This window comes from Acinetobacter sp. MYb10, from assembly GCF_002980175.2.
GTDB lineage: Bacteria > Pseudomonadota > Gammaproteobacteria > Pseudomonadales > Moraxellaceae > Acinetobacter > Acinetobacter guillouiae.
Genome location: NZ_CP058272.1, coordinates 576,592 through 691,934 on the forward strand (window position 1 = coordinate 576,592; position 115,343 = coordinate 691,934).

A 115,343-nucleotide genomic window follows, 5' to 3' on the forward strand; every position below is an offset into this window, starting at 1 on the left:
GATGCTGAAATTGATCAACTAAATTTTCATGTGTTGTCATAGTAAATGCTCAATCTCTGCCTTAGATACCCAAAAGTTGATTTATTTGCAATTGATTGACAGGCGCTGCTGCAAAATCATCAAAGGTTTTATCAGTAACATGAATAATATGTTGTTGAATAAACTCAGCACCTTCACTTGCGCCATCCTCTTTATTTTTTAAACAACATTCCCATTCCAAAGTTGCCCAGCCCTGATAGTCGTTATGTGCCAATTTTGAGAAAATTGCTTTAAAATCAACCTGACCATCTCCAGTAGAACGGAATCGACCTGCACGATCTCCCCAATTTTGATAGCCCCCATACATCCCTTGGCGACCTGTCCGGTTAAACTCCGCATCTTTAACATGAAACATTCGAATAAAATCTTTATAGATATCGATGTATTCCAAATAGTTCAGTTGTTGCAAGATAAAATGACTCGGGTCAAAAAGAATCTGACAACGTGGATGGTGGTGTGTCCGTTCTAAGAACATTTCAAAGGAAATACCATCATGTAAGTCTTCACCAGGATGAATCTCGTAGCACAGATTGACATTATGTTCATCACAGGCATTGAGGATCGGCATCCAACGACGTGCAAGTTCATCAAAAGCGGTTTCAATAAGTCCAGCGGGGCGTTGAGGAAAAGGAAAGATATAAGGCCATGCCAGTGAACCTGAAAAAGTTCCCATATCTTGCAAACCTAAGCGGGCAGATGCTTGAACAGAAGCCAACATTTGTTGTTCAGCCCATTGAGTTCTAGCTACTGAATTTCCATGTAAATGTGAAGGTGCAAAAGCATCACATAAAGCATCATAAGCTGGATGCACAGCCATAAGTTGACCAAAAATATGCGTCGTCAACTCACTAATTTCTAAACCATTATTCTGTAAAACTCCTTGTATTTCATCGCAATAATCTTGGCTTGTGGCTGCTAAATTAACATCAAATAAACGCTTGTCCCATGCTGGCAGTTGTACAGCCTTAAAGCCTTTATCGGAAACCCATGCGGCAATGCCCTCTAAATTATTAAATGGGAAAATATCATCACTGAATTGTGCGAGATGAATACTTGGACCTTTGATGGTTTGCATAGCTAAACTCAATTGGTTGTCGATCGACAAACAATAGGCTTTCTTTTGAATAAAAACAACAAGTTTTTAAAAAAGAAGCTAAAAAAGGGCAGCCTCTCCAACAAATCCTATTGATTTATTTGCGAAATTTATTTTTTCGAATGATAATAAAAAACACTAAATCGGATTGAAGCGTCGTTATGGCTGGTAGACCAAGAGAATTTGATAGGGAAAAAGCATTGATTCAAGCGCGTGATTTTTTCTGGCAACATGGCTATGAAGGGACTTCGATGTCAGATTTAGTCGAGGTCTTAGGTATTGCTTCAGCACGCATTTATAAAGCCTTTGGCTCGAAAGAAGCGTTGTTTCGAGAAGCTGTTATACACTACGAAGAAAATGAAGGCGGCTTTGCGATCTACGCTTTACAACAAGCAAATATTAAGGATGCGATCAGCCAATTATTTCAAGATGCAATCAAACTTTATACCCAGAATAATCGTTCATATGGCTGTATGGTTGTGTCATCTGCAAGTGTATTAAGTCAGGAAAATCAAAGCCTTTTAGACTGGATGAAGCAACAACGTATTGAACGTGGTCAAAGTCTGGTTAAGCGCTTTAAACAGGCGAAAGCAGAGGGACAATTATTAGAACATGCTGACCCTGAAATATTAGGGCAATATTACGGACTAGTGCTACATGGATTATCCGTTCAAGCCAAAGATGGTTATTCAGAACAAATGCTTTTGCAAATCATTGATTTTTCCCTTAAAAATTTAGATCAATATCTGGTTTCATCTTCAAAAGCTTAAGCATAGATCAGCAATAAAAATGTATAAGTGATGAATATTGACTTGGAATATACATTGTATGATTGCGACTTATTTTGTTAAGTTTTAAGCGTCGCTTACGGCGAATAAATGGGCGTTTCATCACTTTGAAAGGGCAATATTGAATAGGTTTTAATTTACGATTAAATTAAACTTTAACGATATATTTCAACAAATTATGATAATCCATGAGCTAGGTTTTATCCTATTCAAAAATAACACTAAGAAATATTTTATCGATTTAACACAAGATAAATTAAACATAAAAATTCAATCTGAAAAAATCTGTTTTAGTCCAATTAAAATCGATCAATTTAAGCACTGCTTTTTCTGGTAAAGAATCTATCTTGACACAGCTAAAATATTCAATATATAGTTAGCTGCCATACTATATGGTTAAATACTAAATGAATCTAGAACAGAAATACACAGCGCTTTTGCATGAAGCGCAACGCCGTAAAATGGCAGATATTGAAAATTTGCGCCTCTGTTTTCAAACGCTTTCACTCGCTTCAAGTATTGATCGAGATTGTGCCGCACAGCTTGCGCCTTATGGCTTATCTGAAGGGAGATTTGTGCTTTTATTTCTCCTTGATGCAGCTAATGATACTGTGGCGCCTAAAACTTTAGCTGAACAAGCGGGAATTACCCGTGCCACAGTCACTGGACTACTGGATGGCTTAGAACGTGAACAATTGGTAGAACGTCATGCAGATCCAGAAGATCGTCGCGCGTTATGTATTCGACTGACGGTAAAGGGCAAACAAGTCGCAAAAACTGTGTTTGATCAGCATAGTCGCTGGATTGCCAGCCTGTTTGCTGGTTTAACCCAAGCTGAACGTGAGCAATTAACAGACTTACTTGAGAAAGTGGCGAAAAATCTTGTTGATAAGCGCTGATAAAATATCTACATAAAAATCTTTTTAAATTATCCATATAAAACGTTGAATTAAATCAAGGAAAAATCATGAATCACTATCTAATTGAACTCTATTCACCCAATGCAGTTTGGCAAGCTTTACCTACACAAGAGCGCCAACAATATTTGGCTGATGTTGGCGCAGCTATGGGAGGCTTGTCTAGTCTGGGTGTTGAGCTTTTAACACTCACCGAGATTGATACTGCCGTTGATCAAAGTAGTCTTCATCGCTTTATGGGGATTTGGCGCTTTCCAAATCAACAGGCACGGGATGCATTGTTAACAGGTATTCAAGCAAGTGGTTGGTATGACTACTTCGATCATGTAAATGCTGCAGGGGCGGAAGGTGATTTCCAGCAACACCTTGATGCTTTGGCGAAGTTTTAATTTCTCTTCAAAAATGCTTATTTATTTTCAAGGTCATATCAAAGTGTTCTTTAAAGCTTAAATATCTTATAGAAATGCTTGTTCAATGAGAAAAAATTGTGAATACTCATGCGCATAAATTGAGGCTGTAAGATTATCTTTTGGGGTTAGGCAATTACTGTGAAAACGTATCCATTTTCTCGTTTACAAAAAGCACTACTGGCGGTTGGTTCATTTTCATGTCTAGGGCTAAGTTCAGCATTGGCACATGCTGATACTGAAAAAGATACACAGCAACTTAAAACGATTAAAGTAAGCGTTCAAACAGAAGAAACAACACCAACTGCTTATTATCAACCCAAGGTAAATTTATCAGGATTTACTCAGCAGAATCTTGCTGAGATCCCTGCATCTATCAGTACAGTCACCGCGGAACGTATCGCTGACCAACATGCAAAAACCCTGACGGATGTTGTTAAAAATGATGCAGCAATCGGTGATGGCTATGCACCCATTGGTTATTATCCAAACTTTATTATGCGTGGCTTTAACCTAAATTTAGGTTCAAGTTATTTGCTCAATGGTCATTTGTTGCGTGGCGAGCAAAATGTGGCACTTGAGAACAAAGCACAAGTTGAAATTCTAAAGGGTATGAGTGCGATTCAAAGTGGGATGTCAAAACCGGGTGGTGTCATCAATTATGTCACTAAACGCCCAGAAGACATTCATGCTATTACCGTTGATGTAGATAGTCATGGTGGCAATCGTGTCGCAACTGACTTGGGTGGCTGGTTGGGAGAAGAGCAGCAGTTTGGTTATCGACTGAATCTGGCCAAAGAAGAAATTCATCCTTATGTTGAGCATGCAGATGGGCAGCGTTTGTTTGGTGCTTTGGCGTTAGATTGGAAGATTTCAGATCGCTCAAAATTAGAATTTGATATTGAATCACAGCGTCAACGTCAGCGCTCAGTTGCAGGTTATCAGTTACTAGGTGGTACAACTGTACCCACTGGGGTTAAATGGGATCGTTTACTTGGCTATCAAAGCTGGAGTAAACCAGTGACCAATGAAAGCCTAAATGCCAGCTTAAAATATATTTACCAAGTGAATGACAACTGGATCACAAATTTGTCTGCTGCACAAAGCCGTGTCGTGATTGATGATTATTCAGCATTTCCGTGGGGTTGTTATAGCGGTACTTGCCAAACGACAGGTTTAGGTAATACTTTTGACCAAAATGGTAACTATGATATTTATGATTTCCGTAATCCAGACGACAGCTTCTTAACCAATCAATTTAAAGCAGGATTAAACGGTAATTTTAGCACAGGGGCTTGGCAGCATAAGCTCAGTTTAGAACTCTCGCATACAGGTAAACGGCATACACAATATAACGCGATCAATGAATGGGTCGGTACAGGAAATATTTATAATGATCCTATAACGTATGCACCTACTGATAAAACTTTAGGTACACATTATAAATCATTAGACAGTCAACAAACTGCACTGAACTTACTGGACCAGATTGACTTCAACACTGAATGGTCAGTTTTGTTGGGCGGTAAACTGATGCATTTAAATGAAAATGCTTATGATGTGGATGCAAACAACATCCGAGAAACCAATTTTAATCGTTTCTTGCCGCAGTTTGCGTTGCTGTATCAACCTTGGGAACATACCCACCTCTATGCTTCTTATGCCAAAGGCTTAAGTGATGGCGGACAAGCCCCTTGGTTTGCTACTGGTATTCCTGATCAAGGTATTGAAGGTAATGCTTTTAAAACTTTAGCACCGATAAATTCAACTCAGTATGAGTTGGGTCTTAAGCAGCAATGGCAAACATTACTGTTTACCGCGGCATTATTCGATTTAACCCAAGACAATCAATACACCAACGCAGACAATTACTTTGTCACGGATGGTAAGCAACATAACCTTGGCTTAGAATTGGGTTTACAGGGACGCTTAGGGCAAAATCTAGATATGACTTCTTCTTTAGCTTTAACTCGTTCACGTTTAAAAGAAATACAAGTGGCTGATTATCAAGGTCATCAAACTCAAAATGTACCGAGTGTCCGTTTTGCCAGTCATCTGTCTTATCGAGTACCACAAGTAGATGGCTTACGTTTATTGGCTGGCATACAGTACAGTAGCAGTAAATATGCCAATAAAACGGGTACAGTAAAAGTATCAGGCTATAGCGTGTTTGATGTAGGTACAGCTTATAACTTCCGCGCTTATGGTTATGACAATACGCTTCGATTCAACCTTGATAATGTATTTAATAAAAAATACTGGCGAGATGCGGGGAGTTTCTTAGGCGATGACTATTTATTTCTTGGCGCACCACGTACTGCACAACTCTTGTGGACTGTGGGTTTTTAAAAAACTTGAGCTTATTGGACATTCAAAATGATAAGCTATTGAAGTCTATATTAAAATGCTTAAATAATTAAATACTGTCCAATCAAAAGTTTAATGATGCTTTAAACAAGAGTCATGCAATATGACTCTTGTTCTTAGAATCGTTGTTTATATCACTATCTTTTTTGATAAGTTAATTTAAATCCTAAAGAGTAACTATGATTGTCAGCAAAGATACCGACAATATCACCATTTTGACGTGCAGCTTGAGCATCTCCCAACCATAAATATCTCCCACTAATAGATATTGCCCAATTAGGTAAAAATTTATATTGAGCCCCTAAGCCTGTTCCCCAATAACCATCAATTGGACCAAGTGCATTAGCAGGGTTTCCTAACCCTGAATCCCAAAGGATTGATGCTGAAAGAGAAATTTTATCTGTAATTTTTTGACCTAAGCCAATTTGAGCAGACCATTGATCTTTTTTATAATTGATTAAAGGATAGCCTGATCGATTTAATGTTGCAGGTGCTGTACGTTCTGCTAACTTAGGTGGTTTAAATTCAAAATTACTCCAAGGAACCCAACGAAGATTCGTTGTTAATTGTGTTGTTTTGCTTAAACCTGTTTGAAAATCAAAATTCACAGACTTGGGGGAAATAAATTTCACATTCGATAAATAAACATTCTGATTGATTGCTGTAAATTGCTCTGCTCCTTTTGCATCATGTTCTATCTCTGAGCGATATGTTAAAGAACTTTTTAAACCAACTTCAGGCTTTTTAATATTAAATCCTGCTACCCAACCCGTTGAATAATCTGAAAGTAGTTCAGCATCATAATTTGCAATGTTTTTGTAAATTTGTCCTCTTAATTTTACTTGACCTGCAACTTCTTCTATCGCAGGACCCGCGAAGATACCAAAATTCTTATTGATATTTAGACCAACTAATCCAGTTAAATTATTGCTATCCAGATTAGCTTGAGTTCCTTGTACACCATGTTCAGTTTGAGAAACAAAGTCATTTTGACCATGATGTTTTAGACTAATACTAAAGGGTTGATCGTAGATTAGTCCAAGGCTAATTTTTTCATTTAGATCAAATTTCAAACCAGAACGAAATGATGAACTTTTTCTGCTTAGATTCGGTATTTCATTAAATTTCCCCTGTGAACTTAGACCCGTATCATCTCCATCGATATGTGGTATAGAGTAATTATATGAAATTGAAGCATAGATCCCTTCTTGGAAAAAATCTGTGATTGATTGGCCAGAGCGATCAAGACCGGCCGCAACGCAATCATTGAAGAATGTTAGTGTTACTAATATCAAAAAAGTAGGTTGTTTAATATGTGAATGCATTTAGAGCCTCCAAATTCCTTTTGGGGCATACCTGTTTCAATTAATCATAAGTAAAAAAATCAGGTATGGATAAAATGTTTTTTATAAATTATTAACGCAATATTTTTTACCTATGTGTCATTTACGCACGACACACCTGAAACCAATATGGCTAGTAGAAGTATCAATTGCTTCTGCATGCCGAGCTGCTGGTCTATATCTTTGGCAATAATTTGGAGCACATAGATGAGAGCCCCCCTTTAAAACTCGCCGCGGAATCAAAATTTCAGGCATCGAAGGATCGTAACTATCCGTTTCTTTACCACCACGTGGATTATGAGGAATACAACAAGATTTAGTAGGGTTTTGCTGATGCACAACTGTCCAAAAATCACTGGTCCATTCCCATACATTACCAATCATGTCATATAGCCCATAATCATTAGGTGGAAATGCTTTTATTGGTGATGTACGAGCGAAACCATCTTGCAATGAATTCTTATAAGGGAAAATTCCTTGCCAAGTATTCGCCATATACTGACCATTTGGTATAAGTTCATCTCCCCAAGCAAACTCACATCCTTTACGAGCCCCTCTAGCAGCAAACTCCCATTCTGCTTCAGTTGGTAATGATTTTCCCAACCATGTTGCATAAGCATGAGCATCGTTATAAGCAATATGTACAACAGGATGGTCCTCTAAACCGTCTATCGTAGAATAAGGACCCAGAGGATGACACCATGTTGCTCCAAATTTAAACTCCCACCATTGAGACCAATCATTTAAGTTAACGAGATGTTCTGGAGGAGAAAATAAAAGTGAACCAGGTTGTAGCATATGAAGAGGAGCTCCAGGATAATCACTTGGATTAGGCGCTAATTCTGCAAATGTCACGTGACCTGTAGCTTTTACAAACTCACTGAATTGCTGATTTGTAACTGGGGCTTCATCTATCCAAAAAGGGGAAACACTAACATAGTGTTCAGGGGCTTCTTCTGGATAATGTTTATTTGACCCCATCATATAAGTACCACCCGTGAGATATATCATACCATTCGTGTTTTTTTCACTTAGGTTCGTTTGTTGATTTAAAATACTCATCTAAATGGCACCGGGGTTTTATATTTCTTCATGGTTTCAAGATGTCGCATTACAGCTTCTTTTAAAACGGGAATTTGCGGTTGTTTTAATGGAGCCATCGCATTTTCTTCTTTAGCATCAATTAACAAATTAAAAATTTTACCACCATAAAGAAGAGGTTGTGCTGTACCTTGGAATGGACTCATTTGTGGCCAAGTATCTGATAGATTAAAACTTTGCTCCTTTACTAGCAGCTTATATTCCGCGATACGAATCCCCATAAAGTTGTCATTCGCCCAGTAATATTGAATTCGACGACGAGATTTTCCATTGTCCGCTAACAGAAAAGAGGATTGGTCAATTGTGTCCATATAGCGATCATTCGGCATCTGCTCAGAGGCCCCAGCTAACCCTAAAGAAGTTGCATAAATGTCTGTTAAATCAAATAGACCTTCTGAAACACGGCCAGGCTTAATCACCCCGGGCCAGAATGCGATACCAGGTACACGAACGCCACCTTCATAACTTGTTGCCTTGGCTCCTCTGAAAGGAGTGAAACCTGTGTCAGGAAAAGCTTCAGTGAATGGACCATTATCACTCGTTAAAATAATGAGTGTATTTTCTAACTGACCTGATTTTTCAAGTGCTGTACGAATTTGCCCAACTCTGTAATCAATCTCTACTAAAGCATCTTTATAGGGATATTTAGCGAGAGATTTACCAGCAAAATCAGGGTGAGGGTAATTATCGTTATGACAACAACGAGCCCCCATATATAAAAAGAACGGCTTTTTGCTACCTTTCATTTCAGTTATGAAATTAATAGCTTTATTAGTAAGTTTTTCATCTACCAAACGAATAGAATCATTATTAATCGGGAATACTTGTTTTGCTTCCTGACCTTTAGAGGCTTGTACAATAGCCATAGTTTCTGCTTCAGCGGCCCAAGCTTTACGAACTGGATCTAGCATCAATTCTGGATTACGCCAAGACTCACGCCACGCAGTATAGTCATCAGAAGAGGTCAATATCCCATAATAGTCGTCAAAGCCTACATTTTGTGGTTGAGCCTCTTTCGCAGTACCTAAATGCCATTTACCTATAGCTTGGGTTATATAGCCGGCATTTTTAAGCTTTTGAGGTAGGGTCGTGCTAGGGTCTATACCACGTTCATGACTACCTTCGCCGGGTAACATTGGACGTAACAAACCAGTTCTAATTGGTAGCTGACCAGTTAATATAGTGGCACGAGTAGGAGTACATGAGGGCTGCGAATAGGCATTCATTAACTGTAATCCTTCTTTAGTCATACGATCCATGTTGGGAGTTGCAGCACCGGTTGCAACTCCACCGCCATACACGCCCAAATCTCCCCAACCCACATCATCTAATAAAATGACAATAATATTAGGTGAATGGCCAAAACGTTTTTTTAGTTCATTTAAACGTTGTTGAGTATTTTTTTCTTGTATTGGCCTAAAAATTGATGGTTCCTGATTAGGACGTTCATTCTGAGTTTTTACGAGAAAAGTATCATCTAACATAGCAGTAGGGACAACACTCTGTTGTGCCATTGCAGATAAAGCAAATGTCGAGAGTATTGCTGTACTCAAGTATAATTTAGTTGTAGAAAGCATACGTATCCCTAGTAATGCAAGCTAAAATAGATTCATTGCAAGTAACATATTAATGGTGTCTTGCATAAAAAATGAAATGTGTAAAATAAATTCAAAAATTAAATAAAATACTTTATATTTAAAACATGAATAAATCCCTTATATAAAATTCATATTTAAAAAATTAAAATTAATAAAAATCTTAAATTTGACTTTAATTTACCATAAAATATTTTTTTGGAACAATGAACGACACAATAAAGCATACGTATTTAAATTCAAGTTATTGTTTTTAAAGAATAAACATTGATTTGAACGCCTAAATAAGTAATGGTTTGGCAGAAATCAAAAATAATAAAATGCTAATTACTTCAATATACTAAATCCACCAAGATGAAATATTGAAACTTACAAAATATCAATTAAAATAGACCTAACAATGCCTTGTCATGATTCAGATTAAATAATTATTATTTAAAACCATGTGATTATTAACATGGTTGAATGCATTTAATATATTCCTTATAATTATCATCACATGTGAATTGCTATATGAATGATTGAATTTATGTAATCATAAATGTGGAGGAATATTGAGTACGCACACTATGTCAACTGGTAAAATTCGAGTTGGTTTAATTCTTCACGTTCTAGATAATTGTGACTTCTTCAATGTGAGAAGAGAAGCGTTACTTGATCAATGCAATTTAAATGAAGTTTCTCTTATTGACCCAAATTCATTTATCTCATTCATATATTTTGAAAAAATTATTTTATATCTATATAAGAATTCAAAAGACTCTTTAGTTGTACTAAAATTCTTTGAAAAAAATAATTCTTTAGCAAATGGTGTACTTGGCTATCTAATCGAAATTAGTTCATCACTACAGAATGCGATTGAAACTTTCGAAAAATACTTTGAGTTAAATGGAAGTATTGGAAAAATTGAGTTAAGTAAAAGCACTGAAGACATCATGTTAGAGTGGAAGTGCTTTTTTGGTGGGGCCGATTTCGTCAGATATGCAACTGAATATAAATTAGCGTGGTGGGCTAAAATTCTTTATCTAATCAAAAGTGATAGCACGGAAATTTTAAAAGCTGTCCACTTTAAGCATGATATTTCAAATCGTTCAGACAATAAATTCTATAATGATTTTTTTAAATGTCCGGTATACTTTGGACAATCAGAATCGGCTATTATTTTATCTAAAAATGCTTTAGAACTTCCGTTAGTCACTGCCAATCGTGCTTTATATGAAAATATAGAAAGTTTTGCAAAATCAATTATTAAAGAATCAGGCGAAATAAGTTTTTTTTCCAACAATGTTCGATCACTTTTATATTCTCAACTTTATAGCAATGGAAATTTTTCACGTGAATTTATTGCTGAAAAACTTGAAATAGGTGTTCGTACACTAAGTCGAAGATTGCATGAGGAAAATACTAAATATAGCTTAATTTTGGATGAGGTCAGGTTTGAATTAGCTAAAAAATATCTAGAAAATTATGACCATAAAATTTCACACATTTCCAAATCTTTAGGGTTCTATACAAGTAATGCGTTCATCACTTGGTTTAAGTTTTCAACAAATAAATCCCCTCAAAAATATAGAGAAGATTTTATTAACTCTCAAAATTAATCTATTTAAGTCTACTTAAGTTAAATCATCTTTTCGCCACTGATAGTGAGCTTTATTTCAAAAACGTCACCAATATCGTCTTATCGTGAGCATAGCTTTGTATATTGAAAGTAAGAGAGAACAGATTGAGTGGCAATAGCAATTTTAGCTAAATATCAAAAATTTAGATAGTATAAACCTAAAATTATAAATTGGATTTATTCTAAAAAATAACCAATTATAGAATTCTAAGCAATTTAGTAAGGAATGCTAAAAATGGACAAAAAAATTAGAGTTGCTGTGATTGGTGGTGGTATTGCGGGCTTAGCACTCACGACTCAATTGGTCAAAAATAAACATTTAGATGTACATCTCTTTGAGTCTGCATCACAGTTTTCTGAAATTGGTGCAGGGATTTCGTTTGGTGCCAATGCAGTTAAAGCCATTCAATTATTAGGTCTAAGCCAAGAGTATGAATCTATTGCAGATCAGGTAAAGGCACCATACACCGATATTTGGTTTCAATGGCGTAATGGTTATACCGATGAGTATCTATCTGCATCGATTGCACCACAAGTCGGGCAGTCTTCGGTACATCGTGCAGATTTTCTCGATCGTTTAATTCCGTTGGTGCCTTTAACAAATGTACATTTTAATAAACGTGTACAAGAAGTTGAGGCAGATGAAGAACAGGCGACAATTCACTTTATCGATGGTCAACATATTACATTTGATTATGTGATTGGTTGTGACGGGATCCGTTCAGTTGTTCGAAACCATGTGCTTGACTCTAATCAATTAGCGCGTGTTGAACCTCAGTTTTCAGGGACGTGGGCATATCGTGGAATTATTAAATTTCAAGATTTTAAACAAGCGATTGCAAAACTGGGAAATGACGCAGAAATTGCCGATGTACCGCAAATGCTTTTAGGGAAAGATAAACATATCTTAACTTTCCCAATCCGTCAGGGTGAAGAAATTAACATTGTCGCATTTAAGTCGGATCGCACTCAAACCGTATTAGCAGAGAATACACCATGGACATCGCCTGTTTCAAAACAAACGATGCTGGCTGATTTTGCAGACTGGAGCGAGAGTTGTAAGGCATTATTGGATCTGATCGACTCACCAACAATTTGGGCATTACATGAAATTCAACCTTTAGAAAGCTATAAAAACAAAAGCAATAATGTGATTTTGATTGGCGATGCTGCTCATGCCATGTTACCGCATCAAGGTGCTGGTGCCGGACAAGGTCTAGAGGATGCTTTGATTTTAGCTAAATTATTAGAAAACCCTGAGCTGACATCTGAATCTATCAAAGCTGTATCAGAAATCTATGAGCAAGTTCGATTAGCGCGCGCCGTAAAAGTTCAAAATACCTCACGTGAATCAGGTGAAATCTATGAGCTATATTCATCGAAATATCCTGATTTTGAATCAATAGGCCAACATTTGGCACAGCGTTTTGACTGGTTGTGGCAGCATTCGCTTGAAGATGATATTCAGACAGCTAAAGCAGCATTAGCAAAACAACTACAGCACACTGAAATGACGACTTAAACAACAAAGATTACAAACAGGACAATATGACCAGGGAGGTCTATTATGCAAATCATAAATGCAAATGAAATTATTGATCATGCTAAATTAAAAGCCATTCATTGGCGGGTGATTCTACTCAGTGCATTGATTATTATCTTTGATGGTTATGATCTAGTGATTTACGGTGTTGCTTTACCCAAGTTGATGGCAGAATGGAAAATTGACAGCATTACGGCTGGATTTCTGGGCAGTGTCGCCTTATTTGGGATGATGTTTGGTGCAATTATTTTCGGTAGCCTGAGTGATAAATTAGAAAGCTATGGATTTAGCCGCAAAAAATTAATTATTTTATGTATCTGTTTATTCAGTGGTTTTACTTTACTTTGTGGTTATGCCAATAATCCACAAAGTTTTGGAATCTTTCGGTTTTTGGCTGGTTTGGGTTTAGGCGGGGTCATGCCAAATGTAATCGCCTTGATGACGGAATATGCACCTAAAAAACTACGCTCAACCTTGGTTTCCTTAATGTTTAGTGGCTATGCAGTCGGTGGGATGTGTTCAGCTTTATTAGGAATGTGGCTAGTCCCGCAATTTGGTTGGAAAATTATGTTTATTCTAGGAGGTACACCACTTTTACTCATTCCCATAATCTGGAAGCTGTTACCCGAATCGATTGATTATTTGGTACGCCGTGATAAAACCGACCAAGCCATTGAGATCCTCAAACAAATTGACGGCAATATTACCTATACGTCTCAGACTCAAATTGGTCTTCATCAAGACAATCAATCTACCTCTAAAACCCCGATCAAGGATTTATTTGCAGAAAATCGTGGGATGGTAACACTCTTATTCTGGGGCAGCGTATTTATGGCGCTTGTACTGGTCTATGCTTTAGGCAATTGGTTACCTAAATTAATGGTAGAAGCAGGCTATGATTTATCGACCAGTTTGGTTTTTCTATTGGCTTTAAATATTGGGGGAATGCTTGGCGCAATTTGTGGTGGCTACTTAGCGGATCGTTTTAATCTTGCAAAGGTATTATGCTCACTGTTTTTAAGTGGTGCGATCGCATTAATTTTACTGAGTTATAATTTACCGACGATCATTCTTTATTTTTGTATTGCTGTTGCAGGTGCTGCATCAATTGGTGGGCAAATCTTATTATTGGCGTATATGTCCCAATTTTATTCGTCCAATATTCGTGCAACAGGCTTAGGAATGGCTTTAGGTGTGGGGCGCTTAGGCGCAATTTTAGGGCCAATCTTATGTGGTTGGTTATTAAGCTTAAGTTTGCCAATTAATTATAATTTTATTGCATTATCAATCCCCTGTATTATTGCAGTAATGAGTGTTTCAATGATTCACTTACGCTTGAAAAAAACAAAATTGGCGGTGAAAGCGCTACAAATCTAAAAGTAGAGTAGGGAGGTCTACCTCCCTCATTCAATAGAGATTTTACAATTGATTGATCTAAGTCTTATTAAAGTTTTTATTATCGTTTTTGAAACTAAAAATATTAGTCACGCGGCCGAACGCCTCAATTTAAGCCAACCTTCTGTCACCTATAATCTAAATCGCCTACGTAAATTTTTAAATGACCCTTTATTTGAACGAGACAAATTTGGAGTCAAACCGACCAAGTTGGCACAAAGTTTATACCCAAGCTTTAGGCAAGCAATTACCGATATTGAAATAGCAATTACAGCGTCTAAATACTTTGACCCAAAAACCTCAACTCGGATATTTCGTTTAGGCTTATCTGATTTAGGTGAAATATGTCTGTTACCTTCGTTAATTCAATATCTTTCTAAAGAAGCACCATTTATTAAGGTGGAAATCGAAGAAATTCAATCTCATAAAGTAGAAGAATGGCTGACTGAAGGTTTTTTAGATGTTGCTGTATTCAATAGTAGTTATACCGTTATGCCTAAAATTGAATCACGAAATTTATTTGAAGAACGCTATATGTGCATTGCGCATAAGTACCATCCACGTATCAGGGATACACTGAGTTTAGAACAATATTTTCAAGAAAATCATGCGGCTATTAAATCTTCAACGGGTCACATTGAAATTGATCAAAGGCTGAAAGAATTGGACTTAAAAAGAAAAATCATGCTTGAGCTTCCTCATTTTAGTGTTTTACAAGATGTTGTGACCAGTTCTGAATTATTAGTGACTTTGCCTTCACGGGCAGCAAAAGTATATGCGCGTAATGGGGATGTCAATATTTTTGAATTACCATTTTCAGTTAAACCGTTTAACGTGAGTGCCAATTGGTATAACCATCGAGATGACATAGAGGCCCGAACGTGGTTTATTCAAACACTACAAGAACTTTTCCAATCGCTATAACGCCGTATTCTTATTTGTAATGCGTTAAAAAACAGTGAATAGAGCCATAACTTATCTGAACTAATCTTTATTTGAATGAGAGTTTCAAGTAATCAGCATTAAGAATTAAAAATCTATTTATCTTGTCAAAAATAGAATATTATTCCAATAATAGACAAATCAATGACTCATTTTTTTAATTTCTTATATAAAGTGAACTGCATGAAATTACAGCTAGATAAATACGATCGTGGCATTTTAGAACTATTACAAAAAGATTGTACTTGGGCGATTGGCGATATCGCAGATCGTATTGGATTAAGTAATACCGCATGTTGGCGACGCATTCATAAAATGGAAGAAGAAGGCATCATTCGCGCTAAAGTTGCTTTATTAGATCGTAAAAAACTAAATATCAATGTGATTGTTATGGTTTTTATTAAAACAGCACAACATAATGCAGAATGGATTGAAAAATTTCACAATCATATCCATACAATCGATGAAGTTATAGAAGTGTATCGAATGGCTGGAGAGACTGATTATTTGTTAAAAGTCGCTGTACCCGATGTGCTTGAGTATGACAAAGTCTATAAAAAAATAATTCAAATTTCTGGTCTTACTGATGTGAGCTCCAGTTTTGCGATGGAGCAAATTAAGTATACGACGGAATTACCTTTAAATTTTCTTTGATCATTGATGCTTTTTTCATAAAAATCAGAGCGAATGTCTCTGATTTAGGCTATTAGAAAATATATTGGTGGGCACATTCATACGCCGTTAATAGTTTAGCCTATTGATCACTATAACCATCCATTCTTCCTCGCTATGGCAACAGCTTCTGTACGAGAATGTGCATCCAGTTTAGAGTGTATACGTCTAAGATGGGCCTTAACCGTTGTTACTGCTAAAAATATTTTATCTGCAATTTCTTGATTACGTAATCCTTCAGCGGCATGACTTAAAATTTCTAATTCTCGTTTACTTAAAGCATCATAAGATACATTCTTTATATTTGGGTGTACTTCTTTGATTTTAGAATGATCAACTAGCGAAATTAACAGTTCTAAAATTTTACGAGTATTTGAATCTAGGTGAAATGATTCACTATAATTTTCATAAAAAGCATAAATTAATTTATGCATAATAGGGCCTTCGTCTAAAAAGCTTCTAAGGTACTTTTCATTACCAATATCTAACAGGATGCTTGTAAAACAATCAAAGGCTTGTTTCTGATTATTTTCGCTAAAATAAAGAGTAGAAAGTATCATTTTTAATTTAATCGCACGTCTTTCATGAAGTAAAGTTTGTGCATGTTTAATTAGGTCTTGAATTTTTCCCTCATGCTTTTTTCCATCATTATTACTTATATCAATTCGCCATATAAGCATTTGGGGAGTATCGAGATATTGAGCTGGCATATAAAAATGATCTAGTGTACGCCAAACATCCAAATCAATGATTTCATTTAAAATTTTATGAGCAAGATAATAATCTTTATTCAGCCAATGTATTCTTGCTTGTTCAAGGAGCGCATTAGCTTTAACACGGGTAAAGTTAAAATCTGCTCCAATATATTCAAGTTCTTTAAGACAGCATAATGCTGCAGTTTTATCATGATTTAACCTGTATTCAATTTTAGCAAATAGACTATAGGCAGATATTAATGAATCTATGTGTCCATTTTGACGTGCGTAAGGGAGACAATTTTTGATTAAACTAAATGATTCCTCTAACTGATTTCTTTCATATAAAATTTCAGCTAAAGGAACTCCAATCATTGCATGACCACCAGATACACTATTCTGATGTTCTCGCCAGCTACAATTATAATTTGTATACCATCTAATATAAGCTTGATTTAAATGACCTTGTTGTAACTCTATACAACCTTCATTGTACTCATAAAGCGTTTGTACAAAAGTATTTCGATTATATCGAGAATTATTGATAACTTTATGAATCAGTTTTCGAGCATAATCAATTTTGTTATATGCAATTAAGTAATGGGAATAAATTGAAATAAAAAAGTTATTCAACAAGTTATCAGATTCATTTTGTCTATTATAAAGTTCTTCACAGGCAGCAAAACTTTCTGCTATACGATCTGTCATTGAGAGCCATAAGCAATCTAATATTTTAGTTTCAATATTAGACAGCAATTTTTGCCTTTTCATTTTCTCGATGACATATTTAGCTTCATCATAACGGCGGTTTAAAATTAAAGCTAATGTATATGCTGTTTGTAAGTGTTGCAAATTTTCAAAAATATGCGCTGGTATTTGATCCAAACAGCGTAATAAAAATCGCACTCTACCTTTTTCTAATAATGCTTGGCCATGTAGAGTCAAAAGTTCGACGCACTTGTCAAACTCTTTTGCAAGCAAATAGTGCTCAATGGCTTCAATAGGTTGATTTAAATAAAGTAGACGTTTTGCAGCACGTAAATGCTGTGATCTAAATTTTTCTGGGTATATACTTTTAAACTGATTACGTAAATAACTTAAGAATAAACTATGGAAACGATATTTTTCACCTTGCTGATCCATAGGGATAAGGAAAAGATTTTTTTGTTCTAACTGTTTGAGTAAATGGGCACTATTATTTGTTTTGAGCAACCAATCACAATCAGCAACAGAAAATTGCGAGTAGACACTACAATTCAATAAAAAATCCTGAAGATTATTGGGTAATTGATTTAAGACTTCTTCACTTAAAAAATGATTAAGTTCAGTATGGTTAATTGAAAACTTTTGAATTTGTGTACATAGAGAATGTCTTGAAGTTAAAGTTAAACCAAATTGTTGAATCGCAACAATCCAACCTCCTGTTTTTTTAAGTAACAGGTTAATTTCATTTGGATTGAGCTGAAAGCCATAATCATTTAGAGCAAGCTTATTTATCTCATCTGCATTGAAACTGAGTGCTTCTTGATTAATTTCTAAAATTTGACAACGAATGCGTAATGAGGCAATTTTTAATGGCAGTAACTGTCGAGAACCGATGACAATTTGGCTATGTGAAGGTAAATAATCTATGATCTGCTGTAAAAACTTGAGCGTTGATTCATCATAAATATGTTCTACTTGATCTAAGAATATTGTAAAGGGATTTGAATACTGAGTAATATTTTCAAGAAAATTATTATTAAATGGTTGATTCGTCGTTTTAAACCAAATATATGATAAATGTTGAATAAAACGATTGAAGTCATTGTCTGCATTATCAAGCGTCATCCAAATGACTTTACGATATTTCTTTTGTTGAAGATAAAGTTGATTTAAAAATGTAGTTTTACCAAATCCAGCAGGAGCTATCACAGAAATCAATTTAACCTTCGTATATTGGTCTAAATGATTAAATATAAGAGTACGTTCAATCTGCGGTTTTATTGATACTGGTGGATTGAGCTTTGTTGTTAAAATATTGTTCATTTTCTCACTCCTTGAAAAAATAAATCTTTAGAAAACTTTAAAGTGAGGCAAAGATCACGTCATTACAGATTGATTGCCTCGAAATAAGTTTTAAAATATTTCCTCAAAATCTTCTTTAGTTGCGCCACAATCTGGACACATCCAATCATCTGAAAATTGATCCAAAGATGTTCCCGGTGCTATTCCATCTTCAGGAATTCCAACTTTTTCATCATAAATAAACGAACAATATCGACATTGCCATTTTTTCATCTTAGCTACTCACATCATTTTTCATTTTTGTCTGATCGCTTTTTATTGGTGCAAGACCAAAAGTTTTTATAATCAAAGGATCATTGGCGACATGATGCTCATGTTTTAATTTCCACAGTTTCAGCATACGGTAGAAGGGTGCAGTAGGATAAAGATGATGCATTAAATGATAATTTTGGTAGGTAAGTAATGGAGTAAGTAACCATTCAGCACCAGGCCGTACATTCGTTGCTCGATACTCATTTTCTTTCGCTGTACTTTGAAATGGCTCATGTGGCAAGAATACAAATGCAGTCACAAATAAGAATGAACTAATCCTTGTTGGTAAAATCCATAACATAAGCGCTTCAAGACCATATCCAAAATAAATTAAAGCTGCTAAAACGCCAATTATTGAAGCGAAATGAATCACTAAGTGAGGTAATAAACGTTTACGCATTGCTTGACTAGCGCGCAAAAAGAAATACTTGGAATAAAAGTAGTCAAAATTGCTCCAACGTAATGGAAAGAAAATATCCATCTTATGTCCAAAATAATCTGGATCATTTTCTTTTTCATTGGTACAGCGATGGTGCTGCATATGGATAAAACGTGCTAGATTGAATGGCGCGATAGGACCAAAGAAAATCATGCCTATATGGCCTGGAATTTCATTGATCCATTTTATTCGCGAAAATGCACCATGAGATGCATCATGTATTGGGCTAAATAAAAAATAGATTGTAAATCCATTAATGATCATGCCAATCCATAGTGGAACCATCCCAAGGATTACACAGTAATCGACAATTGCCAGAATGCTTAGACAGATGATAAACAAGAATAAAGTTGGTAAAGCAATCAAAGGGGCTTTAGTTAACTCGCGTAATGCGTGATCGGATGGAGTAGATTTATTGATCGTTCTCATTGTCATTTCCTTGGTTTTCACCCTGATGTAATTTGCTATCTTTATCAAGATGACAAAAAAATAGAAAAAATAAACCTGAGAAAAAGGTTGGTTTTTGCCTTTACGTTTTTCGATTCGTTATTTCTACTTGGCTGATGGCTAAAATATATGCCTGATCAAACTCTAAATTAGTTCTTTGTGATGAATAAATGAGAGCCACCTTTTGATAGCTTATTTTTGGTTGTTTTTTAATTCAGGTATTAAAAAATAATAAATTTTCTGAAACTCATATGAGTTTAGCTTCTGGCTTGAAAATAAGGCCATAAATAAAAGGATACTTTTATGAATAAAATTTTAATTTTAGCAGCAAGTGCTTTTCTAGCTTCAACTTCCTGGGCAAATGATTCGATTCAAGGCACAAAATGGAAGACCATTGATGATAAAACTGGCAAGCCCAAATTTCTTATAGAAATTAAAAAAGTAAAAGATAATACCTATAATGGCAGTATCATAGATGTATTTGATGTAGAAAATAAATTGACCTGTAAAACTTGTAACGGTAGGTTAAGGGGAAAACGCCTACAGGGTACGACCGTAATTAATAATTTAAAATTAGTAGAAAATGGAAAATTTAAAGATGGAAAAATTTTAGACCCAGATTCTGGTCGTACTTATAGTCTAGAAGGTGAGTTGGTTGAAAACGGAAAAAAACTGAAGCTTCGAGGTTATTTAGGAATTTCAGCACTGGGTAGAAGCCAAATTTGGTTAAGGGTTAATTAGAGCCTGTAAATAAAAATTCTTTTGCACTGATTCTCGGTATTGCATATTTAGTTCAATACCTAGAATTAAACTTTTTCGATAATCGTAATCTGGATACAATCTTTTTTATCATATTGAATTTGCATACCATATCTCGCCTGAGTGGTTATTAATGCATGGCATAGCGTCGTCATCATACGGGTACTTATAGATCCACATGACTCTCCAAGGGCTAATGTTCCACCATGAATATTTAATCTGTCTGGGTCAGCCCCTAGAACACTCAACCAAGCGAGAGGTAGGGGTGTAAAAACCTCATTCATTTCATAGAGATCAATTTGATTAATGGTCAATCCTGTTTTTTCTAGTGCATTTTGTGTGGCAAAAAATATATTTGCATCAATGTCCTTGTGGTTGGACTGCAAGCTATTCATATACAAAATTCGTGCGATTGGTGGCGTTTTCAATAATTTTAAACCTCGATCATTAGCAATGATTAATCCAGATGCACCATATGTATTGGAACTGATATGTTTAGATGTCATCGGGAGATCAGGTAAAATAGTCGGAGATTTAGTAAAAATTGACCAAGAAATATATTCAATTATAGATTCATCCTGGATACGCATAGGGGATGCAGAGGAATTTTCAAAGTTGTGTAGCATTGGAATGATTTCAGCTTCGAATTTATTTGCTTGCCAGGCACTGAGTGCCTTAAAGTGGCTATTAAAACTATAATAATCAAGCAAATCTCGATTTAATCGATATTTTTTCAATAATTCCATAGCATAGTTTAATTGCTTCACTGAAAGCATATGAGCGTTTTGATTTAAAGCAGTATCCTTTAAAAAAAATCTAGATTTGTTTGCATCATTGGGCATCCACATCTGCTGATCACGGCTGAGATGATTTTCGACTCCTGAAGCAATAACAATATCGTGTGTTTCAGACATTACAATTTGCGCAGCATAGTGTAAGGTTTGCTGTGCAGTATTATGTTGATATTCAAGCCTATTTACCAGTTGTTGTGGGGATAGTATCGAGTGTGCTAAAGCGTCATTTGTCATTTTTTTGATATTTGCATTTGGATGATTTACGAAACCGATTAAAACACGTTCAATAAATTCAGGATCACATTTAGTTTTTAGAATCAATGAATTAAAAACAAAAGATAATAATTCACTTGGATTAAATGACGAAATTATTCCATGACTTAAGCCGTTAACTGTACGCGTCGCAGCAATAATATAGGCTTGTCCCATCTGAATTCCTTGCTTGCCAAAGTGATCTAGATAGAAAAATTGTATAAATATTTTTTTTAAATACATCGACCATATGGACTAATTATAAGGATTAAGATGATCTCACATCGAATTAAATATCAAAAAACAATTACTTATTATCAATTAAAAAATTTTGATTTTAGATTAGTCCTTTTTGACGATGTACATTCTTTTTTAATCATCCATAGTAAAAAGTAAGGAATATTAGCACTTTCATTGAGGTTTTATGTCGGGCGAATTTATTTGAAAGGAATACGAGAATGAATGCTGAAACTTTGCACTTTTCAGAGTCTGAAAAAAATGTTTCAAATGATGAATTATTACGTGTCTTTAAGATACAACAGCCAACTGCTTTAAGATTACGTAATTCAACTGTTGGTCAAAGAATTGCTAAATTAAAAAAATTGCGTAAAAGCATAGAAAATAATAAAGCCCAAATTATTGCTGCTGGTGCTGCTGATTTTAATAAACCAGCCATGGAGTTAGAGATTACTGAAATTTTATCAGTCCTAATGGAGCTTGAGCATACTTGTAAACATTTAAAAACGTGGCTAAAACCCAAAAAAATTAAAACAACGATGATGATGTTGGGCACATCATCACAAGTACGTTACGAGCCTAGAGGTCGCTGTCTCATTATTTCTCCTTGGAACTATCCATTGACATTGACCTTAGGGCCGCTTATTCCAGCAATTGCATCTGGAAATACTATCATTATTAAAACGTCTGAATTGACTCCAAATTTATCTAAAATTATGGTGAAAATAATTCGTGAAACATTTGAGGAAAACGAAGTTGCTATTTTTGAAGGTGATGCTTCTGTTGCTACAAGTTTATTAACTTTACCTTTCGATCATATTTTCTTTACTGGATCACCTGCTATTGGAAAAGTGGTGATGACCGCAGCGGCTAAAAATTTAACCAGTGTAACTTTGGAGCTTGGCGGTAAGTCGCCCATCATTATCGATGAAACTGCTGATTTGGATATGGCAGTGAAAACGCTTGCTTGGGGTAAATTTTTGAATTGTGGTCAAACCTGTGTAGCACCAGATCATTTATATATTGCTGAAAATATTAAAGATAAATTTATTTCCAAGTTCAATCAACATATTTCAAATATATATGGTGAAGGTGAAAATGTAAAAAATGCCCAGTTGGCACGTATTGTAAATGAACGTCACACAGCCCGTATTGCACATTTGCTCGATGATGCAAAAGAAAAAGGTGCAGAAGTGCTCTATGGTGGGATTGTTATACTAGAAAAATGTTTTATTTCCCCTACATTACTTACAAATATTCCAGCTGATGCTGCAATCATGCAAGAAGAAATTTTTGGACCAATATTACCCATTATTGCGTTTAAAAATATTCAAGAAGTATTAGATCAAATTAATGCTGCTCCAAAGCCATTAGCATTGTACGTCTGGAGTAAAGATAAAGTGCGTATTGAGCATGTGATTCAGAATACGAGTGCTGGAGGAACCTGCATTAACCATACTATGGTGCATTTTCTTCAAAATAATTTGCCTTTTGGGGGCGTAAATAATTCTGGAATTGGTAATTACCATGCTGAGTGGGGGATTAAAGCTTTTTCACATGAACGTGCAATTTTAAAAACGAACATGCTTTTGACTCACATATTCTACCCGCCATATACCAAAAAAACACGATGGGTTCTAGATTTCCTGTTTAAGGTTATATGAAAAAGATCATAGAGAAGGAATTTAATAATGAAAATTATTGCTGCTGTTTCATACGGTCCAAGTCAGCCTTTTAGTATTCAACAACTGGATCTTACTGGACCAAATGATGAAGAAGTATTGATTAAAATTGTTGCTGCTGGAATTTGTCATACAGATCTTGTTGCGCATGCAGGTGTTTTTCCTATTATTTCGCCAGCAGTACTTGGTCATGAAGGGGCAGGAGTTGTAGAGAAAATTGATAAAAAAGTATCTAAAGTTAAAGTTGGTGATCATGTCGCAATGAGTTTTTCCTCATGCGGTGAATGTAATAGTTGTAAGAAAAATCAGCCAGCATATTGTTATTTCTTTACGTCTTTAAATTTTGCAGGCATCCGAAAAGATGGCCCAATCTTGCATGATTCCAAACAAAATCCTATCGGTTGCAGTTTTTTTGGACAATCATCCTTTGCAAGTCATGCCGTAGCTCACCAACGTAATGTCGTTTCAGTACCTAAAAATATCCCATTAGAGTTAATTGGACCATTAGGTTGTGGTATACAAACTGGTTTTGGTGCAATTACCCGTTCTTTAGCATGTGAACTTGACTCGTCAGTATTGATTATTGGTGGGGGTACGGTTGGTTTAGCCGCAGTAATGGCTGCTGTAATTCAGAAATGTAAACATATTATTTTGATTGAACCTTATGAAGCTAGACGTCGCTTAGCGCTTGAGTTAGGTGCAACAGCAGTGATTAATCCGCACGAGCAAGACATTGAAAGTGAAGTCCATAAGATACTACCAGATGGGGTTAATTATGCATTAGATACCTCAGGAGTAAACATCGTTATGGAGCATGTCTTTAATGTTCTGGCGCCCAAAGCCATTTATGGATTTGTAGGTGTACCGCAAAAGATTGAACAAAAATTACCTGGCACTGTTATGCAAATGGTACCGGCTGGGATCTGCTTTAAGGGAATTATTGAAGGTGATAGCGATCCAGATCGGTCTATTCCTGAATTAATTCGCTATTACCAAAAAGGGCAATTACCCATTGATAAATTGATCAGAACTTACCCATTCGAGCAAATCAACGAGGCCATTGCTGCTAATCATCTTGGGGATTGTATCAAGCCTGTCTTATTAATCAGTCAGTAAGTTAGATATTAATAAAAGGATAAAAGTATGAATGTTGAGAATACAATCCGCTATGCAGGAATATATGCTACAAAAACCCCCAATAAAGCAGCGATCATTATAGCTGAAACTCAACAATCTTTAAGTTATAAGGATTTACATGAATATGCATTAAAATTTGTGAATATTTATGATTCATTCGGCTTGCTATATGGTGATCATGTTGCTTTTTTGACAGAAAATCGAATTGAGTGTCCCGCTTTACAATGTGGTGCTCACTATGCAGGTTTGTATTACACCTTTATTAATACTCGCTTAAAACTCCCTGAAGTGCTTTATATTGTCGAAGACTGTGATGCAAAAATCATTATTTTGAGTGCTCAATATTGTACTCAAGAATTGGTAGATGCGATTCAACAATTAGAAAAAAAACCAATCATATTCGTTTTAGATGATTCAAATGTTTCTGGCATTATTAAACTTGATTCTCTTTTAAAAATGGCATCTATACAAGTAAATCGAACACTACTTGAAGGGAATGAAATGTTATATTCGGCAGGAACGACTGGTCAGCCGAAGGGTATTAAACCTGAATTGACTAGATTGCCTGTAGGTACAACAGAAATTATTGCAAATCAGGTTGAAAAAGCTTTTGCCGTAACGGACCAGACGATCTATTTGTCACCAGCGCCATATTATCATGCAGCACCAGTTAAATGGTGCAGAGCGATATTAACTCTGGGTGGTACAGTGGTGCTAATGGAAAAATTTGAAGCTGAAAAAGCATTAGAAACGATAGAAAAATATAAAATTACCCATAGTCAGTGGGTACCAACAATGTTTCATCGCATTCTGGATTTGCCACTCAGTATTCTTAATCAGTATGACAATTCAAGTTTGAAAGTTGTTATCCATGCAGCTGCACCATGTTCCATTCCAACCAAGCAGAAAATGATTGAATGGTGGGGACCAATTATCTATGAGTATTATGGTAGTACTGAGCAAATTGGCATGACCATGTCAAATACTCAGGATTGGATTGATCATCCTGGCACAGTGGGTCGGGCAATTTATGGAATTATCCATATTCTTGATGATGAAGGTGAAGAACTATCAACAGGAAAAATTGGAAATGTATATTTTTCTGACTCTGCAAAATTTTCATATCATAAAGATCCTGCAAAAACTCTAGACGCTTATAACATTAAAGGTTGGGCATGTGTGGGAGATATCGGTTATCTAGACGAAGATAAATTCTTATATTTGACTGATCGTAAAAGTAATATGATTATCTCTGCTGGAGTTAATATTTACCCTCAAGAAACTGAAAACATCTTGATTCAACATAGTGAAGTTATGGATATTGCCGTGATTGGCATCCCACATCCATACTTTGGTGAATCTGTGCATGCGGTGGTTCAATTGTATAATCATCATCGTGCAAGCGATGACTTAATAAAAGAATTGGATAGTTTTTGCCGAAGCCATATTTCTTCCATCAAATGCCCACGCAGTTATGAATTTCGTCAGGATTTACCTCGCGAACCCAACGGAAAGTTGTTGAAGCGTTTATTACGAGATGAATATTATTTGAAATAATTAAACGATGTGAAGGGGGGCTGCTAGATGAGTCAGAAATGTATCATTATTGGGATGAGTCATGCAGGCATCCATCTTGCAACATCATTAAGACAGTATGGGTGGCAAGGTGAAATATTGATGATTGGCAATGAGGATATATTGCCTTATCATCGCCCACCACTTTCAAAGGGATTCCTAAAAAAACAATCTAATATAGTTTTGATTCATCCTGAATCAGATTTTGAGAAATATCAGATTCAATTTCGATTATCTACATCGGTAGACTTTATTCAAATTCATAACAAAAGCATTATATTGGATTCTGGTGAAGAAATAAATTATGACAAATTAGCTTTGTGTACGGGTGGGAGAGTTCGAAAACTAAATATTCGCGGTTCTACGTTAAAAGGCATACATTATCTGAGAGATATTCGTGATGCTCAAAAACTACGAGAGCATCTTAAATATGTTAAAAAAGTCGTCATTATTGGTGCTGGATTTATCGGATTAGAAATTGCAGCAGTATTAATAGAACAAGGCATTAAAGTGACAGTTCTCGAAGTGAATTCAAGAATTTTGTCAAGAAATCTTGATGAAGTTATGTCGAATTACTTTATTCAACTTCATGCTGAGCATGGTGTTGAAATAAAAACAAATATTGATATTCGGGAAATTCAAGGGAAGCACCATGTAGAAAGTGTGATATGCGATGATGGTTCTAAATTCGATGCAGATGCTGTCATCATCGGCATAGGTGTGATACCCAATGTAGAATTAGCATTAACTGCAGATCTAGAAGTTGAAAATGGAATTGTCGTAGATAAATTTGCATGTACCTCCAACGTAGATATCGTCGCTGCTGGTGATTGTACTTTGTTTCCTAGCGACCATTTACAACGATCAGTTCGAATGGAGTGCTTAGCAAATGCAGCTGATCAAGCCAAAACGGCAGCAGCTACACTCAGTGGAAATTCAATCCCGCATAGTGCTTTACCATGGTTTTGGTCTGAACAATATGATAAACGTTTACAAATAGCTGGTGTAATAGATCACTATGATCAAGTCATTATTAGGCAGGACTTCACAAATGGTGGATTTTCAAGATTATACTTTGAAGGTAATGTGCTAAAAATGGCAGTCTGTGTAAACTCAGCCAAAGATTTTATTGCATCAAAGCAACTGATTGTACAAAAACCTGCTATAGATTTAAAACTAGTGCAAACGGAGGCGAATTTAAAACAATGTGTGCTTAAAAAATAATCATAATTTCATTGTAAATCAAAAAAAATATACCCTACAATAAAGATATCGGAAGAAATTATCATTATTAAAACAACGATAGAGAATTTTTAAATAATGATAACTTATTTATGGAAGAAAGATAATGCTTTCAACAAATCAAGGAAGGCACAATAAGAATGAAAATATTTATGTTCATTCTTGTTTTTATAAAGTTCGACAATCTATAGAGAATATCCAGCTCAATTTCTTATTTGCACCAGATGGTTATGGTAAGACATCAGTTTTGACCTACTGCTTTGAATATTTCGAGAAAATAAGTGATGATATTTGCTGCATTTGGCTAGATAAGACAAATTTTGACCTAAAGCAAGGAAGCTCTTCTCTGTTGACGGCTTTAAGTCATTTTTTTAATCATCAATTAGAACAAGATTCAACGATTGAAAAATTTTTACAAAGATATACTTCAGGTCAATGTTATATTTTTATTGATGATTATGAAAAAATAGAGTGCACTAGCTTTAATAATGAGATTGATGCTTTATTAGATATCAAAAAAGTTAACTGGCATGTCATCATTGCATCACGTATATTTCCAAAATTTAAAATATCACATTTAGAGTTGAATCAGAAAATTAAAATATTTAATTCATCAAGTTTAAGCTTTAATTGCTTCGAAGTTTCCGAATATTTAGATACGAATATTTCAAATAGTCAACTTGAGTTTATTTTTAATAAAACACAAGGATGGCCATATGCCATATCTATATGTAAGGATCTATTAAATAATAAAGAAAATGTACGAAAACTATTCGAGCTTTCGGGTGAGGATTATGCATTTTCACAGCTTTTTAAAGAACAAATTTTAGATAATTTGGATTCTGATATGCAAGAATTCCTGGTAGGTTTTTCTACCCTTGAAATGGCGAATGCTGAACTTTGCAACTATGCTTTAAAGTTCACTGATAGTAAATTCAGATTAAAACAGTTGTATCATAGCGGAGCATTTATAGAAAATATAGATCGAAATAATAGAGAATTTAAAGTTCATCCACTCTTACGTGAATTCATACTCAGTCAACAAGTTGATAATAAGTCAAAAAAAATACTTGTTCGAGCATCAATATGGTCAATTAGAAATCAATATTATAAAAAATCTGCTTATTATGCAAAATTAAGTCAAGACCCACATATTCAAAATCTAGTTATTGATAAAACCAGTGAAATTTTAGTTAAGAATTTAGGCGAATTACCTACAGTAATTAATTGGGTCAAGGAGTTAAAAGATGAGAAATATTTTAATTGGAATAAAATAATTTACTGGCTGGCATGGTCACTCGCATTTTCATATCAATGGGAGGAGTCAAAACAAAGAGTAAATGACCTCAGAGTGGCTTTACAAAATGATCAGTATCTAAATGAAATGGATTTTCAGTTTTATTCAGCTAAATTAGATTCGATTGAAATTGTCTTATTAACATTTCAGGATAAACGACAAATAAGTTTAGAAAAATCAAAATCTTGGTTTAAAAAAAATAAAAACACCGATAATTTTGATAAGGCAGTTGTATCTTGTGCAAGTTACTTAAGTTATAGATTGGATGTTGACTATGATTCAGCTCAAAAATCGATCGAATACGCACTACAAGTGATTAGAGATACAGACAGTATATATGGCGAAATTTGGGTTAATCTACTTTACGGCTTATTTATTTTTGATTGTGGTCTATATAATCGTGCACAAAAAATTTTAGGAAGGCAATTTTATAAAACAATTGAAGAAATAGGTGAAGATGCTTCTATTTTACCTACAATTTCACAACTATTATCAGCCATTTACTATGAATTAAATCAAATTTCAAAAGCTCAAGAATATGTTGAAATTGGATATAAAAATATTAAAAATCATGGTTTAGTTGAAACAGCATTCGCTGGAATTTCGACTTCTTATAAACTGCAAAAAAATTGGACTGACACACAAAATTTACGAGAGAACCTTCAAGATATTATCTCAATTTATCCGCAACGGCTAAAGATATTACTCAATTACCTGCAAGTTGAATTGTATTTACTTTCAAATAAAACTGAAAAAGGCGTTAGTTATTTAAATAGCATAGATATTAGCATGGAAGACAGTACTGATCAGTGCTTAGAAGTTAAAATATATCATAAATATATCAATATATTAGTACAATTGAATAAAAACAACCTAAAGTTGGCATGTAATCTTCTTGATGAATTCCTTTATGACAATCAATTGCAAAACAATCAATTTTTGCTAAGTAAAATTTTAATTTTAAAATCATTTATTGCCTTAAAATATGAAAACAATAAGAAAGAAGCATTGGATCGGATTAAACATGCTTTATTTTTGGCTACTGAAAATGGATATTTTAGTGTATTTATTGATTTTGAAAAATTTTCTATAGATTCACTTCAATTAATTAAGAGTTCAGCATCTACTTTAGATGAAAATTATAAAAATTTGATCAATGAATTGAGTAGCTATCTTCCTTTAGGTGATGAAAATGAGCAGATTAAATTTAATAAAGAAAATTTTTCAAAAAGAGAGCTAGAATTATTGGCCATGTTAGAATCAGGTTTAAAATACAAACAAATAGCAGATGAGCTATTTATCTCACTTTCAACTGTAAAATGGCATATTAATAATATTTATATAAAATTAGGTGTAAAAAATAGAACTGGGGCATTGGTTGTTGCTAGAAAATATGCATTAATTTAAAGAACACTACTTTTTTTAGCAAAAATAAAAAAATGGCTTTATGTCATCATTAAAAATTTCTAATAAATTAGTTCTTTTTGACGATACAAATGAATTCAATTTTGTCGTCAAATATTCATTCAAACTACTAAAACCTATTATCCAGGATGGATCCATGAAATTAAAAAATTATATATATACTTTAAGTATATGTGCTATATCTGCACAAACTGTTTATGCCAGCTCTTATTTTAAACCAAGCGATAAAACAGATTTTAAACGCTATTCGATTTCTATAGGCTGGTTGTATGCCAAACCCTTAGGTGATGCAAATAATATAGATATTACGACAACGATCCCAGCAGGTAGTACTTATACAGTAGGTGATGTCACAACCCAGAATATTCTGGGTGCAATTGATCAATCAACAATTCAAGGGCAACAAGTACATACGGTAATTTCAACTATACAAGGTCTTGGTATATCAAGTCTTTCAGCTGATTTAAGTGGTACTGTTACTTTAAATCAACCCTCTAATTGGACGAGTCCTAATACTGGCCTGGAAGTTGAAGACATTAATACCCTAGGTATCATGTTTAATTATTATTTAAATGATAATATTTCGTTAGAACTTAAAGCGGGTATACCACCTAAGGTTAAGGCAAAAGGAATTGGTGAAATATATGCTCCTGTTATTGGTCAGGTTGATCTGCCGCCAACATCAACGGCACTTATTGGTACAAATAACATCCCCATTTCACAACAAATCTATGTAACTGATCTTGCTCAGTCCAAATATGCAATCAATACTAAAGTTTGGATGCCCGCAATTGAAGCCCATTATCAGTTTGGTATAAGCGGTATTAACAAATTTCGTCCGTATGTTGGTGTTGGCATACTATATGCCTATTTAGAAAATGTAAAAATCAATTCAGGGATTGAAAATGATCTCATTCTTGCGGGTCATCGGGTGCAGAATATTCTCACAGGTAAAGCGGGGGATAGCCTCGCTGGCATAAGTTCAGATGCTAAACCGATTATTAAAATCAGCACCAGAAATACTTTTGCGCCAGTATTTAGTGTCGGATTTAATTATGACTTTAACTCGAATTGGTTTGCTGTAGCTTCATTGTCTTATTCGAAAATGGATATTGACGCGAAAATTGATGTAAATAACCAAAATAACAATCAAAACCTGATTTCAGGAAAAGTTAAAATTGATGTTGATCCATTGATTAGTTACATGGGTATTGGCTATCGCTTTTAAAAAAGAACATTTATACATATCAAAGGCAAACAGTTAAATTAATACCTTTATCATGTACAAGTAATCTATAAAATGGAATGTCAAAAGTATCCATTTTGGAGGTGTGCTATACGGCACTTTTTGTTTTATTTATATAATTTTTCTTAATGATAATATGGAATATTCATATGGATAAGCTAATCAGAAATTCTGAAAAAATGTTTAATGATATTTTTTTGCCTGAAGAAACCAAAGAAATTCGGAATGAAGCTCGAAATTTTGCTGAGAAGTATATTAAACCAAAAGCAGCTTTATTAAATAATACTATAGAAAGTAAATCCAGTTTTCCAAGAGAAGTTTTTGATCTCATGGCTGAACATGGTTTATACCAAATTCCTTTTGCAAAAGATGTTGGAGGACGTGGTTTAAAATATCCAACTTTAGCGACTTTAACGGTTATGGAAGAGCTTGCTTATTATTCAGCTGGCACCACCTCTGCTTTATTTGATGGCCAAGCGCTATTGGTCGGCAATACGTTAAATAAAGCAAGCTCATATTTGCGAGAAAAGTATTTAAGTAAATTGGTAAAAGGTACCTTTGTTGGAGCATTCGCAACAAGTGAGCCATTAACTAGTACAGATTTAAGTGTTCAATCTATGCAGAGCTATGCCCAAAAAGTAGAAGGTGGCTGGATTGTTAATGCACATAAGCGCTGGATTACCAACTCAGTTGTTGCAGAATATATTTTGGTGTTATGCGCTACAGATAACGGTTTGACCATGTTTTTCATTGATATGGACAATAAAAATATTCATGTTGGAGATCCAGATATAAAAATGGGCAATAAAGCACAGCTTACAGCAGACGTACACATTAACGATGTTTTTATTTTAGATAGCTATGTTGTTGGTGAAGTTGGAAAAGGACTCAATGTTGCTTTAGCTGCTTTAGCTGCTTTAGCTGCTTTGACTCTTGGAAGAATGGGTATTGGTGCGATAGGCGTAGGCATGGCTCAATCAGCGCTTGATTATGCTATTCATTACAGCAAAAACAGAAAAGTTTTTGGTCAAGAGTTAGCCCGTTTTCAACATTGGCAATATACTTTTTCTGACCACGCACTCAATATTGAAAATGCCAGAAATTTATATATTAAAGCTGCTTATCGTTATGATATTGAAGGTAACGCAGAAATTGAAGCAGCAATGTCTAAAATTGCAGGCAGCCAATTAGCTGTAGAGGTCTCCCGAGATGCAATTCAAGTTTGTGGTGCATATGGCTTTGTCCAACAGCTTAAAGAAACAGGGGAATATTATCCACTGGAATCTATCTATAGAGATGCCAAAATTGGAGAAATCTATGAAGGTGCCAATGAAATTCAACGTTGGGTGATTGCGCGGAATTTGTTTGGTAGAGCATTTTCTGGTTAATATTATTTAGTTTTCTCAAATATAAAATCAGCGTTTTTATCAATTTATCCAAAAATTTTCGAATAATAATTTCTTTCATAATTCTATTCATTTCTGTGTAAATACACTTTATATAAGCGATAGATAAATAGAACAATCTCATCGTTGAAAATTTTAAGGCAATCCATTTTTAAGCTGCAGGTTAATTATTATAATCAGTATAAGGATTTAAGTATGTACAAGGAAATTTTAGTTACAGTACAAAATGATATAGCGTATATCAAGTTAAATCGACCTAAAAGCGGCAATGCCATCACGCTAAATCTTGCTGAAGAATTATTAAAGGCAGCTATTTATTGTGATCAAAATAAATTCATACGCTGTGTGGTCCTAAGTGCAGAAGGTCCCTTTTTTTGCACAGGCGGTGATTTAGAAGAGTTTCAAGCTGCTGGTGATAATATCTCAGAATTTTTAAGTAAACTTGCTGGAATTCTTCATCTCGCGATTTCCCGTTTTATTAGAATGAATAAACCACTTTTAGTTGCTGTAAATGGCACTGCAGCTGGTGCTGGTATGAGTTTATCGCTCATTGGTGACATCGTTATAGCAAAAGATTCAGCTCAATTTTGCCCAGCATATACTGGTATAGGACTCAGTCCTGATGCAGGGCTCACTTGGTATTTACCCAAAATTGTGGGTTTGCGACGAGCTCAGGAAATTTTAATGATAAATAAAAAAATGAGTGCAAATACGGCACTTGATTATGGATTATTAACAATGGTTTTTTCAGATGCAGACTTTGATCAACAAGTAAAAGAAAATGTAACTTTGTTAGCAAATCAGCCTTTGCCTGCACTCAATAATATTCGCCAATTACTACTTTCTAGCCATCAAAATAGTTTGGAAACTCATTTAGAGCTAGAAGCACGAGCTATTGCAGCAGTTAGTTTTGATATCACCGTTAAGGAGGGTGTGGCTGCATTTTTAGAAAAAAGACGTCCAGATTTTAAAAAAGTTTAAAATACCACCGATCTCTGTTTAAATGAATTTAAACCACAATATGCTTGATGAAATTGTGATTTTAAGTATTTTCCAAACGCTAACGGATGGTCTGACTATTAGCGAGTAGCGAGCAATAAATAGTAGAAAAAATAAATTACCAATAAAAATCAGATCTACGAATCATATTTTTAAACAAATGCCCCTTAAAAAATTATTTAATAAAGCAATGAGCATATCAATCAGCCACATTATGAATATTTACCTTATCATGTCATTATGGAAATAAAATTCCCATTAAATATTCAAATACGGATTTATATTCTATATTATTTAAAAAATAGTGATTTATTTAAAATAAAAATTCTATGCATTTTATCTATCATTAGTTGTAGAAATATTTGTTAGAAATCATGCTGGTGCTGCTATGAATCACTTTTGTACACAAGTCATAAATTTGGGAAGAACCCCTCAGCGTTTTGATGGTTTGGTGAACACACCTGTTTATCGAGGCTCAACTATCGTCGTCGATAGTTTTAAAGAATGGGAAGATCATAAGCAAAATGGTGGTGTTTATAAACATTATGGCCGTTTTGGTGCTGCTACAGCAAAGTCTTTTGAAAGTGCAATTAATGCATTAGAAGGTGGGGCAGGATGCATGGTTTTTCCATCTGGACTATCGGCTTGTACTCATGCATTAATGGCATTTGTTGCAGCAGGTGATCATGTTCTGATTGCTGATAATATTTACGGGCCAACACGAAGTTTTGCAGATAGTATGTTGCCCAAACTGGGAATCCATGTTGAATACTTTAACTCATGTGATTTAGATGAGTTAAACAACAAAATTAATCAAAAAACCAGTGTGGTCTTTGTAGAGTCACCAGGTTCAATTACTTTTGAAATTAGCGATATTGCCGCAATCTCAGAAATAAGCCATCGAATGAATGCCAAGGTTTTAGTAGATAACTCTTGGGCAACGCCATTGTTTTTTCAACCTTTAAAACATGGAGCAGATGTCTCAATTCAGGCTGTCACAAAATATATTGGTGGGCATTCTGACATTCTAATGGGAACTGCAACAGCAAATGCAGCATCCATAGAGCAATTAAATAAAGTTGTACATTTTTTTGGTGAAACAACAAGTCCAGATGATATTTATCTAGCATCGCGTGGATTGCGTAGTTTAGCCGTTCGCTTAAAACAGCATGAAGAGAATGGCGTAATACTCGCTCATTATCTAAATGAACATCCAGCAATCGATGTGGTAAACCATCCAGCTTTAGTAATGAATCCATATCACAAATTATGGCAACAGAGCTTCTCTGGTTCTACAGGCTTATTCTCCTTTTACCTAAAACAAAACAATCCGCGCTTTGTAGAGGCTTTCTTTGATTCTTTAAAGCTTTTCCACATCGGCTTGTCATGGGGTGGATTTGAAAGTCTGATTTTGCCAGTTGGAACACCTTATCGCACTCAAAGTCATTTGCCTAGTCGTGGATATTTGGTGCGCCTACATGCAGGACTTGAACATGTAGACGATTTAAAAGCAGATTTGGATGAGGCTTTGGCTATTGCGCAGCGTGCGATAGCTTAATTTCATTATACTTTATCGTAAAATGAGACCTTAAATATCCAATATAGCAAGACTATAGAAGAAACCCTCTAATAAAATAGAGGGTTTAATTTAAAATGGATTAAAAATTATATCGGACACTTAATGTGGCATTTCTTGGTGTACCCCAATTCATAGAGTTTGCACCAATACCTTCGTAGTATTTCTTGTCAAAAATATTGTCAACGTTCAGCTGAAGCTTAATATTTTTATCAACTTGATAGCCTAACATCGCACTAGCAAGTACAAAAGCATCTTGATCTATACGTGTATTTCCAGTACCCGTATAGTATTTACTCTTGTAATTTAAACCTAGTCCAGCACTCCATAGATCTACTTTATATTTCACAAATAGATTAGATGTTGTACGTGAATTCGTTGTATTAACCTTTACACCTTTTGCATCTTTTGCTTCAAAATTAGCAATACCAAAATTAACGCCCCAGTGTTCATTAATTTCCCCATCTGCTTCAAATTCAAAGCCTTTACTTTCAACTCCATCTACACCACGATAAGCTTGTTCATTTGTAAGCTGACCATTACGTACAATAAATTGTCCTGTTATTGCTTCAGCAAAATTAGATTGTTCAATGCGGAATAGTGATAAAGCTGTATTTAAGCGCCCCCCAAACCATTCACTTTTTAAACCAGCTTCGTAGTTCTTACCTTGTGCTGGGTCTAAGTATTGATCATTCACACCTTTACGGCTTTGTGGTTTAAAAATGTCTGTATAGCTGACATAAACAGAATGATCTTTTGCAAAATCATAAATAGCACCAATATAAGGTGTTACTTCATTGTTAAATTCACGATTGCCTACACCATTTTCAGACTCATATTTCCAATTAGATAATCGCGTCCCTGCAATCACTTTTAATGGATCGAGAATTTGAAATTTACCAGAAATATAAGCTGAAGTTTGAGTCGTTTGATTCAGAGCATTTACACCATTCAAAATGACAGATTGAAGTAGTGGTTGTGCCATATTGTTATAGTCGAGCGGACCGCCTAAATACTTCTCGACTTCATTTTTAGTATTGGATCCCCCAAAAATATCCTTGGTCTTCTCATTTCTATTCCATGAACCACCAATAATTATTTCTTGTGGGCGGTTAAATAGTGTAAAAGGCGCGTTGATGAAAAGATCAATGTTATTTTCTTCATTCCTTGCTTCAGAGCCATATACTGAAACATTATCTGTGATTTTACCTGTCTTAGGATCAGGTTTATTTTTCAGTGGGCTGGTATTGGTTGCTTTGTTTACTTGCCCTCCAGTGTAAAGCAGAAGGGTATTTACATCTTCTTTACGGAAGGTATATGCAACATTTAAATTAACATCATTGAATAAATTCTGTTTTAAATTGGCGAATACTGCTGTGGTATTTACATCCCAAAAAGTCCAAGGTGCAGTTACCGTTAAGCTTCGATCAAAGTTAGTACGACTTCCATCATCATAAAATGCTGGAGTGCCTCCCCAACGAATACCATCACGTTGTAACTCTTGATAAGTTGCGCCTAGTGACATACTAGTTTTATCACTCAAATCGTAATCAATCGCACCATAAAATACATTGCGTTCTTTTTCATAAAAATCCATAAAGGATTTTTCATCAGCATGTTTGACGAACATACGTCCACGAAGTGAACCATCTTCGTTCAGTGGAGTAGAAATATCCGCAGAGCTACTCCATGCATTCCAAGAACCGAATGAAGTGCTCAGATTACCCGTCAATTCTTTTGCATTGGCATGTTTACGGACCATATTCAGCCCCATTGCAGGGTTACCAGCACCTGTGGTAAGTCCATTTGCACCTTTAACAACTTCTACACGATCATAAATATCTAAATCAAGGTCACCTGCACCTAAGTTTGTGGTACTCGGCATTCCATCTATTAAATAGTAATCGACCTGAAAGCCTCGAGCGTAAACAGACTGACGTTCATCGGTACGCGAGGTTGAAACACCTGTAATGGTATTCATTAAATCTTGAAAAGAATCAATGTTTCGGTCATCTAAATATTCACGTGTTAAAACTTTGACAGATTGAGGTGTTTCACGAAGGGACAAGTTTAATTTTGTTGAAGTATTTGTACTTTTGGCTGTATAGCTTTGAGTCCCTTCTGTAATCGCTGAATTTTCACTTTCTGCTTGTATTTTGATTGTTGGTAAAGCCACTGTTTCTGTTTTTTCTTCCGCATAAACAACAGATGGAATAGTTAAAGCCATAGAAAGTACTAGAGGATGCATTTTAAATGCATGTCTCAAAGGGAAGAAGTTGTACATAAGATTAATTCCATAATAAAAAATGCGCGCTATCGGTTTTCTGCCTTTCTATTGCTTTGAACCTGTTACGGACGGAAAAGCGTTACAAAAAGTAACATATGGATAATTAATTATCAATAATGATTCTCATTAAATTATATAAATCATTATTCTTATTATTTATATATAAAATATATAATTAATTTTGTTAACAAGTCATGTTTTTATAAAAGATTTTGAATTTTGTTATGCTGTATAGAATAGGGTGAAAATTGCGAATTTATTTTTTATAAAGAAAAACAGAATATCTTTTTAAATTAACTATGAACTTAAAAAATATTTTAATATCAACATACTAAGCCTCATCTTCAACACGAGTTTAATCAGATGCTTTTGGCTGATCAAATTGAGTAAATAGCCAATGATGAACTTTCGATAAGGCTTTAGCACCAACGGTATGACGTGGATAAACGACATAAAATCCTGTTTCCATGGTTAACTCCTGTGGAAAAACTTTAACCAGTATTCCAGACGCTAACTCTGAGTGTACAAATATTGGATGGGTTAAAGTGATTCCTTGAGCAGCAATAGCAGCATCAATCGCAAGTGCAGTCTGATTAAAGCGGATATTTTTAAATAGATTTTGCGTATTCTTGAATTTTAATTTCTCAATAAAATGCGGCCAAAGATTATGTGCATCATGTAATAAGGTGAACTGGTCTAAGGTGCTGATCTCTAAAGATTCCTGATTTGATAGCTTAAGTGACTTGATTAACTCAGGACTTGCCACCGCAATAAAGGTGTCTTGCAACAGTAATTCAGTATTTAAACCTGTACCAAATGGTGGTTTACCATAACGAATTGCCAAATCAACAGCATCATTTTGAAAGTGGGAAACTCGTTCTGTAGCCAAAATCTGCAAGTCAATATCAGGATGAGATTGTCTAAATTGATTTAATCGAGGAATTAACCATTTCGCTGCAAAAGTTGGTGTAACACTCAATGTAATCTGCTGATTTGAATGGTGAAACGATTGAGTTGCCTCAAAAATTAAACTAAAAGCCTGAGTAATGCTCGCGGCATATTTTCGACCATTAGCTGTTAAGTTTACGCCTTTCGAATGTCTCTCAAATAACTTTATTCCCAATTCTTCTTCTAAATGACGGACATGCTGCGCAATTGCACTTTGAGTGACATGTAACTCTTCGGCAGCGAATTTAAAATTTAAATGCCGACTGGCGGCCTCAAAGGCCTTTAATGCGTTCAAAGGTGGTAAGCGATTGAGTAGCGTCATACTATAGTTTTTCTACATTCAATTAAGAGAAAAGGTCAAACCAGATCAACGGAGCTTAATGCTATTCTAGTTACAGTATTCATATATATTCGATCATAAAACATTTAGAGGATAGCACAAATGACTGTAGAAAAAGTAGCATTAATCATGGCTGGTGGAAGTGGTATGGGGGCAGCCGCCGCACGAAAATTACATCAAGATGGCTACCATGTGGGTATTCTTTCTTCTTCAGGTAGAGGAGAAGAGCTTGCTAAACAACTCGACGGCATTGGCGTGACAGGTACCAATCAATCTACAGCTGATATCAACAAGCTGATTGAGCAAACATATCAAAAATGGGGGAGGATTGATGTTTTAGTCAATAGTTCAGGACACGGTCCACGTGCACCTATTTTGGAAATCACTGATGAACAATGGCATTTAGGTTTAGATACTTATTTAATGAATATTATTCGCGCCACTCGCTTAGTCATTCCGATCATGGAAAAGCAGAATGCAGGGGTCATTATCAATATTTCGAGTGCGTGGACATTTGAACCCAGTGACCTGTTTCCGACCTCAGCTATTTTTCGTGCAGGACTGGCTTCGTTTACTAAGATTTTAGCGGATCAATATGCGGCAAAAAATATTCGTGTGAATAATATCTTACCAGGATGGATTGATAGTTTGCCTGAAACCGAACAACGTCGCCAATCTGTGCCGTTGCAACGCTATGGTACCAGTGAAGAAATTGCTGCAACTATCAGTTTTCTTGCTTCACAAGGCGCAGGTTATATCACAGGGCAAAATATTCGTGTAGATGGCGGTATCACTCGTTCAGTTTAATTCATGATGATGACCTTAGTTCAGCCTTATCAATGAGTTTATAAGGCTGAATAGAATAATCTAATGATTAGATACACGATTAATTTTATTGAATTTATGTTTGCTTAATCTAATTATTTCGAGCTATCCATTTCAATTTTAAATTGCCACGCGCTTAGAAAAGTACGGCAGGCTTCTTCATTCAACTGTTGTAACTCTTCAGAAGTGGGAACTGCACCACCTAATAACGTTGCAGGATATGCATAGCTCATAACAGCGCCAAGGAACGCTTTAGCTGCTGCTTCAGAATTTGAAATTTTGATAATTCCCGCATTGTTAGCTGTTTCGAGAATATTGATCATCGATTTTTTGATACTTCCATACGTACGTTGTTGAACCTGCTCAAGTATTTCTGGCATTTCTACTAATGCTATAATGATTAACCTTTGAAGACGAATTACGTTGGTATTGTAGAAATGATTTTGAACAGTTTGGCCAATTTGTATTAATAGCTGCTCTAACATCATTATTTCATTTAAATTATTCTTCTCATCAAATGGTGTTTCCATTTCTGCTTTGAAGTTCTCAAAAATTTCAATGAGTAGAGCTGTTTTTGTTGGGAAGTGATTATAAAGTGTCTGTCTCGTAGTTCCTGCTTTTATCGCAATTTTATCTAAACTTACATCTAAACCATGTTCAAGAAATTGCTCACGTGCTGCCAAAATAATATTTGGACGAGCTTTAGAAGGACGTCCTCGACTTTTCTTTAACATAATTAACCTGAATCGCGGATAAGAAATTGACTAAAAAAGAGGATAGAGCCATCAGTTGAGTTACCACACAAAACTCACAACCCAGTCCTTATGTTAGATAGTACCCAATTATTCTGTCTAATTGATGATTTCTTTCTAGAATTTGAAGCAATTTATTGGAATTCTTAAAGCAAAACCATAGATGCTTAAGGATTCCTCACTCAATGCTCAGTATTAACTCGTCCCATTTGTTTAGAAGCCTACCTTGTTATCAACATATGATTCATCTGATCAAAAGCAAGATTCTGGTTAATTACAATTTTCAACCTATCAATATTATTTACTTTACAGTAAAGTAAATAAATTATCTATAAGTCTATGGTTCTAGATATGCCTGATTTGAGATTTACTTGTTATAAAATATTTTTTTTCGTTGTTTTACTCCCTTTTATAAATGGGTGTGATTCAGACCAACCTGTAAAAAAAGCAACACAGCAGGTGAGTGTGATAACCATAACTCCTGAAACTATAGAAACTGACCAGGTATTAGCTGGCCGGACAGTTGCATCTGAAGTCTCACAAGTTAGACCTCAAGTAAATGGTGTAGTTGTTGCACAGCTTTTCCAAGAGGGTTCATATGTTAAAAAGGGGCAGCCGCTTTATAAAATTGATTCAACGCTTTATCGAGATAGTCTTGCAGAGGCATTAGGTAATTTTGAATTGGCTCAGGCAACTGTAAATTCAACTCGCCTTCAAGCTGAACGTTATGAGCAATTAGTTAGTGTCAATGGTGTTAGTCGTCAGGAGCTTGATGATGCGAGAGCAGCTTATGCGCAAGCAAAGGCTGCAGTGAACGTTAATAAAGCATTGTTAAAAACTGCACAAACCAATCTTAACTATACTCAAATCACAGCTCCAATTTCGGGGAGAATCGGTCGATCTGCGATTACACGTGGAGCCCTTGTAACATCTAGTCAAGTAGATGCTCTAGTAACTATTCAGAATTTAGATCCAATGTATGTAGATTTAACTCAATCCAGTGATGAATATATAGCGCTTCGGAAACAACTTACAGAAGATGGAATAGAGCCCGAGGAGTTAACTGTAAGTTTGGAGTTGAATAATGGAATGAACTATCAAGAAAAGGGAATTTTTAAGTTTAGCGATATCACCGTAAATGAAGCAACTGGGAGTGTCACATTAAGAGCTTCATTTGCAAATCCGAATCAATCTTTATTGCCAGGAATGTATGTGCGGGCACAACTTGGTACAGGACCACGTCCAAAAAGTTTATTAATTCCCCAAGGGATTGAAATTAGAAATGCTGATGGTGAGGCATTTGTATGGGTTATTGGACAAGGGAATAAAATTGAACAAAGAGCGATTACTTTAGGCGAAGCCATAGACAATCGATGGTTAGTATTATCTGGTTTGCGTTCTGGAGATAAAGTTGTTGTCGAAGGTCTGCAAGGATTAAGTGCAGGTATGGCCGTTGAACCTACACCCATTCGCTGAGGAATTTTCGTATGCTGTCTAGTTTCTTTATCGCTCGTCCGATATTCGCTTGGGTACTGTCCATATGCATTATGGCGATGGGTGCAATTTCCATTTTCACTTTATCTGTTGAGCAATATCCTGATATTGCACCTCCCGGTGTAAATGTAACAGCAAACTATCCTGGTGCATCAGCCAGTACAGTTGAAGATAGTGTTACTCAAATATTAGAGCAACAAATTAAGGGAATTGATGGTTTACTTTATTTTTCATCTACAAGTAGTTCAGCTGGTCAGGCTCGTATTAGTTTGAGTTTTGATCAAAATACGAATCCAGATACAGCTCAAGTTCAGGTACAGAACGCAGTAAATCAGGCATTGAGTCGTTTACCACAAGAAGTTCAACAACAGGGCATAACCGTTACAAAGTCTCAAGGAGACAGTTTGTTAGTTTTTGCTCTTTATGATGAAAGTGGTGCAAGATCAGATGTTGATATATCTGATTACATGGTAAGTACACTTCAAGACCCCCTAAGTCGGGTAGATGGGGTTGGTGAGATCACAGTATTTGGCGCGCAATATGCGATGCGAATATGGCTTGATCCGCATAAGCTAAATAGTTATAGCTTGATGCCATCCGATGTTAGAGTTGCTATTGAAGCTCAAAATACTCAAATCACAGCAGGTGAGCTTGGAGCTTTACCGACTAAAGAAAACCAAGCTTTAAATGCAACTGTTACTGCATTGTCTCGTTTACAAACGGTAAGTCAATTTGAAAATATTATTTTGCGGACTGAGCCAAATGGCAGTGTAGTATTGCTAAAAGATGTTGCTCGTGTCGAACGAGGCGCAGAAAGTTATCAGACTACCACAAGATTGAATGGTAAATATGCTTCAGGTATGTCAATTCAGTTAGCGTCAGGTGCAAATGCCCTTGAAACAGCTGAACGTGTTAAAGCAGAGGTTTCAAGATTAACAGCATCCATGCCAGCAGGTTTAAAGGTGGCTTATCCACGTGATAGTACTCCATTTGTAGAAGCATCTGTTCAAGGCGTGATTAAGACCCTAGCTGAGGCAATCTTCCTTGTCATTATTGTGATGTTCGTGTTTTTGCAAAGTTGGCGCGCCACATTAATTCCTGCAATTGCTGTTCCAGTGGTTTTGTTAGGTACCTTTGGAATTCTGAGTGTATTGGGTTATACCATTAACACATTGACATTGTTCGCGATGGTATTGGCGATTGGACTCTTGGTTGATGATGCCATTGTCGTTGTAGAAAATGTTGAGCGTGTAATGCATGAGCAAGGTCTTGATCCAAGAGAAGCTACGCTTATTTCTATGAAAGAAATTTCAGGTGCGTTAGTTGGTATCGCAATGGTCTTGTCTGCTGTATTTCTACCGATGGCTTTTTTTGGTGGCTCCGTAGGGATGATTTATCGGCAATTTTCTGTAACATTAGTCTCAGCGATGGTACTTTCTGCTGTGGTTGCCCTAACTTTATCTCCTGCCTTATGTGCTACTTTACTTAGACCTAACAATCATCAGCATAAAAAGAGACGTTTCTTTACTTGGTTCAATCAAAAAGTAGAGCTAAGTCAGTCCAAATACCGTAATTTACTCGTTAAGATCATCAGTAAACCTAAAATATTTATGGTTTTATTTGTTGTGATCACTGCTTTATTAGGGTGGCAATACACACGAATGAATACGGGCTTCCTCCCACAAGAAGATCAGGGTTCTGTCATGGTCCAATTTAGTACGCCTGTGGGCTCGACCTTAACTGAAACCCAAGAAATAGGTAACCAAATTTCAGAGTATTTCATGACGAATGAGAAAGATAACTTGAACGTTATTTTTATGGTTATGGGACGAAATAATGCTGGTAGTGGTCAGAATGTAGGTATGGCATTTGCCAGTCTAAAACATTGGGATGATCGTAAGGGAGAGAATAATACTGCCGAGGCAATTATTTCTCGTGCAAATGCACATTTTCGCTCAATGAAACAAGCGCGGGTTCAAGTACTTTCTCCATCAGCGGTACGTGGATTAGGTCAATCCAGTGGTTTTGAATTATGGATGCAAGATGCTGAGGGTAAAGGGCGAGATGCTTTGTTAGCTGCGCAAAGTACGGTTCTAAAAGAGGCAAGTGCAGATTCTGGACTTGCCGCGGTTCGATTAAATGGACTCGAAGATAAATCTCAATTACAAGTCAATATTGATCAACGTAAGGCAAGTGCATTCGGTTTAGCACAGACTGATATTAGTAGTACTTTATCAACTGCATGGGGTGGTTCATATATTAATGACTTCATTGATAGAGGTCGTGTCAAACGCGTTTATTTACAAGGTGATGCGGCATATAGGTCATTACCACAAGACATTGGTCAGTGGTATGTAAGAGGAACGACAGGAGAGATGACACCATTTGCTAGTTTCTCATCTGTTAATTGGCAAATGGGGCCGCAGATGTTGCAACGTTTTAATGGTCTTTCATCTGTTCAGCTTCAAGGTTCTGCCGCAACTGGTGAAAGTTCAGGGGCTGCAATGAATAAAATGCAACAGTTAATTGATCAACAACAAGGCTTTAGTCTTCAATGGAGTGGCTTGTCTTATCAAGAAAAGTTAGCGAGTGGTCAGACGATTTGGTTATATTTGGCATCTATCATATTTATTTTTTTATGCTTAGCTGCATTATATGAGAGTTGGTCAATTCCATTCTCCGTTTTGCTTGTTATCCCTCTTGGATTAATTGGTGCTGTTATTGCAGCCAATATTGCAGGATATGTTAATGACATTTATTTTCAGGTCGCGATGCTGACAACCATTGGTCTTTCAGCTAAAAATGCGATTCTTATTGTAGAGTTCGCAGCAGCGAAACTAGCAGAGGGTCAGTCATTAATAGAGGCTGTTATTGAGGGTGCAGGCCAAAGATTAAGACCCATTATCATGACCTCATTGGCATTTGTTGCTGGTGTTTTACCACTGGCAGTTTCAACAGGAGCTGGTGCAGCGAGTAGAAGAGAAATTGGTATAGCTGTGACAGGAGGGATGATATCCGGCACATTGCTTTCAATTTTCTTTGTTCCATTATTTTTCTTTTTGGTACGTAAGGTATCTATAAGATTGAAAGTTTCTCCTAATAAATGATGTAAGGTCCTTACTTATATTATGTGCATTAGGATACTCAGTAACGTGATGTATAATCTTGGATCATCACGTTACTGAGCTGTGGCAACAATAGTGTTATCTAGCCACAGTCTTGGATATCTTAGTTAACTTATGTTTATATAAAATCTAGTTCATAATTATAAGGAAAGGAGAAACATACTTATTAAATTTAATAATTTAAACTGATAATTTTCAAAAATAGTAAATTAAGTTCATGAACTAATGACAATGATCTCAACATACATTAATTACAGGACAAAACACATTTTCTGCTAAAAAAACGGCTTTAGTGATAATAGAAGAGTTAGAAAAGTCATAACTTAATGACTCAAAAAAACCTAAAAGCAAAATCAGTGATGGCTTTACTTTTAGGAGAGTTAAATAAAATGATCTGCATTAGCAAAACTAATTTTAAGGAACAATTACAAAATCAGGATTTGCTATTGCAAAAACAGCTTCACGGTCTGCAACTGGCGGATAAATCCATACCGTATTAATTTCTTGCTTAATTTTTTTCGCCTCGTGACGCACAAATTGAACTTTTCGATCCCATCCTTCAGTGTAAAGTGCTCCCCATGGGCCTAAGTCGACACAAGTCACATACTTTGGTTGGCTATACGCATGTAATGGCAAATCTACCAATTCTGCCGCGGCATTGTAACCCGCTACGCGGCCTAGGCTCATGGCATGCTGACATGACATCACGTTAAAATTACCTAAATTGTCGGTTGGAACTTTTACAGTATCACCCGTCACAAAAATATTTTTGGCCTCTGATGCATGTAAATAAGCATCACCTAAAATACGACCTAAATTATCTTTTTCACCTACAATTTGAGAGGTCAACGAGTTCGCTCGCATGCCCGCAGTCCAAATGACAGTTTCTGTTTCAATTCTTTCGCCGTTAGAAAGTGTTACCCCAGAAGCATCAAGTGCAGTAACGCGTAGCCCAGCTTTACCTTCAACGCCGAGTTCGCTAAGAGCTTCTCGAATTACCACTGCAGCTTCGTCACCCAATGCTGCACCAATTTCTGCTGATGAATCGACTAAAACCACACGAATATCAGTTTCAGCTAAAATGCTACACAGGCGTTCAGGCATTTCGGCAACTGTTTCAAGCCCTGTAAGTCCACCACCAGCAACGACTACGGTATTACGTGCTGCATTTGTAGGTTTATTGGCTAAGTTTTTAAGATGCTGGTCTAGTTTTTCAGCATCTGCTAATGTACTTACGCTAAATCCATAGTCTTTAAGCCCCGGTATAGGTGGCATAAAAGTAGTACTTCCAGTTGCCAGAATAAAACGGTCATAACTTAAGCTTTGTTGATCGCCGTGGATCGTTGTAATCACAAGATTTTGGGCAGTAGTATCAATTTCATTTACCCAGCCAGCCACATATTTAACGTCAACGACATTTAATATGTCTAATATATCAGGATACATATTTTCAAGTACAGCTTCATAAAGACGAGGACGAATATCAACATTCGGACTCGGGGAAACCATCACCACTTCAATGTTTTGCTGTTGGGAAGTCAAGTGAATTGCTCGTTGTGCGGCAAGTGCAGCCCATAAGCCAGCAAAGCCAGAACCTGCAATAATAATACGCTTACTCATTTGATTATCCTTTTGATAGGTTTTTCGGACATACAAATTCCAGCTCATCCCAAAATTTTGGGTGAGCGAATCCTTTCTCTGACTGTCCGAAAAATCTGAGAAGGCGTTTAAAACGTTTAGAGAAGTTTTACCTTAGGGATGAAAGCCCTATAAGCTCATTAGTCGGGCGTATCCCGTGATATTTTACTTTTCCGCATTTTTGCTGTTCTTCCTTCAATGCGTTCATTGATCCAGCCATTTACATCACTAAAAAATACGTCGGGTGCATAACGGCCAAAACGGTCTGCAATATCACCAAGTGTATGAGCACCTAAAGCATCTCGCATGGCTTTTTCAGCCTGTAGCATAACTGCATGCACTGCACACACACCACTGGTTGCCCAATCGGGTGGGGCATTGTTAAAGACCGCACATTTTCCACGTACTTCTTGGCATTCAAAAAGCGGTTTTTCACCTTCAATTGCATTCACAATATCGAGAAAACTGATTTCGTGAGCAGATCGGGCCAGTAAATACCCGCCACGAACACCTTCTTGCGCCAAAACAAGTTTTGCCTTTTCAAGTTTAGGAAATATCTTGGCCATAAAGCTAGGAGAGACACCTTGCAATTCAGCTAAATCCTTACTACTCAATGGTTTATCTTCATTATTTACAAGAAAAAGAAGACAGTGAATTGCATACTCGACGCTACTAGTGATATAAGCCATTTCATTTCATAATTGATCAATTACAAACACAGACTAATGCAGTCTGTGTTTTAAGTCAACAACAAAACTAAGACAAAGTTAGTCCTAGTTTTATTAAAAGAAAATATAGAGAAAAACAATAGGGCTATATCACTGAATTTAAATACCTTTAAATGATAATTGAGGGGCGTAAATAATTTAAAATGATTGAAAAAATTACGGACGCCACCAATAGTTTTCGACATTTGGCTGGTTTAAGTTCAATACTTCACCCATTTGAGGGGTACTCATTGCTAAGCTATTTTGCTGAGCCAAAGCCACGATACGTTCAAATGGGTCGTCCCAAGCATGAAGCGCCAAGTCAAAAGTCCCATTATGGACAGGCAACAAATGACGTCCTTTTAAATCGATATGCGCTTGTAAAGTTTGCTCAGGTTGCATGTGAACATCTGGCCATTCTGGATCATATGCCCCAGTTTCTAGCATGGTAAGATCGAAAGGACCATAACGATGTCCAATCTCTTTAAACCCATCGAAATAACCAGTATCGCCACTAAAAAACACCCGTAGATCATTATCAATAATCACCCACGATGCCCAAAGCGTTGCGTTGCTATCACCCATACCACGACCTGAAAAATGATGGGCAGGGGTAGCAATCAGCTCAAGACCATCCACATGGGTTGTTTCCCACCAGTCAAGTTGCTGAACCTTTTCTGCTGGCACGCCCCATTTAATCAGTGTGTCACCAACACCGAGTGGTGTTAAAAAGTGTTCAACTTTGTCTTTGAGTTGGATTACTGCATGGTAGTCAAGATGGTCATAGTGGTTATGCGACAAAATCACGCCTTTAATGGGTGGTAAGTCTGCAATGCTAATCGGTGGTTGGTGAAAACGCTTTGGGCCAATCCACTGAAAAGGCGAGGCACGCTCAGAAAAAACAGGATCGGTTAACCAAAATTCATTACGCAATTTTAATAAAATGGTCGAATGCCCAAGACGAAATAGAGAACGGTCAGGGGCACTCATGAGTTGTTCTTTTGATAAACTTAACACAGGAATTTCTTGGTTTGGCACCGTATTTTTGGGTTTGTTAAATAGAAATTTCCACATTAAGCCTAGCGTTTTTCCGAAAGAATGTGTGTGCAGATTCGGTCGTGTATTGCTATATCTCCCATTGTGCTGCTGTGATGACATAAAGGGGGAAAGCAAGTCTGTTGCGTTTGAAATTGTCATTTTATTTTCCTTGAGTGGAACAAGCTATATCTGTAAATAAGAACTTGAGATAAGTGCTTATTTTGATTTATTTAAATGAGTATTTAATCACTCATTAATTAATTTAAAAAATAAGAATGCTGCACATCCTTACTTTAGTCTTTATCTACATTGAAACTGCATGCCAAAAAGCTTCAAAACCAGACTTCCGATAAAGATCAGCTTGAGAAGGGTCTTGAGCAATAAAGTTGAGTGTGACTTCGGCAAGTGCACCCAAAATCGAACCGATAAACAAGGGTGGATAATCTCTTAATTTGCCGTCATCAATATGTTCTTGAATAGTCCTAGTAAAATCACAAAAAGTTTGCATACCAATGTGTTTACTCTGCTCTGTAATTTGTTCTGAAGTCGACAACTGTGCCATCACTTTACGTTTGAGTGGGGCATCTAAACTCCAGTCCAAATAGCTTTGCCAGAGATAAAACATTTGGCTTTGTAGGTCTGAGTTGTTCGGATAATTCAGCATTATGACCTGACGCAGTTCGGCCTTTAGCGAAAGGTATAATTGGTTAAGTAATTCCTCTTTATTACTGAAATAAGTAAATAAAGTACCTTCTGCTACACCAGCGACTTTAGCTATTTTTGAAGTAGATGCACGCTCTCCAAGTTCTGCCAATGTTTCAATAGCAGCATTTAAAATTGCATTACGTTTATCTTCACTACGAGGACGGGCCATAGACAAATATATTAATTGAGTGATTACTCAATCATACATAAAAATAGATAAAGCGCAAGATATATATTTTAAAAGGGATGGGCTTTTCAAGATCACAAGCTATAGATGCATCACATAGACAGGGCCACACAGCAAAGTTAGCGCTTTAATTAATAGTCATAATTATAATTTCCGCAACCGATAAGACGCGAGAAATTATTGATCACTGTATGGAATCACGTGAGTCAGGTAATGCTTCTATAGAATAGAACTTTTTTTAAGTCTTTGATCTATATTTTAAAATTTTAATCACGGACAACTTTCCAGAGATATGTGTAATCCTGAATATCTGCTGTTACAGCATGTGTAAATTGCTAGATTATCTCATCAGATTGTTTCAGTATAGATCCAGAAACTCGAATTTACAGGACAATCATCATGATATTGAGATATCGTATATTTTTAAAATATCTTTCTATTTTAGGTTTTGTTGCAAGTTCTGCTGTGATTAGCGTCGCTTTCGGAAGTTCCGAGCAGGCATGGAACAAGCATGATCAGGAAATAAAAGCGGCTTGTATAAAAGCAAGTCAACTTAAAAATGCCAAGACAGTAAGTAATGTCATGCTGTTTGATGATCGTGTTGGATATTCGGCACTCTTGATTCAAGGAAAATATCCGCAAGCACATATGAAAAACAAAATAGGGCAAGAACTGTGTTTATGGAATAAGGCATCGAAGAAAGCTTATTTAACTGAAGCAAATACGAAAGTACATTGAAGCCATAACCATACAAAATCGAGTAGCGATCTGATTTCAGCATAACTTATATTATGTTACTTGGAATACTCAGCAACTTGAATATAATTTTACTGATTCAAGTTGCTGAGCTGTAACAACAACAGCATTGTGTAGCCACAGTCTTGGATATTTTATTTAACATAATATACATTATGCGAAATAATATAAATTAAGTAATTGATATAAATGGTTTTAATAATTATAAAATTTAAACCTGAGCCACGCTAATCTCAATTTATTAAGATTTAAAAGCTATCAATAAATCTAGAAATGAATTTTATCTCGATGCATCTCTACAATCGTTAACCAAGCTTTGGTTGCTGGACTCATTGCTACAGTCGTATTCCAAGCCATACTCAATGTCCAATGTAATTTAGGCTCATTAAGGATTGCTGAGCAAAACTTCCCCGGATCTAACTGATCACAATAAATTTTGGGCAATATGGCAATCCCCATATTAAACTCCACCATTTTGGTGATAAAGTCCCACTGGCTACTTTTACACACCACTTTGGGTTCAAAACCTACAGAATTTGCAGCCTGTATAATCATCTTATTTAATGTAAAAGAATCAGCATAAAGTAAAAAAGATTCTTCTTTAAGTTCATGCAAATTTATTGAATCTCGTTGATTCCAATGTGAATTTTTCTTTGCTAATAAACACATCGGTGAATCTATCACAGGAATTGCCGCAAAACTTGGCCTTAAATTACCGAGTAAAATCCCAACATCAATACTTTTATCAGCAATTGCTTCCTCAATACCATTAGCACCAACTTCTAAGAATTTCAATTGAATATCAGGATGATTTTGGTGAAATAAAGCAATTAAAGGGCTAAGTAATACCGAACCTAATGGTGGTAAGCCTATGGTTAATTTACCTTTTTTTAACTGTTGTACTTGATCAATATTTTCAAATATTTGCTTTTGTTCATTTAAGATATTTAAAGCGTGTTGATAAATTAATTCACCAATATAGGTAAGTACAACTTCCCTTTTTCTTCCAGCTTCACCTTTTTTAAACAAAGCTGTGCCAAGTTCTTCTTCTAAATGTTTAATTGATTTACTGAGTGTAGGCTGTGTCATAAACAAACGATCCGCAGCCAAAGTAAAACTTTCGCAATTGACGATTTCTACAAAAATTTTAAGATTTTTAATGTCCATTAATTATTCCAAAATCGCATAATTATGGTTTAATTATTCATAATATGCTGTGATGTTTGCAACTAAAATAACTCATCTTTTTAAAATATCTGCAATAAAATGTCTACGCGTACTCAAAGCCACCAAATTTCATCAATTTATAAAGTCATATTGCAAATTGGGCTTTTAATTTTGATTTGGTGGATTGGTTCAATCATACAAAAACAATTTAATTTACCTATTTCGGCAGCTGTGATTGGCTTATTTATGGTTTTGATTGGACTCATGACGGGTATTTTTAAATTAAATTGGATTAAATCAGGCTCAGATTTCATTCTAGGTGAATTGGTACTATTTTTTATTCCTTGTTTTATCGGGTTAATGAAATATAAAAACTTATTTATGACTGAGGGTTGGCAACTGATTGTTGTGGTTGTACTGGGTACAATTTGTGTGATGGTATTTACTGCTTATAGTGTGCATATAGGTTTTAAACTAGAGCGAAAGTTGAAACAACGTCATGATCATAAAACCGTACATGTATTACAGGGAGATAAATAATGTCTGCCATTTCAATATTTTGCCTAGTGATCACATTAGTCGCGTATGTGTTGGTCAAAAAACTTTATCGTAAATTTCCATACTTAATTTTATCTCCAGCAATTTTGGTTCCGATTGTTTTAATCACCATTTTACTGTCAGCACATGTTTCTTATGATGCTTATATGCTTGATAGTCAGTGGATTATATGGATGTTAGGGCCTGCAACTGTTGCCTTTGCAATCCCAATTTTTGAATATCGCCAAATCATTAAAGAACATCTCATTTCAATTTCTATGGGTGTGGTCATTGGTATGCTTGCTGGAATGATCAGTGCATTCTACCTTGCTAAGTTATTTCATTTTGACCAAACAACAACCTATAGTCTAATGGCTCGTTCAATCTCTACACCATTTGCAATGGAACTAACAACCCATATCGGCGGTTCTGTTGAATTGGTGATTTTATTCACCATGATTACTGGGGTGACTGGTATGTTAATTGGTGATTTGGTATTGGGTGGATTAAGACTGAAATCAAGTTTTGCACAAGGTGCGTCTTTGGGTAATGCAGCACATGGTTTTGGTACAAGTAAAGCTTATATGCGTGATAAAGATGAAGGTGTTATTGCCAGTTTAACCATGGTTTTAGCTGGTATTTTTATGGTATTGGTTGGACCTTTTATTATACACCTCATTGTCTATTTACTAAATTAACCCGTACAGTATCGTTTTGAATGTTCTGAATCTCTTTTCAGCAAAGAGATTCATTTATCTTTGAATTATTTGTAAGGTTTTAGGTAAAAAATTAATCAATAGCAGGCCAAGCAAGGCTGAAAATCCAGCAATAATAAAAATATATTCTCCTGATAATTTTTCCCAATATTGCCCAGCTAAGATACTGCCAGATGCAACACCAAGTCCCCACATGGTACTGTATAGCGCTTGCCCTCTGCCCTGTTGTTTGGCTGCAAAGTTCTGCAAAATGACCCGCATTGCAATAATATGAAATAAACCAAAACTAAATGCATGAAAAGTTTGAGAAATAAATTGAATAATGAAACTTTCTGAAAATAAACCTGCCAAAATAAATCGAATGCTGGTCATGATTAAACAAAGTGCGACTAAGCTTCGCCATGAAAAACGATTTAGGAAGAAATTTGCATAGTTAAACATGATAATTTCAGCAATCACCCCAACTGACCATAAAAAGCCAATCTGAATTGTACTGTAACCAGCAAGTTTTAAATAATTACTATAAAAACTATAAAATGGTGCTTGTGCAAAAAGCATAATAAATTCAATGATAAAAAATGAAAAAACCACAGGTCTTTTTAGAATGGGAAGCAATGGTTCTAATATTTTTTGTGCACTCGGTGCTGTGCTGGGTTCCTTAATCGAAAAGGACCAAATAAAAGCTGTAAATGCAATACATAACAACATCATTGGTAAATATTGAATTGCAATAACTTCTAAAATCGCACCGATACTAAATACGCCAATAATAAATCCAATAGAACCCCATTTTCTAATTTTCCCATACAATGCTGTATGTTGATTACCCAGCCAAAACAGCGTTACACCTTCAAATTGCGCAAGTATGGCATTTTGAAAAAAGCTAAAAATCAACATCAGAAATGCAATTGATTGCATATTGTTGGGAATAATAAAAATCAAAAACCAGATTGTAGCTTCCATCCAGGTTGCCACACGTACCCACAACATTCGTTTGCCCGTTTTGTCTGCGATAAATCCCCAAATAAAGGGTGCAAATATACGGGTTAAAATGGCTATAGAGGACAGTAATCCGATTTCTTGATAATTAAATCCTTGATCTTGAAGATATAAGCTCCAATACGGCAAAAAAGTTCCAACTATTGAATAATACCAAAAGTAAAATCCACTCAGTCTGTATTGGATTGGCATAGATTGCATGTCGTTGCATTCACTTGTATTTTCAATATGTTACCACAATTAATGGTTGTAGTGGATTGCTGCCATTTGTTTACTAGTGACAAAAAAATAGCCCTTACATTGAAGGGCTATTTTTTTAGAATCTGTTAACGAGTTACTCGATCCCAAGCATCTTTTACTGCATGCTTTGCTTCTTCCCATTTTAAACGAGACTCTCTTTTGGTTTTTTCCCATTGAAGCTTAAGATCTGCTTCAACTTCTTCAAACTTTGTTTCATAAGGGTAATTGCTTCTAGAAGTGTACCCTAGCTGATATGCATCACGATAATCACGATCGTAATCTACATTATCATATAAGTTAATCGTGTCTTTATAATAAGGGCGAGTGTTGTAAGTTTCACGCCAATAAACATCTTCATCAGTTGGATTTACAGCTTCAGAAATGCTTTTTCCAGCTAATCCTCCAACAACTGCACCTACTACCCCACCGACTGCAGCACCTACAGGTCCGCCAACAGCTCCAATAGCTGCACCACTTACTGCACCGCCTGCGGCTCCCACACCTGTCCCGATTGGGTGTGCTCTTGGCTCACCGGAAATTGGATCGGCATTCAATTGGTCACGTTGTTCTTTACTGAGATTCTTAACTACTTCGTTATCTATATTAGAATTTGACATATTTAATCCTCTATTTTGATAAAAGTTATTAATTCAATTAATCAATCAACGATAATCATCCTAGATCAAATATTTTTATTTAATATTGCTATTTGTTATAGTTTCAAGAAAGGTTTGTACAAAATTAAATTAACCAAATTAAAATAAAATTAGCTAAAAACACCATCCCTATTGAGTATTGTCTTTTTATAAATTTTTAAATAAATAACGCCAAATTACAATACAACACATTAAAACCTTACCGTTAATTATTTAAAAATAAAACATTACAAAACATAAATTTATAGCAATGCTTTTAAACAACCCCATTAAGACCAAAAACAAAAAAATAATCAAAAGAACCTCAATAAAGCTTATAAATTATAATTACATCACAAAAAACAAATAAATAAAGCATAACAAAATTAATTAATTGAGAACAGAATCACATTATTTTTAATTTTATATATTTATTCAAAAATGACATTTATAAATTAAATAAATCTATAAACCTTACATTATTAACTCAACAAAACTTAAAGCTTAAAAATACTTACATCACTAATTTTTAAATGTCTTAGACTGATATTTCAACTTGAACAATAGATGAGCAAACATTATGAGTAACGTTAATGCAAACGATATTAAAGAACATGCTTCAGTAATTGCTTCATGTGGTACACAGATCGGCAAGGTTGATCATCTTGAGGGACAAGATTCAATTAAATTGACTCGAAGTGATGATGAACATAATGAACATCATCTGATTCCATTAAGTTGGGTGAGTGAAATTAAAGATGGAAACGTAATTTTGAATAAAAATTCAGAAGAAGCAAGAAATGAGTGGCAAACATTATAGCTTTTACCTAAAATAATTTGCTATTTAAGGAATGCCAATCAATTTGATTGGCATTCTTGTCATCAAATCATCAGTTTTCAAATCTGGCTTATCTATCTAACTAAATTTAAAAAAAATTTAAATCATTAATTAATTAAACTCGTTTTGTCTTTATCAATATATTTATCATATTCACGTTGATACTTTTTAGCTAAGCTTACTTTTTCATCATCTTTTAAAATTTTGCCAGATTGCTGGAAAAATTTATGCTCTTCTTCATCTAAATGATGATGTACAAGCTTTCGTAGCTGATTTGCTATACGTAACCAACTCGGATTATTGAGTTCTTTTTCAGTAAGTTGCTCAAGTAGCTCATCAATTTCGTGATGCTCAGACAGAGCATGCCTTGTAATATTCAAACCTGCATCTGTCATCATAAGAGGTATGTAAAAATACCTGTCTTCAGCCACTGCATGTGCAAATAATTCATTTTTCAGTAATGAGAAATAATGCTTTCTTTCTTCTGAATTACCAGTAGTTTCAATTAACTTATCAGATAATTCTCTTTGCTTTTCATGACTAAATTTTAAGACATCAAATATGGTGAGTTGTTTACTATGGCTCATACTTTTATCCTATCGAAAAATTTATTTAATATTCAATCTTAGAGGATAAACTAATATTTATTATTGAACTCTTGTTTCAATAGTTTTTTAATTGTAATAACTGTTTATATTGTACGATCTATGAAATTCAAAAAATCATTAAGAAACCTAAATTGAGGGTATTTTTCTTCGCTGCATTCAAAGCACTACTCTCATTGTATTTAGCAATATAAAAACCATTCTTAACTCCTTCACCTTTACCAGAGTTAAAAAAAGCTGTCGATAAAATCATATCACCAAACTGGTACCTTAAAAAATATTAAAAGTGTATCTTATGGCAATACCACATTAAAAATACACTCTACTACTTCTTTTTAAAATCTTAGGGGTAGAGTTTATGTCTTTTCAACATCATTCTAATGATTTTCTTCCCCCCATTATGGCAGGTTTAATTTCGGTCATCGTCAATTATGGTGGTACCTTTATTTTAATCTTCCAAGCTGCGCAGATGGCTGGTCTTAGCCCTGAACTCACTGCCTCATGGGTGTGGTCTATTTCTATTGGGGTTGGTATCACTGGAATATTATTAAGTTGGTATACCCGCGAACCCATTATCACTGCGTGGTCTACGCCTGCCGCTGCATTTTTAATTACGACGCTTGTAACTGTGCCATATTCCGAAGCAATTGGCGCATATTTACTTTCTGCACTGGGATTTGTGATCTTGGGAATTACGGGCTATTTTGAAAAATTGATTCGTCTAATTCCTGCGGGTATTGCATCTGGTCTCTTGGCAGGTATTTTATTGCAATTTGGGATTGCAGCCTTTATCAATATGACAATTGATCCTTTTTTGGCGATTTCATTATTTTTGATTTACCTAATCACCAAGCGTTTTTCTGCAAGATTTGCCATTATTAGTGTCTTGGTTTTTGGCTTTATTTTCTTACTTTTACAATCACGGATTGATTTCTCTGGATTTGAACTAAAATTAGCCTCGCCTATTTTTACCACGCCAACTTTTTCTATAAACTCGATACTGAGTGTTGCCTTACCTTTATTTTTAATTACCTTAACAGGACAATATATGCCAGGTTTACTGGTTCTTAAAAATGATGGTTTTCACACCAATGCTAAACCGATTCTTATCGTGACAGGCTTAGGTTCGTTCCTCATGGCTCCATTTGGTTCACATGCGTTTAATCTTGCTGCAATCACTGCTGCAATTTGCACTGGAAAGGAATCCCACGAAGATCCTTCAAAACGCTGGATTTCAGGGATTGCCGCAGGTGTGTTTTATATTTTTGTTGGAATTTTTGGCGTAACGTTAGCAGCTGTCTTTGCAGCATTTCCAGTCGCTTTTATAAGTACTTTAGCGGGACTTGCATTATTAGGTACAATTGCTGGAAGTCTTGCAAATGCGATGAGTGATATCGATTGCCGAGAAGCCTCACTTATTACCTTTCTCTCAACGACAGCCAACATCATTTTGTTTGGTGTTGGGGGTGCATTTTGGGGTTTGGTTTTAGGTCTAATTTCATATCTTGTACTCAATGGTAAATTCAAAACCAAGACACTTTCTTGACCCTACTGGACTAAAGAACTGATAGTGTTTATAAAATAATCAGTTATAAACAGCATATTACCTTTAAATATGCTGTTTTAATTTATTCAGAGCCTAAAACCTCATTCTATAAACCCAGAGATCATTTGATTGACTACAGCCGGTTTTTCAGCATGTAACCAATGCCCGACTTGTTCAATGACTTTAACTTGGCTATGACTAAACTGGGTTTCGATTGCAGAAAAATGTTCAACTTTTGAGATATAGGGTGAGTTTCCGCCTTTAATAAACAATGCTGGAATAGGATTCACCTGCTGATTTTCCCAGCTTAAAATATCAGCATAATGATTAAATAAGGCTTGGACATTAAACAGCCATTTCCCCTTACTCAATGATTTTAATAAAAATTGAATCACCATTTCTTCTTTTAAGTATTGACGCATAATCTCTGTAGCTTCTTTACGAGATTCAATCTGTGCATTTTCAACCGCAAATAAGGCTTTAAAAATTTGATCATGGTGATTTTCTTGATATGCAAAAGGTGTCATATCCAAGACAATCATTTTTTGCATACGATCTTGCGCTAAATCTGCAAGTTTCATTGCAATTTTTCCACCCATAGAATGTCCAATCGCAATAAACTTTTCAATATTTAAATGATCAAGTGTTTGCAAAACATCCTGAGCCATCAATTGATAATTCATTTCATCTGAATGTGCAGAATGGCCATGATTTCGAACATCAATTTGCAATAAGTTGAATTTACCTTGAAATTCACGTGCAATAATGCCCAAATTACTTAAACTTCCAAATAACCCGTGAATCAATACCAGTGTGGTTTTTTGAGTCCCATTGCTATCTTGAGCTTGATCGTATTGATAATTCAGTAACATTAAAAACCATCCAGAATTTAAATATTGCGCTTGCACTATGATGACAAGAAGAGAAATGCAGAACAATAGTTTTATCATTCATTAACAATACTGCGACTTAAAAACAATCAATATCTTAACTATCTCTCCTCCAATACCGCACTTGATACACTGTTTAAGTTTTATCTTATTTATCCTCTATTTTGTAGAGAATACACATTTGGCTATAAATATAGACAAATGTGCGATGAGCTTAGGGTCTGTTGACATTTCATAAATGGCTTGCGTTGTAGACTAAAATTGAGCAGGCAAGGCAGGAAACGAAGAGAATAGCGAGACTATTTTCGAGTTTCATAACGAAGGCTGAGATAATTTTAGCCACAACCCTTCGGGACTTGTGTGTTTTTTGCCGCTACGTCGTTACGAACTACTCATTTAGAATGACTAAATTTCATATTTCGCGCCTAGTATCGCCTAAAAAACACACGTAGTCGCAAACGTAGACGAATTGTCTACAGACCCTAATCTAAAGTTGAATAAATAATAAAAAATAAACCTCAATCTACTGTTGAGTCGGGGTTTGAATTACCTATATTATCAGACTTGATTTTTTCGATTGATTTAGGACTTTAGACCATGTTTCAACATGTAGATCCTTATGCAGGTGATCCAATTCTTTCTCTAATGGAAGCCTTTGGTAAGGATGAACGGACACACAAAGTAAATTTAAGTATTGGTCTTTATTATAATGAGGACACCATTGTTCCTCAGTTAGACGCTGTAAAAGCGGCTTTGAAAAATATTGAACCAAGCAATGACAAGGTAAAGCTTTATTTACCGATGGATGGTTCAAAGTCTTATAACGAAGCAACCCAGAAATTGGTTTTAGGTGCAGATAGCCAAGCACGTAAAGATGGCCGAGCAGTGACCATTCAAACCCTAGGCGGTTCTGGTGCACTTAAAGTTGGTGCAGATTTTCTAAAAAAATACTTTCCTGAATCTGATGTTTGGGTGAGCCAACCGACCTGGGAAAACCATATTGCGATTTTTAATGGTGCGGGAATCAATTCACATTTCTACCGCTATTTTGATGCAGCAACCAATGGTGTCAATATTGAAGGCATGTTAGAGGATTTACAGCAAATCCCTGCAAAAGGCATTGTTCTCCTTCACCCTTGTTGCCATAACCCAACAGGCGCAGATTTAACACCTGCTGAATGGGATCGTGTGATTGAAGTATTGAAAGCACGTGATTTAATTCCATTCCTCGATATTGCTTACCAAGGTTTTGGTCAAGGCTTAGAAGAAGATGCTTATGCAATTCGTGCTTTAGACAAGTCAGGATTGAATTTCATTGTTAGCAATTCATTCTCTAAAATTTTCTCACTATATGGTGAGCGTGTTGGTGGCTTAAGCTTTATTTGTGATGACCAAGCAACTGCACAAAAGGTTTTAGGTCAGCTTAAAGCAACTGTACGCCGTATCTACTCAAGCCCACCTACAACGGGTGCCTTAGTGGTTGATAATGTATTGAATGATGCAACATTAACTGAAAAATGGCATGCAGAACTTAAAGAAATGCGTGAGCGTATCATCCAAATGCGCGAACTATTAAAGGCAAAATTAACTGCTGCTTTACCTGGTCGTAATTTTGATTACCTTACAGAACAACAAGGCATGTTTAGCTATACAGGTTTAACGGCTGAACAAGTGGATATATTGAAAGATCAATATGCCATTTATTTGCTACGTAGTGGCCGTATGTGTGCAGCGGGCTTAAATTTAAAAAATATTGATTATGTAGCAACATCTGTTGCAGAAGTCATTAAAGCAACTGCTTAAATAAATTGATAAGCGTTGATTGAATCAATCAACTGCCACTTAACTCCCTTTTCATAAGGGAGTTAAGTTTTTGAGATGATTCTTTTTTAAATGAGCATTTTAAAAGCTTAACATTGACATACAGATTTATTTTTATACAATAAGCATTCTTATCCCCCCTTTCTTAAAAGAGTAACGCCAATGAAGTAAGTCATTTTCTCATCATTATTTATTTAATTTTTGATGTGCAAAATAGATTCTACTCAAGGCTACACTTATCTTTTGGTTCTGATACCGTCTTTACGATAAATTAAATAATCTACTGTTATTTAAAGCTTTTATTACATACTATTTTGTGCATCCTCTATATGAGGATCATTGAATGCAACAAGCATGTATTATTTCAAATTTGAGTTTGGCATTCCCCACTCAAACAATGTTTACTCAACTGAATTTTGTGCTTTTTTCAGGGCAAACTTCTGCTGTGATTGGCCGTAATGGTTTGGGAAAATCATTACTTTTTAAACTATTACACCTACAACAGCATTCAGATTTAGCCTATTCAGGGCAAATTGCATGGCATATCCAACATGATTATTTAGCACAATTACAACGATTAAATGCCAAAACTATAGCTGAAGCTTTAGACATTGCTCATCTACATAATGCTTTTGAACGTATTGAAAACAGTAGTGCCAATTTTGAAGATTATGATTTGGTGGAAAACTGTTGGGATTTACCTCAAAAATGGCAACAAATTTTAAGCAATGCACAACTGCCGCTTGATTTAAATTTTCCCATACACTACTTAAGTGAAGGTCAAAAAACCAAGCTAGCTTTGTGTCGCTTATTTCTAAAACAAGATCATTATCTACTTTTAGATGAGCCAAGTAATCATTTAGATACCATGGCAAGAAAATGGTTAATTGAATCGATTCAGGCACATAAGGCGGGAGTTTGTATTATTAGTCATGATCTTCAATTGCTGAATCAAGTGCAGCATATTTATGCTTTAACCGCGCAAGGTTTACAAGATGTTTCGGGCAATTATGCTGATTATGTTCAACAGCACCAACAACAAATCCATGCCTTAACTCAGTCTATTCAACAAGAAAAACGTGAATTTAAACAGTTAAAGCAACAACAGCATGATAGTTTAATGAAAGCACAAAAACGTCAACGTAAAGGTGCTCAATTGCGTGACTCGAACTCTCAAGCCAAGATTCTACTGGATTTTAAAAAAGAGCAAGCTGGGCAAAGTTTTGGGAAATTACGTGCACAGCAAATTCGCCAAGCTAATGAAACACAGAGCAGTTTACAGGAGAAACAAATAGCATTAGAAAAAATTAAACCACAACGATTTGACTTTCAATTTCAATCATCTAAGCAAGGTGAAATTTTAAGAATTCACGATTTACAATTGCCTTATGCCACCCTACAGAACATAAAGTTGTCACTCCAAGCCGGTGAAAAAATCCAGCTTAAAGGGGCAAATGGCGTGGGTAAATCCACCTTATTAAAAATAATTGATCAATCACAAAGTACTGAAATTTTCTTTACTGGGCAAAGTTTATATTTGGATCAAAATTTTAGTTTACTCAATGATGATCTTTCTGTGATCGAGAATTTAGCGAAATTTAATCCAGATCTGCTGGAGGTCGAATGGCGAAATTTATTAGGTCAACTGCGGATCCGCCGCGAAAAAGCACTCTTAAAATTGGGGCAACTCAGTGGTGGTGAAAAACTTAAAGTTGCATTACTTGGAATAAGTCAGCATCATCAAAATATTGATTTATTGTTATTGGATGAACCTGAAAATCACTTAGACATCGAGTCACGAGAATTACTTGCGCAAGCCATTGAGCAATTTAAAGGTGCTGTCATTCTGGTCTCTCATGATGATTGTTTTGTTAAGCAATCTGGAGTAAATGAAGCATTTTTACTGAGTTAAAAGTATTACTTCATTCTGATCATTTTGAAAAACTTTCCGCCAATGGTTTATTGCCCATATGGCGGATTTCATTGGTCAAGATGTTAAATTGATGTTGTAAGGCATTTATCCAACTTTTTCAGCAAAGCCAAGAATATAGCCATTCAGATCTTTTAAATAGAATTCTTGCATACCATACCATGTTGTTTTTAGTTCAGTGAGCTGAAGATTTTTATGCTTTAGTGCTAAATAAAATTCATTAATACCCTCTATTTCCATATAAAAAGATACTGTTGCTCCAATAGCTAGCCCTTTTGAAAAAACAACATCATTTTTAAAGGTATCAGAACGTTGAAACATAAATTCCACGTTATCCCTCTGTACCAGAGCATAAACATATTCTTTATTTTCTAGAAAAGTTTGATCGATTCCATCTTGTGATTCCGGAACCGCCATGATCAGATTAAAGCCTAGGTTTTCTGTGTAAAAAGCCGTTGTTTTTTTAATATCAGTCACTTCAAAGTTTGGAGAAATTTTGCAAATTTTCATTTTTAATTCATCTTTAAATGTAAGTTATAGAATTATTGCCTTTCTTCCATTTTTAATAATTGTAAAAATCGGTCGTTTTTGTTTTTACTTAACGCTTTGGGCGTTGCCCCAGTATATTTTTTAATTTCTTTGATAAAATGCGCTTGATCAAAATAGTCAGAATTTGGATTTAGATTACCATTTGAAATTTCTGGGTAAGTCGCATTACAACGTACAATACTTAAAAATTCCTTGAATGTAATGCCGAAATTGGATTGAAAATATCTATTTATTTGCCTGCTACTCCAAAAAATGCTATTGGAAATTTCAGACACCGATGTAGATTTTTTTTGATACACGATTTCAAATAGTTTTAATTTTCTGCGATCAATGGGCTTTAAGAATTTTATTGAAGCGTCTAAATTGTTCGTTATTTCAGAAACAAATTTATCAAACTCGTCTGAATGATACTCGTCAATTCTCCAAAAAAACTCAGGTAAATTTATCGTCATATCTAAAATAGATTTTATCGGTGTTCTAAATATATACTCAAGGGCTAACAGCTTGAATCTGATTGCAAAGAACTTGGTGTTTTTAGAAATTTGTATGTCTTTTGGTCTTGTCCATATTCCAGTCAGTTTTACTTTTGTTAAATTTCCATCTACGAACTCGATAATTAAGTCAAAGTAACCATCTGGCAAAATGGTATGCTGAACATCTATTCCCATAGTTTCGTAATACCAAAAACACTTCACAAAATTACTCAAAAATCCATTTGGTTCAATTTCCCTGTATTTCATTTTAGTATCTCTCTAAAGTGACATATAACGACAAGAATATGAATTTCAATTGAGGGACAAAACTTGTATTTTTTATTTCAATCCAGCTATCACAAGCTAAAAGCAAACTTCCAATCTACTAAAAATATTTGCAGTGTTAAACTTCCCCATATGCAAAATCCAAATATTATTTTTGCTTCTCATCTATAAGCTGAAAACATAATTTATCAATGTTTTTCGTTTTTGGATGAAAAGCTGAGAGGTTAGATAGCACAATAACAGCAGTCTTATCCTCAACATTTATAGCCATTGAAGATGAATAGCCACCAGTTCCGCCATTGTGCCAAACCAAATCTTTTCCTTTTTGTGATTTCAACAAATGCCAAGCTAAACCGATTTTCATATCTTTGTTCATTTCAAAGGTCGGTGTACGCGTTAAAGTCAATTCGGTATTTTTAGGATCGAATTGTGCGATTGCAAATTTTGCTAAATCCTCTGTGGTTGATAATAGCCCGCCAGCACCAAACAAAACGTCAAAATCCCAATTTGATACGATTTGTCCATCAGGATTTTGTCCCTTTACTAACTTATTATCTAGATTTTGCGAGTTTACAAATGAGTTTTTCATTGTGTATTTATCAAAAATTCTCTTTTGTAATAATGTTTGAAAGCTTTTTCCTTGTGATACGCCAAGTGTATAGCCTAATAACCCCGCCCCTAAATTAGAATAAACATATTTTTTTTCAGGCTCATTTTCAATTTTCAAATCATCTTTAAGGTATTGTTCAATCTGACTTTTACCATAATCTTTGTAGGGATTGCTTTGATTCGATAAATCTAGATTCTCAGGTAAGCGTGGTAAACCGGAGGTATGATTAGCCAAGTCTTTAAAATTCAGTTGAGTGTTATTTTTAAATTTTAAAGATGGATAAAATGGATTGATTTCATCCGTTAATTTAATTTTACCTTCATCAACAAGCGAAGCTAAAACGGTCGATGTAAAAACTTTCGTAATAGAACCAATTTCAAAAACCTTATTCTGGTTTTCGATCGGTTTGATCATACCTTCAGTTTTTATAACCCCATAATATTTCACTTTTTGATTTTGAACGACTGCAATAGAAAGTTGCGTATTATTTGGAAAATTTTGGCTATTCGAAAAAATGATGTCTGAGATTTCTTTTGGATAAGCGTTAAGTGCATTCACAGTATTACTACTATTTATCTCTTTTTGGACTTCATTAGGCTTCATAATAAGTCCCTTGATATGATTTTCTTGATCAAGCGAAATATTGACCGTTAACACCATTTTCTCAAACTTGGTTTTATAACTTTGATAAGTTCCTTGTTGATCGCTGAGAAATTCTTTACTTTCAATTTTTCCTGCCTGAGATTTTAATCCTGAGAAAAATTGCTTTGTCTTTTCAAGCGGCAATGTTTTTTTCATTTCAGCAGAAAATACATCATAAATTTTTTCATACTGATCAGCATTATAGTTGTTTATAAAATTATCCATGGCAATTTTATAGTTTTCACTCTGAGCAAATATTGAGTTTGATATCAAAATCGTAAATAGGATTAAAAATAGTCTTTTCATAAGGTTTTAATAATAGCTAATGAATTGAAGTCTTGTGCTCTAACGCTACACATCCAAAAGTACAGCTTAAAACATAACAAAAAAACTGCTTTAAGCAAGTATTATCTGTCACTCAGTAGCAAAACATTGTTATTTTAGTTTTTTATAATGATTGTTCTATGTCGAATAGATCAAGCGAATTTGTTAAATTAAACTTTAAAATGATGATTGAATAAATCAGTATTTATTCAATCATATAAGACTTAAATTTGTGCCATTAACCACAAGTCGCTTGGGTAATTTTTTTGGTCGCAGGATCTACAGTTACCGTCACACGTTCAATACGATAATCCATAGTTACCCCTTGATTTGGCTCAACTTTACGTACGATTGATGCCTGTGTAAGCTGCTTAATTTTCGCTTCAGACATATCATTTTGTCCAATCAACTGAGTCGCGCGTTCTGCAATACATGTGGTTTGAGTGTTTTGTGCTGTTTGATCTTGCGTTGTTGCATTGGTTTGAAGCGAAGAACATGCTGATACGGTTAAAGCCATGATACCAAGACCTAAAATTGCAACATTTTTCATAAGACGACCTATTTTGATTTTTTGCTTTAAAGCCATAACATAACAAAAAAAGATAAGCTTAGAAAATTAATATATAAAACTCATACATTTATCATGCAAATAAAAACCAGCGATACATGATGTCTCACTGGTTCTTGGTCGTACTCAGTATTTAAGCTTAAAAGTTAATCACTGTACGGATTGATTTACCTGCATGCATTAAATCAAATGCTTCATTAATTTTATCTAAGCCCATTGTATGGGTAACAAAAGGTGCAAGTTGGATATCACCTTTCATCGCATCTTCAACCATACCTGGCAATTGTGTACGGCCTTTTACCCCACCAAATGCGGTTCCTTTCCATGTGCGGCCAGTCACAAGCTGGAACGGACGGGTAGAAATTTCTTGACCAGCACCTGCTACACCAATGATGACCGATTGTCCCCACCCACGATGAGCACATTCAAGTGCTGAACGCATCACATTGACATTACCGATACATTCAAATGAATGGTCTACACCCCAACCTGTCATTTCAACAATCACTTCTTGAACAGGTTTGTCATAGTCTTTTGGATTAACGAAATCAGTTGCACCAAACTCTTCTGCCAACTTAAATTTTTCAGGATTGGTATCAACAACAATGATCCGACCTGCTTTCGCTTGACGCGCACCTTGTACAACAGCCAAACCAATACCACCTAAACCAAATACAGCAACTGAATCACCTTCTTGTACTTTTGCCGTGTTATGGACTGCGCCAATACCTGTCGTTACACCACACCCCAGTAAACAGACATGTTCAGGATTTGCTTCTGGGTTAATTTTAGCCAATGACACTTCAGCAACAACGGTATATTCACTAAAAGTTGAACACCCCATATAGTGGTAAATAGGTTCACCATTATAAGAAAAACGTGTCGTTCCATCAGGCATAACCCCTTTACCTTGTGTAGCACGAACGGCTGTACACAGGTTGGTTTTACCTGATTTACAGAATAAGCATTCGCCACATTCTGCCGTATATAAAGGAATCACATGATCCCCAGGTTTTACTGAAGTTACCCCTTCACCAACTTCGACAACAATACCAGCCCCTTCATGACCTAAAACTGCTGGAAATACGCCTTCTGGATCATCACCTGATAAAGTAAATGCATCTGTATGACAAACCCCTGTATGGGTAATTTTAACAAGGACTTCGCCTTTTTGTGGAGGAGCAACATCAATTTCCACAATTTCTAAAGGTTTTCCTGGACCAAATGCAACAGCAGCACGTGATTTCATAGCTAAATATCCTAATAGGTTTGTGTTTTAACAGTTGGACTACAGTAACCTTTTTCTCTTTACAGATTCAACTATTAACTTGATGATATGATTTAGTAAAATTTAAAGTACTCATTGAAAGAATGAATCATTCAAAGACTTCACTTGCCTTCGTTATTTTGGCTTTTTCAATCACTGGATGTAGTTTAGCTATGAATCAACCAGAACAAGAACAACAAGTTAAAGTATATGCAGAGCATTGGATCAATGAGCCTCAAGCAAAACAGATGCTTACTCAAGGTCTCACTGCATATTTAGCCATGAATGATGCTTTCCAAAGTATCGCGTCACGTATCCATCTGATTCGGAAAGCCAAATATACACTTGATTTACAATACTATATTTGGGCAGATGATTTTATTGGCAATTTAATGCTACACGAATTGCTTAAAGCTGCTGACCGCGGTGTAAAAGTACGCTTATTAATCGATGATCAAAATGGAACAAAAATAGATCGGCAATTAAGTGCATTGCTGACACATCCAAACATTTCGATCAAATTATACAATCCTTATAAATTCCGACACTTTCGTGTAATGGATTATATTTTTAGAATGAACAGAATCAACCATCGAATGCACAATAAATTAATTATTGCTGATGGTGCAATTGCTGTAACAGGCGGACGAAATATCAGCAGTGAATATTTTGATGCCAGTGAATCTTTCCAATTTACCGACATGGATATTTTATTTTTTGGTAAAGCGGTCAATCGTGCAAATGAAGTTTTTACCGACTTTTGGAATTTTCAATTAAGCTATCCGATTGATCAATTTATTCATAAAGGTTCTGAACACGATTTATTAACCTTGCGAAAAAGCTTTGAACGACTTGAACAAGCTGAACAGACGACAGATGAAAAAGTAAATCTTGAGCAGAAAGAACTCGCCAATGAGCTTAATCAAAATAAAATCAATTGGGCTTATGCCGATTTTCTGGCAGATTCTCCAAAGAAAAGTTTAGGACAAGCACACGGCAATGAATTAATTTCACACCAAATTCACCAACATTTGGGTGACCCCAAACAAGAAATGGATTTAATTGCCGCTTATTTTGTTCCTACAAAAAATGGGACGGATTTTATTAACCAATTCCCTAAACAAAATGTCAAAGTGAGAATTTTAACCAACTCCTTTATGGCAAATGATGTTGCGCTTGTCCATGCGTTTTATCAAAAGTATCGAGTTGACCTGCTTAAAGGAGGCGCAAAACTTTATGAATTTAAACCCTATATAGAACGCAATCGCCGTACTTGGTATGAGGTCCTCACAGGAAATATCATTCCGAAAAAAGGCAAAAATAAATCCAGTTTGCATGCAAAATTTATCAATATTGATGACAAGGTCTTTATTGGTTCATTTAACCTAGATCCAAGATCATTCAATATCAATACCGAAGTTGGACTGGTTGTTCAATCAGATCCTTTACAGGAACAAATTTCAAATCTATTGGATCAAACCCTATTTAGGGTTGCTTATGAGTTAAAACTTAATCCGCAAGGTGAACTGATCTGGTTAGATCATCGTGCTGATGGCAAAGTGATTGAATATAAAGTTGATCCTGAAACTACGCGATTCCAACGATTTGTCATGTATAGTGTGTCATATTTGCCACTTGAATGGATGATGTAAGTTTAATGTAATGACAACATGCATACTAAATGCATTACAATCTTAAGACTATAAATAACACTCAAACAGACAGAGTCCTTTGATCTCTTTAACCAGTTCTATGTCAGTAAAGCCTGCATATTTTAAGCTTTGAAAATGTTCATGTTTCGACATATACAAGTCATTATTGCTCATCGCGTCTGATGCAAAAATATGGTCACAGACCAAATACAGAGCATCACGTTTTAATAATGTCTTTACTTGTTGATGAAATTGATTTGCATAGTTTTTATGGCGTAACTCATGTAAAGCTTGATGAATAATGATGGCATCATATTGTCCAAGCTGATCGCGCCAATCTTCATTTTTAAAATCAGCAATCAGATATTGCACTCTGCCTAACTCAGAAGAAAGTAGCTTACTTTTAGAAAGCTCATGCATTGCATCAGAGAAATCTAGCGCTGTATATTCAATATCAGCACACTGGGTAAGTAAATGTTTGGCAAGAAAACCAGGACCTGAACCTATTTCTAAAATATTGAACTGCGCGTTTTGATCAGTTTGATAGTGTTTCTCTTTGGCTGCTTTTTGAATTAAATTCACATAATAGTCAAAAAACTCATAACGCCATGGGCGTTTTTCATTGGCTTCATTAGCCCATTGCAAAGCATCTTGCGGATTTTTTAAATCAATTGGACTTGGTATATCCTGAACACTCATTATAATTATTCCACTGAAATCAATATAAATTTGCTTACTATTTACCCATATTTTAAAGCAATAAGGAAAAGGATTTTCGCTAACTTTGTAAGTTATTTATTTTTAACTGCTGAATTGACATTGCTAAGATATCAAAGACCTTTTTATCCACGCATTGTGCAACATTAAAGCGCATGAACTGTCCTGCATTTTCAGCTTGGCTAAAAGAATTACCCGGTGCAAGAATTACGCCCTGTTTGAGACATAATTTTGATAATTCCGCCGCATGTATACCATCTGGCAATTTGCACCATAAAAAAATCCCTGCTGTTGGCACAATCCACGGTTTTATACCGAGTTGCCCCAACTTTTGCATCATTTCATTGCTGACTTTAAGCAAATGTTTCTTTAACCAATCTAAATGTTTAGGATAACTGCTGTCCATTAAAGCCTGATAAATAATTTCTGCATTTAAATGACTATTGCTAAAGTTGGTCGCAATTCTTAAATCTATTAATTGATCAATCAGCTCAGACTCCGCAATGATATAACCGCAACGAATTGCTGCTGAAAGGGTTTTGGTAAAACTGCCAATCTGAATGACATGTTTAAAACCGGCTAATGAAGCATAACGTGGTGCGGGTGTATATTCAAAATCAGCAAAAATTTCATCTTCAATAATCAATAAATCAGTTTTCTCAACCAGCTTGGAAATTTGATAAACCGTTTGTAGCGAAATCGTGGCTCCTGTTGGGTTATGAATCCCTGAATTGGTTAAATAGATTTTTGGCTTTAAATTCAGTGCTTGTTCAAATTTCTCTACATCTGGTCCCGTTTCTGTAAACGGAATTGGAACGGCTTTTAAATGATGGGCCTTAATCAAAGCGCGGAAATTAAAATAGCAAGGATCATCAATCAAGATCACATCACCTGCGCTAAGCAGGTGTCTGAAAATTAAATCAATGGACTGGGTTGCTGAGTCAGTAATAAGAATTTGATTCAGTTTGAATTTTAAATCATACAGTTCTTTTTTTCTGGCAATAAATTTACGCAACTCCAAATGTCCATGCGGTGTTGCATAATCGGTGAGCATGATGATTTCAGACTTAGCAGCTTGTTTTAACGCTTTACGGATTGATTGTTCAGGCATCCAAGTAGTGGGTAACCAGCCACAACCCGGTTTTAGCACATCCGTCTTCGCCTCTAATGACTGCCTTGAAATCCATAAAGGATCTATTTCACGTTGATACTGTATTTCAGTATCAATCATTTGCATCGGTTCAGCTTTACCTAATACATAGTAACCAGAACCAAGACGAGATTCTAAAACACCTTCCGCAACTAATCTGGCATAGGCTTCAACGATCGTTGAAACAGAACAGTTTGTTTGTGTAGCAAACTGACGGACTGAAGGTAAGCGTGAACCTGCAATCAAACTTTTATTCGAAATTTGATTTTTAATCATCAGCACTGTTTGTTCAATTTTAGTTTTTGCCATTTAAAACCACATATTTTAAAGATAAGAAATCTGAGAAAACTCGTTAGATTGAGTAGAATTGTACTGGTAAAAATAGCATAACAGTTATTTAAAATTGTACTGTAGTGTACATATATATTTCCAGTAAATAGCGCTTAAATCATCATAAATTGACTGAGTAATTGATGATGGATAAAACAAATATTGGCTGGCTAAATGGTTTTATTGGTGTCGCGATTTTTGCTGGCTCTTTGCCCGCAACCCGTATTGCTGTCATGGGGTTTAGTCCAGAATTTTTAACCACAGCTCGGGCAGCGATTGCAGGAAGTATTGCTTTAATCTGCCTGTTTATTTTACAGCAATCAAAACCCACTTTTGCCCAATTTAAATCATTGGTTATTGTGGCTTTAGGTGTGGTGATTGGTTTTCCATTATTTACAGCCTTAGCTTTACAAACAGTATCCTCTGCACATGCTATTGTCTTTGTTGGTCTCTTGCCTTTATCGACTGCAATTTTTGCAGTTTTACGCGGGGGTGAAAAGCCTGCTACACAATTTTGGTTATTTGCCTTAATTGGTAGTGCCATTGTGGTTGGATTTATGTTTTATGAAAACCGTAATTTAAGTTTTAGTGTGGGTGATCTCTATATGCTTGCATCAATTGTTGTCTGTGGACTGGGTTATGCTGAAGGTGGAAAGCTTTCAAGAGAACTGGGTGGATGGCAAGTGATTTGTTGGGCTTTAGTGGTTGCATTACCCTTGATGCTTATCTCAAGTCTATATTACCTACCTGCAAGCTTTGCAAATATTCATTGGCCTGAAACAATTGGTTTAATCTATGTGTCGCTGTTTAGTATGTTGATTGGCTTTATTTTTTGGTACAAAGGTTTAGCGTTGGGCGGAATTGCCAAAGTTGGACAAATTCAATTGGTACAACCGTTTATTGGTTTAATGCTTTCAGCGGTTCTATTGGGTGAGCATGTAAGTTTTGCGATGATTGTTGTTTGTTTTGCAGTTGTGATCTGTGTTGCTCTGGCAAAACGATTTGCATAGAAAATGGAAAGGCTTAAAGCATTTATTGACTGTATGTGTATATCGATTTAATCAAGTACAATGGGATAAATGCCTAAGCTAGAACAAAAACTGTCAATTACAGATATGGTTTATTTTGCTAATTTTATTCAACATGTTGACGCTTTAAGGAGAAAAAACATGATTGATTCCCAAAATTGGCAACAAATAATAAAAACCATTTCAACTGCTCAACGTGCCTCTATGCATTGTTCGATTGCAACTGTCGATCAATTAGGGCAACCCAATATAACGCCTATAGGAACCGTATTCTTAAAAAATAATCAAACTGGATTTTTCTTTGATACTTATAGTGAATCATTTAAAGAAAACATTCCTAACAATAGCAAAGCATGTTTACAAGCAGTGAATATTAAGCGTTTTTTCTGGTTGAAATCGATGATTTTAGGTAAATTTTCAGATTTCCCTGGTGTTCGTTTAAATATCGAAATTAGTGAACTACGTATCGCCACTGCTGAAGAATTAGCAATGATTGAACAGCGTATCAAACCACTCTCATGGACTAAAGGGAGCCAATTGATTTGGTCTAGTTTTACCCATGTTCGAGATTTTAACGTAACTGGTTTTAAATGGGTTCAATACCCAACCATGATGCCAAATTATGAGTTTTAAGCTTACTTAAAGTAAGCCTATTTCTTTAAATAAGTTCTTATATGCCTCTGCCTTCTTATCCAGTGCTAATGGATACGCTCTTGATGAAGAAGGCATCCGATATAAACATATCTCTCGTTCAGCAAATATAGCTTGTGAGGATTGCCCTATCTGTGGCTTTTCAGTTTCTTCAGGCATAGATAACATCAGGGTATCTGTTGCCTTATCTCCAGTGGTCATGATGCTGTTACATTCAGGAATTTGCGCTAAAAGCTGTGATAGGTCTGTGGGGGTTTTAATCTGTAGGAATTTATCTGAGGCATTCCCTTTTAAGCGAATAACTTGATACGCCGTATCAAAAATTGCGATACCTTTTTCGATTAAGAATTCGCGAATGCGTTGTTCTTTAAAATTTTTATTGGGTAAATCTAAAAAGTGGTCTTTATTTTCAAAGAAAATAAGCCCAAAAATCCGCCACATATCATTTTGATAATTCGGATAATAAAAATCCATCTTCCATCTGCTTTGAGGCGGTGGAAAGCTACCAAGCATCAACAGCTTAGCATTTGAAGGAAGAAATGGTTTAAGTGGGTGGGTTTCTATCTCTATATCAGTCATTTATTAAAAGAACCAAAGTTTATAATTTAGTGAAAATTTTAATGATTTTATCTGGATTTTAATTTTTTACCTATGCCTTTTGGTATCTCTAATTTGTACTTTCAAATTTTTTACTGAAAATTCGGAATACTCTTTTTTATACAGCACATTCAACCTGTTTATCCGATAGATGCTATTTTATTTAAAGGCTTGCTTCTTATCCTAAATAATCTATTGAAACAGGATGATTTATAAATTGTTTTAGCCCTCTATAAATAGAGGGCTTTTCCATAGATATGGAATAGAAAATTTCAATTCATTTTCTAACTACTCTGGACATATAAATTTTATTTTGATTCAAAGGAATTAAGCAATAAAACCACCATCGACACTTAATTCAGCACCGCTAATATAGCTAGCTTCTTCACTCGCTAAAAATAAAACAGAATTCGCAATATCAATGCCCTCTCCATATCGACCTACGGGGATATTAGGCAGTAGTAGGCTTGCTATTGGTCCATCTATAGGGTTCATATCAGTATTGGTTGGACCAGGGTGAATGGTATTAATTGTAATACCTTTAACGCCAAGCTCCCTGACTAATCCTCGTGAAAATCCAGTGATTGCACCTTTTGTAAGAATATAAATTGATGCTCCACTAAAACCAGAATAATTGACCATCGTGCTGCCTATATTTATTATTCTTCCACCTTTCCCCATATGTTTTAAACTTTCACGTGTGGCCAAAAATACCCCCGTAATATTGACCGCCACCAATCGCTCGAAAGCACTGATTGATACTGACTCTAGACTGCCTAAATGACTTATTCCAGCATTGTTAATTAAAATATCAATTTTATGAAATTTTTTAGCAACGTCTTCTATCGCTTTGCTTAACATTTCAGGGTTTCCTGAATCTGCCTTTATCGCTATGGCTTGTCCACCATGAAACTCAATTTCTTTAATCCATTCCTCAGCTTTGATTTGCGAAGAATGATACGTAAAAGCAACTATAGCGCCATGGGCGGCTAGCGTTTTGACAATTTCAGCACCAATACTTCGCGACCCACCGGTAACTAACGCAACTTTTCCAACCAGCGATAATTTATTTAACATTTCACATTACTCTTTCATTAAAGTCTCCCGACTATAAAATCAGTACTCATTGTGAAGTAGAGTGCTTTTGCTATAATCTTTTTCAAGTAAAAATTGAAAATAGAATATGGAAACGCTGTCTAATCTCGAATCATTTATAAAAAGTGCAGAATATGGAAGTTTTTCTGCCGCAGCACGACATTTAAGCCTAACACCTGCTGCAGTGTCTCGAAATGTAGCGCAGTTAGAGCAAAATTTAGGTGCTCGACTTTTTCATCGAAGTACCAGAAATCTTAAATTGACGGAAGATGGTGAACACTTTTTTATCAGTATTCGAGACAGTTTAAATAGTATTCAGACAACTATTTCAGAATTTAATGTTGATTCGAGCAAGCCCAAAGGCATTTTAAAAGTCAGTTTAAGTGCTGGATTTGGGGTGGAATATATCCTGCCATTGATGCCTGAATTTATTAGCAACTATCCAGATATCAAACTTGAGTGGCACTTATCTAACAGACAGGTCAACTTAATAACAGATAATTTTGATGTGGCAATTGGAAGTGGGATTAAATTAGGTCAAGGCATCATTATCAGACCACTGTCCCCGCTGCACATGATTATTGTTGCCTCACCTGATTATTTAAAACATAAAACACGGCCCAATCATCCAGCGCAAATCTCCGAATGGGATGGCATTGTCATGAAATCCCCTCAAACAGGTAAGTTACATGAATATCAATTCACAGGTCCAAATGAACAAGAGTTTTACTTAAATTTAAATGAAAAACTTATCGCAGATGATCCAAGTGCATTACATCAAGGCGCCGCTTTAGGATTAGGTGTTGCTGCGATATCCACTGCTCATGCAAGAAAATATATAGAAGATGGAACTTTAATTAGAATCCTACCTGACTGGTATGCAGATTTAGGAAATACCAATCTTTATTTTTCTAGCAAAAAGCACATGCCCGCAAAAACTAGATGTTTTATCGATTTTATTGCGCTTAAATTTGAACAACTAAAATTGAATCAACAACTATCCGCTTTGAATATGGGAAAAAACACAACACTTTCAATTAAAAATTAGTTTCATTGGCAGATTTTCAACAAATCAGAATAAGTGTTTCAACTGTTCTGTAGCTACAAGGGATGCTTCAATACAACAATAATGTATTGATCAGTCGTTAGATACGGCCCCTATCTAGAGCAATGTTGGAGATCTATTTATGAATACTGTGAATATACAAAATACTGAAAATCGAGAAATAACTGAAACTTTAGCTGTTTTAGAAAGGCATCTAAATGCTTTCCGCTTAGGTGATGTAGACTTAACTGTTCAAGATTATGCACCTGATGCCATCATTATCAATGGAACCGATACGGTAATACGTGGTACCGATCAGATTCGAGAAACATTTATAAACGTATATCGGGATTTTTTCCCTGAAGGTACACGTGAAATTAGCATTGAAGAAAAAACAGTCTATGGTGACGTCGCCTATATTCGCTGGTCAGCGCCCAATGCAAAAATGGCCACGGATACGTTGATTGTGAAAAACAATAAAATCGTGGTGCAAACCTTTGCTTGTCATTTCGGTAATGAATCTCAGAAATAAATGCACGTCAGCTGAATTTAAATTAGCGAATACATTATATCTAGATATTCCCAAAATGGATGAAATGCTTCTTATTTTAAGCAATGAGCACAATGCATAAATCTGAGTGACGCTATTTTTTTTCATCCATTCTGCGGAAGATCATCATTTAGGTAAGATTATGCCTCGATCACCCCATATACAGAAATCAACTGATAACCCCTCTGAAACAAAACCTTATACCCTAGCATGGATCAGTATTTTAAGCTTTTTAACCTTGCTCGGCCCTATATCAATAGATATGTATTTACCTGCATTTCCTGAAATTGCTGTAGAGTTTGGTGTGACAACTAGTGTCGTGTCATCATCATTGCCCGCATATTTTTTAGGTTTAGTCATCGGTCAACTTGTTTATGGCCCGATTAGTGATCGATTTGGTCGTAAACCACCGCTATATTTTGGATTAACTTTATTTGTGATTGCATCTGTTTTGTGTATTTTTACCACACAAATAAATCAATTGTTAATGACAAGAGTATTGCAAGCTTTAGGTGGTTGCGTTGGAATGGCAATGGTTCGTGCAGCGATTCGTGATCGATTAACACCTAAACAGTCAGCAAGAGCTTTATCCAGCATGATGCTCATGATGGGACTGGCACCAATTCTTGCCCCGATATTAGGTGGATGGCTTTTAGTCAATTGGGGATGGCAAAGTATTTTCATTTTCCTTGCCTGTTTTGGTGTCATCAATATTGTTCTTGTGCATTTTTATTTTGAAGAAACACTGAATGACCATAAAAGAAAATCTCTTCATGTTGGCGATATTTTTATCAATTATTTCCATGTTTGTCGGGACAAAAGTTTTTTAACCCCTACACTTATAGGTAGTTTGTCTTATGCAGCATTCTTTTCTTATATTGCCGCTGCACCAGCGATTTTCATTGATCAATTCCAGATAAAACCTGAAAATTTCGGTTATTATTTCAGTATAAATGCCGCTGGCTTGATTATTTTCTCGCAAATCAATCTTCGTCTGATTGGTCGATTTAGCCTTATAAGAATTTTATTACTCGGTATTCTTATCCAAGTGATGAATGCGGTTTGGCTATTTATCTCGCCTCGATATGATTTGGTCAGTCTATCCTCAACCATGCTCGGATTGTTTGGTCTTGTCGCAGGTCTTGGATTGGTAAGTGCAAACAGTAATGCATTGGCATTATCTCAACAAGGTCAACGTGCGGGTACTGCAAGTGCACTTCAAGGTGCTATTCAATTCTTAATTTGCTTAATTGTAGTGCCGATCAGTCATAGCTTTAATTTTAATCCACTTATGAATCTATCAATGATTATTATGCTTTGTACAATGCTGGCATTAATCCTCACAATGATATATCAGAAAAAGTTCCATACCATTTAAGACATCGCTACTGATATTTTGTACATTGGAATAAACAGGAAATACAAACCTCAAACGCTCAAAATCAATTCAGAAAATGAGCGTTTGTAACTATGTATTATCTTTTAAAAATAATTACTTAAGCCTGTAAGTTACTTTTCCAATTTAGGAAAACTGACAGATCTTTTAAGATGTTCATTATCTGAGTGCAATTGATAAACAAGCTTGCTGTTTAATCCTCTAAATTGTCTATGCAGATCTATAAAATGAATCAATATTATTTATGCTTCAAGCTAAAATTATATTAAAGATATACGTCATCACATTCCTTTAAAAAAATACCAAATTTAAACAATTCAGGATCCTGCTGACTACCAAAAAAGTGAATTACGTTCAATCCTTCTGCCTGTCTAAAAACCCGACTTGAACCAAAATCATCGTTACAAATTTCCCATTTAAGTCTTGATTGGATTTCATCAGTCTGAAAGTCAGGGATATACTTTATTGAAGCATTATCAATTTCATTATAAATAAGCAAATTTCTCCCTTCTATTTGAATCTTCTTTAATTCAACAAATTTATTGATCTCATAAGGTAGACCTTGATTTATTTGTTTTAAAAATACTTTATGTAGATAATCATCAAAAGCCTGATTATCTACAATTTTATAATCTTGGTTGATAATACCCGCATTCAATAATAAAGCTTCAAGGGTTTCTATCGGTTTAAGTTGCGTTTTTGAACCATTAACATCAGCAAAAATATTCAGACTTAACAGTAGTGCAAATAGCAGTAAAAATAATCTCATATGTATCTATCTTTCTTTAATTAACCAACTTAATCGATTGTTATACTTATTCAATAAAACCATCCGCAGGTGGTTTAAATGCAACAAACACAATAAAAATCAGTAGCCATTCGCGCTTAACTTAACTCTAAAAGGCTCTGTTTGATTTCTCATCATTTCCCTCATCTCAGTTGTGATCTCAACACCCATCTCTTCAAGCATTAACAAACCAAATTCTGAAGTGCTCTCTGCAAAATTTTTGTTATCTATTAACATTTGAGCAAGCTTTACATTTTTAGGAAAATCAGGGAAAAACTCATTAAAGTCTTTTTTATCTTCAATTCCAAAATAGATAAATCTTCTCCATTCATTAGTTTGAATATCGCGTATAAAAATTATGTCAGCTTTAGTCTGCATACGCTTTTTGAATATTTCATCTTGTGATTGCATAGGCACAACACAAACTTCACCTACACTTGAAATATAATTTAATTTTGGTTTTAAAAATGTAGAATCTATATTTTTATAAGATCCATCTTTGGCTAAATCTTGCTGTAATTTAATGTCTTTTCTGTACTCAGCATCGCTAATCCATTCGCCTGAAGAAAAAGTCTGTCCTTGATGCTTAGGTTTAAGTTTACGATCATATTCAATTTGATCATAATAACTGATCACATCATCAAGTGAACCATTTTTTAGTATTTCTATTTCCTTGTCCCCTTGCTTATTAAAAATCTCATAGCTTTTTTCACACTGTAAGTCCTCTGCAAAGGAGAAACTTGATGCTAAGGTTGTTAAAGCAATAATGAATAATTTTTTCATGAAATACCCTCTTAATATTTTGGGGATAAGATACTCAGGTTTAGATCAGAAATAAACCTTACAAAAAATTTATTTAACACAACGCATTAGCTGAATTTTTCAGCTTCACCATTAAGCCATTATTTTTAAATAAATTTTAGAATATTCTGACAAGGTTATTTTTGTCAAATCTCTTTATGACGAGAGCAATTTTTATTGCTGCTGTGATTACTGATTTTAAAAAGTTACTAGAAATTTCATATAGAACAGAGCTTTAATCATTATTCTTAGCGCTAATAAAAGTCGTTGCGTCAATTCCACCCCATATAAAAAATACAAAACGTGGCGATGTGCTGTTTTTAATCGGAAATTTCAAATAAAATCATTAAATATCTTGAATTTGTAACAATTTCAAGATATGGTAATAAAAATCATTGCATATCTCGGTAATATATTTGATAGTTAAGGTTCTTTAAGATTTATCTAAATATTAACTGACTTTATACAACCGAAAAATTTTTCTTAACATTAAAAATCAATTCGTTATGAACATTAAACTTTTTACAGCATTATTCTTGATCATTGCCCTGTCTGCTTGCAAGAAAGAGCCTGAGCAGCATGCAACTGCGCAAACAGATCGACCCACCCTCACTGCACAATTTGAACAATCAGATGAAATGATTAGTAAATATCTTGATCAACTTGATGATCCAAATACGACATTGGATGATAAGACCAGAATCGTATGTCAAGATTATCCTAAAGAATACAAATCGAATTACATGCCAAATTTACTTAAATTAAATCCAGAGAACTATACTGAAGCTAAATTACTTTCAGACTTAGATATTGCTTTAAACTATTACAAAGAAAAAGAAAATATTCAGTGTAAAGTTACAAGATAGTGATTTTAGTTAATTATTTTTTTCTAATGAAATCAATAAAATAGTTTTTTATGAATGGCGTTGATACTTTTTGAATCGTACTTTTAGTCTTTTGTTATAGTCAAAGATAGATATTTGAACATTGTATTAGCTAAATTTTCTAAAAATACACCGTGAAATTTGTTTTGCCCAAATTTGATAAATTTCCTGACTCGGGTGAAAACCATCACGTGCCATTTGTAAATTTAAAGTTTTAAAATGGGCTAAATCAAAACGAATCAATTGATAATTGATTTTATTTTCGATGAAGTGGGCTAACTTCTGATTCATTGCACTCGAATACTGTCCAAACAGCCATCCCAATGGATTTGGTAATGCTGGAAACAGATTCATTGGGGGAACACCCGTGACTAAAATCATCTTTGGTAAAAACTTAGCTTCAATTTCTGTATAAAGCCCCTTTTGTTGCTGAATCCATTTTTGTGGTGAAATAAGTTTTGTGACATCGTTTACTCCAACCGATGTAATCACAACATCAAACTGCTGATTGTCTAATTGCTTGGTTCTTTGCAAAATTTCTAAGGTGCTATCCCCTGTTTTCGCTTCTAATTGATAAGTGACTTCAAAATTAGAGGCTAATTCATCGAGTAAACACCCCAATAAGGCTTCACGTTGATCTTCAACCCCCACACCTGCGGCAGCAGAGTCACCCAAAATTAAAATAGATAGTGCTTTTCCTTGTCCTATAACACCTTTTCGCAATCCTTGAGGTTCAGCTAATCGAAGTGTATTTTTCTTGACGCGATAACCTTGAAGAATTAATGCGGGAACGAGAACAATGGTAGAGATTTTTAAAAGCATATTCGAGTACCAATCCAACAAAGCTATCTCAAAATCAGTCAGAGTCAGATATAGCTTGTCGCAGTATTAAAATCATAAAGTTCAATGTCGATTTTACTTAATTGTATGGCCAAGTTGCTATTGGGCTAAATCAACAAAATTTAAGGCAAAAGCAAATATAAATGTACCAATAAACTCAAAAATTAAAACCGCATACTTTCTACTTTTGGTCATCAAATAGGCATTATAGGTCCCGATTAAAATGATACCAAGATACATTAACTTTTGAATATCATCGATTTGCATAAGGCATTGTTGAATTTCACAGTGCTTTTCAAAAAAGAAGAGATACAAGATACGCGCAAGAAAAACTAAAAAGCTGGTCAGGAAAAAACCCAATACGATAAACATGTTAAAATTCTCATTTTTTTTATCCAGTTAGATTCTAAAGCTTTATCTATGCAATGCAATAAAAAAGACCCTTGTTGGGTCTTTTTAAAGCTTAACCAAGTTTATTTACAATTTTTAATGGCAATATTTTCATGGCTAGTCCTATCGGTAACCAAGGCCATTGTGGTACATAAGCTTTAACAGGCTGTTTTTCAATTGCTTTAACCAATAAATGAGAACCTGTTTCAACATCGACCTCAAACGGTAGTTTTTTTGCCCCTTCATTAATTTCAGTACGAATATAACCAGGGAAAATCGTAGAAACTTTAATTTTCGTGTCAATTAACTCAGCACGTATCCCTTCCGCTAAAGCAGCTACACCAGCTTTACTTGCGCCATATGCGGTCAAGTGTTTAGGCATACCACGAAGTGCACTCATAGAAGAAATCACTACCAGATGACCAAACTTTTGCTCACGGAATATTTCAACAGCGGCTTCACACTGTGCCAATGCAGAAATGAAATTGGTTTCTACAGTTGCACGGTTAATCTCAAATTTACCATTGCCAATACGACGACCATCACCAACACCTGCATTGACAATAATACGATCGAGCTTACCAAAGTCCTGCTTAAAAGCTCGAAAGACTTGAAAAACTTGCTCATAGTTGGTCACATCTAAAGTTTTGGCAATTACTTTGATACCATATTTAGACTCCAACTCTTGTTTTAAGCTTTCTAAACGCTCTAAACGACGCGCACAGACGGCTAAGTTATAACCTTTTTGCGCAAATTCTCGTGCCATTCCTGCACCAATTCCAGAACTTGCGCCTGTGATTAAAATGGTTTTTGCCATGACAAATTCCTTAAACTGTTTTTATATTTCTAAAAGTGCGACTTTAAATCCACGTCAATAATTGCGGATCTTCAGCCTTAATAAAATGATGTTCATTCAGACTCAGTAATTGCGGTTCATTTCCCACCAGTCTTAATGTCGTTAAACTGGTATTGGCAATTGCCCAATTCAATGCAAAGGTTTTATTGGCACTTAACTCCAAGAGTTTTCCTGCAACAACTGAAATAACTCCGCCAGAAGTAAATACGATTGCATAGCGAGGTTTGGTTTTCACTAACTCATCACATAAATTCTGTAAAGCCGTTTCTACACGGTTTTTAAAATCTGGCCAAGATTCGTCATACTCATGGTGATATTCACCACCAGTCCAACGGTCAATTGCCCCTTCAAAAATTTTTGCCAAATAGGCACGTGGACTTTTTTCTTTGGCAACATCTTGTTGAAGTAGATGCGGTTGATTAAAACGCGGATCATATTGAGCAAAAACTTGTTGGTGGTTAAATTCATTCCAATGATGGTCAGTCACAATTTGAGCATCGGAAAAACTTTCAGCCAAAGCAAAACTTGCTGTTTGCTGATGGCGTAACATTGAACCTGCAACCACATAAGGCTCTTCTTTCAAAATTTTATCGAGATATTGCCCCAATAGTTTGGCTTGTAACTCGCCATTGGGTGAAAGTTTGTCATAACTCTCTGCACCAAATGACGCTTGTCCATGACGAACGAGGTAGATTGTGGTCATTTTCCTAAAATTTCCTTAAATTTTTCAAGATATTTCTGTGCAACTTCATTGGCTTCAATTTTTTGTAAACCGATAAGTTTTAATGCACGAATATGTAAGGCATGAATCACAATCCAAAAATCTTTAAAAGCAGGATTATCTGTTTGTTTATGATAGTAACGATAATAAATTTGCTGTGCGATTACAGCTAAACGGAAAATACCAAATACTTCGTAGAATGCCCAATTATCAGGTTTTAATCCGGTTTTTTCTAAATAATATTCAACCACTTCTTTACGGGTAAGCATCCCTTTTAAATGTGTAGGCTGGCGACGGGTTGATTTAAAAATTTGGTTGTCTGTATCTTCCACCCAATAGGCCAAAGCAGAACCTAAATCCATAAGAGGATCACCAATGGTTGCCATTTCCCAATCCAATACACCAATCACTTGGGTTGGGTTTTTAGGGTCAAGAATGACATTATCAAAACGCCAATCATTGTGAATCAAACACGTGTTTGAGTCAGCAGGAATATTTTCATTAAGCCATTTACGTACAAATTTAAAACTCGGCACATTGATGGTGTGCGCCTTTTCATAACGTGCATCCCAACCTTCAACTTGACGACGGCAATACCCATCACCTTTTCCAAGTTTTTCGAGTTCGGTGCCTTGATATGGAACTTGATGTAATTCAATCAGCTTGTCTAAGACATTAATACATAATTCATGCACTTGCTGTTGAGTAAAATTCAGCTCAGGGGGCAGTTTGGCACGCGGAATAATACCTTCAATGCGTTTCATCACATAGAAGTCACAACCAATTACGGATTCATCCTGACACAGCGCGACCATTTCAGGAAGAACTGGGTAGTATGGTGCAAGCCATTTTTGTACATGATATTCACGCGCCATATCATGTGCAGATTTCGCCTTTGTCCCTTTGGGTGGACGACGTAAAATTAAATCAGCATTGTCATATTTTAAACGATAGGTCCAGTTTGAAGCTCCGCCAGAATATTGAGTCACTTCTACATTGCCTGAAATTTCAGATCCATTTTCAATGAGCCAATTTCCGACAGCACGAATGTCCAGCTCCTCGCCTTCACGTATACTTCCACCAATATCAATGACTGACATATTATTTCCCTGAATCTTATGTTTTAAACCATACATCTCTAAAGAATGATACTTTTAACTAAAAACTTCACTTGCTCACTACTTTATATATAACACCTCTAACATAAAGCAGTTATTTTTTATCAGCAAATTGTTATTTTTTACGCGAGCCATAACCTCGTTTTTTTAATTCTAATTTTGCAATCATCCCTATATGCACTTCATCTGGGCCATCCGCTAAACGTAAACTGCGGGCTTGAGCAAAGAATGCTGTTAAAGGTGTATCTCGTGATACGCCCATGCCACCATGAATTTGAATGGCCATATCAACTACTTTTTCAAGAACTGAAGGTGCAACAACTTTAATGGCTGAAATCTCGGTAAGCGCAGCCATAGTCCCTTGAGTATCCATTTTATACGCCGCATACAGGGTTAACAGTCGTGCTTGATCAATCGCAACACGAGCATCTGCCACACGTTCTAAATTCCCACCTAATTTAAGCACTTCTTTACCAAAAGCAGTTCGACTCATTCCTCGATCAATCATTAATTCTAATGCTTTTTCAGCAGCACCAATGCATCGCATACAATGATGAATACGACCCGGACCTAGACGCCCTTGTGCAATTTCAAACCCTTGTCCAGCACCACCAATAAAATTACTTACAGGTACACGAACTTGATTAAAACTAATTTCGCCGTGCCCATGTGGCGCATCATAATCACCAAACACGGGTAACATACGTTCAATGGTCACGCCTTGAGTATCCACAGGCACTAAAACCATGGAATGTTGATGATGACGATCTTTGCTTTCATCAGGTGTATGCGCCATAAAGATAATAATTTTCGCATTTGGATCTCCCAAACCTGAAGACCACCATTTACGACCATTCAATACAATTTCATCACCATCTACCACTGCAGTTGCCTGCATGTTGGTTGCGTCCGATGAAGCAACTGCTGGTTCAGTCATACAGAATACTGAACGGATTTTTCCTTCTAATAACGGCTTAAGCCATTGTTGTTTTTGTTGATCTGAACCATAACGCCATAGCACTTCCATATTGCCACTATCTGGAGCATTACAATTAAATACTGTGGGTGCGATTAAACTACGGCCTGACAGTTCTGCGATATGGGCATATTCCTGTACAGATAAACCTGCACCCAATACTGGGTCTGGTAAAAACATGTTCCAAAGTCCAGCAGCTTTTGCTTTATTTTTCAGGAGTTCAAGTTGTGCTGGCCATTGCCATTTTGTCCAATCACCGCCTTGATTCAAATGATGGACTTCATTCCAAAAATCAGCTTCTACAGGTTCAATTTCATTTTTAATAAAGGCTTGGGTACGTTCTACAAATTCTTGCGCACGTGCTGAAAGTTCAAACATGCTTATCTTCCTGTAAATATATGGATAAATATTTGAATAGTGACTCTTTACTTTACCTTAGCTGAAAACCTATTATGAACCAAATGATTTAATTCAATACCTCACTATGAATATGATTCATAATAAAACTAATCTTGATATGTCGATTTTCAATCATATTGATATTAATTTATATCCACTTTTTATCACCATTTATGAGCAAAGAAATATTTCAAAAGCGGCAAAAATTTTATGCATTACTCAGTCTGCTGCGAGTCATGCTTTACAAAGACTTAGGCAGCATTTGCAAGATGATTTATTTGTTCGCGCTGGGAGTAAAATGCTGCCTACACCTTTTGCTGAACAGATTTATCCATCTGTACAAAATGCTTTATTTGCTTTTCAAAATATCTCCAAACAAAAACAACAGTTTGATCCCAGTTCAGTACAAACCTTACGCATTGCAATACATGATGAAATTGAACCGATTATTTTTCCTAAATTGATTCATCATTTTCAAAAATTGAATTTAACCATTCAGTTTCTAAGTACCAAGCTTGACCGCAAAAATGTAATTGCTGATTTAGCTGCTCAACAAGTCGATTTTGTCATTGATCTAGAACAAAATTATGGTGATAAAATTAATTATCAAAATTTGGTTCAAGATCATTTTGTGATTTGTTCTCAGCATACAAATATCAATTCTGAACTGTATTTTGCATCACCTCATATCGGTGTTTCTTCACGCCGTACTGGTTTGCTTTTAGAGGATATATATTTAAATCAAGCACAATTTCGTCGTCAGATTTTTATGCGTTGTCAGCATTATTCAACTGCCCTGCAAGTTTTAGCACAATATCCTGATGCGATGTTAACCATTCCAAAGCAGATACTGGCACATTTACAAGTTGATCAAAGTATCAATATTTTTGAGCATCCTATTGATCTACCTGTATTAAATATGGGAATTTATTGGCACGGTGCGCTAAATGAAAATTCTAGGCATATTTATTTAAGAGAAGAAATTTCTAAAATTTTTGCTTAGGCTATTTTATAAACGATTGGATTTAGCATGCGGTTAAGCCGCTCATTTACTATCATTCCTATTATTGATGATTTTCTTCATTCTAGTAGGTGAAATTAAGCTACTTAACTATTCCATTCAGCATCAATACATTGAACTCAAATTATAAAAATAAGACATAAAATCCATGTTAACCATGATAGTATACATTTTATGTCATGTTTTGGATGATATTGCTATGAGAACTTCGGCGCATAATTTTATGCTTGATGGTGTGGAAGACATGTTGACTCAAATTGGGACAAATATCAAAAAAGCCCGACTTCGACGTAATATGACCATTCATGATTTGGCCAATCGCATTCATGTAGATAACCGAACGATCTCACGTATGGAAAAAGGTGATCCAAGTACCAGCCTAAAAAATGTGATTTCAGTTTTAGTGATCTTTGGCCTTGAACATACCCTAGGCTCACTCGCGAATCCTGAGTTGGATGAAGTTGGCTTAGCACTCGAAAATCGTAATAGTTCAGTACGTGCAAGATTAAAAAAACAGTCTGTAATTAGTGATGATTTCTGATAGGTAAATGAACATGGATGAAGTTAAAGGATGTTATGTTTTCATAGATACAGGCTCCCAGCCAACAATTGCTGCACACTATTCTTATGAAAAGCCAATTTATCGCTTTCTTTATGGTCAATCATACTTACAACGTGCAGATGCCTTCCCTTTAGATCCACTTAATCTAAGCTTTCAGTCTTTTAACAAACCATATGAAACTATTTCTAAAGATGGTTTTGGTGTACTTGCAGATGCAACACCAGACAATTGGGGTAAACGCTTAACCAATGCCTTACACCGTAGAACACCATTAAATCAATTGGAATGGTTACTCGCTTCACAAGGAAATTCAGTCGGCTGTATTGTTGGAAGCTTGTCTAAATCGCATATAAAAAACAATTCAAATATCATTCAATATGCAGAATTAGAAACCTTTATACAAATTACTGAACTCATCGAAAAAAAACGAGATCCGTTTGAGATGAAACTTGAACAACTCGAATTAAATAAGCTGTTATATAACGGGGCTTCAATGGGCGGAGCCAGACCCAAAACCCTTGTGATGTATAAGAATAAGGAATGGATTGCCAAATTTAATAAAAGTGATGATTTGTTTGATACCTGTAAAGTTGAATATGCTTCGCTGAATATGGCACGAGACATGGGGCTCAATACATGTAATGCTGAACTAACAGAATGTGCCGGTCGCCCTATTCTCTTAGTTGAACGCTTTGATCGAAATTGCCCTGAACGTAAAAAACACTATATCAGTGCCAATAGTTTGCTCAATATTCAGAAAATTCGTATAGATGATCCTAAAATGTCCTATATGAGTATTGCCAAAGTCTGTAGTCAGATTTGTTTTGATGCTATCAGTAATCAAAAAGAACTCTATAAGCGGATGGTGCTGAATGTCATGATTAGCAATACTGACGATCATTTAAAAAATCATGGTTTTTTAATGTATGACATGAAAAAGCAACATTATGCCCTAAGCCCGCTTTTTGATGTTTTACCTCATGGTATGCCAAGCTCATTTCCAAATGAACATGCTCTGGTTTTAGGCAATGATGGACGGTTTGGAAGCTATGACAACCTTATCAGTCGTAGCAATGCCTTTGGACTAAACCTAGATCAAGCCAGAGCATGTATTAAGGATGTCCGTGATGTTCTCGAAAATAGAGAAAAATACTTGTTAGATGCGGGTCTTAAACCCACAGAAATTCGTCAATTAGAACCCTATTTCTTTCTAGATATACTCAAAAACTAAAATTCAACAATGCCAGCCATTTATATATTATGGATAATGAAAACATTGATCATAATGAATCGGTATTTAACCATTCATCTTGGCAAGAAAATGATCCAAACATGACATAAAATCCAGTTTAAATTAGATAAAGTACTTTTTATGTCATTATAAAAGAGAAGATCCAATTGCATTTCTATAATCTTGCTTAGGCTATTTTATTATTTTAAGATTATTTTCATTGTTGCCATTACTGTGATTCATATTTTTATTTCAGTCTATTATCTCAATAGTTAATGAAAAACAAAAAATGAGGAACTGCGTTCCTCATTTTTTCTTTAGCAAAACCTTAGTAGGCCAACTGAATCAACATTCTAAAAAAACCAGCAATAAGTGCCAATGTTAGAAATCCACCTAGCCATAACACGACAAACCATTGCGTTTGAGATAGTTTCATACTTGCTTACCTCATTTAAACCTTTAAATTTTTACCCTACTACATGTTTAATCTTGCTTAGGCTATTTTTTACTCAAGCCAAAAGATTAAACATGCTACTTTTAAGTTTAGTGATAACCTTCATCACCAATTCGAACTTTGTCTCGGAACACCCAATATGAAAGCCCGGTATAGATCAAAATAATTGGAATTAAAATCAATGCACCAATTAAAGCAAACAATTGACTGCTCTGTGGCGCAGCAGCTTCCCAGATAGTCACTGATGGCGGAATCACATAAGGCCACAAACTGATGATAAACCCAGTATAAGCAAGGAAAACCAAAGCCAAGGTATAAAGGAATGGGCTTAGTTCATAACGCTTTTTACATGCGCGAAGTACTAGGAAAGTAAACAGCACCACCAATATTGGTACGGGACTAAAATACATCAATTGTGGTTGGCTAAACCAGCGTGCTGCAATTTCAGGATGCGCCATCGGGGTATAAATACTGACTGCGCCAAAGATGACAAACAAAGCAACGATTAATTTAGGCATCAACTGATACATACGATCTTGTAAATCAAGTTCAGTTTTAAAAATTAACCATCCACAACCCAGTGCTGCGTAAAGTACAACGACACCAATACCTGTAAACACAGTAAACGGCGATAACCAGTCTAAACCACCACCTGCATACATATGATTTTCAACTTTAATCCCTTGGATATATGCACCAAGAATCATCCCTTGGAAAAAGCTAGCAAGAATTGAACCACCAATAAATGCTTTGTCCCATAAATGCTTGGTTCGATTGGCTTTAAAACGAAACTCAAAAGCCACACCACGGAAAATTAAAGCAATCACCATAAGGATAACTGGCATATATAATGCGGATAATACAGTGGCATAGACCATTGGAAACGCCGCATATAATGCTGCACCGCCCAGCACCATCCATGTTTCATTACCATCCCAAACAGGCGCAACGGTGTTCATCATCACATCACGTTCGTGTTGATCCTTAACAAAGGGAAATAAAATCCCAATCCCTAAATCAAAACCATCTAGTACCACATAAATGAATACACCAATGGCAATAATGACAATCCAAATCAGAGATAAATCAATCATTATTTACGCTCCTGTTCATTGGAATCAACGCTATCTTCAACACTCGTCAATGGACGTTTAGAGGCCAAAATAACCGCTTCTTCACTATGCGCTACACTTTCTGGTGTGGCGTAGATAAATTGTGGACCTTTGTGCATCAATTTCAACATATAGTAAATGCCGATGCCAAATACGATGCAATACACCACAACGAAAATAATTAAAGTGAGGCCGACTTGTTCCGCCGAAACTGGAGATAAAGCATCTTTGGTTCTCATCACTCCATATACCACCCACGGTTGACGACCAACTTCTGTGGTAAACCAGCCTGCAAGCAAGGCAATAAATCCTGAAGGTCCCATAGCAAAAGCAAAACGGTGTAACCATTTGTTTTCATAAAGCTTGCCGCCTTTGCGTAGAAACAATGCCATCACGGCAAGTAGAATCATCAGCATGCCCATTCCAACCATGATTCTAAAACTCCAGAACACCACGGTAGAATTAGGACGATCTTCAGGTGCAAACTCTTTTAAGCCTTTTACCTCACCATCCAGCGTATGGGTCATGATTAAGCTGCCAAGATTTGGAATACCGATAGCATATTTGGTTTCTTCTGCCTGCATATCAGGAATACCAAACAGATATAGCGGCATGCCCTCACCTTTGTTGGTTTCCCAATGCCCTTCAATCGCTGCAAGTTTAGCAGGCTGATGTTTTAAGGTATTTAGACCGTGATTATCACCAATCAGAACCTGTAATGGTGCAAGGACCAGAATCATCCACAATGCCATAGAAAACGATTTTTTGATTAATGCGTCACGGCGTCCTTTTAATAAATGCCAAGCAGCAGTTGCAGCCACTAGCAAGGCTGAAACAAGGAATGCTGCTGCAGCCATATGGGCTAAACGGTAAGGAAATGAGGGGTTAAACACAATTGCAAACCAATCTTGCGGCACGATAATCCCATTTTCGATGCTAAAGCCTTGTGGTGTTTGCATCCAACTGTTTGAAGATAAAATCCAAAACATTGAAATACAGGTACCAATGGCCACCATAGCCGTTGCAAAGAAATGCGCCCGAGGACCTACTCGCCCCCAACCAAAGAGCATAATGCCAAGGAAACCAGCTTCTAAGAAAAATGCACTCAGCACTTCATAAGCCAGTAATGGACCAGTTACCGAGCCTGCAACACGTGAAAATTCACTCCAGTTTGTTCCAAACTGATAACTCATCACCACACCAGAAACCACGCCCATCCCAAAAGCGACAGCAAAAATTTTTACCCAGAATTTAAATAAATCTTGGTAAACAGGATTTTGAGTTTTTAGCCAGCGCCATTCAAGTACAGCTAAAAAGCTTGCAAGCCCGATAGAAATTGAAGGAAAAATAATATGGAAAGAAACAGTAAAAGCAAACTGAATACGCGCCAATTCTAAAGCAGTTAATCCTAGATCCATGACATCACCTTATTCATTGGTAAAGTTGGTAAAGATTGAGTTTTGAATACATTGATAAACATTTTTTGTTGTACAAACTCAGCATACGCCTGAACATTCAGTACAATCTGTTGTTTTCTTTTTGCTGTATTTTTAAACAATACTAAAAATAGCATGCAAAGGCTGCTTTCCTGCAAATCGAGGAAATTTTGAAAAATCATGATCATTCTCTACACAATAAATTCGAAATACGATCGCATGGCTTTAAAGCCTTTATTTAAAAATGCTAAACCTATGGATCGGTGAATGTGTTATGCAAAGACTACAGGTGGGGCTCGCCCTTGAGGAATCAGAAACAGGCGTTGTAATTGAAAATAGACATGCTGAAAGTTTTCAACATAAGCCATTAAACGTACTTGAATACGCACTAGGATTTCTTTTACGCCAATTTCTGGTGGCATCACTAAATTGCCATATACCACACAATACTGACATTGATGGTTAATATCATGATGATCATGACCTGAGCTGCTTGCTTGCTGGGCTTGATCTAAATGCAAATAGTGATGAATAAAACTAGATTCTTGCTCATGATGAAGATGTGCATGTGTTGGTCGCAATAAAGCTTGAGTGATGTCTTCACAGACCGGAGCAATTTGATACTGCTCAGGTAATAACGGCTGTAAAAAAACCGCAAGCTGTAAAAATACTGTTGCAAATGCCAGCAACAGACCACTGCTTCTTAACACAATTGATTGCTCATATTGAGAGAGATAGAAAAAAGTATAAGTTTGCTTTTAACTGTAGATCTTTAATTTGAAATAAAGAATCAACTGCATAAAAACCAAGCATATTACTCAACTTTCTAGCTTTACTATAGTACATTTAAATTTTAAATCAAAGCCTCTTTAGCACTTTTTTGGCAATCGTTTTCTTTTTTAATGATTTGTTTGTTATATAGCAATGATCAATAAAACTTAAAAAAGCATCCATTGTCGCCTCAGCTTTTAGTGAGTAAATAGCACCAGCTCAACTTTCCAGCTAAATTCAATTGAAAAGCTAATATCCGACGACTGAATCTGCAACGATATTCTAAGGGTGTTAAGCCGGTTCTCTTTCTAAACAATCTGCAAAATGAACTTGGGTCTAGATAACCGACACTTTGTATAATTAGATCAATGGATTAATTAATATTTTCAACAGCAAAGCTTCTTGGCTGAGCAAGCCAAGAAGCTAGAAAAAATAAAAATTATTTAAACACTTTAAAACGCACAGCATCATCGATATAGGCTTTTTCAGCAGCCTCCGCTTCAATTGAACCAAATACCAACTGTGCCCGAAGTTTCCAAGTTTTGGGTATATCCCATTCCGCATGAACTTGTTCATCGACAATTGGATTATAGTGCTGTAAGGATGCACCAATACCGTCACTATTTAAGGCTGTCCACGTTGAAAATTGTGCGATTGCTGTAGAGTGTTCAGCCCAAATCGGAAAGTTTTCTGCATATGCTGGAAATTTTTCCTGTAAGTTTTGGATCACCTCTAAATCTTCAAAGAAAAGAACGGTACCAAAGCCTGCGATAAAGCTGTCCATTTTAGTCTCTGTTTTTAAGGCACTTGCTTCATCTTTGGCATAAGCTTTCAGTTGAACTTTTACAAAGTTCCAGAACTTCTCATGTTCAGCATTAAACAAGATCACTGCCCGAGATGATTGCGAGTTAAAAGAAGATGGACTTTGCTTGATCGCTTGCTGAATCAAATCAGTAAGATGCTCAGGAGATTGATTAACATTACGTCCAATCGCATAAATTGTACGGCGTTTATGAATTAAATCTAAAAAATTATTCGACATTGCTGAATATCCTTGGATATATCCCCGGGGAAATCCGATACTTTAAAAAAGATTATCAAGATATTTTAAAAAATCATAACAAGTATGAATTGATTAAAATCAAAAGTATTACAACATAAAAAAACTTGCTAGAAATATCTACTTTTGTCATATGTTTCTAAGCAAAAGTGAATTAGCAGAAATATAAGGGGCTGTTGACATTTCATAACTGGCTTGCGTTGTAGTTTAAAATTGAGCATGAGATGTATACATCGTAAAGCATGAAGGATAATAGCGAATCTATTTTCGACTTTCATAACGAAGACTGAGATAATTTTAGCCACAATCAGAAGTTTTATCGTACAAACGCGTAATAAAGAAGATTGAATAAGAAGTACCAACATTTAAAATCAAATCATAAAGACTTGCTAAATGAATGACCTCATTTAAATCATTGTCATCATGCTTAAACAACTGCCGAATAAAATCCAAGCATTAAAAATGTTTCCACTCAAAATTTAGATATCGCAATTGGTTAAAAAATGAAAGTTTTAAATATATTAAGTATCATCAGTTCAATATTTATTCTATTTTTTATGTTTTATACGCTTGGGCCTACAATTTAAAAAACTTAAACAGATGAATAAAAAATAAAAGGCAGTTTAAAACTGCCTTTTATACTTGAATTTGAGCATTTCAATCTATTGCTAATTTTTGACTAGAAATTAGCATTCAGCACTTTGGCAGGTACAGAATTTTTCCAAATATCTCGCAAAGTAGGTAAATAGAATTTTTCACCTAACTCAACCAATTCAGCGTCAATCAATGCATGTGTTTCATGCATAAATAAGTAGTCCAGTTCAACCGTAGACAATTGTTGCTGCTTTTTTGCAAATTCTTTACGTTTGGCTTGAGCTTGTTTAAGCAATTGATCTGCAAAATTTTTATTTTTATATTGGCTAATCGCTTGTAAACGTAACTCAATCACGCCCCAACCTGTAAGGAGTTTCTTAAAAATCTCAAAATCTTCAGTTGTGGATTCCCAAGTCATTTTATCCAAGTCTTCATCATCAGGAAGTACTGGGAGTAAAATTTCCATTACACTTGGAAAAATCTTTTTGAAATTTAAAATAAATTTAACAGGGTGCTCACCAGGGTAATCTTTAAACTGCACATTTTCCTGAACATCTGTTAAATAAATTGATAACATTAAAAAATCCTTAATTAAAATACTGTTTATTATAACGTTATTGATCATCTTGCAGCCTAAATACAAAATAAAAACAACATGAAAACAGCGAAAGAAATGCATTCTAACAATTATGACAGTTTATTCAATGCCAATTGCAGTATTCACCTGTTGTCGATCAAAGATTCTGGTGGGCGAATAGGTTAATTGTTAAAAAGAATTGCTCTTGAATAATTAAGCTCACCCTTGTTAGATGAGCCTATGTACACAAAATTACAAATAAATTTAATACTATTGTATTGGCAACTGAGTATTGTTTAGCAAACTAGGAGTACTAATTTTAGGGCTGCTTTGTATTAATTTATCTGTTTCAAATAATAGCTTTTCTTTATCTTTTGTTGAAGAAATCTTATTTATCTGATTTTTTAATTCCTTAATTTGCTCATCTAAATTCGTTACTTCATTTTTACTCTGCTGCTCTTGAGATGGTGTTACCACTGAATTTACCATTTTCGTTTGTATTACGCTTGAAGCATACTTACACTCACCAGCCAGCTTTATTGAATTAAAAACTGCATGATCAAATTTATTATCTTCTATATTTTTCAGGACAGCCTCATTGTATTTTCCAACTAACTCTTGTATAGATGTCAAGGAAGCAAATGTAGCTGTCGCAGAGAACATTTCGGTAGTAGACACTTGAAATGCGTTTGATGCCCCAGAAAAACCCGATAAGAATTTTGCAGATGTTCCTGATGTTGTAGTTCCGGCAATACCTAAAATTGCACCTAAAATACCGATCCCTCCTTTAATTCCTTTTACATTACTTATATCACTTCGATATTGATCATATATTGCTACACAATAATTCGAAGCTCTTAGAAATGATTCCACAGCATCTTTCTTATCACAAGCATCTGATTTACAAGATAAATTAGCCACACCAGTTTGGCTACCAACTCCAATCCATGGCCATTCAGGTTGTTTAGAGCCTTGTAGCGTGTTACAACCCGTCAATAATCCGATAATTATAGTAGTAAACAATAATTTTCCCATTTTTTTCTCCTTTTTGTTTCTTATAATGTCACGTTAAAAATACTATATTTATTTATAAAAATTAATAAGATGAATAAAATGTTACATTTTATAATGACTACTTATTATAATTTTCACGTGAAATTATTAACAAGTTTAAATTTAGTTAAAAAACATTTTTTTCAAGAATTCTAGTTAATAAATACCCAATTCTAGGTATATCAATTCCAAGAATTACAATTAATATAATTTAAATAGATAACAACCTAATCATTAAATGGGAATATAAATATGACAAATATTTCTTTTTTTTCCGAGATCTTTCAACATAACTCAAGAGGAAATAGAAAAGTTACAATTCAGTACAACATTAAGTGTTGAGCCACCCCCAAAAAACTCCTTGTTCCAAATCATGTGGGATGAATGCTTACCCATTGCAGAAAAAGTTTTAGCAACCGATTATTTTCAACATATGATTATAGGTAATCTTGACCCTCAAGATTATGGTCGTTTAATTAATCAAGATTCATTTTACTGCTTTAATGGTCAATTTGATTATGAGCTTGCATCGCAAAGAGCACAAAGTGATAAAATCTTATTTGACTTTTATAATGCAAAAGCACAAAGCTATAAAAGATATAATGTATATTTTACAAATTATTGGGGAATAAAGGATAGAAATAGTATTTTTCCAAACAACTTTATAAATGCATACGTTGAACATGAAAAATTAATTGCTAGTAATGAGCAAAGTCCATATCTCATGTGCGCAATGCTCCCCTGTGAATATCTATGGTTTTGTATAGCTAGAGGTATTGATAACAGGGTTAAGTTATCAAATATATATCGTTTTTGGGTTGAGGAAAATTTATCAGGAGGTGGCCAAGGTGCTTATTTAATGGGAAATATTCTAGAAAAATATAGAAATCAGTTAGATATAAATAAATGTATTAGAATATACATGGAGTCTATGAAGCATGAATTAAATGTATTTACTAATGCATCATTAAAAAGCGAATTTATGCATATAAAACAACCATTTCAAATTAAATCTCTTAAGTTGCAGTTCAATCAGAGAGTTACTCAAAAGCACAAGAAGTTGTGACAAACAAAGAAGTACTTGATTCAGTACGTAAATAATTTTAAATAAATGATGATTTTAGACACCTTTCGAGGTGTCTAAACCTTTGTTATGACGCAGTAATTACTATTTTCATTTTATTGCTACTTCAAGTTTAGAGAATAAATCATGTCTTTAGATTAAAAAAATTAATGTACATGATCCGTCTCCTTTTCCGCCACCTCAAGTGCGGCAGATTCATTGGCAACGTCATTGACCCAACCATAGCCATTTTTCATCAAAATGGTATAGGTTTTACCATCTGCTGTAATCGTGCCCATAGTAAAATTGTCTTTAATGGTTTGAGTAATATGAAACTTCTCATTATTTTGATCTCCTCCTTCTAGAGAGCCTGACCAACTAACAATATCTTCACCTGGATCTACTTCTATACGTTCTATAACAGCCTGTCTGTTTAAACCATAGCCTGGCACATTAAACACGATTTGATCGCCGACATTCTTCGCCTCTAAGGTATATAGATCATTCCTCAGAAATATTCGCCCATCTTTTTTTTGTGCATCTGTCAAAGGAACGGGATTATGCATAGACACCGTATCGACAGTACTCAAATTGAACATCTGTTGATTGAAAATCCCTGCACGTAATTTGTCCTCATCCAGCGTTACAAGATTACGGCGAGCATGGCTGTCTTTTATACGTTGCAATACTTGTGTTTCAGTAAGATTTGCATTTAGTTTCGGTGAATTCACTTGATCGATTTGTTCATTTTGTTTAGACGCAATCGCTTTAGCTATATCAGCTGTCTCCTGTTGACCTGAGATGAACCAAGCCAACAAAGAAACCACCAAAACAGTTAAAACAACGGAAATAATGAGATATATCCGTTTATTCATTATGGATTAACCGCCACTAAAAATTTTGAAATGGCTTCAACATTCTCATTAATTTTTCTTAAGCCATCAAATTTGTCAGTTTCACCTAAACGCACACCATATTCAGGACTATAGATATCTGGGCTTGAATATAAGCCAATTTGATTTCCACCCATAATGGTACTGCCTAAAGGATGACCGAATCCCCAGTTATAACCTGTAGTTCGATCAAAACTATGTCCTAGCCCCATGTTATGCCCTAACTCATGTCGCATTGCAGTGATACCACAACCATAGTTATGTGATCCGATCATGTTGTACTTGCTCGGTGTGCTATTTACATAGGCGAGACCGCAACCCGAATGATCTGTAATGGTATATATCGCATCGGCCCCTGTTCTGGTTCTTTCCACTTGTACAGTGGCATCTGAACGTCCTAAATTAATCGCATCACCGAGTGTCGTTCCAGGGATTCGATAATCCAAGTATCCGACTTCTTTGTAGTAGGCTTTTGCTTGCGAGTTTTCAAGCGCTTCATTGGTTAATCTGAGTGCTTCACGGGCTTGAATTTTTGCAGCAGTTGAACCGAGTTTGTCATTGACTACCGGGCTATTCACAAGCAATAGATCAATCTGATAGCTATCGGTGTTCCAAACACCGTTGTTAAATACCAAACGGATTTTATCGCCTTTTTTCAAACTTGCACTAATGTTACTACCTGAAACTGTAAACGCTGTATCCGCAGAATTAGATACGATGACTTTGTCACCCGACTGAGCCGCTGGCAAGTTTACAACAGGTGCCCATTGTGCATTATCAGCGGTTATTTCAACAACAGGGGTTTTAAATGTAAAACCTTGTGCAGCGGTGTTTGCAGTAAATACGGTTTTAGGAGAAGAAGCCAAAACCCAATACGATTTATCTGCAATATAAATGAACTCGTAACGATTGCCCTTGTTGAGTTTTAGGGTTGCGGTGGTATTGGTATTTTCATTTTCAATCACTGATTGCCAGCTTGCTGTTGAGCTAACAATGATACGATCTCGGTCGTTTGCTGTTTGCGGTAATTTTAATGAAGACACCCACGCCCCATCAGCAAAACGAATTTCTGTTTTAGGTGCAGTTAAATTTTGCAAAGCCGTATTTAATGCCGCAGTATTACCATTGATCACGTTGATAATACGTGTCGGAACAGACAGTGGAACCCATTTACTCAGTTCTTGATTATATTGAAAGATATATGCATCATTTTTATTAACAACCAATGTACTTGGAAATAAAGCATTTTGTGAATTAATTTTTGAGGATTTAAGCGCATTAGACTTAATTACAAGGATCTGGCCATTCTGACCTGTTTGCGGTAAATGAATTGTCTCAGTCCAAGCAGCATCACTTAAAACATATTGGGCCTGTGATTGTTGAAATACTGGAATGGTATTGCCATTTTTTTCAGGCGTAAAATTGGCAGTTTCAGGCGCATAAAACTCCCATTTTCCATTACTAAATTTAAAACGATAACTGTTTCCAGACTTTAGTGTGAGAACGCCTTTTTTTTCAATATTTACATTACTTAAATCAATATCACTGTCATAACCCGCAGTTGATTGAATTGTAATTAGGGCACCTTCTTTTGCTACATTCGGTAAGGAAATATTCTTCACCCAATTGCCATTGGATACACTAAATATCAGATCATCATAGCCTGTTGGGATGATTCCACTCTGGTTATTCTGGTTTGGTGATAGTGTGGTTGCGGCTATGGCAAAAGTGACCATGCCACTTGTAATGAAGACTGTAATAACTTTTCTTTTATTCATGTTATACCTGAGTCAATATTATAAAGTTGAGCTGACACTATAAATTAATTTTTATTGAAAAATAAAATTAAAAATTGTTAATAAAATCGATAAAACTAACAGCAACCCTAGGTTCTATTAACTTATAAATATATGATATATAAATAAAAATAAATATTACAACCCCAAAATAATGCAGAGCTTATAAAATAAAACTTAGTAAAATCATTAATATAAATCAATCAATAATTCGTGAATTATCCTTCTTTTTGTTGAATAATCGCTGAGCTTAAATCTTAATATTCCATTATAGAAATTTGATATTTCTATAGCTGATTCAACCCATTAAAATTATTTCTATATCATTTCATCCACATTGATTTTCACATCTTTATTTTCTGGATTTGTAAATTAAAAAATAACAATATCAATAATTTAAATAAATAATGTTAAGTTTATAAAGCAATATTTTCTATTCAAAAGAGTAAAAATCACAAAAAAAGTGTCCTCAAAGGATATGGTCGCTAATTATTCTAAATGGTAAAAACTTTTAATCGCTTAACAGTTTCATGTTGGATAACCACAATGATCACGGAAAGTCATCAAATTAAAGCAAGAAAAGTACATTTCGATTTTTCTGAGTCTTCTGTATGTTGGATGCCAGATGATCCACTATGTTCACATATTGCCAATGGTATCAATATGCTTTTGCCTGCGGGTGAGTTTTGGTTTTGTCGGGTATTTAATAAAACCCTCCCACATATTACAGATGAAAAATTAAAACAAGACGTTATTGGCTTTGTCCGTCAAGAAGCTGCACATGCACGAGCACATGAAAAAGTACAAGACTTTTTAAGAGAAAATGGCTATGACATACAAGAACCATTAAATCGTGCCCATCTTGTTTTCAACATTTTATTAGGTGACAAACCATTAGGAATTCCTTTTTTAAAAGGGAAAAAATTTGATGAATATTGGTTAATCTTTCGTGTAGGTGTTATTGCAGCAATTGAGCACTTCACAGGTACAATTGGGCAATGGACGCTTGATAGCAAATCTTGGGATAAAGCAGATCCAGCCATGGCTGATTTATTCCGCTGGCATCTCGCTGAAGAAGTTGAACATCGTTGTGTCGCTTATGATTTGTTTGAGCATTTATTACAACAAAAGCTAGGTTTTTATGTTTCCAGACAAATCATTATGATGGGAATTTTTCCGCTTTTTATTTACTTCCTTATTGATTTTGCTCGTAGTCTTGGTCAACAAGATACTGAGCATCAACAAATCCAGAAATTAATGCGCCGTGGGTTCTTTGCTTTTATTCGAGAGTTTGAAAAAACTGCAACCAAAACAGATCACCTACCGACCATTAAATACCTATGGAAAGCCACTCTACGTTGGACATCTCCAAAGTTTAACCCAATTCATGAGGGTGATACAGAACAGGCTTTAGCTTATATGTCACATTCACCTGCTGTTCAGTATTTTGAGAAAACGGCGCTCAATTAGAGGGTCATCACATAATAAAAATGACCATAAGGCTCGGAAGAAACATGGTTAATGCGAGTCCTATAACTCCTCCAAATTCAAAATAAAAAAGCACCTAAAGGTGCTTTTTTATACGACTGATACTTGCTCAATAAATCATCAAAAGTATAGCCGCTTACAACTCATTATTTCGCGTTTGGACGTACCATTTTTTCAGGTTGTACCACTTCATCAAACTGTTCAGCCGTGACAAAGCCAAGTTCTATCGCGACTTCTTTTAAAGTCTTATCTTCTTTATAAGCCGTTTTGGCAACTTTAGCGGCATTTTCATAACCAATCACAGGATTCAGTGCTGTTACCAACATCAATGAATTATGTAAGAAGTAATCAATTTTTTCACGATTTGGTTCAATCCCTACAGCACAGTGTTCATCGAAGCTGTTACATGCATCGCCAAGCAATTGAATCGACTGAACAAGATTATATGCAATCACAGGCATATAAACATTCAGTTCAAAATTCCCCGCTGCACCTGCAAAATTAATCGTGGTGTCATTCCCCATCACTTGCGCAACCACCATGGTCATTGCTTCACATTGGGTTGGGTTGACTTTACCTGGCATGATGCTTGAACCTGGTTCATTCTCTGGAATACGCAACTCACCCAAACCACAACGTGGTCCACTTGCTAACCAACGTATATCATTGGCAATTTTATTTAAACTTGCAGCTAAGGTTTTCAATGAACCAGAAGCAAATACAGCAGCATCACGACCAGCAAGTGCTTCAAACTTATTTGGATTACTGATAAATGGCAAACCCGTCAGTTTGGCTAATTCTTCCGCTGCTTTGTCTGCATATTCAGGATGCGCATTTAAACCTGTACCAACAGCTGTACCACCAAGTGGTAACTCATAGAGCCACACCAAAGCCTGTTGTAAACGTTTTAGTCCATGATCCAGCTGTGAAACATAGCCACTGAATTCCTGTCCTAATGTAAGTGGTGTTGCATCCTGTAAATGAGTACGGCCAATCTTAACAATATCGTCAAACGCTTCAGATTTTCGATGTAAAGTGTCTCGTAAACGTTTTACTGCTGGAATAAGCAACTCATTGATTTGTACCGCAGCAGCCACATGAATCGCTGTTGGAAATGAATCATTCGTAGATTGCGCACGATTGACATGATCATTCGGATGCACAGGCTTTTGTGAACCTAATGGATTGCCTAGTTTTTGATTGGCGATATTGGCAATGACTTCATTACAGTTCATATTACTTTGCGTACCTGAACCTGTTTGCCAAACCACCAAAGGAAATTGTGAATCCCATTTGCCTGAAATTACTTCATCAGCAGCATCGACAATATACTGTGACAGATCATGCGGAATTTGGTTTAAGCTGGCATTGGTTATTGACGCTGCTTTTTTGACTAGCCCCATCGCTCGAATCATCGGGCGTGGCATATGTTCTGTACCAATTTTAAAATTTTCTACGCTTCGCTGAGTTTGTGCGCCCCACATTGCTTCGCTTGGGACTTCAACATCGCCCATTGTGTCATGTTCAATACGTGTTTGCATTTTCAACCTCTTCTTCATCCATATCTTATTTTCAAGTTAAAGCTTGTTTTGACAACATCTGCGTAAAAACACCAGCTTCAGCGAAGCGATTATGCTAAACAAATCAATCAAAAATGTAAATGATAATTATTTACAACAATCATCTATTCTGGATTTTTATCGGTTGTTTAAGGTATTTTGATAAAAACGCCATTCATCTTCAATCATTTGTTTAAGCGAGCGCTGTGCTTTCCATTTTAAAATCTCAAATGCTTTTTGGCTGGTAGATGCAACCTGATCCAGTTCATCTAATTTATACACCGCATCAATTTGATGGATTTGACTTGCTGTAACCTCTTCGATCAAGTTGATCAGGTTTTGTATCGAACTGACAGGACCTGCAATATCAAAACTTTGATAAACATTGCCCTGCTCATGTAGCCAAAGAATAGTTGATTTAATTGCTTCACATACATCAAGTACATGCACAAAGCTACGCTCAGTCGTTTTATCCTCAGTCTCTGAATTACGTTGTACTTCAATTAGATCACGTTGTTGAGCCGCAACTTGTAAAGCCAAAGGGACAACATTTTTAGGTAGAGGTGCAACAAACTCACCCAAGACACCATGCTCAAATGCACCGACGACATTTGAAACCCTTAAAATGGCAATTTTCCATTCTTCATCAGTTTTGAATGTGTCTTTAATGATTTCTTCAATCATTTGCTGAGATTTTATATAAGGATTAGGGTAACTATAATTAAATGCGGTTTGTTCATTCAGCTCTAAACTTGATTGCGCATAAACCATAAGGCTAGAAAGATGTACCAAATTTCTGACACCGGTACGCTGCATCGCACGTAATAAACTCATAATACAACTGAGATTGTCATTATAATATTCAAGTGGTTTTAGATTCGACTCTTCAATGGACTTAAATCCCGCACAATGCACAACGGTATCTATTGAATATTGTTCAAATACTTTATTTAAAGCGGGAGTATTACGAATATCAATTTTGACAAAGGGAATATACATTCCTGTAATAAATTCTAAGCGCTCTAAGCATTGCAGATTGGCATTGGCTAGATTATCCACAATGACGACCGCTTGCCCTTGAGCTAGCAAACTTAAAACCACATGCGAGCCTATAAAGCCTAAACCACCAGTCACTAAAATCATTGTATAGATACTCCTTTTAAAAATCAATTACTTGCATCATACCAGTGTTTATTTGGTGCGTTCATCAACTTATCCACAAGCCAGAAAAACTAAAACCAACTTAAATATCCTTGGCTTATTAACCTACAAGATCATTAATTTAATCTTACCGTCTTACAAATATAGTGTGTGTTGCAGTTCAGTTATGGTTAGAAATAGAAAATCCACATTTCATTCACTTTTACAATTCATCCTTATCTATTGAAACGTTTCCCTAATCCAGTGGTTTTATTATTGTAATATTTTGCCACTAAATTTTAATCATAATTACTCATAAAAACAATTGCTTATTAAATTAAAAAAGTTTGGCCAAAGTAATATTTTGCCATTTTTCAAATATTGAGTTAATGCTGATTATGTTGATTGATGTCCAAATCTAACAACCGCAACTTTCTATTTAGCACTTTATCCAAATATTTAGGAAGCTGCTCAAATATCGCAATTCCAATAGGAATCATAAAAAAACCAATAGGCATGAATAAAATTGTAAAATCCAAAAGAACACCAATGCAAAAAAAATGAACTGCAAATAATTTTACAAAGAATTGAGTAATTTTTATTGTTAACATTATCTTTTGTTTTTTGTGCATATAGTTACTTTCACCTTAAATTTTATTAAAAATATACCACTATCATCGTATTAAGTATTGATTTTAATTACACAAAATAGAGCCTTATTATTAGCATCATTCAAAGTACTACATTCATTGTATTTAGCTACAGTATCAATGATCCATAAGCCGATTTCTTTTCCCTGCCTTGACTCCAATTTTAGGAGTTTAGGGCAAGGCACAATCAGATTAGCTGGAATCGTCGGGGATAAGTGAGTTGATGTTGCGCAAGCCATCAGCTTCAATTAAAAAGTTGTTATAAACAGAACGCTCAATGATCTTTTGCACTTCACGATTTTTTGTTTCTGTGATGACACGTTGTTCTGGCTTAAGAAAGAAGAAAAAAAGAGCAGCTCAATTGACAAGCTTAATAGTTATGTAATCAGTTATGCAAAAAATGCATAGTAATATTAAAAAATGCATTAGATGTTTGAGATACATCACATTAACTTTGATCTGCGAATTAATTATGTAGTTTATGTTGATAGTTTTCACATTAAATCGCAGAGATCAACAGCGCAAAATATTAATAATTAAGGATATTTAATGGACTTAGTGCTTAATCCAACATATACACTCATGTTAGCAGTATTGGTTTTATATACAGGCCGTATTTTAAACAAACATATCCCTTTTTTGACAAAATACAACATTCCAGAACCCGTGGCAGGTGGATTAGTTGGAGCAATTATTTTTTACATAATCCATCAACTTATGGGATACACAATCACAATAAATAAGCCTATGCAGGATACATTTATGTTGATGTTTTTTGCATCCATTGGATTGAGTGCTAATTTCGCAAAGTTAAAAGAAGGTGGAAAACCTTTAGTTATTTTCCTTATCGCAATTTCATTCTTTGTTTTGGTACAAAATGGCGTAGGGATGGCTGTCGCTAAAATGGTTGGCTTAGATCCTCTAATGGGTGTAATTGCTGGTTCAATTGCTCTAATAGGTGGTTTGGGAACAGCAGGTGCTTGGGGGCCGATTTTTGAATCAAAATATGCTGTTGAAGGTGCATTACCAATGGGAATTGCAAGTGCCACATTTGGGATGGTAGTTGGGGGCCTAATGGGTGGACCGCTAGCAAGGTATTTAATCAAAAAGCATCAATTAGCTTCTCCCTTAAATAGTGAAGTACGTCAGGAAAATAAAAGCGCACCACTAACAGATAGTGAATATGTGTTTGAAGCTCCGCAAAAAGTTCGCCTCATTACTGCAGACAACGCCATTATAACCTTAGGAATGTTTGCTTTTGCTTTGGCTTTTGCAGAGATTATGAAAAACTTAACTATTGGTACAGCTTTTGAATTGCCTACATTTGTATGGGCTTTAGGTGGCGGTATTTTGCTTCGTAACGTGACTGAATCTGGCTTTAAACAACCAATTTTTGATCGTTCAATAGACGTATTTGGCAATACTGCGCTTGCTCTATTTTTGGCGATGGCTTTGGTCTCATTGAAACTTTGGCAATTAGCAGATTTAGCTGTTCCAATGATTATATTGTTAATTGCTCAATCCCTTACTATGTGGTTATTTGCGGTTTATGTATCTTTTCGAGTTATGGGAAAAAACTACGATTCAGCCGTTTTAGCTTCAGGTTTGTGTGGTTTTGGAATGGGAGCTACCCCTAATGCAATCGCAAATATGCAGGCAATTACTAATATGTATGGTCCATCACATAAAGCATTCTTGATTGTGCCTTTGGTCGGTGCCTTCTTTATTGACTTAGTCAATGTGGTTGTAATTCAAGGTATTTTGAAATTTTTTGGTTAATATATCTAGCCCTCACTCCGAGGGCCATGCTTTCCTCAATCTTTCTGCATCAGCTGTGTGTCCATCAGTGGCTTTTGCCACTACTTAATAATAATAGCTACCAATAACTTAATGAACAAACGATGTTATTGGTAGTAATAAAATATATGTAAGATTAGCCTCTTAGACTATCTTTTAAATATTCAATAACTTGAATTACTTTTGCTGAATTATAGCTACGATTTTGGATTACCGCCCATACATTTACATAGCCCATATGCCAGTTTGGTAATATGCGCACAAGCTTACCTTCATGAACTGAATCTTTAACTTCAAAAGAGCTTAGTATCGATATTCCATATCCCTGTTCACACATTTGCTTAAGGATTAAAATATTATTAATCACGATTTTCGGTTTTCTCCCCAAGGTTATATTTAAATGTTTATTTCCATTAAAAAAATTCATTTTGATTGATGCAGTATTATTAAAATGTAAATGTAACCATTCATAGTCTATAAGTTCATAAGGATGAGTGGGCAAACCATGTTCTTTTATCCAGTTAGGTGCAACATATAAACCCATTTGCATTTCTGAAATTTTAAACGCTACATAAGATGAATCTGGCATTTCACCAACTCTTATAGCTAAATCAATTCTTTGTTCGATTAGATCTATATATTCGTCATGAGCTTGGATATTTATACTCATTAAAGGAAATTTTTGCGCCCATTCTCCCAAGCCAGTCATGAAATACGTAGCTAAACCTACTGGTGCAGCAATACGTAGCTCTCCAAAAGGGATTTCCACCTCTGATTCTAAAATATTTTGTGCATTTTCAGCTGCCGTACTTAACTGCTGACAATAAAAATAATAACGCTCCCCTACTTCAGTTAAAGTTAATTTCCTTGTCGATCTATGTAATAAAGTTATGCCACTATGGCGTTCTAAATATCGAATTTGTTGACTAACAGCTGAAGGTGACATTTCTAACAATCTTGCAGCTGCACTCATTGAACCTTGTTCAACAACCTTACTGAAAATTACCATTCGTTTATAGTGATCCATTTTAAACTACAGCTTCAAGGTGATAGTTTTAAAACGCTACTATTTCTTAACGCAAGTTTCAAATACTATTTTATTAACACATCTAATTTAATTAGTGAGAATACTGAAATGAAAGTAGCTTTAATTGGTGCAACAGGTTATGCAGGCTCAGCTTTGCTTGAAGAATTGTTAAGTCGTGAATATGAAGTAAAAACTTTAATACGTGAATCAAATAAAATTGAGGCTAGGCATAATCTTGAAATTATTCAAGTTGATGTTATGGATGAAACAGCAATATTAGCAGGCTTAAAAGGGGTAGATGCAGTTATTAGTGCTTTTAATTCAGGTTGGACAAACCCAAATATTTATGAAGATTATATAAAAGGATCTCGTTCGATCGTAAATGCGGCTAAACAATCAGGCATTAAACGTCTGTTAGTGGTGGGCGGTGCGGGTAGTCTATATGTAGCTCCAGACTTGCAATTAATAGATTCACCTGACTTTCCAAAAGAATATTATGCTGGGGCAAATGGTGCCCGAGTATTGCTTGATGAGTTGAAAAATGAAACTGAACTTAATTGGACTATGATTAGCCCTCCAATCGGGTTTTCAGCAATGAATCCAGGTATTCGTACTAATAATTATCGTGTTGGAACAGAAACACCCCTAATGAATGGTAATCAACCAGGAACAATATCTGCTGAAGATTTAGCAATTGCCTTGATTGATGAATTAGAGAATGGACAGTTTATTCGTCAAAGGTTTACGGTCGCATATTAATTTAAAATCATTTAAATAAAAAATTTCCATCTAATGAAACCCTCAACTGAGGGTTTTTTGCATCATTCAAAGCTCTACACTGATTGTATTTAGCAACAGTATCAATGGTCCAAAGTGTGATTTCTTTGCCATGCCCTGATTGAAGTTTGAGGAGTTTAGGGCAAGGTGGCATCATGATATGAAAAAATATTTAAATTTTCCAATAAGCTGTATTAAGATAACTTTAGAAAAATTTAACTCATAAGTAATTCTATTTGGAACTAATGATAAGAGAAATCTATTGAGAAACTATTATCACCACATAAAGGCTCAGTCTAGACTGTATCAAGTGATAGTCTATGGTTGTATTGCGCTCATCTCCATTATCTTCTTTATGAATGTATGGGGCTATAACGCTATACTAAAATATAAATTAAATAATCCTAAAAATATTATTGAAACTTGTGCATATTTTAGAGGGGTAAGTAAATCTAAAAATGGTTCAGGTTATTACCTTAATGTTGATAACTATATTTATGATACCCAAAGAATTCGTCAAAAAGCTTTTCCTTCTGGTTTAACATGGCGTGACTTTTATGAATCTTTAGATAAACAGCCATCTAAGTGCCATAAGATAAAATATGTGCAACTTGATTCTATCTTATCGAAAAAGATTTTTATTTATGACTATCAAAAGTAGTTATAAACTATTAATTTAAGAGTACTTTTTCCTATTTAATATGTAATGGGGATTATGCGAATTCGCTCTCACTCAGAGGGCCATTCTTCCCTTAATCTTTCTGCATCAGTTGCGTGTCAATCAGCTTTTTTTGCCATTGATCGATATTCAATAATGCAGTTTTCGAGTATGTCACTGTTGGCAGTGGTGTACTCAATGATGGTTTCTTTACCCTTGCCCTTACTTAAGCTTTAGTAGTTTAGGACACGGTAGCATTTTACATGAGAACTTATCAAAGTTTTTAAATAAGCTCTATTATGTTATTTTTAGTGAATCTAAAAGGTGGTGGATATATTAAATAGTGGTTTGACGGTGGTTAAAAGATACCAGTAGGTGGTTGGAGTGAAAATGATATTCATCATATTAAGCCTCTAATATTTTGAGGTACTAATAATTTAGTGCCTTTACAAAGAAAATGCATTAAAGGGAATATTCTCAGTTTTGGAATAGGTACTAGTATGAATTATAGTTTTGAAGTCAATGTAGGTTTATTAAAAAATAGTTGGACGAAACCTAAAGCAATAAATAATATTTCCATAGATATGTTATTTAGATGTAGGTTCTTACATGGAATAAATGAATTTAATGATATACCCTTTTCTGAAGATTTTATAGAATTCTATAGAATTTCTAATGGTGCATATTTGTTTGAAGATGTTATATATGGACAGTGGGGGTTAATATTATTAGATTTATATTTCATAGAAGTAAAAACACAAGAATTTATGCATGATTATAGAGATGATTTCATCTTTGGGGATTATATTATTGGTGAGTTTTTGGGAGATAATGATTTATTGCTATTAAGGTTAGATGAAACTAAAGAGGATTATGGCTCTATAATAGTAGCAAACCGAATGGATAGCAGAGAAGAGTGGAAAAAAGTAGAAAGAAATTTTCGTAATTTTATAGTGAATTTTGCAATTAATGAGGGACAGAAATATTGGGAATGAATATTTTGAGTTTGATGAGTGCTGATGAAAAAACAGCAGAATTTAAAGCTTAAAAGATAAAAGTCATTGAAGAAAACAAAGGAAATGTCTCAAAAACAGCAAGACAGCTCTAGCTTTCGCATTCTCAGTTTGAATAATAATTTCAGTCTGTTTGTATTTCTGGATCTGCCCTACTTTGTGGTTCAGTAAGGCAAGACAAACAATCTACAAAAAAGTGAGAAGTCCGATTAAGATTTCTCGCCATTTTGATAGTGCTTTAAAAATCCATATCATTTGTCGATACTCCATTTTTTATATGCATTAGCCAACTTCACATCATAGTTATTAATTGCATAATTTTTGCCGTTATAACCTTTAGCAAAAACTTTCCAATCTTTGTTTTTAAGGGCATTCACAAGATTATTTACCTTTATATATCGACACATCGCATCAAGCTGTGAGGCTTCATCTTTATCAATTCGACCACCACTATATACTTCTGCATCAAATGTACGGCGCTTCTTCGTACCATCTTCATTAATCGAAATTGGTGCGTTTACAGCTGTAAATTGATGCTTCAGATGTTCTTTCAATTCATCTGGCATTTTCATGCTCCAATAAAAAACCACCCATTTGGGTGGTTTTATAATTAATAAATAGTCAATTAAAACTTACATCTTTCCAGTCTTTAGGTTTATGTTTGTTTAAAAATTCTGCATCATTTACTCTAGGCACTGTCTCACCCCAATTAGCAGAATTATTTATTATTGATCTAAATTTAGCATTAGCATTTTTAAAATCGACAACTTCATAATCTTTAGCTGCAAACCATGATTTATCAGGACTAGGATCCTTATTTGTCACAATCTTGTTTTTATCACTTCCAGCAAAATCTAAATAATGTGTTGTTTTCTTAATAATATACTTAACACCAAATGCATTTACATTATCTGCCAAATGCCCCGTATCCCCTGCTTTACGCGTGTTTACCCCTTTGTGTTCAGTTGTTGAAACAAATTCTGGTTTATCATCCTTCATCCAAACTATCGCATGCTCCCATTCGTGACGATGTCCTCCCAAATACCCATCATCTTTAACAGCGTACAATCCAAATACACGAGCCTTATATTCAGGTTTATTCTTTGATACAACTTCGTTATAAACTATGTAAGCCTTACTTAATTGGTTAGCATAACCACAATGGCCATTTTTAGCTCCCCCTGTTCCTATGCCATGATTTGCCTTCAATTCCTTTTTGTCTGAATCAAACCAAACAGGTGATGAAGCTAAGCAGCCATCAGTACCGAACGCAAATACAATACGTCCTTTGTTTAGGTCAACTGGAGATGGTGGCTTGTTTTCAGCATTAATTGTTAGACATGCAGCCTCATCAGCTGGACATAAGTGTTTTGGCCAATTCTCTGCAAATGAAGTTAATGGACTCAAAAATCCAATTGCAAATAATGAGAAAATTGCTTTTTTCATGATTAATACTCTTAATTAATTTTACTAAGTATTAAAAATAAGGCTCAAAAAGCATTAAAAAAATACCTGAAATTGGGTAATATTCAAAAAGGTTGAGTTTATATAAATCAAATAACATATAAAGTGCTATTTGCAATGAACATTCGATTAGCGCGCTCTTCAGTTTTTTTCAAAATCACCTCACTATCTGTAATATCAATAACTTCTAAATTCAAATCTGATGCCAGCAGATAATACAACGTCCAAAAAGGATCATCTATGTGCCTAATGATGTTGTTTAACTTAAGGTGAGTTGGTCTTACCCGACTATCATTAATCGCAACATACATTAAATATGGTCGTGATTCCTTGTTAGCCTGTTGCTGTGTCCATCTACCGTGTGCATAAGCCATCTGCATGTTAGTACGGTAGATATTTGCTAGGTGATGATCTGAGAGTTGAATGCCCTCATCAGCTATATGTTTCTTAAACTCATCAAAAGTTGAACCATCTTCAGTTGATTTATTTACCAGCTCCAAAACAGTCTTGATTTGATCGATAGAGGCCAATCGACTTACTGTAGCGGAGTAATGCCTTGTTTTAATATCAAGTAAGTAAAACTCTTCAGGTAAAGCGAGTCAATTTATCCGTACCGCGCTGCACAGGTAATACTGGAACACCTGAATAAGTTCCTAGATTTTGAATAAGTTGAGTTCCATGGGCTTTATCTTCGACTTTCATCCAGCGGATTGGTCTTAACTCATAGGTATAATCTTTGTGTTTATCGATAAACTTCTGCGCCTGACGGTTCATTTCAGGGGCTTCCCATTTACCACGTAAAAGATCAATCAAATAGAGCTTCCCATCAATGCCAATCCCCTGGTACATTTCCAGACATAACAAAATTTGTAGGATCTTCAGAATGAAGACGCTGCATGATCATAATGATTGGAGTATCTGACTTTGCTTTTCGTGAATTGACGGTGTTAAGAATTTTTCGATTAGCCTTATCTCTTGCAGGCTTACTAAATGCGTCTTCAGGCTTTAACGGATCATCTAGAATGATGCAGCCAGTAAAACCATCATCAGCTAAGGTCCCAGCACGGCGACCTGTGACCTGACCACCCATTGAAGCAGCATAAATATGTCCTGCTTCATAACCATCTACAGTGGTTTTCCAGCTTGCCTTAGCATCTGTGCTTGTCGATATATTTGTCTTCCACATTTGCTGGAAATCATCTGATTTCACTATGTTTCGTGCTGTGGATGACACATCCTCCACCAGCGACTGAGAATAAGATAAATACAAGAACCTTGAGCGTGGATTTAAACCAATACCCCGTGCAATTAGATTTGTAGTTAATTCGGTTTTACCAGCACCTGGTGGAACGTTAATCACAAGGTTTGCAATGTTACCCTTAACTACCTCATCTATAAGCCAAGCAACATATTCATGGTGCCAATTCACAATGAATTTAAACCCCATTCTTGGTTTGAAAAAACGGCGTGTGAAATACAAATGCTCTTGCTCGCACAAAGTCTTTTCTACATGTGTTTGCAGATTCATTTAATACTCCTCTTGTGCCCTCCTAACCGCTTCATTTACTTGTTCTTGGGTGGCTTGCACTAAAGAGGTTTGCAGTGGTTCACCTCCCTTGCCAGTGATTTCTTGACGATTGGTATATTTACCACCAACGTCCTCAGCTGCTTGCTTGAGAATATTTAAAGCAGCTACTCGATTCTTTGAGTGCTTCTGATATTGATTCTCTAATCGTTGAAGGCGCACAGCCAAATTTGCTATTGGAATACTTTCTGGTTTACCTAAAAACATTTCACGCGTCTTTTCAAAATCAAGCCTCAATTCTTCACTGAGATTCTCACCTGATCGTTTTGTAGGATCATATTTTTCACATTGCTGCTTAGTAACTTTTATCCCGTAATCTTGGTGGACGAGCTCCACTGTTTCTGACGGTGTGTTAAATACGGCAAGTGAACGAACTATAAAAAGTTTTACCTCTTTTTTTAGTGCCGCCATAACCTTTATCCTGTCAACCTACGTCAACCAAAATAGTTAAAAAAAAGAGCCTTATGGCTCAATTAATCAAACATGTACCGCAGCACTTGGAAATATTTAAATCTGATACAAACGGCGGGTTTTGAGCTACCTCAACCAATCGCTTGACGTTTTCGCTTGCTCCCCAGCGTTTGACCACCCCGATAAATTCCTCTACATCATGGCCAGCTAAATAATGTTTAGGTAAGCCTGTATGATCGCTATAGAGGATTTCTCCATCTTCATCACGTTCTACACCAATGTGATATAGCTCATGCTCAATCAAAGCGCAAAATTCACGATCATTTGCACGTTCGCAAAAGCTTGCATCTACAGTAATGAGATATATAGGTACAAATCCAAACCAGTCGCGCATTTGTTGTTCTTGCCGAGCTTTGCGCCATCCGCCCTGATTAAACATTACTTTTTCACACTGGCCTAACACCATCCGTTTTTTAGCTACTGCGGCAGATGATGCCCATGCGAATGCTAAAAATGTTTCATCGTCATGTAATAGCTCTGCTATGTGGTCATGATCCGGATTATGTAATGCACCGCCAAGCGTTAGAAAATTGGTTACCACCCATTCTTTTAGATCCACAGCAGGTGCCAAGCGAATCGCTTCTTCTTCCTCTGCTTGATCAATAAAATCAGTCGGTGGAAATGGTCTGATCTGTTCCATTGAAAATATGCCTCTTCAAATTCTTGAGCCACTGACTAGAAAAATTAGCTTCGACCTGCAATGGTCCATCTTCCTGAATTTTATATCTTGGTGATGACTCTATTCTCACAACTGTATAACCCATATCGGCAGCAACATCGTAACGATCCATACTCCAAGCTTTATCTTTCAGCTTACCTTTGCGACCACCCGACCATGGTCCACCTGAGATCTCAACTAAAATTCTGTGCTTAATAAGATGGAAATCGAAACGCCAATGTTTTGTTGATTCAAATTTGAATAATTTCTCATACTTAATTTTGAATACATTCAACGATTGCTCAAAGTCTTTAAATGCTTCTAAGTATGCTTCTTTTGCCTTTGGCAATGGTCTTGTTCTTGGTTTTGTTTTAATAGGCTTCTTTGGGGTAAGAGTGGTGTATTGGTTAATTTCCATAAAGGAATCTCCAATAAAAAACCTCCCGAAGGAGGTTATTAATATTTAATTAAGTGTTGGTTTCGGAATTGGTATCGAATTTGGAATAAGTTCTTGGTTTTTAAGAGTGAAACGTTTTGGACAACTTTTATTACCCCATTTAGTTACAATACCATTTTCGATTAAATACTTCATTACACAAAGTGGTGAGTTTGCCCCAATACCCCAGTCCACTTCATAAGAAATAATTTTTGAACCATTTGAAGCAGTATAGTTGTAATCAGGTGGACCTAATTCACTCACTAAAGTGATTTCTGATTGCCCTACTCTTTTACTCATTTTATCGCTAATCGTGGCTACTCTATTACTACTACCTGGTAAAGTTCCTGTTGGGGAGTTAACACAACCTGAGACGAAAAAAGCAATACTTGTTAATAAAATTAAAAATTTCATAATTATGTCGCTTATTATTAATCAAATTCTTTTTTACTTTATATTTTTGTCTGAACACTCTCAACTAAAAAAATGTTTTTCTTTTTTACAAAGTTCACGGAAGTGTTTGAATTTTGGTGTTGGTTTTGCATCTACAGTTTTCAGTGAACATTAAAAAGCCCCTAAGAAGGGGCTTTAAGATTAATCAACATATTCTTGTTCAGAGGGAATCAGGAACACAACAATCAACCTATATTATTTTTTAACATTTATTCAAATTTTTGTTTAATACTTTGTAGAACAATTTAGCTCAAATTTATTATTTATTAAATTTATGTGGCACTTATCACTTTCCCTCATTCCCTTTCAATAAAGGATCTGCAAGCGACTTGTGCAAATAACAACCACTTTTGAAATTTAGTTGTAAAAAAAGACGCCTAAGCGCCTTTTAATAAACTACTTAACAATTATTTTTCTTGGCTTGACCGGGTGGGCAAAACCGTCCATTGCCATGACCATCGTTATAGCGACCATCAGGGTCAACAACAATACTTCCTTCAGGTGTATGCACAGCGCAAGCCGTTAAGCTAAAACTGCAAAATATCATTAGTGCAATTAATATAGATTTCATAATCGAACTCCTTTTAGAATTAAAATAGAATTATTTATCAGGATTATCTACTTTAAATTTGTTATCTAAAAGTCAAAATTTCTTATTCATTAAAAAGCCCACCTTTTTGATGAGCTTATAGCCTTTAATTCCAAATACGGGATAATCCTTTATCTAATCTGCCTTGCCAGCTTCTCAGCCTCGACAAACGCATCATGAAAACTTACTTTATCTGAAAACCAAAACTTATATGTCTTTACACCAATTACAATAGACTGCTGAAAGTAATCGATTGGGCTTTTCTCTACAACTTGACCGCTCAGCTCACCACCGATGCAAATATTCATGTGTTTTCCTATTTATCGGTGGGAGTGTAGCACTTTTGATTGGTGTGAAATGCAAAAAACAATAAATGGATAATTAAAGATTATTTTCCGATTTAAATGTTTTGATATCAATCAACTCGCCATTATCACAAATATATGTAATAACATCTTCATCTTGATAACTGTTATCTATCTCACATCCCATCTTATCTCTGTAAATTTCGAACATACGGTCTGCCTGCTTATCATTATATCTAATGAATCCCAACACAAGAATCGGAATTATAAGGACCGCAATTACCATCACTTTATCAATTGCAACTTTCTTAGACCGAAATTCTATCGCTAAATTGTAGAATCCAATTCCAGATAAGCCAACAACTGCAACCCAAAACATGATTGCATTCTTTTGAAATAATAAAAGAAAAACTAAAATCAGATATAAAACTACAAGAATATTTTTTTTCATAAAATTTAATAATATTTGAGGAATTTTTCAAAAACAAAACCCCGCAATGCGAGGTTTATCTAGTGAATTACATAACTTCGTCCACTATAGCTGAAATATGCCATATCCCTTGTACAAGGTCAAGATTCTAGCTACTTTTGTCAAAAGAATATGGAACTATGGTGTTTTTATCAAAACAATTATTTAAATTTATATTAATTCCAAAAAACTGAAAATATTTTTTGGTCTCCTGATGAGCGTACTTGTACTTTATACCCTGCCTGCTTGAATTCATCACTCAAGTTACATAGGTCCTGGTGATCAATCTCTTTTGAGATATTCTCACTCATTGACAACTCGCCTTCATCAGCTTTAAGGACAATTTGTGATTTTAAGAATCTTTTTAGATTGTCTATAGAGTGTTGTTGAATATTCTTAGGAAT

At 35.4% G+C, this 115,343-nt stretch carries 106 protein-coding genes and 6 pseudogenes (2 of these 112 only partly in view); 47 read left to right on the forward strand and 65 right to left on the reverse strand.

The window, feature by feature from the left end; genetic code table 11:
* Positions 1-40, reverse strand: the 5' portion of a protein-coding gene (locus CQZ96_RS02680) for an alpha/beta fold hydrolase (protein ID WP_004720390.1). 833 nt of this gene lie to the left of the window's left edge; 40 of the gene's 873 nt are visible here — the first part of the coding sequence; its start codon is at positions 38-40; the stop codon falls past the left edge of the window.
* Positions 41-61: 21 nt separating this feature from the next.
* The gene (locus tag CQZ96_RS02685; protein ID WP_105712610.1) at positions 62-1,114 is read right to left on the reverse strand and encodes a sugar phosphate isomerase/epimerase family protein; all 1,053 of its coding nucleotides are present in this window, start codon (positions 1,112-1,114) and stop codon (positions 62-64) included.
* A gap of 179 nt (positions 1,115-1,293) precedes the next feature.
* On the opposite strand from CQZ96_RS02685, the gene CQZ96_RS02690 reads away from it, so the two are divergent.
* The 4 genes from CQZ96_RS02690 to CQZ96_RS02705 all read left to right on the forward strand — a co-directional run bounded on the left by CQZ96_RS02690 (position 1,294) and on the right by CQZ96_RS02705 (position 5,593).
* Positions 1,294-1,902: a TetR/AcrR family transcriptional regulator gene (locus tag CQZ96_RS02690; RefSeq protein WP_105712611.1), complete on the forward strand. Its 609-nt coding sequence runs from the start codon at positions 1,294-1,296 to the stop codon at positions 1,900-1,902.
* 425 nt (positions 1,903-2,327) lie between these two features.
* The gene (locus CQZ96_RS02695; protein WP_105712612.1) at positions 2,328-2,819 is read left to right on the forward strand and encodes a MarR family winged helix-turn-helix transcriptional regulator; all 492 of its coding nucleotides are present in this window, start codon (positions 2,328-2,330) and stop codon (positions 2,817-2,819) included.
* Positions 2,820-2,887: 68 nt separating this feature from the next.
* Positions 2,888-3,226 carry a DUF6616 family protein gene (locus CQZ96_RS02700; protein WP_105712613.1) on the forward strand — a complete coding sequence of 113 codons (339 nt, stop codon included), beginning with the start codon at positions 2,888-2,890 and terminating at the stop codon, positions 3,224-3,226.
* Between the two features lie 159 nt (positions 3,227-3,385).
* Positions 3,386-5,593, forward strand: a complete 2,208-nt coding sequence (locus CQZ96_RS02705) for a TonB-dependent siderophore receptor (protein ID WP_105712614.1) — start codon at positions 3,386-3,388, stop codon at positions 5,591-5,593.
* Positions 5,594-5,748: 155 nt separating this feature from the next.
* On the opposite strand, the gene CQZ96_RS02710 is transcribed toward CQZ96_RS02705, so the two are convergent.
* From CQZ96_RS02710 to CQZ96_RS02720, 3 genes are all read right to left on the reverse strand, one after another.
* A complete protein-coding gene (locus tag CQZ96_RS02710; protein ID WP_105712615.1) occupies positions 5,749-6,936 on the reverse strand; it encodes an outer membrane protein transport protein in 1,188 nt (395 codons plus the stop codon).
* A gap of 117 nt (positions 6,937-7,053) precedes the next feature.
* Positions 7,054-8,016 carry a formylglycine-generating enzyme family protein gene (locus tag CQZ96_RS02715; protein WP_218619751.1) on the reverse strand — a complete coding sequence of 321 codons (963 nt, stop codon included), beginning with the start codon at positions 8,014-8,016 and terminating at the stop codon, positions 7,054-7,056.
* Positions 8,013-9,632, reverse strand: a complete 1,620-nt coding sequence (locus CQZ96_RS02720; protein WP_105712616.1) for an arylsulfatase — start codon at positions 9,630-9,632, stop codon at positions 8,013-8,015. Before CQZ96_RS02720 ends, CQZ96_RS02715 begins: the two co-directional genes overlap by 4 nt.
* Positions 9,633-10,219: 587 nt before the next feature.
* On the opposite strand from CQZ96_RS02720, the gene CQZ96_RS02725 reads away from it, so the two are divergent.
* The 5 genes from CQZ96_RS02725 to CQZ96_RS02745 all read left to right on the forward strand — a co-directional run bounded on the left by CQZ96_RS02725 (position 10,220) and on the right by CQZ96_RS02745 (position 15,805).
* A complete protein-coding gene (locus CQZ96_RS02725; protein ID WP_105712617.1) occupies positions 10,220-11,251 on the forward strand; it encodes an AraC family transcriptional regulator in 1,032 nt (343 codons plus the stop codon).
* Positions 11,252-11,506: 255 nt separating this feature from the next.
* Positions 11,507-12,793 carry a salicylate 1-monooxygenase gene (gene salA, locus CQZ96_RS02730; RefSeq protein WP_105712618.1) on the forward strand — a complete coding sequence of 429 codons (1,287 nt, stop codon included), beginning with the start codon at positions 11,507-11,509 and terminating at the stop codon, positions 12,791-12,793.
* A 45-nt stretch (positions 12,794-12,838) separates the two neighbouring features.
* Positions 12,839-14,191 (forward strand): MFS transporter, encoded by a 1,353-nt coding sequence (locus CQZ96_RS02735; RefSeq protein WP_105712619.1) that lies wholly within the window; start codon positions 12,839-12,841, stop codon positions 14,189-14,191.
* 48 nt (positions 14,192-14,239) lie between these two features.
* Entirely contained in the window at positions 14,240-15,133 is an 894-nt protein-coding gene (locus CQZ96_RS02740; RefSeq protein WP_105712620.1) for a LysR family transcriptional regulator, read from the forward strand.
* A 201-nt stretch (positions 15,134-15,334) separates the two neighbouring features.
* The gene (locus CQZ96_RS02745; RefSeq protein ID WP_004720411.1) at positions 15,335-15,805 is read left to right on the forward strand and encodes an Lrp/AsnC family transcriptional regulator; all 471 of its coding nucleotides are present in this window, start codon (positions 15,335-15,337) and stop codon (positions 15,803-15,805) included.
* Positions 15,806-15,915: 110 nt separating this feature from the next.
* Here the strand turns inward: CQZ96_RS02745 and CQZ96_RS21590 are convergent, their stop codons facing one another.
* The 3 genes from CQZ96_RS21590 to CQZ96_RS02765 all read right to left on the reverse strand — a co-directional run bounded on the left by CQZ96_RS21590 (position 15,916) and on the right by CQZ96_RS02765 (position 19,705).
* A complete protein-coding gene (locus CQZ96_RS21590) occupies positions 15,916-18,546 on the reverse strand; it encodes a LuxR C-terminal-related transcriptional regulator (protein ID WP_228722770.1) in 2,631 nt (876 codons plus the stop codon).
* A gap of 90 nt (positions 18,547-18,636) precedes the next feature.
* The gene (locus tag CQZ96_RS02760; protein ID WP_096734127.1) at positions 18,637-18,798 is read right to left on the reverse strand and encodes a rubredoxin; all 162 of its coding nucleotides are present in this window, start codon (positions 18,796-18,798) and stop codon (positions 18,637-18,639) included.
* Between the two features lies 1 nt (position 18,799).
* On the reverse strand, positions 18,800-19,705 hold the full coding sequence (locus CQZ96_RS02765) for a fatty acid desaturase (protein WP_105712622.1): 906 nt from the start codon (positions 19,703-19,705) through the stop codon (positions 18,800-18,802).
* A 321-nt stretch (positions 19,706-20,026) separates the two neighbouring features.
* On the opposite strand from CQZ96_RS02765, the gene CQZ96_RS02770 reads away from it, so the two are divergent.
* Entirely contained in the window at positions 20,027-20,464 is a 438-nt protein-coding gene (locus CQZ96_RS02770) for a DUF2147 domain-containing protein (RefSeq protein ID WP_105712623.1), read from the forward strand.
* A gap of 65 nt (positions 20,465-20,529) precedes the next feature.
* Here CQZ96_RS02770 and CQZ96_RS02775 read toward each other — a convergent pair whose 3' ends face one another.
* Positions 20,530-21,705 (reverse strand): hypothetical protein, encoded by a 1,176-nt coding sequence (locus CQZ96_RS02775; protein WP_105712624.1) that lies wholly within the window; start codon positions 21,703-21,705, stop codon positions 20,530-20,532.
* 281 nt (positions 21,706-21,986) lie between these two features.
* Here CQZ96_RS02775 and CQZ96_RS02780 point away from each other — a divergent pair, with 281 nt between their 5' ends.
* The 9 genes from CQZ96_RS02780 (at position 21,987) to metC (ending at position 35,332) form a co-directional block, all read left to right on the forward strand.
* Positions 21,987-23,429 carry an aldehyde dehydrogenase family protein gene (locus CQZ96_RS02780; RefSeq protein WP_105712625.1) on the forward strand — a complete coding sequence of 481 codons (1,443 nt, stop codon included), beginning with the start codon at positions 21,987-21,989 and terminating at the stop codon, positions 23,427-23,429.
* A gap of 27 nt (positions 23,430-23,456) precedes the next feature.
* The gene (locus CQZ96_RS02785) at positions 23,457-24,563 is read left to right on the forward strand and encodes an NAD(P)-dependent alcohol dehydrogenase (protein WP_105712626.1); all 1,107 of its coding nucleotides are present in this window, start codon (positions 23,457-23,459) and stop codon (positions 24,561-24,563) included.
* A gap of 27 nt (positions 24,564-24,590) precedes the next feature.
* Positions 24,591-26,141 carry an AMP-binding protein gene (locus tag CQZ96_RS02790; RefSeq protein WP_105712627.1) on the forward strand — a complete coding sequence of 517 codons (1,551 nt, stop codon included), beginning with the start codon at positions 24,591-24,593 and terminating at the stop codon, positions 26,139-26,141.
* A 27-nt stretch (positions 26,142-26,168) separates the two neighbouring features.
* Positions 26,169-27,383: an NAD(P)/FAD-dependent oxidoreductase gene (locus CQZ96_RS02795; protein ID WP_105712628.1), complete on the forward strand. Its 1,215-nt coding sequence runs from the start codon at positions 26,169-26,171 to the stop codon at positions 27,381-27,383.
* A 124-nt stretch (positions 27,384-27,507) separates the two neighbouring features.
* A complete protein-coding gene (locus CQZ96_RS21850) occupies positions 27,508-30,105 on the forward strand; it encodes a helix-turn-helix transcriptional regulator (protein WP_171287868.1) in 2,598 nt (865 codons plus the stop codon).
* Between the two features lie 154 nt (positions 30,106-30,259).
* Positions 30,260-31,351, forward strand: coding sequence for an OmpW/AlkL family protein (locus CQZ96_RS02805; protein WP_105712629.1), 1,092 nt, complete (start codon positions 30,260-30,262; stop codon positions 31,349-31,351).
* Between the two features lie 167 nt (positions 31,352-31,518).
* Positions 31,519-32,757 carry an acyl-CoA dehydrogenase family protein gene (locus CQZ96_RS02810; protein WP_105712630.1) on the forward strand — a complete coding sequence of 413 codons (1,239 nt, stop codon included), beginning with the start codon at positions 31,519-31,521 and terminating at the stop codon, positions 32,755-32,757.
* A 213-nt stretch (positions 32,758-32,970) separates the two neighbouring features.
* Entirely contained in the window at positions 32,971-33,756 is a 786-nt protein-coding gene (locus CQZ96_RS02815; RefSeq protein WP_105712631.1) for an enoyl-CoA hydratase/isomerase family protein, read from the forward strand.
* Between the two features lie 406 nt (positions 33,757-34,162).
* The gene (gene metC / locus CQZ96_RS02820) at positions 34,163-35,332 is read left to right on the forward strand and encodes a cystathionine beta-lyase (RefSeq protein ID WP_105712632.1); all 1,170 of its coding nucleotides are present in this window, start codon (positions 34,163-34,165) and stop codon (positions 35,330-35,332) included.
* A gap of 100 nt (positions 35,333-35,432) precedes the next feature.
* Here the strand turns inward: metC and CQZ96_RS02825 are convergent, their stop codons facing one another.
* Positions 35,433-37,634, reverse strand: a complete 2,202-nt coding sequence (locus tag CQZ96_RS02825; RefSeq protein ID WP_105712633.1) for a TonB-dependent siderophore receptor — start codon at positions 37,632-37,634, stop codon at positions 35,433-35,435.
* 358 nt (positions 37,635-37,992) lie between these two features.
* Positions 37,993-38,907 carry a LysR substrate-binding domain-containing protein gene (locus CQZ96_RS02830; RefSeq protein WP_105712634.1) on the reverse strand — a complete coding sequence of 305 codons (915 nt, stop codon included), beginning with the start codon at positions 38,905-38,907 and terminating at the stop codon, positions 37,993-37,995.
* A gap of 120 nt (positions 38,908-39,027) precedes the next feature.
* Between CQZ96_RS02830 and CQZ96_RS02835 the strand changes: the two genes are divergently transcribed.
* Entirely contained in the window at positions 39,028-39,732 is a 705-nt protein-coding gene (locus CQZ96_RS02835; RefSeq protein WP_004720455.1) for an SDR family oxidoreductase, read from the forward strand.
* Between the two features lie 113 nt (positions 39,733-39,845).
* Here CQZ96_RS02835 and CQZ96_RS02840 read toward each other — a convergent pair whose 3' ends face one another.
* Complete coding sequence (locus CQZ96_RS02840; protein WP_105712635.1) at positions 39,846-40,484, reverse strand: TetR/AcrR family transcriptional regulator; 639 nt, start codon at positions 40,482-40,484, stop codon at positions 39,846-39,848.
* Positions 40,485-40,574: 90 nt separating this feature from the next.
* On the opposite strand from CQZ96_RS02840, the pseudogene CQZ96_RS21605 reads away from it, so the two are divergent.
* The 4 genes and pseudogenes from CQZ96_RS21605 to CQZ96_RS02855 all read left to right on the forward strand — a co-directional run.
* A pseudogene (locus CQZ96_RS21605) lies at positions 40,575-40,756 on the forward strand (IS982 family transposase); the annotation flags it as partial.
* A gap of 97 nt (positions 40,757-40,853) precedes the next feature.
* The gene (locus tag CQZ96_RS02845; protein WP_105712636.1) at positions 40,854-41,978 is read left to right on the forward strand and encodes an efflux RND transporter periplasmic adaptor subunit; all 1,125 of its coding nucleotides are present in this window, start codon (positions 40,854-40,856) and stop codon (positions 41,976-41,978) included.
* An 11-nt stretch (positions 41,979-41,989) separates the two neighbouring features.
* Positions 41,990-45,103, forward strand: coding sequence for a multidrug efflux RND transporter permease subunit AdeE (gene adeE / locus CQZ96_RS02850; RefSeq protein ID WP_105712637.1), 3,114 nt, complete (start codon positions 41,990-41,992; stop codon positions 45,101-45,103).
* A 265-nt stretch (positions 45,104-45,368) separates the two neighbouring features.
* A pseudogene (locus CQZ96_RS02855) lies at positions 45,369-45,443 on the forward strand (type 1 glutamine amidotransferase domain-containing protein); the annotation flags it as partial.
* Between the two features lie 92 nt (positions 45,444-45,535).
* Here CQZ96_RS02855 and CQZ96_RS02860 read toward each other — a convergent pair.
* The 4 genes from CQZ96_RS02860 to CQZ96_RS02875 all read right to left on the reverse strand — a co-directional run bounded on the left by CQZ96_RS02860 (position 45,536) and on the right by CQZ96_RS02875 (position 49,378).
* The gene (locus CQZ96_RS02860) at positions 45,536-46,741 is read right to left on the reverse strand and encodes an NAD(P)/FAD-dependent oxidoreductase (protein WP_105713012.1); all 1,206 of its coding nucleotides are present in this window, start codon (positions 46,739-46,741) and stop codon (positions 45,536-45,538) included.
* Between the two features lie 158 nt (positions 46,742-46,899).
* The gene (locus CQZ96_RS02865; protein WP_056511150.1) at positions 46,900-47,448 is read right to left on the reverse strand and encodes an RrF2 family transcriptional regulator; all 549 of its coding nucleotides are present in this window, start codon (positions 47,446-47,448) and stop codon (positions 46,900-46,902) included.
* A 195-nt stretch (positions 47,449-47,643) separates the two neighbouring features.
* A complete protein-coding gene (locus tag CQZ96_RS02870; RefSeq protein ID WP_105712638.1) occupies positions 47,644-48,663 on the reverse strand; it encodes an MBL fold metallo-hydrolase in 1,020 nt (339 codons plus the stop codon).
* Between the two features lie 145 nt (positions 48,664-48,808).
* The gene (locus CQZ96_RS02875) at positions 48,809-49,378 is read right to left on the reverse strand and encodes a TetR/AcrR family transcriptional regulator (RefSeq protein WP_105712639.1); all 570 of its coding nucleotides are present in this window, start codon (positions 49,376-49,378) and stop codon (positions 48,809-48,811) included.
* Positions 49,379-49,795: 417 nt separating this feature from the next.
* Between CQZ96_RS02875 and CQZ96_RS02880 the strand changes: the two genes are divergently transcribed.
* Positions 49,796-50,134, forward strand: coding sequence for a hypothetical protein (locus CQZ96_RS02880; protein WP_105712640.1), 339 nt, complete (start codon positions 49,796-49,798; stop codon positions 50,132-50,134).
* A 285-nt stretch (positions 50,135-50,419) separates the two neighbouring features.
* On the opposite strand, the gene CQZ96_RS02885 is transcribed toward CQZ96_RS02880, so the two are convergent.
* Complete coding sequence (locus CQZ96_RS02885; RefSeq protein WP_105712641.1) at positions 50,420-51,319, reverse strand: LysR family transcriptional regulator; 900 nt, start codon at positions 51,317-51,319, stop codon at positions 50,420-50,422.
* A 99-nt stretch (positions 51,320-51,418) separates the two neighbouring features.
* On the opposite strand from CQZ96_RS02885, the gene CQZ96_RS02890 reads away from it, so the two are divergent.
* Positions 51,419-51,859 carry a CidA/LrgA family protein gene (locus tag CQZ96_RS02890; protein WP_105712642.1) on the forward strand — a complete coding sequence of 147 codons (441 nt, stop codon included), beginning with the start codon at positions 51,419-51,421 and terminating at the stop codon, positions 51,857-51,859.
* Positions 51,859-52,554 (forward strand): LrgB family protein, encoded by a 696-nt coding sequence (locus CQZ96_RS02895; RefSeq protein WP_105712643.1) that lies wholly within the window; start codon positions 51,859-51,861, stop codon positions 52,552-52,554. The genes CQZ96_RS02890 and CQZ96_RS02895 overlap by 1 nt, the downstream gene beginning before the upstream one ends.
* 54 nt (positions 52,555-52,608) lie before the next feature.
* Here CQZ96_RS02895 and CQZ96_RS02900 read toward each other — a convergent pair whose 3' ends face one another.
* Both CQZ96_RS02900 and CQZ96_RS02905 read right to left on the reverse strand, forming a co-directional pair.
* Positions 52,609-53,772, reverse strand: a complete 1,164-nt coding sequence (locus tag CQZ96_RS02900; protein ID WP_105712644.1) for an MFS transporter — start codon at positions 53,770-53,772, stop codon at positions 52,609-52,611.
* A 125-nt stretch (positions 53,773-53,897) separates the two neighbouring features.
* Positions 53,898-54,428, reverse strand: a complete 531-nt coding sequence (locus tag CQZ96_RS02905; protein ID WP_105712645.1) for a hypothetical protein — start codon at positions 54,426-54,428, stop codon at positions 53,898-53,900.
* Between the two features lie 598 nt (positions 54,429-55,026).
* Here CQZ96_RS02905 and CQZ96_RS02910 point away from each other — a divergent pair.
* A complete protein-coding gene (locus tag CQZ96_RS02910; RefSeq protein WP_056511128.1) occupies positions 55,027-55,266 on the forward strand; it encodes a DUF2171 domain-containing protein in 240 nt (79 codons plus the stop codon).
* 125 nt (positions 55,267-55,391) lie between these two features.
* Here the strand turns inward: CQZ96_RS02910 and CQZ96_RS02915 are convergent, their stop codons facing one another.
* The gene (locus tag CQZ96_RS02915) at positions 55,392-55,871 is read right to left on the reverse strand and encodes a hemerythrin domain-containing protein (RefSeq protein WP_105712646.1); all 480 of its coding nucleotides are present in this window, start codon (positions 55,869-55,871) and stop codon (positions 55,392-55,394) included.
* A 376-nt stretch (positions 55,872-56,247) separates the two neighbouring features.
* On the opposite strand from CQZ96_RS02915, the gene CQZ96_RS02920 reads away from it, so the two are divergent.
* Positions 56,248-57,435: a benzoate/H(+) symporter BenE family transporter gene (locus CQZ96_RS02920; RefSeq protein WP_105712647.1), complete on the forward strand. Its 1,188-nt coding sequence runs from the start codon at positions 56,248-56,250 to the stop codon at positions 57,433-57,435.
* Between the two features lie 101 nt (positions 57,436-57,536).
* On the opposite strand, the gene CQZ96_RS02925 is transcribed toward CQZ96_RS02920, so the two are convergent.
* Positions 57,537-58,307, reverse strand: a complete 771-nt coding sequence (locus CQZ96_RS02925) for an alpha/beta fold hydrolase (RefSeq protein ID WP_105712648.1) — start codon at positions 58,305-58,307, stop codon at positions 57,537-57,539.
* 615 nt (positions 58,308-58,922) lie between these two features.
* Between CQZ96_RS02925 and CQZ96_RS02930 the strand changes: the two genes are divergently transcribed.
* Both CQZ96_RS02930 and CQZ96_RS02935 read left to right on the forward strand, forming a co-directional pair.
* Complete coding sequence (locus CQZ96_RS02930) at positions 58,923-60,128, forward strand: aromatic amino acid transaminase (RefSeq protein WP_096734101.1); 1,206 nt, start codon at positions 58,923-58,925, stop codon at positions 60,126-60,128.
* 361 nt (positions 60,129-60,489) lie between these two features.
* Positions 60,490-62,058: an ATP-binding cassette domain-containing protein gene (locus CQZ96_RS02935; protein WP_105712649.1), complete on the forward strand. Its 1,569-nt coding sequence runs from the start codon at positions 60,490-60,492 to the stop codon at positions 62,056-62,058.
* Positions 62,059-62,163: 105 nt separating this feature from the next.
* Here CQZ96_RS02935 and CQZ96_RS02940 read toward each other — a convergent pair whose 3' ends face one another.
* The 5 genes from CQZ96_RS02940 to CQZ96_RS02960 all read right to left on the reverse strand — a co-directional run bounded on the left by CQZ96_RS02940 (position 62,164) and on the right by CQZ96_RS02960 (position 66,776).
* Positions 62,164-62,586 carry a VOC family protein gene (locus CQZ96_RS02940; RefSeq protein WP_105712650.1) on the reverse strand — a complete coding sequence of 141 codons (423 nt, stop codon included), beginning with the start codon at positions 62,584-62,586 and terminating at the stop codon, positions 62,164-62,166.
* A 32-nt stretch (positions 62,587-62,618) separates the two neighbouring features.
* Positions 62,619-63,365, reverse strand: a complete 747-nt coding sequence (locus CQZ96_RS02945; RefSeq protein WP_105712651.1) for a helix-turn-helix domain-containing protein — start codon at positions 63,363-63,365, stop codon at positions 62,619-62,621.
* Between the two features lie 166 nt (positions 63,366-63,531).
* Positions 63,532-64,941, reverse strand: coding sequence for a serine hydrolase (locus CQZ96_RS02950; RefSeq protein ID WP_105712652.1), 1,410 nt, complete (start codon positions 64,939-64,941; stop codon positions 63,532-63,534).
* A gap of 256 nt (positions 64,942-65,197) precedes the next feature.
* On the reverse strand, positions 65,198-65,509 hold the full coding sequence (locus tag CQZ96_RS02955) for an I78 family peptidase inhibitor (RefSeq protein WP_105713013.1): 312 nt from the start codon (positions 65,507-65,509) through the stop codon (positions 65,198-65,200).
* Between the two features lie 157 nt (positions 65,510-65,666).
* Complete coding sequence (locus CQZ96_RS02960; protein ID WP_105712653.1) at positions 65,667-66,776, reverse strand: S-(hydroxymethyl)glutathione dehydrogenase/class III alcohol dehydrogenase; 1,110 nt, start codon at positions 66,774-66,776, stop codon at positions 65,667-65,669.
* 191 nt (positions 66,777-66,967) lie between these two features.
* On the opposite strand from CQZ96_RS02960, the gene CQZ96_RS02965 reads away from it, so the two are divergent.
* Positions 66,968-68,446 (forward strand): phospholipase D family protein, encoded by a 1,479-nt coding sequence (locus tag CQZ96_RS02965; protein WP_105713014.1) that lies wholly within the window; start codon positions 66,968-66,970, stop codon positions 68,444-68,446.
* A 48-nt stretch (positions 68,447-68,494) separates the two neighbouring features.
* Here the strand turns inward: CQZ96_RS02965 and CQZ96_RS02970 are convergent, their stop codons facing one another.
* Complete coding sequence (locus CQZ96_RS02970) at positions 68,495-69,145, reverse strand: class I SAM-dependent methyltransferase (RefSeq protein WP_105712654.1); 651 nt, start codon at positions 69,143-69,145, stop codon at positions 68,495-68,497.
* Between the two features lie 79 nt (positions 69,146-69,224).
* Positions 69,225-70,622: a PLP-dependent aminotransferase family protein gene (locus tag CQZ96_RS02975; protein ID WP_056511098.1), complete on the reverse strand. Its 1,398-nt coding sequence runs from the start codon at positions 70,620-70,622 to the stop codon at positions 69,225-69,227.
* 167 nt (positions 70,623-70,789) lie between these two features.
* Here CQZ96_RS02975 and CQZ96_RS02980 point away from each other — a divergent pair, with 167 nt between their 5' ends.
* Both CQZ96_RS02980 and CQZ96_RS02985 read left to right on the forward strand, forming a co-directional pair.
* Complete coding sequence (locus tag CQZ96_RS02980; protein WP_035372056.1) at positions 70,790-71,653, forward strand: DMT family transporter; 864 nt, start codon at positions 70,790-70,792, stop codon at positions 71,651-71,653.
* 159 nt (positions 71,654-71,812) lie between these two features.
* Positions 71,813-72,304 (forward strand): pyridoxamine 5'-phosphate oxidase, encoded by a 492-nt coding sequence (locus CQZ96_RS02985; RefSeq protein ID WP_105712655.1) that lies wholly within the window; start codon positions 71,813-71,815, stop codon positions 72,302-72,304.
* A 6-nt stretch (positions 72,305-72,310) separates the two neighbouring features.
* On the opposite strand, the gene CQZ96_RS02990 is transcribed toward CQZ96_RS02985, so the two are convergent.
* Positions 72,311-72,901: a uracil-DNA glycosylase family protein gene (locus tag CQZ96_RS02990; RefSeq protein ID WP_105712656.1), complete on the reverse strand. Its 591-nt coding sequence runs from the start codon at positions 72,899-72,901 to the stop codon at positions 72,311-72,313.
* 345 nt (positions 72,902-73,246) lie between these two features.
* Positions 73,247-73,996, reverse strand: coding sequence for a 3-oxoacyl-ACP reductase family protein (locus tag CQZ96_RS02995; RefSeq protein WP_105712657.1), 750 nt, complete (start codon positions 73,994-73,996; stop codon positions 73,247-73,249).
* A gap of 106 nt (positions 73,997-74,102) precedes the next feature.
* Between CQZ96_RS02995 and CQZ96_RS03000 the strand changes: the two genes are divergently transcribed.
* The 3 genes from CQZ96_RS03000 to CQZ96_RS03010 all read left to right on the forward strand — a co-directional run bounded on the left by CQZ96_RS03000 (position 74,103) and on the right by CQZ96_RS03010 (position 76,987).
* Positions 74,103-75,062 carry a LysR family transcriptional regulator gene (locus tag CQZ96_RS03000; RefSeq protein ID WP_105712658.1) on the forward strand — a complete coding sequence of 320 codons (960 nt, stop codon included), beginning with the start codon at positions 74,103-74,105 and terminating at the stop codon, positions 75,060-75,062.
* 139 nt (positions 75,063-75,201) lie between these two features.
* Positions 75,202-75,591 carry a YybH family protein gene (locus tag CQZ96_RS03005; RefSeq protein ID WP_105712659.1) on the forward strand — a complete coding sequence of 130 codons (390 nt, stop codon included), beginning with the start codon at positions 75,202-75,204 and terminating at the stop codon, positions 75,589-75,591.
* A 160-nt stretch (positions 75,592-75,751) separates the two neighbouring features.
* Positions 75,752-76,987 (forward strand): Bcr/CflA family multidrug efflux MFS transporter, encoded by a 1,236-nt coding sequence (locus tag CQZ96_RS03010; protein ID WP_105712660.1) that lies wholly within the window; start codon positions 75,752-75,754, stop codon positions 76,985-76,987.
* A 283-nt stretch (positions 76,988-77,270) separates the two neighbouring features.
* Here the strand turns inward: CQZ96_RS03010 and CQZ96_RS03015 are convergent, their stop codons facing one another.
* Both CQZ96_RS03015 and CQZ96_RS03020 read right to left on the reverse strand, forming a co-directional pair.
* Positions 77,271-77,774, reverse strand: a complete 504-nt coding sequence (locus tag CQZ96_RS03015; RefSeq protein ID WP_105712661.1) for a hypothetical protein — start codon at positions 77,772-77,774, stop codon at positions 77,271-77,273.
* A 99-nt stretch (positions 77,775-77,873) separates the two neighbouring features.
* Positions 77,874-78,575, reverse strand: coding sequence for a hypothetical protein (locus CQZ96_RS03020; protein WP_105712662.1), 702 nt, complete (start codon positions 78,573-78,575; stop codon positions 77,874-77,876).
* Between the two features lie 524 nt (positions 78,576-79,099).
* On the opposite strand from CQZ96_RS03020, the gene CQZ96_RS03025 reads away from it, so the two are divergent.
* Positions 79,100-79,459, forward strand: coding sequence for a hypothetical protein (locus CQZ96_RS03025; protein ID WP_105712663.1), 360 nt, complete (start codon positions 79,100-79,102; stop codon positions 79,457-79,459).
* A 126-nt stretch (positions 79,460-79,585) separates the two neighbouring features.
* Here the strand turns inward: CQZ96_RS03025 and CQZ96_RS03030 are convergent, their stop codons facing one another.
* The 6 genes from CQZ96_RS03030 to CQZ96_RS03055 form a co-directional block, all read right to left on the reverse strand.
* A complete protein-coding gene (locus CQZ96_RS03030; RefSeq protein ID WP_105712664.1) occupies positions 79,586-80,299 on the reverse strand; it encodes an SGNH/GDSL hydrolase family protein in 714 nt (237 codons plus the stop codon).
* Positions 80,300-80,416: 117 nt separating this feature from the next.
* Positions 80,417-80,689: a hypothetical protein gene (locus CQZ96_RS03035; RefSeq protein WP_004720555.1), complete on the reverse strand. Its 273-nt coding sequence runs from the start codon at positions 80,687-80,689 to the stop codon at positions 80,417-80,419.
* A gap of 91 nt (positions 80,690-80,780) precedes the next feature.
* Positions 80,781-81,524, reverse strand: a complete 744-nt coding sequence (locus tag CQZ96_RS03040; RefSeq protein WP_004720558.1) for an SDR family oxidoreductase — start codon at positions 81,522-81,524, stop codon at positions 80,781-80,783.
* A gap of 43 nt (positions 81,525-81,567) precedes the next feature.
* Positions 81,568-82,266: a histidine phosphatase family protein gene (locus CQZ96_RS03045; protein ID WP_004720559.1), complete on the reverse strand. Its 699-nt coding sequence runs from the start codon at positions 82,264-82,266 to the stop codon at positions 81,568-81,570.
* On the reverse strand, positions 82,263-83,384 hold the full coding sequence (locus CQZ96_RS03050) for a phosphotransferase family protein (RefSeq protein ID WP_004821462.1): 1,122 nt from the start codon (positions 83,382-83,384) through the stop codon (positions 82,263-82,265). The genes CQZ96_RS03045 and CQZ96_RS03050 overlap by 4 nt, the downstream gene beginning before the upstream one ends.
* 133 nt (positions 83,385-83,517) lie before the next feature.
* Entirely contained in the window at positions 83,518-84,756 is a 1,239-nt protein-coding gene (locus CQZ96_RS03055; RefSeq protein ID WP_105712665.1) for an acyl-CoA dehydrogenase family protein, read from the reverse strand.
* Between the two features lie 106 nt (positions 84,757-84,862).
* Here CQZ96_RS03055 and CQZ96_RS03060 point away from each other — a divergent pair, with 106 nt between their 5' ends.
* The 3 genes from CQZ96_RS03060 to CQZ96_RS03070 all read left to right on the forward strand — a co-directional run bounded on the left by CQZ96_RS03060 (position 84,863) and on the right by CQZ96_RS03070 (position 87,591).
* A complete protein-coding gene (locus CQZ96_RS03060; RefSeq protein WP_105712666.1) occupies positions 84,863-85,780 on the forward strand; it encodes a LysR family transcriptional regulator in 918 nt (305 codons plus the stop codon).
* Between the two features lie 217 nt (positions 85,781-85,997).
* Positions 85,998-86,339 (forward strand): helix-turn-helix transcriptional regulator, encoded by a 342-nt coding sequence (locus CQZ96_RS03065; protein WP_051065603.1) that lies wholly within the window; start codon positions 85,998-86,000, stop codon positions 86,337-86,339.
* 13 nt (positions 86,340-86,352) lie between these two features.
* On the forward strand, positions 86,353-87,591 hold the full coding sequence (locus CQZ96_RS03070) for a type II toxin-antitoxin system HipA family toxin (protein WP_105712667.1): 1,239 nt from the start codon (positions 86,353-86,355) through the stop codon (positions 87,589-87,591).
* A 328-nt stretch (positions 87,592-87,919) separates the two neighbouring features.
* On the opposite strand, the gene CQZ96_RS03075 is transcribed toward CQZ96_RS03070, so the two are convergent.
* The 9 genes and pseudogenes from CQZ96_RS03075 to CQZ96_RS03115 all read right to left on the reverse strand — a co-directional run bounded on the left by CQZ96_RS03075 (position 87,920) and on the right by CQZ96_RS03115 (position 94,630).
* On the reverse strand, positions 87,920-88,027 hold the full coding sequence (locus CQZ96_RS03075) for a hypothetical protein (protein ID WP_004720571.1): 108 nt from the start codon (positions 88,025-88,027) through the stop codon (positions 87,920-87,922).
* 107 nt (positions 88,028-88,134) lie between these two features.
* A complete protein-coding gene (gene cydB / locus CQZ96_RS03080) occupies positions 88,135-89,139 on the reverse strand; it encodes a cytochrome d ubiquinol oxidase subunit II (protein ID WP_004821432.1) in 1,005 nt (334 codons plus the stop codon).
* Positions 89,139-90,575 carry a cytochrome ubiquinol oxidase subunit I gene (locus CQZ96_RS03085; RefSeq protein WP_004720575.1) on the reverse strand — a complete coding sequence of 479 codons (1,437 nt, stop codon included), beginning with the start codon at positions 90,573-90,575 and terminating at the stop codon, positions 89,139-89,141. Before CQZ96_RS03085 ends, cydB begins: the two co-directional genes overlap by 1 nt.
* Positions 90,566-90,730: a hypothetical protein gene (locus CQZ96_RS03090; RefSeq protein ID WP_228128948.1), complete on the reverse strand. Its 165-nt coding sequence runs from the start codon at positions 90,728-90,730 to the stop codon at positions 90,566-90,568. Before CQZ96_RS03090 ends, CQZ96_RS03085 begins: the two co-directional genes overlap by 10 nt.
* A 135-nt stretch (positions 90,731-90,865) precedes the next feature.
* Entirely contained in the window at positions 90,866-91,303 is a 438-nt protein-coding gene (locus CQZ96_RS03095; protein WP_105712668.1) for a DUF2946 domain-containing protein, read from the reverse strand.
* Between the two features lie 251 nt (positions 91,304-91,554).
* Positions 91,555-91,737: pseudogene (locus CQZ96_RS03100) on the reverse strand (AraC family transcriptional regulator); the annotation flags it as partial.
* A gap of 66 nt (positions 91,738-91,803) precedes the next feature.
* Complete coding sequence (locus CQZ96_RS03105; protein WP_105712669.1) at positions 91,804-92,406, reverse strand: nitroreductase family protein; 603 nt, start codon at positions 92,404-92,406, stop codon at positions 91,804-91,806.
* A 697-nt stretch (positions 92,407-93,103) separates the two neighbouring features.
* Complete coding sequence (locus CQZ96_RS03110; protein WP_004720580.1) at positions 93,104-93,595, reverse strand: hypothetical protein; 492 nt, start codon at positions 93,593-93,595, stop codon at positions 93,104-93,106.
* A 270-nt stretch (positions 93,596-93,865) separates the two neighbouring features.
* Positions 93,866-94,630 carry a hypothetical protein gene (locus CQZ96_RS03115; RefSeq protein WP_105712670.1) on the reverse strand — a complete coding sequence of 255 codons (765 nt, stop codon included), beginning with the start codon at positions 94,628-94,630 and terminating at the stop codon, positions 93,866-93,868.
* Between the two features lie 391 nt (positions 94,631-95,021).
* Here CQZ96_RS03115 and CQZ96_RS03120 point away from each other — a divergent pair, with 391 nt between their 5' ends.
* The gene (locus CQZ96_RS03120) at positions 95,022-95,714 is read left to right on the forward strand and encodes a hypothetical protein (RefSeq protein ID WP_105712671.1); all 693 of its coding nucleotides are present in this window, start codon (positions 95,022-95,024) and stop codon (positions 95,712-95,714) included.
* Positions 95,715-95,878: 164 nt separating this feature from the next.
* Here CQZ96_RS03120 and cpaB read toward each other — a convergent pair whose 3' ends face one another.
* Together cpaB and cpaA are read right to left on the reverse strand one after the other, a co-directional pair.
* On the reverse strand, positions 95,879-96,586 hold the full coding sequence (gene cpaB, locus CQZ96_RS03125; protein WP_105712672.1) for a metalloprotease secretion chaperone CpaB: 708 nt from the start codon (positions 96,584-96,586) through the stop codon (positions 95,879-95,881).
* Positions 96,586-98,382, reverse strand: a complete 1,797-nt coding sequence (gene cpaA / locus CQZ96_RS03130) for a metalloendopeptidase CpaA (RefSeq protein WP_105712673.1) — start codon at positions 98,380-98,382, stop codon at positions 96,586-96,588. The genes cpaB and cpaA overlap by 1 nt, the downstream gene beginning before the upstream one ends.
* Positions 98,383-98,946: 564 nt before the next feature.
* Here cpaA and CQZ96_RS03135 point away from each other — a divergent pair.
* Positions 98,947-99,870: a metal-dependent hydrolase gene (locus CQZ96_RS03135; RefSeq protein WP_105712674.1), complete on the forward strand. Its 924-nt coding sequence runs from the start codon at positions 98,947-98,949 to the stop codon at positions 99,868-99,870.
* A gap of 164 nt (positions 99,871-100,034) precedes the next feature.
* Here the strand turns inward: CQZ96_RS03135 and fumC are convergent, their stop codons facing one another.
* The 3 genes from fumC to CQZ96_RS03150 form a co-directional block, all read right to left on the reverse strand.
* Positions 100,035-101,429, reverse strand: coding sequence for a class II fumarate hydratase (fumC, locus tag CQZ96_RS03140; protein ID WP_105712675.1), 1,395 nt, complete (start codon positions 101,427-101,429; stop codon positions 100,035-100,037).
* A gap of 156 nt (positions 101,430-101,585) precedes the next feature.
* Positions 101,586-102,590 carry an SDR family NAD(P)-dependent oxidoreductase gene (locus CQZ96_RS03145; RefSeq protein WP_105712676.1) on the reverse strand — a complete coding sequence of 335 codons (1,005 nt, stop codon included), beginning with the start codon at positions 102,588-102,590 and terminating at the stop codon, positions 101,586-101,588.
* A gap of 383 nt (positions 102,591-102,973) precedes the next feature.
* Positions 102,974-103,219 (reverse strand): hypothetical protein, encoded by a 246-nt coding sequence (locus CQZ96_RS03150; RefSeq protein WP_105712677.1) that lies wholly within the window; start codon positions 103,217-103,219, stop codon positions 102,974-102,976.
* Between the two features lie 567 nt (positions 103,220-103,786).
* Here CQZ96_RS03150 and gltS point away from each other — a divergent pair.
* The gene (gene gltS, locus CQZ96_RS03155; RefSeq protein ID WP_105712679.1) at positions 103,787-105,016 is read left to right on the forward strand and encodes a sodium/glutamate symporter; all 1,230 of its coding nucleotides are present in this window, start codon (positions 103,787-103,789) and stop codon (positions 105,014-105,016) included.
* A 154-nt stretch (positions 105,017-105,170) separates the two neighbouring features.
* Here gltS and CQZ96_RS03160 read toward each other — a convergent pair whose 3' ends face one another.
* Positions 105,171-106,061 carry a LysR family transcriptional regulator gene (locus CQZ96_RS03160; protein WP_105712680.1) on the reverse strand — a complete coding sequence of 297 codons (891 nt, stop codon included), beginning with the start codon at positions 106,059-106,061 and terminating at the stop codon, positions 105,171-105,173.
* A gap of 108 nt (positions 106,062-106,169) precedes the next feature.
* Between CQZ96_RS03160 and CQZ96_RS03165 the strand changes: the two genes are divergently transcribed.
* The 3 genes from CQZ96_RS03165 to CQZ96_RS03175 all read left to right on the forward strand — a co-directional run bounded on the left by CQZ96_RS03165 (position 106,170) and on the right by CQZ96_RS03175 (position 108,491).
* On the forward strand, positions 106,170-106,820 hold the full coding sequence (locus CQZ96_RS03165) for an NAD(P)-dependent oxidoreductase (protein WP_105712681.1): 651 nt from the start codon (positions 106,170-106,172) through the stop codon (positions 106,818-106,820).
* A gap of 373 nt (positions 106,821-107,193) precedes the next feature.
* Positions 107,194-107,499, forward strand: a complete 306-nt coding sequence (locus tag CQZ96_RS03170; protein ID WP_105712682.1) for a hypothetical protein — start codon at positions 107,194-107,196, stop codon at positions 107,497-107,499.
* Between the two features lie 497 nt (positions 107,500-107,996).
* Entirely contained in the window at positions 107,997-108,491 is a 495-nt protein-coding gene (locus CQZ96_RS03175; RefSeq protein WP_004724430.1) for an SMI1/KNR4 family protein, read from the forward strand.
* A gap of 269 nt (positions 108,492-108,760) precedes the next feature.
* Here the strand turns inward: CQZ96_RS03175 and CQZ96_RS03180 are convergent.
* From CQZ96_RS03180 to CQZ96_RS03235, 12 genes and pseudogenes are all read right to left on the reverse strand, one after another.
* Positions 108,761-108,943: pseudogene (locus CQZ96_RS03180) on the reverse strand (N-acetylmuramidase domain-containing protein); the annotation flags it as partial.
* Between the two features lie 187 nt (positions 108,944-109,130).
* Entirely contained in the window at positions 109,131-109,955 is an 825-nt protein-coding gene (locus tag CQZ96_RS03185; protein WP_105712684.1) for an NPP1 family protein, read from the reverse strand.
* A gap of 230 nt (positions 109,956-110,185) precedes the next feature.
* Positions 110,186-110,572 (reverse strand): annotated as a pseudogene (locus CQZ96_RS03190) (phage minor head protein); the annotation flags it as partial.
* Positions 110,568-111,501, reverse strand: a pseudogene (locus CQZ96_RS03195) (hypothetical protein); the annotation flags it as partial. The pseudogenes CQZ96_RS03195 and CQZ96_RS03190, both read right to left, overlap by 5 nt.
* Positions 111,502-111,969 (reverse strand): DUF2280 domain-containing protein, encoded by a 468-nt coding sequence (locus tag CQZ96_RS03200; protein ID WP_105712685.1) that lies wholly within the window; start codon positions 111,967-111,969, stop codon positions 111,502-111,504.
* 58 nt (positions 111,970-112,027) lie between these two features.
* A complete protein-coding gene (locus tag CQZ96_RS03205; protein ID WP_105712686.1) occupies positions 112,028-112,669 on the reverse strand; it encodes a putative metallopeptidase in 642 nt (213 codons plus the stop codon).
* A complete protein-coding gene (locus CQZ96_RS03210) occupies positions 112,638-113,105 on the reverse strand; it encodes a hypothetical protein (RefSeq protein ID WP_105712687.1) in 468 nt (155 codons plus the stop codon). The genes CQZ96_RS03205 and CQZ96_RS03210 overlap by 32 nt, the downstream gene beginning before the upstream one ends.
* A 45-nt stretch (positions 113,106-113,150) precedes the next feature.
* Positions 113,151-113,537 (reverse strand): hypothetical protein, encoded by a 387-nt coding sequence (locus CQZ96_RS03215; RefSeq protein ID WP_105712688.1) that lies wholly within the window; start codon positions 113,535-113,537, stop codon positions 113,151-113,153.
* Positions 113,538-113,976: 439 nt separating this feature from the next.
* A complete protein-coding gene (locus CQZ96_RS03220) occupies positions 113,977-114,147 on the reverse strand; it encodes a hypothetical protein (protein WP_171287869.1) in 171 nt (56 codons plus the stop codon).
* A gap of 149 nt (positions 114,148-114,296) precedes the next feature.
* Entirely contained in the window at positions 114,297-114,473 is a 177-nt protein-coding gene (locus CQZ96_RS03225) for a hypothetical protein (protein ID WP_171287870.1), read from the reverse strand.
* A 73-nt stretch (positions 114,474-114,546) separates the two neighbouring features.
* Complete coding sequence (locus CQZ96_RS03230; RefSeq protein ID WP_146113207.1) at positions 114,547-114,849, reverse strand: hypothetical protein; 303 nt, start codon at positions 114,847-114,849, stop codon at positions 114,547-114,549.
* A 266-nt stretch (positions 114,850-115,115) separates the two neighbouring features.
* Positions 115,116-115,343, reverse strand: the 3' portion of a protein-coding gene (locus CQZ96_RS03235) for a hypothetical protein (RefSeq protein WP_105712690.1). 21 nt of this gene lie beyond the right edge of the window; only the last 228 of its 249 coding nucleotides appear in the window; its start codon lies beyond the right edge, outside the window — the gene reads right to left on this strand; the stop codon is at positions 115,116-115,118.

Coding starts and splice junctions, on each gene's coding strand:
- CQZ96_RS02685 (WP_105712610.1), bottom strand. CDS start 1,114: ATGCAAACCATCAAAGGTCCAAGTATTCATCTCGCACAATTCAGTGAT.
- CQZ96_RS02690 (WP_105712611.1), top strand. CDS start 1,294: ATGGCTGGTAGACCAAGAGAATTTGATAGGGAAAAAGCATTGATTCAA.
- CQZ96_RS02695 (WP_105712612.1), top strand. CDS start 2,328: ATGAATCTAGAACAGAAATACACAGCGCTTTTGCATGAAGCGCAACGC.
- CQZ96_RS02700 (WP_105712613.1), top strand. CDS start 2,888: ATGAATCACTATCTAATTGAACTCTATTCACCCAATGCAGTTTGGCAA.
- CQZ96_RS02710 (WP_105712615.1), bottom strand. CDS start 6,936: ATGCATTCACATATTAAACAACCTACTTTTTTGATATTAGTAACACTA.
- CQZ96_RS02715 (WP_218619751.1), bottom strand. CDS start 8,016: ATGAGTATTTTAAATCAACAAACGAACCTAAGTGAAAAAAACACGAAT.
- CQZ96_RS02720 (WP_105712616.1), bottom strand. CDS start 9,632: ATGCTTTCTACAACTAAATTATACTTGAGTACAGCAATACTCTCGACA.
- CQZ96_RS02725 (WP_105712617.1), top strand. CDS start 10,220: ATGTCAACTGGTAAAATTCGAGTTGGTTTAATTCTTCACGTTCTAGAT.
- salA (WP_105712618.1), top strand. CDS start 11,507: ATGGACAAAAAAATTAGAGTTGCTGTGATTGGTGGTGGTATTGCGGGC.
- CQZ96_RS02735 (WP_105712619.1), top strand. CDS start 12,839: ATGCAAATCATAAATGCAAATGAAATTATTGATCATGCTAAATTAAAA.
- CQZ96_RS02745 (WP_004720411.1), top strand. CDS start 15,335: ATGAAATTACAGCTAGATAAATACGATCGTGGCATTTTAGAACTATTA.
- CQZ96_RS21590 (WP_228722770.1), bottom strand. CDS start 18,546: ATGAACAATATTTTAACAACAAAGCTCAATCCACCAGTATCAATAAAA.
- CQZ96_RS02760 (WP_096734127.1), bottom strand. CDS start 18,798: ATGAAAAAATGGCAATGTCGATATTGTTCGTTTATTTATGATGAAAAA.
- CQZ96_RS02765 (WP_105712622.1), bottom strand. CDS start 19,705: ATGAGAACGATCAATAAATCTACTCCATCCGATCACGCATTACGCGAG.
- CQZ96_RS02770 (WP_105712623.1), top strand. CDS start 20,027: ATGAATAAAATTTTAATTTTAGCAGCAAGTGCTTTTCTAGCTTCAACT.
- CQZ96_RS02775 (WP_105712624.1), bottom strand. CDS start 21,705: ATGGGACAAGCCTATATTATTGCTGCGACGCGTACAGTTAACGGCTTA.
- CQZ96_RS02780 (WP_105712625.1), top strand. CDS start 21,987: ATGAATGCTGAAACTTTGCACTTTTCAGAGTCTGAAAAAAATGTTTCA.
- CQZ96_RS02785 (WP_105712626.1), top strand. CDS start 23,457: ATGAAAATTATTGCTGCTGTTTCATACGGTCCAAGTCAGCCTTTTAGT.
- CQZ96_RS02790 (WP_105712627.1), top strand. CDS start 24,591: ATGAATGTTGAGAATACAATCCGCTATGCAGGAATATATGCTACAAAA.
- CQZ96_RS02795 (WP_105712628.1), top strand. CDS start 26,169: ATGAGTCAGAAATGTATCATTATTGGGATGAGTCATGCAGGCATCCAT.
- CQZ96_RS21850 (WP_171287868.1), top strand. CDS start 27,508: ATGCTTTCAACAAATCAAGGAAGGCACAATAAGAATGAAAATATTTAT.
- CQZ96_RS02805 (WP_105712629.1), top strand. CDS start 30,260: ATGAAATTAAAAAATTATATATATACTTTAAGTATATGTGCTATATCT.
- CQZ96_RS02810 (WP_105712630.1), top strand. CDS start 31,519: ATGGATAAGCTAATCAGAAATTCTGAAAAAATGTTTAATGATATTTTT.
- CQZ96_RS02815 (WP_105712631.1), top strand. CDS start 32,971: ATGTACAAGGAAATTTTAGTTACAGTACAAAATGATATAGCGTATATC.
- metC (WP_105712632.1), top strand. CDS start 34,163: ATGAATCACTTTTGTACACAAGTCATAAATTTGGGAAGAACCCCTCAG.
- CQZ96_RS02825 (WP_105712633.1), bottom strand. CDS start 37,634: ATGTACAACTTCTTCCCTTTGAGACATGCATTTAAAATGCATCCTCTA.
- CQZ96_RS02830 (WP_105712634.1), bottom strand. CDS start 38,907: ATGACGCTACTCAATCGCTTACCACCTTTGAACGCATTAAAGGCCTTT.
- CQZ96_RS02835 (WP_004720455.1), top strand. CDS start 39,028: ATGACTGTAGAAAAAGTAGCATTAATCATGGCTGGTGGAAGTGGTATG.
- CQZ96_RS02840 (WP_105712635.1), bottom strand. CDS start 40,484: ATGTTAAAGAAAAGTCGAGGACGTCCTTCTAAAGCTCGTCCAAATATT.
- CQZ96_RS02845 (WP_105712636.1), top strand. CDS start 40,854: ATGCCTGATTTGAGATTTACTTGTTATAAAATATTTTTTTTCGTTGTT.
- adeE (WP_105712637.1), top strand. CDS start 41,990: ATGCTGTCTAGTTTCTTTATCGCTCGTCCGATATTCGCTTGGGTACTG.
- CQZ96_RS02860 (WP_105713012.1), bottom strand. CDS start 46,741: ATGAGTAAGCGTATTATTATTGCAGGTTCTGGCTTTGCTGGCTTATGG.
- CQZ96_RS02865 (WP_056511150.1), bottom strand. CDS start 47,448: ATGGCTTATATCACTAGTAGCGTCGAGTATGCAATTCACTGTCTTCTT.
- CQZ96_RS02870 (WP_105712638.1), bottom strand. CDS start 48,663: ATGACAATTTCAAACGCAACAGACTTGCTTTCCCCCTTTATGTCATCA.
- CQZ96_RS02875 (WP_105712639.1), bottom strand. CDS start 49,378: ATGGCCCGTCCTCGTAGTGAAGATAAACGTAATGCAATTTTAAATGCT.
- CQZ96_RS02880 (WP_105712640.1), top strand. CDS start 49,796: ATGATATTGAGATATCGTATATTTTTAAAATATCTTTCTATTTTAGGT.
- CQZ96_RS02885 (WP_105712641.1), bottom strand. CDS start 51,319: ATGGACATTAAAAATCTTAAAATTTTTGTAGAAATCGTCAATTGCGAA.
- CQZ96_RS02890 (WP_105712642.1), top strand. CDS start 51,419: ATGTCTACGCGTACTCAAAGCCACCAAATTTCATCAATTTATAAAGTC.
- CQZ96_RS02895 (WP_105712643.1), top strand. CDS start 51,859: ATGTCTGCCATTTCAATATTTTGCCTAGTGATCACATTAGTCGCGTAT.
- CQZ96_RS02900 (WP_105712644.1), bottom strand. CDS start 53,772: ATGCAATCTATGCCAATCCAATACAGACTGAGTGGATTTTACTTTTGG.
- CQZ96_RS02905 (WP_105712645.1), bottom strand. CDS start 54,428: ATGTCAAATTCTAATATAGATAACGAAGTAGTTAAGAATCTCAGTAAA.
- CQZ96_RS02910 (WP_056511128.1), top strand. CDS start 55,027: ATGAGTAACGTTAATGCAAACGATATTAAAGAACATGCTTCAGTAATT.
- CQZ96_RS02915 (WP_105712646.1), bottom strand. CDS start 55,871: ATGAGCCATAGTAAACAACTCACCATATTTGATGTCTTAAAATTTAGT.
- CQZ96_RS02920 (WP_105712647.1), top strand. CDS start 56,248: ATGTCTTTTCAACATCATTCTAATGATTTTCTTCCCCCCATTATGGCA.
- CQZ96_RS02925 (WP_105712648.1), bottom strand. CDS start 58,307: ATGTTACTGAATTATCAATACGATCAAGCTCAAGATAGCAATGGGACT.
- CQZ96_RS02930 (WP_096734101.1), top strand. CDS start 58,923: ATGTTTCAACATGTAGATCCTTATGCAGGTGATCCAATTCTTTCTCTA.
- CQZ96_RS02935 (WP_105712649.1), top strand. CDS start 60,490: ATGCAACAAGCATGTATTATTTCAAATTTGAGTTTGGCATTCCCCACT.
- CQZ96_RS02940 (WP_105712650.1), bottom strand. CDS start 62,586: ATGAAAATTTGCAAAATTTCTCCAAACTTTGAAGTGACTGATATTAAA.
- CQZ96_RS02945 (WP_105712651.1), bottom strand. CDS start 63,365: ATGAAATACAGGGAAATTGAACCAAATGGATTTTTGAGTAATTTTGTG.
- CQZ96_RS02950 (WP_105712652.1), bottom strand. CDS start 64,941: ATGAAAAGACTATTTTTAATCCTATTTACGATTTTGATATCAAACTCA.
- CQZ96_RS02955 (WP_105713013.1), bottom strand. CDS start 65,509: ATGAAAAATGTTGCAATTTTAGGTCTTGGTATCATGGCTTTAACCGTA.
- CQZ96_RS02960 (WP_105712653.1), bottom strand. CDS start 66,776: ATGAAATCACGTGCTGCTGTTGCATTTGGTCCAGGAAAACCTTTAGAA.
- CQZ96_RS02965 (WP_105713014.1), top strand. CDS start 66,968: ATGAATCAACCAGAACAAGAACAACAAGTTAAAGTATATGCAGAGCAT.
- CQZ96_RS02970 (WP_105712654.1), bottom strand. CDS start 69,145: ATGAGTGTTCAGGATATACCAAGTCCAATTGATTTAAAAAATCCGCAA.
- CQZ96_RS02975 (WP_056511098.1), bottom strand. CDS start 70,622: ATGGCAAAAACTAAAATTGAACAAACAGTGCTGATGATTAAAAATCAA.
- CQZ96_RS02980 (WP_035372056.1), top strand. CDS start 70,790: ATGGATAAAACAAATATTGGCTGGCTAAATGGTTTTATTGGTGTCGCG.
- CQZ96_RS02985 (WP_105712655.1), top strand. CDS start 71,813: ATGATTGATTCCCAAAATTGGCAACAAATAATAAAAACCATTTCAACT.
- CQZ96_RS02990 (WP_105712656.1), bottom strand. CDS start 72,901: ATGACTGATATAGAGATAGAAACCCACCCACTTAAACCATTTCTTCCT.
- CQZ96_RS02995 (WP_105712657.1), bottom strand. CDS start 73,996: ATGTTAAATAAATTATCGCTGGTTGGAAAAGTTGCGTTAGTTACCGGT.
- CQZ96_RS03000 (WP_105712658.1), top strand. CDS start 74,103: ATGGAAACGCTGTCTAATCTCGAATCATTTATAAAAAGTGCAGAATAT.
- CQZ96_RS03005 (WP_105712659.1), top strand. CDS start 75,202: ATGAATACTGTGAATATACAAAATACTGAAAATCGAGAAATAACTGAA.
- CQZ96_RS03010 (WP_105712660.1), top strand. CDS start 75,752: ATGCCTCGATCACCCCATATACAGAAATCAACTGATAACCCCTCTGAA.
- CQZ96_RS03015 (WP_105712661.1), bottom strand. CDS start 77,774: ATGAGATTATTTTTACTGCTATTTGCACTACTGTTAAGTCTGAATATT.
- CQZ96_RS03020 (WP_105712662.1), bottom strand. CDS start 78,575: ATGAAAAAATTATTCATTATTGCTTTAACAACCTTAGCATCAAGTTTC.
- CQZ96_RS03025 (WP_105712663.1), top strand. CDS start 79,100: ATGAACATTAAACTTTTTACAGCATTATTCTTGATCATTGCCCTGTCT.
- CQZ96_RS03030 (WP_105712664.1), bottom strand. CDS start 80,299: ATGCTTTTAAAAATCTCTACCATTGTTCTCGTTCCCGCATTAATTCTT.
- CQZ96_RS03035 (WP_004720555.1), bottom strand. CDS start 80,689: ATGTTTATCGTATTGGGTTTTTTCCTGACCAGCTTTTTAGTTTTTCTT.
- CQZ96_RS03040 (WP_004720558.1), bottom strand. CDS start 81,524: ATGGCAAAAACCATTTTAATCACAGGCGCAAGTTCTGGAATTGGTGCA.
- CQZ96_RS03045 (WP_004720559.1), bottom strand. CDS start 82,266: ATGACCACAATCTACCTCGTTCGTCATGGACAAGCGTCATTTGGTGCA.
- CQZ96_RS03050 (WP_004821462.1), bottom strand. CDS start 83,384: ATGTCAGTCATTGATATTGGTGGAAGTATACGTGAAGGCGAGGAGCTG.
- CQZ96_RS03055 (WP_105712665.1), bottom strand. CDS start 84,756: ATGTTTGAACTTTCAGCACGTGCGCAAGAATTTGTAGAACGTACCCAA.
- CQZ96_RS03060 (WP_105712666.1), top strand. CDS start 84,863: ATGAATATGATTCATAATAAAACTAATCTTGATATGTCGATTTTCAAT.
- CQZ96_RS03065 (WP_051065603.1), top strand. CDS start 85,998: ATGAGAACTTCGGCGCATAATTTTATGCTTGATGGTGTGGAAGACATG.
- CQZ96_RS03070 (WP_105712667.1), top strand. CDS start 86,353: ATGGATGAAGTTAAAGGATGTTATGTTTTCATAGATACAGGCTCCCAG.
- CQZ96_RS03075 (WP_004720571.1), bottom strand. CDS start 88,027: ATGAAACTATCTCAAACGCAATGGTTTGTCGTGTTATGGCTAGGTGGA.
- cydB (WP_004821432.1), bottom strand. CDS start 89,139: ATGATTGATTTATCTCTGATTTGGATTGTCATTATTGCCATTGGTGTA.
- CQZ96_RS03085 (WP_004720575.1), bottom strand. CDS start 90,575: ATGGATCTAGGATTAACTGCTTTAGAATTGGCGCGTATTCAGTTTGCT.
- CQZ96_RS03090 (WP_228128948.1), bottom strand. CDS start 90,730: ATGCTATTTTTAGTATTGTTTAAAAATACAGCAAAAAGAAAACAACAG.
- CQZ96_RS03105 (WP_105712669.1), bottom strand. CDS start 92,406: ATGTCGAATAATTTTTTAGATTTAATTCATAAACGCCGTACAATTTAT.
- CQZ96_RS03110 (WP_004720580.1), bottom strand. CDS start 93,595: ATGTTATCAATTTATTTAACAGATGTTCAGGAAAATGTGCAGTTTAAA.
- CQZ96_RS03115 (WP_105712670.1), bottom strand. CDS start 94,630: ATGGGAAAATTATTGTTTACTACTATAATTATCGGATTATTGACGGGT.
- CQZ96_RS03120 (WP_105712671.1), top strand. CDS start 95,022: ATGTGGGATGAATGCTTACCCATTGCAGAAAAAGTTTTAGCAACCGAT.
- cpaB (WP_105712672.1), bottom strand. CDS start 96,586: ATGAATAAACGGATATATCTCATTATTTCCGTTGTTTTAACTGTTTTG.
- cpaA (WP_105712673.1), bottom strand. CDS start 98,382: ATGAATAAAAGAAAAGTTATTACAGTCTTCATTACAAGTGGCATGGTC.
- CQZ96_RS03135 (WP_105712674.1), top strand. CDS start 98,947: ATGATCACGGAAAGTCATCAAATTAAAGCAAGAAAAGTACATTTCGAT.
- fumC (WP_105712675.1), bottom strand. CDS start 101,429: ATGCAAACACGTATTGAACATGACACAATGGGCGATGTTGAAGTCCCA.
- CQZ96_RS03145 (WP_105712676.1), bottom strand. CDS start 102,590: ATGATTTTAGTGACTGGTGGTTTAGGCTTTATAGGCTCGCATGTGGTT.
- CQZ96_RS03150 (WP_105712677.1), bottom strand. CDS start 103,219: ATGCACAAAAAACAAAAGATAATGTTAACAATAAAAATTACTCAATTC.
- gltS (WP_105712679.1), top strand. CDS start 103,787: ATGGACTTAGTGCTTAATCCAACATATACACTCATGTTAGCAGTATTG.
- CQZ96_RS03160 (WP_105712680.1), bottom strand. CDS start 106,061: ATGGATCACTATAAACGAATGGTAATTTTCAGTAAGGTTGTTGAACAA.
- CQZ96_RS03165 (WP_105712681.1), top strand. CDS start 106,170: ATGAAAGTAGCTTTAATTGGTGCAACAGGTTATGCAGGCTCAGCTTTG.
- CQZ96_RS03170 (WP_105712682.1), top strand. CDS start 107,194: ATGAATGTATGGGGCTATAACGCTATACTAAAATATAAATTAAATAAT.
- CQZ96_RS03175 (WP_004724430.1), top strand. CDS start 107,997: ATGAATTATAGTTTTGAAGTCAATGTAGGTTTATTAAAAAATAGTTGG.
- CQZ96_RS03185 (WP_105712684.1), bottom strand. CDS start 109,955: ATGAAAAAAGCAATTTTCTCATTATTTGCAATTGGATTTTTGAGTCCA.
- CQZ96_RS03200 (WP_105712685.1), bottom strand. CDS start 111,969: ATGGCGGCACTAAAAAAAGAGGTAAAACTTTTTATAGTTCGTTCACTT.
- CQZ96_RS03205 (WP_105712686.1), bottom strand. CDS start 112,669: ATGGAACAGATCAGACCATTTCCACCGACTGATTTTATTGATCAAGCA.
- CQZ96_RS03210 (WP_105712687.1), bottom strand. CDS start 113,105: ATGGAAATTAACCAATACACCACTCTTACCCCAAAGAAGCCTATTAAA.
- CQZ96_RS03215 (WP_105712688.1), bottom strand. CDS start 113,537: ATGAAATTTTTAATTTTATTAACAAGTATTGCTTTTTTCGTCTCAGGT.
- CQZ96_RS03220 (WP_171287869.1), bottom strand. CDS start 114,147: ATGAAATCTATATTAATTGCACTAATGATATTTTGCAGTTTTAGCTTA.
- CQZ96_RS03225 (WP_171287870.1), bottom strand. CDS start 114,473: ATGAATATTTGCATCGGTGGTGAGCTGAGCGGTCAAGTTGTAGAGAAA.
- CQZ96_RS03230 (WP_146113207.1), bottom strand. CDS start 114,849: ATGTTTTGGGTTGCAGTTGTTGGCTTATCTGGAATTGGATTCTACAAT.